Annotated in this window: 94 protein-coding genes, 1 tRNA gene and 2 pseudogenes (2 of these 97 only partly in view); 45 read left to right on the top strand and 52 right to left on the bottom strand. The window is 71.1% G+C overall.

Annotated features, from left to right (window positions below; genetic code table 11):
* A protein-coding gene (locus tag AB0I10_RS07720; protein WP_363151430.1) for an SCO1664 family protein crosses the window boundary here: on the bottom strand, positions 1-3 show its 5' portion. 951 nt of this gene lie to the left of the window's left edge; 3 of the gene's 954 nt are visible here — the first part of the coding sequence; its start codon is at positions 1-3; its stop codon lies off the left edge, out of view.
* Positions 1-557 carry the 5' portion of a DUF3090 domain-containing protein gene (locus AB0I10_RS07715; RefSeq protein ID WP_363151429.1) on the bottom strand. The gene continues 34 nt to the left of window position 1, outside the view, so the window shows 557 of its 591 coding nt (coding positions 1-557); it begins with the start codon at positions 555-557; the stop codon falls past the left edge of the window. Before AB0I10_RS07715 ends, AB0I10_RS07720 begins: the two co-directional genes overlap by 37 nt.
* Before the next feature lie 102 nt (positions 558-659).
* Entirely contained in the window at positions 660-1,358 is a 699-nt protein-coding gene (locus tag AB0I10_RS07710; protein ID WP_363151428.1) for a histidine phosphatase family protein, read from the bottom strand.
* 59 nt (positions 1,359-1,417) lie between these two features.
* Here AB0I10_RS07710 and corA point away from each other — a divergent pair, with 59 nt between their 5' ends.
* The gene (gene corA, locus AB0I10_RS07705; RefSeq protein WP_363151427.1) at positions 1,418-2,410 is read left to right on the top strand and encodes a magnesium/cobalt transporter CorA; all 993 of its coding nucleotides are present in this window, start codon (positions 1,418-1,420) and stop codon (positions 2,408-2,410) included.
* Positions 2,411-2,461: 51 nt separating this feature from the next.
* Here the strand turns inward: corA and AB0I10_RS07700 are convergent, their stop codons facing one another.
* The gene (locus AB0I10_RS07700; protein ID WP_363151426.1) at positions 2,462-3,250 is read right to left on the bottom strand and encodes a ferritin-like domain-containing protein; all 789 of its coding nucleotides are present in this window, start codon (positions 3,248-3,250) and stop codon (positions 2,462-2,464) included.
* A 331-nt stretch (positions 3,251-3,581) separates the two neighbouring features.
* Positions 3,582-4,637, bottom strand: coding sequence for an LLM class F420-dependent oxidoreductase (locus AB0I10_RS07695; RefSeq protein WP_363151425.1), 1,056 nt, complete (start codon positions 4,635-4,637; stop codon positions 3,582-3,584).
* A gap of 127 nt (positions 4,638-4,764) precedes the next feature.
* On the opposite strand from AB0I10_RS07695, the gene AB0I10_RS07690 reads away from it, so the two are divergent.
* Positions 4,765-5,748, top strand: coding sequence for an aldo/keto reductase (locus AB0I10_RS07690; protein WP_363151424.1), 984 nt, complete (start codon positions 4,765-4,767; stop codon positions 5,746-5,748).
* A complete protein-coding gene (locus AB0I10_RS07685) occupies positions 5,745-8,255 on the top strand; it encodes a helix-hairpin-helix domain-containing protein (protein WP_363151423.1) in 2,511 nt (836 codons plus the stop codon). Before AB0I10_RS07690 ends, AB0I10_RS07685 begins: the two co-directional genes overlap by 4 nt.
* Positions 8,256-8,382: 127 nt before the next feature.
* Here the strand turns inward: AB0I10_RS07685 and AB0I10_RS07680 are convergent, their stop codons facing one another.
* Positions 8,383-9,066: a hypothetical protein gene (locus tag AB0I10_RS07680; RefSeq protein ID WP_363151422.1), complete on the bottom strand. Its 684-nt coding sequence runs from the start codon at positions 9,064-9,066 to the stop codon at positions 8,383-8,385.
* Between the two features lie 47 nt (positions 9,067-9,113).
* Between AB0I10_RS07680 and AB0I10_RS07675 the strand changes: the two genes are divergently transcribed.
* Positions 9,114-9,302 carry a DUF5703 family protein gene (locus AB0I10_RS07675; RefSeq protein ID WP_018537156.1) on the top strand — a complete coding sequence of 63 codons (189 nt, stop codon included), beginning with the start codon at positions 9,114-9,116 and terminating at the stop codon, positions 9,300-9,302.
* Between the two features lie 87 nt (positions 9,303-9,389).
* Here the strand turns inward: AB0I10_RS07675 and AB0I10_RS07670 are convergent, their stop codons facing one another.
* From AB0I10_RS07670 to AB0I10_RS07660, 3 genes are all read right to left on the bottom strand, one after another.
* Entirely contained in the window at positions 9,390-10,226 is an 837-nt protein-coding gene (locus tag AB0I10_RS07670) for a chaplin (RefSeq protein WP_363151421.1), read from the bottom strand.
* Positions 10,227-10,408: 182 nt separating this feature from the next.
* Positions 10,409-10,642: a chaplin gene (locus AB0I10_RS07665; protein ID WP_363151420.1), complete on the bottom strand. Its 234-nt coding sequence runs from the start codon at positions 10,640-10,642 to the stop codon at positions 10,409-10,411.
* Between the two features lie 153 nt (positions 10,643-10,795).
* Positions 10,796-12,121 (bottom strand): M20/M25/M40 family metallo-hydrolase, encoded by a 1,326-nt coding sequence (locus AB0I10_RS07660; RefSeq protein ID WP_363151419.1) that lies wholly within the window; start codon positions 12,119-12,121, stop codon positions 10,796-10,798.
* 384 nt (positions 12,122-12,505) lie between these two features.
* On the opposite strand from AB0I10_RS07660, the gene AB0I10_RS07655 reads away from it, so the two are divergent.
* From AB0I10_RS07655 to AB0I10_RS07645, 3 genes are all read left to right on the top strand, one after another.
* A tRNA-Leu gene (locus tag AB0I10_RS07655) sits at positions 12,506-12,593 on the top strand.
* Between the two features lie 162 nt (positions 12,594-12,755).
* A complete protein-coding gene (locus tag AB0I10_RS07650; protein ID WP_363151418.1) occupies positions 12,756-13,430 on the top strand; it encodes an HAD family hydrolase in 675 nt (224 codons plus the stop codon).
* A 54-nt stretch (positions 13,431-13,484) separates the two neighbouring features.
* Positions 13,485-13,889, top strand: coding sequence for an NUDIX domain-containing protein (locus tag AB0I10_RS07645; RefSeq protein WP_363151417.1), 405 nt, complete (start codon positions 13,485-13,487; stop codon positions 13,887-13,889).
* Here AB0I10_RS07645 and AB0I10_RS07640 read toward each other — a convergent pair.
* From AB0I10_RS07640 to AB0I10_RS07630, 3 genes are all read right to left on the bottom strand, one after another.
* Positions 13,886-15,823, bottom strand: coding sequence for a hypothetical protein (locus tag AB0I10_RS07640; RefSeq protein WP_363151416.1), 1,938 nt, complete (start codon positions 15,821-15,823; stop codon positions 13,886-13,888). The two genes, AB0I10_RS07645 and AB0I10_RS07640, sit on opposite strands and share 4 nt — an antisense overlap.
* A 110-nt stretch (positions 15,824-15,933) precedes the next feature.
* Positions 15,934-17,562: an ABC-F family ATP-binding cassette domain-containing protein gene (locus tag AB0I10_RS07635; RefSeq protein ID WP_363151415.1), complete on the bottom strand. Its 1,629-nt coding sequence runs from the start codon at positions 17,560-17,562 to the stop codon at positions 15,934-15,936.
* Between the two features lie 300 nt (positions 17,563-17,862).
* Positions 17,863-19,299 carry a cytochrome P450 gene (locus tag AB0I10_RS07630; protein ID WP_363151414.1) on the bottom strand — a complete coding sequence of 479 codons (1,437 nt, stop codon included), beginning with the start codon at positions 19,297-19,299 and terminating at the stop codon, positions 17,863-17,865.
* 141 nt (positions 19,300-19,440) lie between these two features.
* On the opposite strand from AB0I10_RS07630, the gene AB0I10_RS07625 reads away from it, so the two are divergent.
* The 3 genes from AB0I10_RS07625 to AB0I10_RS07615 all read left to right on the top strand — a co-directional run bounded on the left by AB0I10_RS07625 (position 19,441) and on the right by AB0I10_RS07615 (position 21,949).
* Positions 19,441-19,842, top strand: coding sequence for a (2Fe-2S) ferredoxin domain-containing protein (locus AB0I10_RS07625; RefSeq protein ID WP_363151413.1), 402 nt, complete (start codon positions 19,441-19,443; stop codon positions 19,840-19,842).
* A 167-nt stretch (positions 19,843-20,009) separates the two neighbouring features.
* Complete coding sequence (locus AB0I10_RS07620; RefSeq protein WP_363151412.1) at positions 20,010-20,783, top strand: response regulator transcription factor; 774 nt, start codon at positions 20,010-20,012, stop codon at positions 20,781-20,783.
* Complete coding sequence (locus AB0I10_RS07615) at positions 20,780-21,949, top strand: HAMP domain-containing sensor histidine kinase (RefSeq protein ID WP_363151411.1); 1,170 nt, start codon at positions 20,780-20,782, stop codon at positions 21,947-21,949. Before AB0I10_RS07620 ends, AB0I10_RS07615 begins: the two co-directional genes overlap by 4 nt.
* Positions 21,950-21,969: 20 nt before the next feature.
* Here AB0I10_RS07615 and AB0I10_RS07610 read toward each other — a convergent pair whose 3' ends face one another.
* The 6 genes from AB0I10_RS07610 to AB0I10_RS07585 all read right to left on the bottom strand — a co-directional run bounded on the left by AB0I10_RS07610 (position 21,970) and on the right by AB0I10_RS07585 (position 29,997).
* On the bottom strand, positions 21,970-22,149 hold the full coding sequence (locus tag AB0I10_RS07610; RefSeq protein WP_363151589.1) for a hypothetical protein: 180 nt from the start codon (positions 22,147-22,149) through the stop codon (positions 21,970-21,972).
* Positions 22,150-22,185: 36 nt separating this feature from the next.
* Positions 22,186-23,460, bottom strand: coding sequence for a transposase (locus AB0I10_RS07605; RefSeq protein WP_363151410.1), 1,275 nt, complete (start codon positions 23,458-23,460; stop codon positions 22,186-22,188).
* A 39-nt stretch (positions 23,461-23,499) separates the two neighbouring features.
* Positions 23,500-25,455: a primary-amine oxidase gene (locus AB0I10_RS07600; RefSeq protein ID WP_363151409.1), complete on the bottom strand. Its 1,956-nt coding sequence runs from the start codon at positions 25,453-25,455 to the stop codon at positions 23,500-23,502.
* Positions 25,456-25,457: 2 nt separating this feature from the next.
* On the bottom strand, positions 25,458-27,086 hold the full coding sequence (locus tag AB0I10_RS07595) for an APC family permease (RefSeq protein ID WP_363151408.1): 1,629 nt from the start codon (positions 27,084-27,086) through the stop codon (positions 25,458-25,460).
* Between the two features lie 56 nt (positions 27,087-27,142).
* Positions 27,143-28,114 carry a hypothetical protein gene (locus AB0I10_RS07590; protein WP_363151407.1) on the bottom strand — a complete coding sequence of 324 codons (972 nt, stop codon included), beginning with the start codon at positions 28,112-28,114 and terminating at the stop codon, positions 27,143-27,145.
* Positions 28,115-28,341: 227 nt separating this feature from the next.
* Entirely contained in the window at positions 28,342-29,997 is a 1,656-nt protein-coding gene (locus AB0I10_RS07585) for an FAD-binding dehydrogenase (protein WP_363151406.1), read from the bottom strand.
* A gap of 210 nt (positions 29,998-30,207) precedes the next feature.
* Between AB0I10_RS07585 and AB0I10_RS07580 the strand changes: the two genes are divergently transcribed.
* The 7 genes from AB0I10_RS07580 to AB0I10_RS07550 all read left to right on the top strand — a co-directional run bounded on the left by AB0I10_RS07580 (position 30,208) and on the right by AB0I10_RS07550 (position 36,138).
* On the top strand, positions 30,208-31,101 hold the full coding sequence (locus AB0I10_RS07580) for a DMT family transporter (protein ID WP_363151405.1): 894 nt from the start codon (positions 30,208-30,210) through the stop codon (positions 31,099-31,101).
* Between the two features lie 133 nt (positions 31,102-31,234).
* Positions 31,235-31,774, top strand: coding sequence for an NUDIX domain-containing protein (locus AB0I10_RS07575; RefSeq protein ID WP_363151404.1), 540 nt, complete (start codon positions 31,235-31,237; stop codon positions 31,772-31,774).
* Positions 31,775-31,832: 58 nt separating this feature from the next.
* Complete coding sequence (locus AB0I10_RS07570; RefSeq protein ID WP_363151403.1) at positions 31,833-32,243, top strand: DUF202 domain-containing protein; 411 nt, start codon at positions 31,833-31,835, stop codon at positions 32,241-32,243.
* 3 nt (positions 32,244-32,246) lie between these two features.
* Entirely contained in the window at positions 32,247-32,600 is a 354-nt protein-coding gene (locus AB0I10_RS07565; protein WP_363151402.1) for a DUF202 domain-containing protein, read from the top strand.
* Positions 32,601-32,775: 175 nt separating this feature from the next.
* On the top strand, positions 32,776-33,702 hold the full coding sequence (locus tag AB0I10_RS07560; protein WP_363151401.1) for an MBL fold metallo-hydrolase: 927 nt from the start codon (positions 32,776-32,778) through the stop codon (positions 33,700-33,702).
* Between the two features lie 159 nt (positions 33,703-33,861).
* Positions 33,862-34,914 (top strand): phosphotransferase family protein, encoded by a 1,053-nt coding sequence (locus AB0I10_RS07555; RefSeq protein WP_363151400.1) that lies wholly within the window; start codon positions 33,862-33,864, stop codon positions 34,912-34,914.
* A gap of 9 nt (positions 34,915-34,923) precedes the next feature.
* On the top strand, positions 34,924-36,138 hold the full coding sequence (locus AB0I10_RS07550; RefSeq protein ID WP_363151399.1) for an acyl-CoA dehydrogenase family protein: 1,215 nt from the start codon (positions 34,924-34,926) through the stop codon (positions 36,136-36,138).
* Positions 36,139-36,276: 138 nt separating this feature from the next.
* Here the strand turns inward: AB0I10_RS07550 and AB0I10_RS07545 are convergent, their stop codons facing one another.
* The 3 genes from AB0I10_RS07545 to AB0I10_RS07535 all read right to left on the bottom strand — a co-directional run bounded on the left by AB0I10_RS07545 (position 36,277) and on the right by AB0I10_RS07535 (position 39,465).
* On the bottom strand, positions 36,277-36,882 hold the full coding sequence (locus AB0I10_RS07545; protein ID WP_363151398.1) for a TetR/AcrR family transcriptional regulator: 606 nt from the start codon (positions 36,880-36,882) through the stop codon (positions 36,277-36,279).
* A 37-nt stretch (positions 36,883-36,919) separates the two neighbouring features.
* The gene (locus tag AB0I10_RS07540) at positions 36,920-38,581 is read right to left on the bottom strand and encodes an AMP-binding protein (protein ID WP_363151397.1); all 1,662 of its coding nucleotides are present in this window, start codon (positions 38,579-38,581) and stop codon (positions 36,920-36,922) included.
* A 107-nt stretch (positions 38,582-38,688) separates the two neighbouring features.
* Entirely contained in the window at positions 38,689-39,465 is a 777-nt protein-coding gene (locus AB0I10_RS07535) for an SDR family oxidoreductase (RefSeq protein WP_363151396.1), read from the bottom strand.
* 224 nt (positions 39,466-39,689) lie between these two features.
* On the opposite strand from AB0I10_RS07535, the gene AB0I10_RS07530 reads away from it, so the two are divergent.
* From AB0I10_RS07530 to AB0I10_RS07520, 3 genes are all read left to right on the top strand, one after another.
* Entirely contained in the window at positions 39,690-40,964 is a 1,275-nt protein-coding gene (locus AB0I10_RS07530) for a DUF1343 domain-containing protein (RefSeq protein ID WP_363151395.1), read from the top strand.
* A gap of 103 nt (positions 40,965-41,067) precedes the next feature.
* Positions 41,068-42,369 (top strand): MFS transporter, encoded by a 1,302-nt coding sequence (locus AB0I10_RS07525; RefSeq protein ID WP_363151394.1) that lies wholly within the window; start codon positions 41,068-41,070, stop codon positions 42,367-42,369.
* Between the two features lie 100 nt (positions 42,370-42,469).
* Positions 42,470-43,318 carry an alpha/beta hydrolase gene (locus tag AB0I10_RS07520; RefSeq protein ID WP_363151393.1) on the top strand — a complete coding sequence of 283 codons (849 nt, stop codon included), beginning with the start codon at positions 42,470-42,472 and terminating at the stop codon, positions 43,316-43,318.
* Positions 43,319-43,355: 37 nt separating this feature from the next.
* Here the strand turns inward: AB0I10_RS07520 and AB0I10_RS07515 are convergent, their stop codons facing one another.
* The gene (locus AB0I10_RS07515; RefSeq protein ID WP_363151392.1) at positions 43,356-44,375 is read right to left on the bottom strand and encodes a LysR family transcriptional regulator; all 1,020 of its coding nucleotides are present in this window, start codon (positions 44,373-44,375) and stop codon (positions 43,356-43,358) included.
* Between the two features lie 228 nt (positions 44,376-44,603).
* Positions 44,604-47,417, bottom strand: a complete 2,814-nt coding sequence (locus tag AB0I10_RS07510) for a penicillin acylase family protein (protein WP_363151391.1) — start codon at positions 47,415-47,417, stop codon at positions 44,604-44,606.
* 295 nt (positions 47,418-47,712) lie between these two features.
* Here AB0I10_RS07510 and AB0I10_RS07505 point away from each other — a divergent pair, with 295 nt between their 5' ends.
* Entirely contained in the window at positions 47,713-48,327 is a 615-nt protein-coding gene (locus tag AB0I10_RS07505) for a hypothetical protein (RefSeq protein WP_363151390.1), read from the top strand.
* 465 nt (positions 48,328-48,792) lie between these two features.
* Complete coding sequence (locus tag AB0I10_RS07500) at positions 48,793-50,235, top strand: amidase (RefSeq protein ID WP_363151389.1); 1,443 nt, start codon at positions 48,793-48,795, stop codon at positions 50,233-50,235.
* 227 nt (positions 50,236-50,462) lie between these two features.
* Here AB0I10_RS07500 and soxR read toward each other — a convergent pair whose 3' ends face one another.
* Positions 50,463-50,993, bottom strand: coding sequence for a redox-sensitive transcriptional activator SoxR (gene soxR, locus AB0I10_RS07495; protein ID WP_363151388.1), 531 nt, complete (start codon positions 50,991-50,993; stop codon positions 50,463-50,465).
* A gap of 127 nt (positions 50,994-51,120) precedes the next feature.
* Here soxR and AB0I10_RS07490 point away from each other — a divergent pair, with 127 nt between their 5' ends.
* The gene (locus AB0I10_RS07490; RefSeq protein WP_363151387.1) at positions 51,121-51,582 is read left to right on the top strand and encodes a MaoC family dehydratase; all 462 of its coding nucleotides are present in this window, start codon (positions 51,121-51,123) and stop codon (positions 51,580-51,582) included.
* Positions 51,583-51,590: 8 nt separating this feature from the next.
* Here the strand turns inward: AB0I10_RS07490 and AB0I10_RS07485 are convergent, their stop codons facing one another.
* Both AB0I10_RS07485 and AB0I10_RS07480 read right to left on the bottom strand, forming a co-directional pair.
* A complete protein-coding gene (locus tag AB0I10_RS07485; RefSeq protein ID WP_363151386.1) occupies positions 51,591-52,220 on the bottom strand; it encodes a TetR/AcrR family transcriptional regulator in 630 nt (209 codons plus the stop codon).
* A 154-nt stretch (positions 52,221-52,374) separates the two neighbouring features.
* Positions 52,375-53,526 carry an acyl-CoA dehydrogenase family protein gene (locus AB0I10_RS07480; RefSeq protein ID WP_363151385.1) on the bottom strand — a complete coding sequence of 384 codons (1,152 nt, stop codon included), beginning with the start codon at positions 53,524-53,526 and terminating at the stop codon, positions 52,375-52,377.
* 94 nt (positions 53,527-53,620) lie between these two features.
* Between AB0I10_RS07480 and AB0I10_RS07475 the strand changes: the two genes are divergently transcribed.
* Positions 53,621-54,265, top strand: coding sequence for a TetR/AcrR family transcriptional regulator C-terminal domain-containing protein (locus AB0I10_RS07475; RefSeq protein WP_363151384.1), 645 nt, complete (start codon positions 53,621-53,623; stop codon positions 54,263-54,265).
* A gap of 107 nt (positions 54,266-54,372) precedes the next feature.
* On the opposite strand, the gene AB0I10_RS07470 is transcribed toward AB0I10_RS07475, so the two are convergent.
* The 8 genes and pseudogenes from AB0I10_RS07470 to AB0I10_RS07435 form a co-directional block, all read right to left on the bottom strand.
* Positions 54,373-55,746, bottom strand: coding sequence for an MFS transporter (locus AB0I10_RS07470; protein ID WP_363151383.1), 1,374 nt, complete (start codon positions 55,744-55,746; stop codon positions 54,373-54,375).
* Between the two features lie 210 nt (positions 55,747-55,956).
* Entirely contained in the window at positions 55,957-57,057 is a 1,101-nt protein-coding gene (locus tag AB0I10_RS07465) for a Zn-dependent alcohol dehydrogenase (RefSeq protein WP_363151382.1), read from the bottom strand.
* A 72-nt stretch (positions 57,058-57,129) separates the two neighbouring features.
* A complete protein-coding gene (locus tag AB0I10_RS07460) occupies positions 57,130-58,548 on the bottom strand; it encodes an aldehyde dehydrogenase family protein (RefSeq protein ID WP_363151381.1) in 1,419 nt (472 codons plus the stop codon).
* A gap of 177 nt (positions 58,549-58,725) precedes the next feature.
* Positions 58,726-59,616, bottom strand: a complete 891-nt coding sequence (locus tag AB0I10_RS07455) for an NAD(P)-binding domain-containing protein (protein WP_363151380.1) — start codon at positions 59,614-59,616, stop codon at positions 58,726-58,728.
* Between the two features lie 37 nt (positions 59,617-59,653).
* A pseudogene (locus AB0I10_RS07450) lies at positions 59,654-60,884 on the bottom strand (MFS transporter).
* A 105-nt stretch (positions 60,885-60,989) separates the two neighbouring features.
* Entirely contained in the window at positions 60,990-62,417 is a 1,428-nt protein-coding gene (locus AB0I10_RS07445; RefSeq protein ID WP_363151379.1) for a citrate:proton symporter, read from the bottom strand.
* Between the two features lie 134 nt (positions 62,418-62,551).
* Positions 62,552-64,777, bottom strand: a complete 2,226-nt coding sequence (locus AB0I10_RS07440; protein WP_363151378.1) for a molybdopterin-dependent oxidoreductase — start codon at positions 64,775-64,777, stop codon at positions 62,552-62,554.
* A 137-nt stretch (positions 64,778-64,914) separates the two neighbouring features.
* Complete coding sequence (locus tag AB0I10_RS07435) at positions 64,915-65,586, bottom strand: TetR/AcrR family transcriptional regulator (protein WP_363151377.1); 672 nt, start codon at positions 65,584-65,586, stop codon at positions 64,915-64,917.
* A gap of 143 nt (positions 65,587-65,729) precedes the next feature.
* Here AB0I10_RS07435 and hmgA point away from each other — a divergent pair, with 143 nt between their 5' ends.
* Positions 65,730-67,061, top strand: coding sequence for a homogentisate 1,2-dioxygenase (gene hmgA, locus AB0I10_RS07430; RefSeq protein WP_363151376.1), 1,332 nt, complete (start codon positions 65,730-65,732; stop codon positions 67,059-67,061).
* A 43-nt stretch (positions 67,062-67,104) separates the two neighbouring features.
* Positions 67,105-67,854, top strand: a complete 750-nt coding sequence (locus AB0I10_RS07425; protein WP_363151375.1) for a GntR family transcriptional regulator — start codon at positions 67,105-67,107, stop codon at positions 67,852-67,854.
* Positions 67,855-67,904: 50 nt separating this feature from the next.
* On the opposite strand, the gene AB0I10_RS07420 is transcribed toward AB0I10_RS07425, so the two are convergent.
* Positions 67,905-69,296 (bottom strand): MFS transporter, encoded by a 1,392-nt coding sequence (locus AB0I10_RS07420; protein ID WP_363151374.1) that lies wholly within the window; start codon positions 69,294-69,296, stop codon positions 67,905-67,907.
* A gap of 216 nt (positions 69,297-69,512) precedes the next feature.
* Here AB0I10_RS07420 and AB0I10_RS07415 point away from each other — a divergent pair, with 216 nt between their 5' ends.
* On the top strand, positions 69,513-70,754 hold the full coding sequence (locus tag AB0I10_RS07415) for a type ISP restriction/modification enzyme (protein ID WP_363151579.1): 1,242 nt from the start codon (positions 69,513-69,515) through the stop codon (positions 70,752-70,754).
* A gap of 208 nt (positions 70,755-70,962) precedes the next feature.
* Here AB0I10_RS07415 and AB0I10_RS07410 read toward each other — a convergent pair whose 3' ends face one another.
* The 3 genes from AB0I10_RS07410 to AB0I10_RS07400 all read right to left on the bottom strand — a co-directional run bounded on the left by AB0I10_RS07410 (position 70,963) and on the right by AB0I10_RS07400 (position 72,766).
* Entirely contained in the window at positions 70,963-71,226 is a 264-nt protein-coding gene (locus tag AB0I10_RS07410) for a hypothetical protein (protein ID WP_363151373.1), read from the bottom strand.
* A gap of 280 nt (positions 71,227-71,506) precedes the next feature.
* Positions 71,507-72,334 (bottom strand): SGNH/GDSL hydrolase family protein, encoded by an 828-nt coding sequence (locus tag AB0I10_RS07405; protein ID WP_363151372.1) that lies wholly within the window; start codon positions 72,332-72,334, stop codon positions 71,507-71,509.
* 216 nt (positions 72,335-72,550) lie between these two features.
* On the bottom strand, positions 72,551-72,766 hold the full coding sequence (locus AB0I10_RS07400; protein WP_363151588.1) for a hypothetical protein: 216 nt from the start codon (positions 72,764-72,766) through the stop codon (positions 72,551-72,553).
* Here AB0I10_RS07400 and AB0I10_RS07395 point away from each other — a divergent pair.
* The 7 genes and pseudogenes from AB0I10_RS07395 (at position 72,663) to AB0I10_RS07365 (ending at position 82,295) form a co-directional block, all read left to right on the top strand.
* Positions 72,663-73,902: pseudogene (locus tag AB0I10_RS07395) on the top strand (S8 family peptidase). The gene AB0I10_RS07400 and the pseudogene AB0I10_RS07395 overlap by 104 nt on opposite strands.
* A gap of 231 nt (positions 73,903-74,133) precedes the next feature.
* Positions 74,134-74,640, top strand: a complete 507-nt coding sequence (locus AB0I10_RS07390; protein WP_363151371.1) for a hypothetical protein — start codon at positions 74,134-74,136, stop codon at positions 74,638-74,640.
* A 1-nt stretch (position 74,641) separates the two neighbouring features.
* Complete coding sequence (locus AB0I10_RS07385) at positions 74,642-75,736, top strand: GNAT family N-acetyltransferase (RefSeq protein ID WP_363151370.1); 1,095 nt, start codon at positions 74,642-74,644, stop codon at positions 75,734-75,736.
* Positions 75,737-76,137: 401 nt separating this feature from the next.
* Positions 76,138-76,908, top strand: a complete 771-nt coding sequence (locus AB0I10_RS07380) for a glycosyltransferase family 2 protein (RefSeq protein ID WP_363151578.1) — start codon at positions 76,138-76,140, stop codon at positions 76,906-76,908.
* A complete protein-coding gene (locus AB0I10_RS07375) occupies positions 76,905-77,936 on the top strand; it encodes a glycosyltransferase family 2 protein (RefSeq protein WP_363151369.1) in 1,032 nt (343 codons plus the stop codon). The genes AB0I10_RS07380 and AB0I10_RS07375 overlap by 4 nt, the downstream gene beginning before the upstream one ends.
* A 29-nt stretch (positions 77,937-77,965) precedes the next feature.
* Complete coding sequence (locus AB0I10_RS07370; RefSeq protein ID WP_363151368.1) at positions 77,966-78,736, top strand: polysaccharide deacetylase family protein; 771 nt, start codon at positions 77,966-77,968, stop codon at positions 78,734-78,736.
* Positions 78,737-78,911: 175 nt separating this feature from the next.
* Complete coding sequence (locus tag AB0I10_RS07365; RefSeq protein ID WP_363151577.1) at positions 78,912-82,295, top strand: lipopolysaccharide biosynthesis protein; 3,384 nt, start codon at positions 78,912-78,914, stop codon at positions 82,293-82,295.
* A gap of 31 nt (positions 82,296-82,326) precedes the next feature.
* On the opposite strand, the gene AB0I10_RS07360 is transcribed toward AB0I10_RS07365, so the two are convergent.
* Positions 82,327-83,604 (bottom strand): xylan 1,4-beta-xylosidase, encoded by a 1,278-nt coding sequence (locus AB0I10_RS07360; protein WP_363151367.1) that lies wholly within the window; start codon positions 83,602-83,604, stop codon positions 82,327-82,329.
* Between the two features lie 162 nt (positions 83,605-83,766).
* Between AB0I10_RS07360 and AB0I10_RS07355 the strand changes: the two genes are divergently transcribed.
* The gene (locus tag AB0I10_RS07355; protein ID WP_363151366.1) at positions 83,767-84,879 is read left to right on the top strand and encodes a DUF5925 domain-containing protein; all 1,113 of its coding nucleotides are present in this window, start codon (positions 83,767-83,769) and stop codon (positions 84,877-84,879) included.
* Between the two features lie 68 nt (positions 84,880-84,947).
* Here AB0I10_RS07355 and AB0I10_RS07350 read toward each other — a convergent pair whose 3' ends face one another.
* Together AB0I10_RS07350 and AB0I10_RS07345 are read right to left on the bottom strand one after the other, a co-directional pair.
* A complete protein-coding gene (locus AB0I10_RS07350; RefSeq protein WP_363151365.1) occupies positions 84,948-86,735 on the bottom strand; it encodes a ricin-type beta-trefoil lectin domain protein in 1,788 nt (595 codons plus the stop codon).
* A 376-nt stretch (positions 86,736-87,111) separates the two neighbouring features.
* Complete coding sequence (locus AB0I10_RS07345; RefSeq protein WP_363151364.1) at positions 87,112-90,012, bottom strand: AAA family ATPase; 2,901 nt, start codon at positions 90,010-90,012, stop codon at positions 87,112-87,114.
* A gap of 743 nt (positions 90,013-90,755) precedes the next feature.
* Here AB0I10_RS07345 and AB0I10_RS07340 point away from each other — a divergent pair.
* The 3 genes from AB0I10_RS07340 (at position 90,756) to AB0I10_RS07330 (ending at position 93,182) form a co-directional block, all read left to right on the top strand.
* Positions 90,756-91,199: a hypothetical protein gene (locus AB0I10_RS07340; protein WP_363151363.1), complete on the top strand. Its 444-nt coding sequence runs from the start codon at positions 90,756-90,758 to the stop codon at positions 91,197-91,199.
* Between the two features lie 143 nt (positions 91,200-91,342).
* Positions 91,343-92,224 (top strand): CPBP family intramembrane glutamic endopeptidase, encoded by an 882-nt coding sequence (locus AB0I10_RS07335; RefSeq protein WP_363151362.1) that lies wholly within the window; start codon positions 91,343-91,345, stop codon positions 92,222-92,224.
* 148 nt (positions 92,225-92,372) lie between these two features.
* On the top strand, positions 92,373-93,182 hold the full coding sequence (locus AB0I10_RS07330) for a phospholipase A2 (protein ID WP_363151361.1): 810 nt from the start codon (positions 92,373-92,375) through the stop codon (positions 93,180-93,182).
* A 177-nt stretch (positions 93,183-93,359) separates the two neighbouring features.
* Here the strand turns inward: AB0I10_RS07330 and AB0I10_RS07325 are convergent, their stop codons facing one another.
* From AB0I10_RS07325 to asnB, 4 genes are all read right to left on the bottom strand, one after another.
* Complete coding sequence (locus tag AB0I10_RS07325) at positions 93,360-94,322, bottom strand: pirin family protein (protein ID WP_363151360.1); 963 nt, start codon at positions 94,320-94,322, stop codon at positions 93,360-93,362.
* 18 nt (positions 94,323-94,340) lie between these two features.
* Entirely contained in the window at positions 94,341-95,117 is a 777-nt protein-coding gene (gene ddaH, locus AB0I10_RS07320) for a dimethylargininase (protein WP_363151359.1), read from the bottom strand.
* A 109-nt stretch (positions 95,118-95,226) separates the two neighbouring features.
* Positions 95,227-95,616 (bottom strand): GntR family transcriptional regulator, encoded by a 390-nt coding sequence (locus AB0I10_RS07315; protein ID WP_363151358.1) that lies wholly within the window; start codon positions 95,614-95,616, stop codon positions 95,227-95,229.
* A 212-nt stretch (positions 95,617-95,828) separates the two neighbouring features.
* Positions 95,829-97,679, bottom strand: coding sequence for an asparagine synthase (glutamine-hydrolyzing) (gene asnB, locus AB0I10_RS07310; protein ID WP_363151357.1), 1,851 nt, complete (start codon positions 97,677-97,679; stop codon positions 95,829-95,831).
* Positions 97,680-97,867: 188 nt separating this feature from the next.
* Between asnB and AB0I10_RS07305 the strand changes: the two genes are divergently transcribed.
* On the top strand, positions 97,868-98,797 hold the full coding sequence (locus AB0I10_RS07305; protein ID WP_363151356.1) for a GNAT family N-acetyltransferase: 930 nt from the start codon (positions 97,868-97,870) through the stop codon (positions 98,795-98,797).
* Here the strand turns inward: AB0I10_RS07305 and AB0I10_RS07300 are convergent.
* Together AB0I10_RS07300 and AB0I10_RS07295 are read right to left on the bottom strand one after the other, a co-directional pair.
* Positions 98,727-99,554 carry a class I SAM-dependent methyltransferase gene (locus AB0I10_RS07300; RefSeq protein ID WP_363151355.1) on the bottom strand — a complete coding sequence of 276 codons (828 nt, stop codon included), beginning with the start codon at positions 99,552-99,554 and terminating at the stop codon, positions 98,727-98,729. The genes AB0I10_RS07305 and AB0I10_RS07300 overlap by 71 nt on opposite strands.
* Before the next feature lie 356 nt (positions 99,555-99,910).
* Positions 99,911-100,984, bottom strand: a complete 1,074-nt coding sequence (locus AB0I10_RS07295) for a YncE family protein (protein WP_363151354.1) — start codon at positions 100,982-100,984, stop codon at positions 99,911-99,913.
* 474 nt (positions 100,985-101,458) lie between these two features.
* On the opposite strand from AB0I10_RS07295, the gene AB0I10_RS07290 reads away from it, so the two are divergent.
* Complete coding sequence (locus AB0I10_RS07290) at positions 101,459-102,484, top strand: lytic polysaccharide monooxygenase (protein WP_363151353.1); 1,026 nt, start codon at positions 101,459-101,461, stop codon at positions 102,482-102,484.
* Positions 102,485-102,700: 216 nt separating this feature from the next.
* On the opposite strand, the gene AB0I10_RS07285 is transcribed toward AB0I10_RS07290, so the two are convergent.
* The gene (locus AB0I10_RS07285) at positions 102,701-103,168 is read right to left on the bottom strand and encodes an Lrp/AsnC family transcriptional regulator (protein WP_363151352.1); all 468 of its coding nucleotides are present in this window, start codon (positions 103,166-103,168) and stop codon (positions 102,701-102,703) included.
* Between the two features lie 80 nt (positions 103,169-103,248).
* Here AB0I10_RS07285 and AB0I10_RS07280 point away from each other — a divergent pair, with 80 nt between their 5' ends.
* Positions 103,249-104,532 (top strand): amino acid permease, encoded by a 1,284-nt coding sequence (locus tag AB0I10_RS07280; protein WP_363151351.1) that lies wholly within the window; start codon positions 103,249-103,251, stop codon positions 104,530-104,532.
* Positions 104,533-104,630: 98 nt separating this feature from the next.
* Here AB0I10_RS07280 and AB0I10_RS07275 read toward each other — a convergent pair whose 3' ends face one another.
* Positions 104,631-105,113, bottom strand: coding sequence for an SRPBCC family protein (locus AB0I10_RS07275; protein WP_363151350.1), 483 nt, complete (start codon positions 105,111-105,113; stop codon positions 104,631-104,633).
* 164 nt (positions 105,114-105,277) lie between these two features.
* Here AB0I10_RS07275 and AB0I10_RS07270 point away from each other — a divergent pair, with 164 nt between their 5' ends.
* Positions 105,278-105,862 carry a TetR/AcrR family transcriptional regulator gene (locus AB0I10_RS07270; protein WP_363151349.1) on the top strand — a complete coding sequence of 195 codons (585 nt, stop codon included), beginning with the start codon at positions 105,278-105,280 and terminating at the stop codon, positions 105,860-105,862.
* Positions 105,863-105,998: 136 nt separating this feature from the next.
* Here AB0I10_RS07270 and AB0I10_RS07265 read toward each other — a convergent pair whose 3' ends face one another.
* Positions 105,999-106,856: an alpha/beta fold hydrolase gene (locus AB0I10_RS07265; protein WP_363151348.1), complete on the bottom strand. Its 858-nt coding sequence runs from the start codon at positions 106,854-106,856 to the stop codon at positions 105,999-106,001.
* 369 nt (positions 106,857-107,225) lie between these two features.
* On the opposite strand from AB0I10_RS07265, the gene AB0I10_RS07260 reads away from it, so the two are divergent.
* Positions 107,226-107,864 (top strand): pyridoxamine 5'-phosphate oxidase family protein, encoded by a 639-nt coding sequence (locus AB0I10_RS07260; RefSeq protein ID WP_363151347.1) that lies wholly within the window; start codon positions 107,226-107,228, stop codon positions 107,862-107,864.
* A 164-nt stretch (positions 107,865-108,028) separates the two neighbouring features.
* Here the strand turns inward: AB0I10_RS07260 and AB0I10_RS07255 are convergent, their stop codons facing one another.
* Both AB0I10_RS07255 and dnaE read right to left on the bottom strand, forming a co-directional pair.
* Positions 108,029-109,081 carry a helix-hairpin-helix domain-containing protein gene (locus tag AB0I10_RS07255; protein ID WP_363151346.1) on the bottom strand — a complete coding sequence of 351 codons (1,053 nt, stop codon included), beginning with the start codon at positions 109,079-109,081 and terminating at the stop codon, positions 108,029-108,031.
* A gap of 107 nt (positions 109,082-109,188) precedes the next feature.
* The gene (gene dnaE, locus AB0I10_RS07250; protein WP_363151345.1) at positions 109,189-112,935 is read right to left on the bottom strand and encodes a DNA polymerase III subunit alpha; all 3,747 of its coding nucleotides are present in this window, start codon (positions 112,933-112,935) and stop codon (positions 109,189-109,191) included.
* Positions 112,936-113,212: 277 nt separating this feature from the next.
* Here dnaE and AB0I10_RS07245 point away from each other — a divergent pair, with 277 nt between their 5' ends.
* Together AB0I10_RS07245 and AB0I10_RS07240 are read left to right on the top strand one after the other, a co-directional pair.
* Positions 113,213-114,367 (top strand): DUF3533 domain-containing protein, encoded by a 1,155-nt coding sequence (locus tag AB0I10_RS07245; RefSeq protein ID WP_363151344.1) that lies wholly within the window; start codon positions 113,213-113,215, stop codon positions 114,365-114,367.
* A gap of 442 nt (positions 114,368-114,809) precedes the next feature.
* On the top strand, positions 114,810-115,250 hold the full coding sequence (locus AB0I10_RS07240) for a subtilase-type protease inhibitor (RefSeq protein WP_363151343.1): 441 nt from the start codon (positions 114,810-114,812) through the stop codon (positions 115,248-115,250).
* The last annotated feature ends 93 nt before the right edge of the window (positions 115,251-115,343 follow it).

Raw genomic sequence — 115,343 nt, 5'->3', positions numbered from 1 at the left:
CATACGTGTCCCTCCGTGTCGAGCGGCAGGCTGCACAGCGGGCAGGGCGGGCGCCCGGCGTTGACGACTTCGAGCGCGCGCTTGGCGAACGCCCTGGCCATCGTGCCGGTGAGGCGCACCCGCAGCATCGGCGGGCCGTTCTCGTCGTCCTGGAGCAGCCGCTCCTCGGCGTCCGCGAGGTCCTCGTCGCTGTCGGCCTCCAGCTCGACCAGCGCCTGCGCCTCGACGATCATCCGCTCGTCCTCGCCGTCCCAGGCCAGCGCCATGGTGCCGACCCGGAACTCCTCCTCGACGGGCGACTCCAGCGGGGCGGCGTCGGCCAGCTCGGGGGGCGAGACGGCGGGCACCGGGGTATTGCCGCCGCTGCGCCGTACCACCTCGTCCAGCAGCTCGTCGATCCGCTCGGCGAGGGCCGCGACCTGGGTCTTCTCCAGGGCGACGCTGGTGATGCGGCCGGCCGAGGTGGCCTGGAGGTAGAAGCTACGGCGGCCAGGCAGCCCGACCGTACCGGCCACGAAGCGGTCCGGCGCGTCGTAGAAGAACACCTGACGGGACAACGTCCTGCTCCGATTGCTCGACTGCGGGGTCACTGCGGTCGCTGCGCTGATCGCAGGGGCGTGGCGGGCAGCGCCGTCGCACCACCCTACTGCGCCCGCTGATCACGGTGCTCCCGCACCACCGCCGAGGGCCGCGTCCCGTTCCGTACCGGCCGCGCCCTCGTCCTCGCGGGGCGCGAGCGAGCCAAAGTCACCGGTGTCGCCGAGGCGTACGAGGAAGGGGCGCAGCCGGGTGTAGCGGATCACGGTCACCGAGCAGGGCTCGACGGAGATCCGCTGGAACAGGTCGAGGTGCATGCCGAGGGCGTCCGCGACCAGGGATTTGATGATGTCGCCGTGCGAGCACATGACGTAGGCCGCCTCGGCGCCGTGCCCGGCCTCGATGCGGGCGTTCCAGTCCCGTACCGCGTCCACCGCGCGGGCCTGCATAGCGCGCATCGACTCGCCACCGGGGAAGGCGGCCGCGGACGGGTGGTGCTGGACGACCTCCATCAGCGGCTCGTCGTTCAGCTCGGCGAGTTTGCGGCCCGACCAGTCGCCGTAGTCGCATTCGCTGATCCGGTCCTCCGTGAACAGCGGAAGGCCGCGGCGGGCGTCCAGCAGCGGCCGCAGCGTCTCCTGGCAGCGCTGCAGCGGGCTGGAGACGGCGGCGGCCAGCGGGACCTGCGCCAGCCGTGCGGGCAGCGCCGCGGCCTGGGCGGCGCCCCGCTCGTCGAGGGCGACGCCGGGCGTCCGTCCCGCGAGCACGCCGGAGGTGTTGGCGGTGGAGCGGCCGTGCCGCAGCAGGATCAGCGTGGGCATGACGGCCAGCCTACGTTCCGGACAGGCATTCCTGGCAGGCAGCCGGACAACGGGTGAGAATGCCAGGTGTGATCGTGGACTGCGGCATCTACCGGGAGGGCCGCCGCACCGAGGGGCCGGCGGACTTCTGCGACGCCCTCGCCGAGGCACGGGCCGAGGGGCACTCCTTCATGTGGCTGGGGATGTACGAGCCGACACAGACCGAGTTCGACCGGGTCAGCAGCGATTTCGGGCTGCACCCGCTGGCGGTCGAGGACGCCCTGCACGCCCATCAGCGGCCGAAGCTGGAGGTGTACGACGATTCGCTGTTCATGGTGCTGAAGCCGGTCACGTACGACGACCAGGCCGACACGGTGACCGCCTCGGAGCTGATGGTCTTCGTCGGCGACTCGTTCGTGGTCACCGTCCGGCACGGCCAGGCCAGTCCGCTGGCGGCGGTGCGCAGACGGCTGGAGGACCATCCGGAGATCCTGCGGCACGGCCCGGGGGCGGTGCTCTACGCGGTCAGCGACGCGGTGGTCGACCATTACATCGAGGTCGCCGCCGAACTCCAGACGGACCTGGAGGAGTTGGAGGCCGAGGTGTTCGCCCCGGTCCGCGGCGACACCAGGAACACCGCGGCCCAGATCTACGCGTTCAAGCGCGAGGTCCTCGAATTCCGGCGCGCCACAGGCCCGTTGACGGAGCCGATGACCCGCCTCCAGAACCCCGGGGTGCCGTTCGTGCACGACCACGCCCGGCCGTTCTTCCGCGATGTCGGCGACCACCTCGCCCGCGCGAACGAGTCGGTGGAGGGCCTGGACCGGCTGCTCTCGGACATTCTCGCCGCCCATCTGGCGCAGATGGGCGTCCGGCAGAACGACGACATGCGCAAGATCTCGGCATGGGCGGCGCTCGCGGCCGTACCCACCCTCATCGCCGGTGTCTACGGCATGAACTTCGACGAGATGCCCGAGCTGAAATGGCACCTGGGCTATCCGGCGATCCTGCTGTTCATGGCCGTCGTCGAGGTGTCGCTGTACCGGCTGTTCAAGCGCCGCGGCTGGCTGTGAGCCCGGCGGGCCTGCCGGGATCCGGTGTTGCGGCCCCGGGGCCCGGCCGGCTCAGGCGAACTCCGGCACGGAGGTGGCGGGGCCGCTCAGCGCGTCCCGGCGCTCGGGCATCCGCAGGCTGACCATCCGGTGCCAGCCGGCCAGCCGCTCATAGGCGTACACCGCCCGGATGCCCGCGGCGAGCACCGCGGACTTGGCCGCGGGCCATTTCAGGATGCGGCCCATGTGGTCCATCACCGCCAGGCTGACGTCGCGGTAGACCGCGATCTCGGCGAGCGCGCTGTCGCGCAGCAGCCCCTGGATGGTCCGGCCGTGCCCGGCGCGGGCCAGCCGCAGCAGCTCCTCGTGGCAGTAGGCCAGATGGTTGTCCTCGTCGCTGGAGATCATCTGGACGGCCTTGCCCAGCTCGGGGTGGTCGCCGAAGTACGTCTTCAGCATCACCATCTGCTCGGAGGCGCGCTGCTCGGTGACCCGGCTGTGGGCGAGGTAGGCGACGATGTCGTACTCGGTGAGGGGCTCGTCGCGGCGCAGCTTGTCGTGTGCCAGGCCGATGCCCTGTCGCTCCAGCAGCATGGTGTAGTCGGCGGCCTCGGGGACCTCGGTGGGGGTCAGACCACGCTTGTGCAGCAGGGCGTTGAAGATTCTGCCGTGCTTGTCCTCGTCGGCGCCGTGCCGGGTGACCTTGGGCGCGAGCTCGCGCTGGGACGGGGGGAGGAGTGCGGCGATCCGGCCGTTCTCCCAGCCTCCCTGGGCCTCGCCGCTGGCCGCGATGGAACAGAACAGCCGGTAGGACTCGTCGTTGTCGAAGATCTCCTGGAACAGGCTTCTGGCCGAGAACATCTGCGCCACCTCCGAACGGACACACCTGCAAACGAAAAGTCAACTGTGGTGTGTCATCAGAGGCAACCGGAGAGCCGGTCCATTCGGCCGTTCGAACGACGCGCCTCCTGGTGTCCGGGCGTAACCAGCGCGCCCACCGGGGCGTTGTGCTGCGTGACGGCCGTGGCGGGGAAGACCCCCCGAGCCCCCACCACGGCCGCAGCGCTTCACCCGCCCGGCGCCTGATCGGCGCCGGGCCTTTCCGTTGCTCCGGTTACGGGCGGTGTACGGGCCGGCTTGCGCACGGGCCGCCGGCACGCTCTCCCGTCACACGCTCCCGTACCGCATTCCGTCACGCCAGCCCGGCGCGCTCCAGGGCCTCGGTGCCCGCTCGCAGCGCCGCGACCCGCTCGTCCAGCGTGAAGCCCGCGGGCGCCAGCGTCAGCGTGGTGACACCGGCCGCCGCATAGGCCTGCATCCGCTCGGCGATCCGCTCCACGGAGCCGAGCAGCGTGGTCTGGTCGATCAGCCGCTCGGGGATCGCGGCGGCCGCGCCGTCCTTGTCACCGGACAGGTACTTGTCCTGGATCTCGGCGGCTTCCTTCTCGTAACCCATGCGCTGGGCAAGCTTGTTGTAGAAGTTCTGCTTACGGCTGCCCATGCCGCCGACGTACAGCGCGGTGTACGGACGGAACATGTCGGCCAGCGCACTGACGTCCTTGTCCTCGCCCAGGGCCAGCGGCAGCGTCGGACAGACATCGAACCCGTCCATCGTCTTCCCTGCCTTCTCGCGGCCCGCCCGGAGGTGGGAGATCGCGGTCTCCTCCAGGTGGTCGGCGGAGGGGAAGATCAGCAGCGCGCCGTCGGCGATCTCGCCGGTCTGCTCCAGGTTCTTGGGGCCGATCGCCGCGACGTAGAGCGGGATGTGCTCGCGCTGCGGGTGCACGGTGAGCTTGAGCGGCTTGCCGGGGCCGCCGGGCAGCGGCAGCGTCCAGTGCTGGCCCTCGTAGGACAGCCGCTCGCGCGACATGGCCTTGCGCACGATGTCGACGTACTCACGGGTGCGCGCCAGCGGCTTGTCGAACTTGACGCCGTACCAGCCCTCGGAGACCTGCGGCCCCGAGACGCCCAGCCCGAGCCGGAAGCGGCCGCCGGAGAGGGAGTCCAGCGTCGCGGCGGTCATCGCGGTCATCGCGGGCGTACGCGCCGGGATCTGGAAGATCGCCGAGCCGATGTCGATGCGCTCGGTCTGGGCGGCGACCCAGGAGAGCACCGAGGGAGCGTCGGAGCCGTAGGCCTCGGCGGCCCAGCAGACCGAGTAGCCGAGGCGGTCGGCCTCCTGCGCCACCGCGAGATTGTCGGAGTCCATCCCGGCACCCCAGTAGCCGAGGTTGATGCCAAGCCTCATGCCGCTCCCCTTACTGATCAGTAACGTCGCTGTTGCGGGGACTCTAGCGCGCGGCGGCTCGTGCCGTCATCGGCGGGTTATCCACAGGTCCCCTGATCCGGACGTGCGGCGCGTAATCTCAAGGCCCATGGAGCAAAGGCACCTCGGCCGTACGGGCCTTCGTGTGTCCCGCCTCGGGCTCGGCACCCTGAACTGGGCGCGTGACACGGACGAGCAGGAAGCCGCCGACCAGCTCAAGACGTTCTGGGAGGCCGGCGGCACCCTCGTCGACACCGCCGACATCTATGCCGACGGCGGTGCCGAGTACCTCCTGGGCCGGCTGTCCGAGGAGCTGGTCCCCCGCGCTGACCTGGTGATCGCGACCAAGGCGGGCAGCGTCCTGGAGACGGACCGCCGCGTCGACGGCTCCCGGCGCCATCTCCTGGCCGCCCTGGACGCCTCCCTGGAGCGGCTGGGGACCGACTACGTCGACCTGTGGCAGCTGCACTCCTTTGACCCGCACACCCCGCTGGAGGAGACGCTCCAGGCCCTCGACCTCGCCGTCACCAGCGGCCGGGCGCGCTATGCGGGCCTGTCGAACTTCTCCGGCTGGCAGCTCGCCAAGGCCGCCACGTGGCAGCTCGCGGCACCGGGCCTCCGCACCCGGCTGGCGAGCACGCAGATGGAGTACTCCCTCCTCCAGCGCGGCATCGAGCGCGAGGTGCTGCCCGCGGCCCTCGATCTCGGCGTCGGCCTGCTGCCGTCCTCACCACTCGGCCGTGGCGTGCTCACCGGCAAGTACCGGCATGCCACGCCGGCCGACTCGCGCGGCGCCTCGGACCATCTCGCGCCGTTCGTCGCGCCGTACCTCGACGAGCCGGCGGGCCGGATCGTCGAAGCGGTCACCACCGCCGCCGACGGCCTGGCCGCCACCCCGCTCCAGGTCGCCCTCGCATGGGTCCGCGACCGTCCCGGCGTCACCGCCCCGATCGTGGGTGCGCGTACTGCGCAGCAGCTCAGAGCGGCATTGTCAGTGGAGCCCCTTAGTCTTCCTGACGAGATTCGCCGGGCGCTGGACGATGTGTCAGCTCCGGTGCACCACTATCCCGATCACGACTGGAGCACGCTGTGAGTACCGACCGCCTCGCCGGCGAGACCCCGCCCGAGCAGGAGGCCGCGCCCGGCACTACGGACGGCCGGTCGTCAGAGGCCGGTTCCGGCGCGGCGGCCGGATCTGGTGCGGCAGCCGGATCTGATGCGGCAGCCGGATCTGATGCGGCGGCCGGGTCCGGCGCGGACGCGGTGAGTGCCGGGCCGGAGGCCGCCCCGGGCGGCGCGGAGAACGGCACTGCGGCGGCCGGGTCCGCCGCGAAGACGGCAGCGGCCCTGGCGGCAGCGGTGCGTGCCGTCGAAAGCGGCGAGCGATCGGCCGCTTCGTTCTTCAACGAGGCGCCGCGCGCCGCCAAACCGGCCGCCGCCGCTGCCGGGCCGCGGAAGGATGCCCCGGCCGCCGGAGAACGCACCACCCCGGCCGGACCGGCGCGCCCGGTGCCGGACGCGGCACGCGAGCGCGGGGCGAGCGCGACCGCAGGGCCGTCCGCCGCGCCCGTCGTGGACGGCGGCGCTCCCGGGGACGCCATCCCGCAAACCCCGGCGGCCCCCCGTTCCGCCATGGCGACGGCCCCCGGAATCGACGGCGTACGGCAGGTCCTCGCGGCGGGCGGTGCTCCGGAGGCGCTGGCGGAGAAGGCCGCCGAGGTGCTGGGTGAGCGAGCCGCCGAGGCGCTCAGCGCCGACCCGTGGCAGCTGCTCACCGTGCCCGGGGTGCGCCCCGAGCAGGCCGACGGTTTCGCCCGTGCGCTGCTCGGCCCCGCCTGCGGTCCGGGCGACGAGCGGCGCGGCCAGGCGCTGGTCGGCTGGCTGCTGGAGCAGGCCGCCGTCGCGGGGCACTCCGCTCTGGAGGCGCCCGCGCTGCGCGCGGCGCTCGCCCAGCGAGGCGTGCCGGACCCCGACGACGCCCTCCAGACGGCGATCGCCGACGGCGCGGTGCTGGTCTTCCAGGACGCGATCGACACCCCGGGCCAGGCCAGGCCCAGCGCGGGCGACGACGAAGAGGCGGAGCAGCCGGTCCGGATCCTGCTCGGCCTGGACCGCTTCGCGATGGCCGAGGAGAGCGTCGCGGACGGCCTGGCCCGCCTGCTCAACACTTTCGAGCCGCCGACGGAAGCGGAGCAGGACGAGGCGGCGGGTGACGCGGCTGCGGGTGACGCGTCAGCGGACGCCCCGGCGGCTGACGGGGCAACCGCTGACTTGGACGCCGGCAGCAGCGACAGCGGCGCGGCGGAGACACCCCACGCAGACGCCGCCCACCCCGACGAAGAGCCCGGCCACCGCCCCGCCCGGCCCTCCGCCGCCGACTGGGACGGCGTGGCGGGTGCCGCTCCGTCGCCGTCGGCCGCGGAGCTGATCCGGGCCGCCGCGCACAGCGGCCTGGTGGCACACACCGGCGCCGAGGCGGCCCGCGCCGAGCCCGCCGCGCTGATCGCCGCGGCCCGCTCGCTGGGCCTGCGGGCCTACGGCGCCACGCACGGCGAGAACGGCCGCCGGCGCCTGGCGGCGGCCCTCGCCGAGACGGCGGGCGCTCCGGCGGGCGCCGAGGGCCCCGGCGCGGCGGCCGTGACCGTCTCCGGCCTGCTCGCCGGGCGGGAGGGCCCCGGCCGGGACGCGGACGGCGCGCTGGCGCTCGATCTGCTGGTCGTGCTGGACGCGCCGCAGCTGGATCTGGAGACCGCCGCGATGCTGGTCGAGTCGCTGACCGACGGGACCCGGCTGGTGCTCAGCGGCGACCCCGGCGTCCTGTGGTCCGCCGGTCCCGGCCGGCTGTTCGCCGACCTTCTCGCGGCCCGGTTCTGCCCCCAGGTCGCGTCCCGTACCCCGGACTTCGGCCCGATCGGGGAGCTGGTGTCGGGCATCGGCATCGGCGAACTCGGCCAGGTCGAGGCGCCCGGCAAGGAGGTGGTGACCGTCCCGGTGCGCAACGCCGGGGAGGCGGTGCACCGCACCGTCCAGCTGGTCGCCGACTCGGTACCACGGGCGCTGGGCGTCCCCGCCGACCAGACGCAGGTCATCACGGTCGGCCATGGCGGCGCGGCCGGCACCCGCGCGCTGAACGCCGCCCTCAAGGAGCGCCTCAACCCCGGCCCCGGCCGCTTCGGCGGTTTCGACCCCGGTGACCGCGTCGCGTACGCCCCGGCGGCCGGCCGCACCCTGCCCGGCACGGTCACCGGCGCGGACGCCGCCGGCCTGCACCTCGACTGCGCCGGTACGGCCGTCGTGGTGCCGCGCGAGCAGGTCGGCGCCGGTGCGGTACGGCACAGCTGGGCGCTCACCGCACATCAGGCGGCCGGGATGCGCTGGCCCGCCGCGGTGGTCGTACTGCCCGGTGACGCCGCGGGCGGCCTGACCCGCGCCTGGGTGTACACCGCCTTCAGCCGCGCCGAGCGGCATCTGTCGGTCGTGCAGGGCGTGGACCAGGCGCTGCCGCGCGCGGTCGCCGAAGTGCCCGTCAAGGAGCGCACCACCCGGCTGCGGACCCTGCTGCAGATGCAGAGCGGCGCGGCGGACCCGGCGGCGGGCTGAGCCCCGTACACCGGAGACCACGGCAAACGCCGCCGCCCCGGCCCGTCAGGAGTACGTGGAACGTACCGACGGACCGGGGCGGCGGCGCGAGCGGGGCGGCATCCGGGCCCAGGCGGGCCCTGCCCCGTCAGCGCTCCTTGTCGAGCGCCTCCAGCAGGTCGTCGTCGCCCAGCTCCTCGTCGAAGACCGCGCTGACGTCGAAGCGGCACACCACCCGCTCGGGATCCGCCTGGTCGAACGGTGTGGACAGCCACTCCCCCGGCTCGGCCGGGTCGTCGGCGGCCGCCACCCACAGCGTGGAGTCGCCCTCCTCCAGGCCGAACTCCTTGTGCCGGGAGGCGATCTCGTCCGGTTCGAACTCCCCGAACAGCACGCCGAGCGCCGCATGCACGCTGGTGCCGACGACACCGGCGGCGTCGGCGCGCCCGGCCCCGTTGCCCACCGCCTCGTCGGCGGCGTCCGGATCGAGATCGGCGATGCGCTGTGCCTGATGCAGCAGCCGCTGCGGTTCGGCGACGGTGTAGTCGCGCCGGATGAGCACGTTCAGCGCACTCGGCTCCTCCGGGCCCGCGTACGCCGGCAGCGTGTCGCTCCCGGGGATCTCGAAGGGGGTGACCTCGTCGTAGGTGTCGTACAGCAGCTCGTCGTACACCTCAGCCGCCGCGGCGAGCTCGTCGAACGCGGCGTAGACGGCCGGATCGTCCGGCCCCGAGCGGCGTTCGACCGCGTCGAGGTGACGGTCCAGCGCGGCTTTGACCGCCTCGGCGGCGGCACGTACCTCGGCAGCGGAAGGCTGCGCAGCATCAGACATAGTGCAGACGCTATCCGTACCGGGGCCGGTCCCGCACAATAGATGCGATGCCGGAATACGAATTCTGCGATGTGTATGTGCCTCGGGGGGTCTCCCGGAAGGCCGCCACACGCCTGCTGACCGACCATGCCGAGTACGGACACTGGGAGTTGGACCGACTTCGTCTCAACCCCGACGGGAGCCGCCGGGTGCGGCTGCGCCGCCGGATCATCCGACAGCTCCGGGCCACGTGGTGAACGCCGGCGCCGTGTGAACACAGCAGAACGGGCCCCGTCACCACGAGGCCCGCTCTTTTGTGCGCGCTGTGCGCTATGTGATGCCCGTCACCTGCGCGCGCTGCGTGCCCGGCGGTAGATCACGGCTCCGCCGAGCAGCAGCCCGGCGCTCATCGGCACGGCGTAGCCGATCGTCCCGGCGCCGGTGTGGGCGAGCTGCCCACCGCCCTCGGCCTCGGTCTTGGGCGCCGCGGGCGTCGTGACGATCTCCGAGCGCGGCTCGGACTCGGCCTGCGGCCGCATCCCCGAGGTGCCCGGACCGTTCCGGTGCTCAGGCGCCGAAGGCTGTCCGGAATCCGACGGCTGCTCCGGGTTCCCCGGCTGCTCAGCCTTCGGCGGGTGGTGCCCGTCGCGGTCCTGAGGGTAGTCCGGGCCCGTCGGCGGCAGCGTCGACGACCCGTCCCCGCAGTCGTTGTCGAACGCCGGGTTGAGCAGCCCGACCACGTCAACGCTGTTGCCGCAGGCGTTGACCGACAGATTGACCGGCGCCTGCACGTTGTTGCCGGACGCCACACCGGGCGAATGCGCGGTGTGGCCCGAGGCGCCGGCGCCGTGGCGCCCGCTGTCGCCGCCCCGGTGCTTGCCGCTCTTTCCGTGGTGGTCGTGGTGATCGCCACCCTGCGGACCCCGGTGCTTGCCACCGCCGTCGTTGGCGCACTTGTTCCCGAATGTGGGGTTGAGCAGTCCGACGACATTGATGCTGTTGCCGCAGGCGTTGACCTCTACGTCGACCGGTGCCTGGACGTTGTTGCCGGACGCCACACCGGGCGAATGCGCCGCGCCTCCGCTGGCTCCCGAGTCCGCGTGTGCGTAGCCGCCGACGGCGGCGAGTACACCGCCCGCGGCCGCGATCGTGATCAGGCCCTTTCTTGCGACCTGTCTCATAGGTTGCTCCCTGCCTTGATGCCTTACCGGAATGCGCGCGAGCACAAGTCGACGTGGATCCACGGAGATACACGGCGAGAGGTACCCGCTCGCAGAAATACCCAGAAGCTCCGGAATGCATGACGCGCATTCCGGAGCCGAACCGACCAGACCTTTACGGGTACAGATGCAGCGTCAAAATGTCACTTGTTGACGCAGTAGTTGCCGAAGGCGGGGTTCAGCACCCCGATGACGGAGATCGTGTTGCCACAGGCGTTCACCGGGACATGGACCGGCACCTGAACGACGTTGCCGGAAGCGACGCCCGGGGAATTCACGGCAGCGCCCTGGGCACCCGCGTCAGCAACCGCCAGGCCCGCACCGGCGAGCACAAAACCACTGGCTACTGCCGCCGCAGCGACGACCTTCTTGATCATCAATCCTCCTCATAGGCAATGCGATCCCAGCCGCGGACCGCATATACGACAACGAGGAAATCAACGCCGACGCCACGGATGCATCACCACGTTCACTCTTTTCAGCGAAGTCGGCGCGAACGGCAGGAAATCCGCGCCGAATTCGGCTGAGGCTCAGCTCTGTTCGATGAATCGGTCGAGTACCCGCACTCCGAACTTCAGTCCGTCCACCGGCACCCGCTCGTCCACACCATGGAACATCCCCGCGAAGTCCAGCTCGGGCGGCAGCTTCAGCGGCGCGAAGCCGAAGCCGCGGATCCCGAGGTCGTCGAAGGACTTGGCGTCCGTACCACCGGAGAGCATGTACGGCACGGCGCGCGCGATCGGGTCCTCGGCCTGTAGCGCCGACTGCATCGCCTCGACCAGGGCGCCGTCGAAGGTGGTCTCCAGCGCCTTGTCGGTGTGCACGTCCTCGCGCTTGACCCGGGGGCCGAGAATCCGGTCCAGGTCGGCGAGGAACTCCTCCTCGTAGCCCGGCAGGAAGCGGCCGTCGATATGCGCGGTCGCCTGGCCCGGGATGACGTTGACCTTGTAGCCGGCGCCCAGTTGCGTCGGGTTGGCGGTGTTCTTGAGTGTGGCGCCGATCATCTTGGCGATGCCGCCGAGCTTGGCCAGCGTGGCGTCCATGTCCTCCGGGTCGAGCTCGGTACCGAGCGCGTCACCGAGCTCGTCCAGGAAGGCCCGCAGGGTCTTGGTCACCCGCACCGGGAACTCGTGCCGCCCCAACCGCCCGACTGCTTCGGACAGTTCAGTGATCGCATTGTCCTTGTGGATCATCGACCCGTGTCCGGCGGAGCCGTCCACGGTCAGCTTCATCCAGTGCATGCCCTTCTGCGCCGTCTCGACGAGATAGAGCCGCAGCTGCTCGTTGACGGTGAAGGAGAAGCCGCCGACCTCGCTGATCGCCTCGGTCACGCCCTCGAAGAGGCCCGGGTGCTTGTCGACGAGATAGCGGGCGCCGTAGGTGCCGCCCGCTTCCTCGTCCGCCAGGAAGGCCAGCACGATGTCGCGCGGCGGCTTACGCCCCGTGCGCAGCCGGTCACGGACGACGGCCAACGTCATCGCGTCCATGTCCTTCATGTCGACCGCACCCCGGCCCCAGACGCACCCGTCGGCGATCTCGCCGGAGAACGGGTCGTGCGTCCAGTCCGCGGCGTTGGCCGGCACCACGTCCGTATGCCCGTGGATCAGCAGCGCGGGCCGGGACGGGTCCGCACCCTCGATCCGGGCCACGGTCGAGGCACGGCCCTTGTGGGACTCGAAGATCTGCGGCTCCAGACCGACCTCTGCGAGCTTCTCCGCGACATATTCGGCGGCCACCCGCTCACCCGGGCCCGAGTGGTCGCCGTAGTTGCTGGTGTCGATCCTGATCAGGTCCCGGCACAGGTCGACGACCTCGTCCTCGCCGGTGACCGTACGGGCGGGCTGCGACTCACTCATGCCGGAACCTCGCTTCGCTCGGCCCGCATGCGCGAGGGCTCGCACCGTTCCATGGATCGCTCGCGGAGCTCGCTCATGCCGAAACCTCGCTTCGCTCGGCCCCGCATGCGCGGGGGCTCGCACCTTTCCATGGTTCGCTCGCGGAGCTCGCTCACATTGCCTCCTCTTGGTTCACGGCCGCGGCGCGCTCCCGAGGAGCACGGACCGCGGCGGGGGTCCACCGCCATCCTCCACCTCCGGAGCGCTGCGCCCAAGGCCGCAATATTCCCGACATGCCCTGGTCACAGCCCCGTGCCTGGCCGAAAGTGCGGGTGATCGACCACCCCGGAAGGTTTGCTATTGTTTTCCACGTCGGAACGGCCCAGCCGGAACGGCAGACACCTTGTCCGGGTGGCGGAATGGCAGACGCGCTAGCTTGAGGTGCTAGTGCCCTTTATCGGGCGTGGGGGTTCAAGTCCCCCCTCGGACACCACGAAGGCCCTCGCGAAGAACTCGCGGGGGTCTTTCTCGTGCCTGCGCGCGGCGTGCGCCGCCATGCCGCCTTCCCGCCACCACCGCCCCGTATTTGCCATGCGCTCGCCCGCTGTCCCTGCGTAGGGTGCGCAGGGATTCACGGAGGGCGAGAGGGGCGGCAGTGCTGATTTTCGATGCAGATGACACGTTGTGGGAGAACAACGTGATCTTCGAGCGGGTCATCGACGAGTTCCTGGAGTGGATGGCGCATCCCGGGCTCGACCGGGACGGGGTACGGGCGGCGCTCGACGGGATCGAGGCGGCGAACGCCGTGACGCACGGGTATGGCAGCAAGGTGTTTCTGCGCAGCCTCGGGGAGTGTGTGGCGCGGCTGCGGGGGCGGGCGGTGACGGCCGAGGAGTCGGCGCGAATCTCCGGGTGGGCAGCGGCCTTCGACGGGGACCGGGTGGAGCTGATTCCCGGGGTGGCGGAGACGCTGGCCGAGCTGGCGCGGCGGCATGAACTGCTGCTGCTGACCAAGGGTGACACGGAGGAGCAGGAGCGGAAGGTGGCGGCGTCGGGGCTGACGCGGCACTTCCGGGGTGTGCACATCGTGGCGGAGAAGGAGATGGCCACGTACGAGGAGTTGACCCGCGCGTATGAGCTGGTGCCGGCCGCGACGTGGATGATCGGGAACTCCCCGAAGTCGGACATCCTGCCCGCGCGGGCGGCCGGTCTGAACGCGGTCTTCATCCCGAACGATCACACCTGGGTGCTGGAGCACAGCGAGCTCGATCCGGACGACAAGAAGGTGCTGCAGCTGTCGGCGTTCGACGAGTTGCTGCGGCACTTCTGAGAGAGGGGAACAGGGGTGAGTGGCGTGAGTGGGGCGGGGCCCAAGGTGTCCTGTGTGTTCGTATGCCATGACGGGGGCGGGCGGGTGCTACTGGCGCGTCGGAGCGCGGGGGCCCGGGACGAGCCGGGGACATGGGACTGCGGCGCCGGGGCACTGGAGTTCGGCGAGACGTTTGAGTCGGCCGTGACGCGGGAGGTGCGGGAGGAATACGGTGTGCGGCCGCTCGGAATGGAGCACATCGGAGTGCGCAATGTGCTGCGCGGCGATCCGGTCGACTCTCACTGGGTCGCGCTGGTCTTCGCCGTACAGGTGGCGCCGGGCGAGGTGACGATCGGCGAGCCTCACAAGTTCGACGCGCTGGAGTGGTTTGCGCCCAACGCGCTGCCGGCGCCGCTGCATTCACAGTGCGGGGAGAGTCTGGCCATGTTCGGCGCGTTCGCCGCGGAGGACGCGGGCTAGAGGAAGCGGGGGCTGGGGACCGGGCCGGGTGCGGGGGCCCGGTCGCGGGGGCTTGGCGCGGTGATCGCCTCGATCGTGCGTCGCGCGGATTCGAGCAGCTGCTCGTCGCCGCGCATCTCGGCGTCTGCGGAGCCGGCGTTCAAGGGGATCCGGGTGTTCCGGGCGATGAGGTCGCGTAGTTGCGGAAGAGCGGGGGTCGCGTGCTCTCCCATGGCCGCGAGGGTGTCCATCGCGCGGGGGCCGAACAAGTCGTCGTCGAGGAATTGCGGCAGCACGGCCAGCAGGTCGCCGGCGGCCGCCGGGCCTTCGTGGCGCCACAGTGCCAGGGAACCGTGGACCCGCATGGCGCTGGGGCGCGCGAAGACATACGTCCGCAGCTGGGCGGACTGGTCCGCGTCGAGTCCGCCGTGGTCGAGGAGCCAGCGGAAGAGGGCGGAGTGGTCGGGCACATAGCGGCGCTTCGCGGCGCGGGTGCGCAGGTGGTGCAGATAGCGCTCGATGGGGGCGCGGTCGCCGGTGATGCGGGAGAGGGCGAGGGAGACGTGGCCCGCGCGCCATGTCACGTCGTCCGCGAGGGATTCGAGGAGGGGCACCGCGGGCGCGGCTGGGGCCCCGATCCGGCCGAGGGCACCGACGAGCGATGACCTCGTCGAGGTGTCGCGGCCGGCGGCCAGGGTGGCGCGGAATGCGTTGATCAGGTCGGGGGTGCAGGCGGCGGCTGCCGGGCCGAGGTGGTGGATGAGGTGGGCGGCGAGCGGTAGCGACGCCTCGTTGTCCGAGCGGAGCAACTTCCTTATGAGCGGTGTGAGTTCGGCGGGGTCGAGGGCGTCGGACCGCAGCAGGCCCCGGACTGCGGCGCCTGCCCCGGGGGGCGGGTCGCCTGCCGACAGCCGATTGCGGACGGCGGAGGCGGCCCGTGCGTCGCCGCTGGTGGCCAGGGCGTAGGCGATCGTCCAGGTGGTGGAGTCGGTGGTGGTTGTCGTGGGCAGAAGCGCGGCCAGATCGTCGGCCGTCGCACGGGTGGCGGTCCGGGAGGCGCAGAGGGTGTCCACGGCCAGGTCGCGCAGGCCGGGCGGCGCGGTGTGGAGAAGTGGGACGAGACGCGGGGCCAGGGTGGCGGGTGCGGCTCGCCATTCCTGGAAGGCGCGGCGGGCCAGGTCCGCACCGACCCGCTGTCCGTACGGGCCCGCGGCGCCTGCCAGGAGCCGGGTGGCGGTGGCGTAGCAGGCCGTCTCCCGGCCCTGTCGGAACAGGGCGCCGGCCCAGCGATGACCGACGGTCAGCACACGGTCGGCGTCGGTGGCCGGTGGTTCGGCCGGTGGACCGGTGGACGCGTCCGAGAGGGCGGCGACCTCCGCCTCCGCCTGAGCGTCCAGTTCGGGCCACCGCTCCCCCGGCGCGGACGCCAACTCCTCGACGCAGGCGAGCAGCCGGATTTCCGGGAGGGGGTCGGAGCGCAGCGGTCCGGGCGGGTAAGGGGTGTCGGGGTCACGGAACAGGGCGTCTGCGAGGGCGATGCGGGTGACCAGGTCGGTCAGCGTGTCCAGTGCCGTCCGGACCCGGTCCGTGCCGCCGGCGCGGACGAGGAGGCGGGCCGCCGCCCGGCGGACGTCCGGGTCAGGGTCGCGGAGCCTGGCCGATGCCGCCTCGATCGGGCCCTGCCATGGCCTGCGCCGGTTGAAGGTCAGCTCGCCGAGCAGGGCGAGCGCGGTGCGGCGCGCCGCGGGGCGGGTCGAGTCGGTGAGCGCGATCAGCGCGTGGGTGACCGGGCCGTCCGGATCGGTGTGCAGCGCTTCGAAGGCGGTGGTTCTGGCCGGGCTGCCCGGGGAGAGTACGGATCCGTCGACGACCGCCGCGATCACTGCAGCGACACTGCCGTGTTCGGCGGCGGACGGGGCGGAGACCGGGTCCTGGCCCGGCGTCCGCGAGGTCATCGGGTGGGGCGGTGGCCGCCCTTCCTGTAGATCATGCGAAGGATCATGACCTACGGGAAGGGAATCGGCAACCGGTTTGCGGGTGGGTGAGTGAGTGGTGCGCCACGCGCCTACAGCGGTTCGATACCGGTCAGTTCACCGTCCTCCAGCGCCAGCCAGCGGGTGATACCGAGCTCTCTCAGGAACGTCAGATCGTGACTGACGACTACGAGCGCGCCCTCGTAGGACTCCAGGGCCGTGACGAGCCGGCGCACCGACGCCATGTCGAGGTTGTTCGTCGGCTCGTCGAGCATCAGGAGCTGCGGTGCCGGTTCGGCCAGCATCAGCGCGGCGAGCGAGGCGCGGAAGCGTTCGCCGCCGGAGAGCGTGCCGGCCTGCTGGTCGGCGCGGGCGCCCTTGAACAGGAAGCGGGCGAGCCGGGCCCGGATGCGGTTGTTGGTGGCGTCCGGGGCGAAGCGGGCGACGTTCTCGACGACCGTCAGTGCGTTGTCGAGCACCTCCAGCCGCTGCGGGAGGAAGCGGTACGGGACGTGCGCTTCCGCCGCGCCGTCCAGCGGCGGGAGCTCGCCCGCGATCGTCCGCAGCAGGGTCGTCTTGCCGGAGCCGTTGTGGCCGGTCAGGGCGATCCGTTCGGGGCCGCGGACCTCCAGGTGGGCGTGCGCGCCGTACTGCACCCGCAGGTCGCGCAGGGTGAGGACGGTACGGCCCGGCGGTACCGCGGTGTGCGGCAGATCGATGCGGATCTCATCGTCGTCCCGGACCGCCTCGGCGGCCTCGTCGAGCCGTTCCCTGGCCTCCTTGAGGCGTTCGGTGTGCATGATGCGGTGTTTGCCCGCGGAGACCTGTGCCTCCCTCTTGCGCTCGTTCATGACGATCTTCGGCTCGCGCTTGTTGGCGTTCATCTTGTTGCCGTAGCGGACCCGGCGGGCCAACTTGACGTGGGCGTCGGCCAGTTCACGCTTCTGGCGCTGCACATCGGCCTCGGCGACCCGCACCATCCGCTCGGCCGCGTCCTGCTCGACGGCCAGCGCCTGTTCGTACGCGGTGAAGTTGCCGCCGTACCAGTGGACCTCTCCGCCGCGGAGATCCGCGATCCGGTCGACGAGTTCGAGGAGTTCGCGGTCGTGGCTGACGACGACGAGTACGCCGGACCATCCGGCGACGGCGTCGTACAGCCGCCGGCGTGCCGCGCGGTCGAGGTTGTTCGTGGGCTCGTCCAGCAGCAGAACGTCCGGTCGGCGCAGCAGCAGCGCGGCCAGCCGCAGCAGTACGGACTCGCCGCCGGACAACTCGCCGATGGTCCGGTCGAGGTCGATGCCGTGCAGCCCGAGCTGGTCGAGGGTGGCGCGGGCGCGCTCCTCGACGTCCCAGTCGTCGCCGATGGCGGTGAAGTGCTCCTCGCTCGCGTCGCCGCCCTCGATGGCGTGCAGGGCGGCGCGCGCGGCGGCGATGCCGAGCGCCTCGTCGACGCGTAGGCCCGTGTCGAGCGGGGCGTGCTGCGGGAGACAGGCGACCTCGCCGGCGACCTTGACGCTGCCCGCGGTCGGGGTCAGCTCGCCCGCGATGAGCTTCAACAGCGTTGACTTCCCTGCTCCGTTGAGGCCGATGAGGCCCGTACGGCCGGGGCCCACGGCGAGTTGGAAACCGTCCAGGACAGGGGTGCCGTCGGGCCAGGCGAAGCCGAGGCCGGTGCAGACGATGGAGGTGGCGGACGTGGATGGCGTGGGCGGCTTAGACATAGGGGTCTCCTTGGCGCGCGTGAGGGGTGAGCGGGCAATGCGCTGGGAGACACCGCGTCGGAACGCCGAGGTGCGCCGGGGTACGCCGGGGTACGCCGTAGCGGGTACGCCGAGGTCGCGGACGGGCGGCCGCGTGATGCCGGAAATCGCAGAGCGAATGGCATGTCGCGGGCGCGGTGTCTCAGGACCTCAGACGAGCAACGGCCTTCTCCAATCGGGGCGGTGGCGGCCTTGAAGCCGTGAACCGATAACGACAGTACTAAGGCCGCCACCAAAACGCAAACGCTATTTTTGTTGCGTTTACAAGGAGCGAGGACGGAGGCGTACGCGCGCCGGGCCGGTCGCCTGGAGGGTGATCCCGGCGGAGACCGGCACCTCCTCGTCCACCGCCTCCAGTTCGTACGCGCGCAGCAGTGTCGCCAGCGCCAGCACCGACTCCAGCATCGAGAAGTGCTGCCCGATGCAGGCGCGCGGACCGCCGCCGAACGGGAACCAGGCGTAGCGGTGCCGGCCCGCCTCGCGCTCGGGGGTGAAGCGGTCCGGATCGAAGCGTTCCGGGTCTTCCCACAGCTGCGGGGCACGGTGCGTGACCCATGGCGCGACGACGACATCCGCCCCGGCCGGGATGCGGAATCCGCCGATCTCGGTGGCCGCCACGGCCCGACGGCTGACCACCGGGGCCGGCGGATACAGCCGCATGGCCTCCTTGAGCGCCCGTGTCACGCACGGGAGGCGGTCCAGGTCGGCGGCCGTGGGCGTGCCGCCCGCCAGGACCCGGTCGATCTCGGCGCGGACCCGTGCCTGCTCCTCGGGGTGCCTGGCGAGGAGATGGAGAGTGAAGGCCAGGGAGATCGCGGTGGTTTCATGGCCGGCCAGCAGAAAGATCAGCACCTGTTCGCGGACCTCGGTCGCGTCGAGGGAGCCGTCTTCCTCGTTGCCCGCCGCGGCGAGGAGCGAGAGCAGATCGTCGGCGGACCGAGGGCGTCCCCGCTCCCTCTCCCCCGAGTTCACGGTGCCGACCGCCGCGCGCCGTTCGGCGATGATGCGGTCGCAGACGGCGGTCACTTCCGCGGTGGCTTCCCGCGCGCGCCGGTTGCCAGGGGTGGGCCACTCGCGTGGGACCTTCAGGGGCACGTAAGCGCGCCGCACGACATAGTCGTTGATGACCGGCGCACACCGGTGGATGACGTCCACGGCTGCTTCCACATCCGTACCGAAGAGGATCCGCGAGACGGTGCGCAGCGCGAACCGGTTCATCTCGCTGACGAGGTCGACGGTGGTGTCGTCAGCCGTCCGCCAGCGCTCGGCGATGACACCGGCCTCGGTCGTCACGGCCGCCGCGTAGCCGTCGACCCGGCGCTTGGTGAACAGCGGCTGCACCAGCCGCCGCTGCCGGAGGTAGTCGGCGTCCTGGCTGGTGAGCAGGCCGTTGCCGAAGGACTGCCGGACCTCCTCGTAGAGCGGGTGGTCCTTGCGGAAGTTGGCGGCCTCCGAGGCCAGGATCTGCTGGACGCCCTGCGGCGAGAACACGGCGTGGAACACACTGCGCAGGCCGGGCGGGCCGGCCTGGAGGCGGACCACATCGCCGTGTTCGCGGTGGGCGTGTAAGAAGGCGCCCAGTGAGTCGCGGCGGAGGTCGAGCATCGAGCCGAGGACGGGGAGGCCGGCCGGGCCGGGTATCTCGGGCCCCGATGCGGAACCGGCATGGGGGTGGGGGTGGGACTCGGTGATGGGCATGCTCGGTTCTCTATCCCGAATGCCGGGGTTCGTATCCCGAATGCCGGGATTCCTATCCCCCAATTCCCGGGTTCCTTTCCCGAATGTCCGGGTCCCCCTCCCGAAGTCCTGCGCCGGACCGTCACCCGTAGCATGGGCCGGATGATCACCAAGCGTTCCGGCCGGTCGGCCGCCGAAACCCCGTGCCGGGTCACCGTCTGCCGCGGCTGCTGCTGCGGCGACGCGGCCAAGATCCCGGGCGTCGACCACGCAGAGCAGATACCGAGGCTGCGGGCGGCCCTCGACGGCGCGGCGCCGGTACGCGCCTCGGAGTGCCTGGACGTGTGCGACCAGGCGAATGTGGTCGTGGTCCAGCCGTCGGCGGCGGGCCGGGCCGCGGGCGGGCGGCCGGTCTGGCTGGGTCTGGTCAACGATGACGACGCGCTGGCGGACATCGCGGCCTGGATCCGCGCCGGCGGACCGGGGATCGCGGAGCCGCCCGGGGTGCTCGACCTGTACGCGATGACCGTGTCACGGCGGGTGCGGGAGGGGCTGGAGAGCTGAGGGCCGGGCTTGAGCCAGGCTTGAGCCGGGCTTGAGGACTGAGGGCGGGGCGGCATGACTCGCCGTAGCCGGTCCATCGGAGCGGAGCCGGAGTTCCGCCGGTTACCGGAGTCTTACGGGGCGGTCCCGGCCGCCCGTCCCGCCGTCCGCTGGTGTTGGCTGGAGGTATGACGCACTTCGCCGCCTCCCCCGGGCCGCCCCGGCGGGTCCTGGTCGTCGAGGACGACCCGACCGTCGCCGAGGTCGTCACCGGCTATCTCACCCGCGCCGGGTACGCCACGGACCACGCCGCCGACGGCTTCGCCGCGCTCGACCGCGCCGCGGACTTCCGCCCCCACCTCGTCGTACTCGATCTGATGCTGCCGGGCATCGACGGCCTGGAGGTGTGCCGGCGGCTGCGGCGCGCCGAGGCGGGGCCGGCCGTCCCGGTGGTGATGCTGACGGCCCGCGGCGAGGAGGCGGATCGCATCCTGGGCCTGGAGCTGGGCGCGGACGACTACATCACCAAACCGTTCAGCCCGCGTGAGCTGGTGCTGCGCATCGGCTCGGTGCTGCGGCGGGCGGAGTCCGCGCCGCCGTCCGCGGCGCCCGCCGCCGTACTGCGCGCCGGGGACCTCAGCGCCGACCCCGGCGGCCGGAGGGCCGACCGCTCCGGGCACGAACTCGCCCTCACCTCACGCGAGTTCGATCTGCTGGTCTTCCTGATGCGGAACCCCGGGCGGGTCTTCTCACGGGAGGAACTGCTGCACCGGGTGTGGGGGTGGGAGTTCGGCGATCTGTCGACCGTGACGGTGCATGTGCGGCGGCTGCGGGAGAAGATCGAGGACGATCCGGCGGCGCCGCGGCTGGTGACGACGGTCTGGGGCGCGGGCTACCGCTTCGACCCCGTGACAGACGGGCCGGCGGCCGGCAACCCGGCGGCAGACGGGTCGCGGCCATGACGGATTTCCTGGTCATCGTGGGGCTGGCGGCGCTGGGCGCGGCGGTCGTGGGGCTGCTCGCCGCGCCCGCCGTACGCGTCCTGCGGCGGCGCTCGGTCGCGCTGTCACTGTTCGCGGTGGCGGCACTGGCGGTGGCCGCCATGGCGGCGGGGACGGTGGCGGTCGCGCAGGCGATGTTCCTGTCCGGGCACGACCTGGGCGTGGTGATGGCCGTGGTCGGCGTCTCCGGGGTGGTGTCACTGGCCGCCGCCCTGCTGTTCGGGCGGCGGATCGCGGCGGGCAGCCGGGAGCTGGCGCGGTCCGCCCGAACGGTCGGCAGCGAGGGCGGATTCGTCACGCCCACCGAGCCGCCGACGGCCGAACTCGCCGCGCTGTCAAGGGCGTTGGAGGAGACCAGCGGGCGGCTCGCGGAGGCCCGCGAACGGGAGCGGGCGCTGGACGCCTCGCGGCGCGAGCTGATCGCCGGGATCTCGCACGATCTGCGCACCCCGCTCGCCGGACTGCGGGCGATGGCCGAGGCGCTGGAGGACGGCGTCGCCGAGGACACCGAGCGCTATCACTCCCGGATGCGGGTCGAGGTGGACCGGCTGACCGCGATGGTCGACGACCTCTTCGAACTCGCCCGTATCGAGGCCGGTGCGCTGGCGCTGACCCTGTCGCGGGTGTCGGTGTACGACCTGGTGGACGACGCCCTGGCGGGGGCCCGGCCGCTGGCGCGGGCGCGCGGGGTGCGGCTGGTGGACGGCGGTGTGGCGCCGCTGCCGGTCCGGGCCGATGCCCAGCAGATCACCCGCGTACTGAGCAATCTGCTGGTCAACGCGATCCGCGCGACACCGGCGGACGGCACCGTCGCGGTCAGCGCGCGGCACGAGGCGGGCCGGGTGGTGCTGGCGGTCGAGGACGGCTGCGGTGGCATCCCCCAGGACGATCTGGCGCGGGTCTTCGACACCGGCTGGCGCGGGGGTGCGGCCCGTACGCCGCGCTCCCCCACTCTCGGCTTCGGTCGAGCGGGAGGTGCCCCCACCGGCGAGAGCGGCGCGGGGCTCGGACTCGCGATCGTCCGGGGCATCGTGGAGGCCCACGAGGGCCGGGCCACGGTGCGCAACGCGGGCGCGGGCTGCCGCTTCGAGGTGGAACTGCCGGCGGCGGAGCCGTCGGTGGGGTGAGGGTTGCGGTGGGGTGAGGGTCACCCGTCCCCGTCCTTCTCCCCGCCCGTCTCCCCGTCCTCGGGCTTCCACAGCGGATGGTGGCGCCTGGCCCACTCCGCATTCGCGGCGACGCCATATCCACGGTTCTCCCAATATCCGGGTTCGACCCGTTCGGTGAGGGCGATCCCGGAGAGAGCCACTTCGCCGACTTTTGACATCCTCCGCCCCATAAACGGGGCAGAATCCCATCCGAGTCAGCGTGCGACTGGATGAGTGGTTGACGCTTCACGGCCTGCCCAACGGCTAAGGCTCCACGTCCTGGCACCCACAATGTCCTGGGGCGCTGTGTTGCGTGTGGCTATCTCGACATTGAACGAGGCGTTGGTGTCGGCGTTACCGGACCAACCGCACGTCTTGTTCTTGCATACGAAGCGGGCCTGACTCTCGCGGCTGCCCTCGGTGATGAACCCGCAGGCATGGCAACGACGCGAGGTGTTCGGGGCGGGCACCTTGAACAGGTGTCCGCCCCGGTCGGCCAGCTTGTATTCCAGCATGGTGACCGTGCGGCCCCATGCCTCACCGCTGATTGAGCGGTTCAGTCCAGCTTTCTGCCGGACGTTCTTGCCAGGGGCCTCCACAGTCCCCTTGGCGGACCTGACCATGTTGGCGATGGTCAGGTCTTCCACCCCGACTACGCCGAAGGTGTCGGCGAGTTCGGTGGTGGCTTTGTGCTGCCAGTCGAGGGCTCGGCGCGTGGCTCTTGCGCGGAGCTGCTTGATCTGGTCGAAAGTGCGCTTGATGCGGTTGCTGTTGCGCTCGCCGGGCTTACGGTGATCCCGCTTGCGTGCAGCGGTACGCTCCAGGCGGCGCAACCGTTCCTTTTCCTTCGGCCGTAGCCACTCACCGTGCTCACGGAAACTGCCGTCCGAAAGGGCGAGAGGCTTGTTGATGCCCCGGTCGATGCCGACGCCACCACCCATGTGCGGCTTCGGTTCGTCCACCTCGGTCTGGACGCGGAAGACAATGTGCCAGCCGTTCGCTTCCTTCACCAGCCGCGCTCCGGTGACCCGGTTGAGCTTGTCGGCACGCTTGCCGACCGGCAGGTCCTTGGTCCACCGGAACTTGACCAGGCCGACCATTGGAACCCAGCACTGGCCCCAGTGGCCGGACAGGCGGGTGATGCGGAGGTCGCGGCCCTGGGGAATATCGACGGCTCGGCGGGAGGTGCGCTTCTTGAAGGTCGGTGACGCGGCCCGGCCTTTCCAGGAGTTGACCCACGCCCGGTGATACGTCTTGAGCACCGCTTGCGCGGCCTGTGCGGGGACAGCCCCCAACCAGGGAATCTCCTTGCGGGCCTCGCGTATGGCCTCGTCCATGCGAGCAAGAGACCGTTGACACTTGGGTGTCATCTGCCACAGCTCGTGCAGCAGATTCCACATCGCACGGGCCCCGTGGCCCTGGTCATCGACGGTGACGAGCTGATCGGGGGTGAGGTAAAGCCGGACCTTGTGGCCACGCTGACGCTTCAAATCCTCACCTCCGTCCGGTCGTTGCTATTGATGGAAAACCTAGCGTGCCGGTCTGACAGGCGTCTCGTCCTCCCTGACGCTGCAATGCCCGTCGCTGCAATACCCGCCACCTTCCCGCGGCAGGTCCAGCGCCGGGTTGCGGTCGAAGAAGCCGGTCGGGCGGAGGGTGAAGCCGCAGCGGTCGACGGGCATGACCGGCCAGTCCTCCAGCCGCGGCAGGTGGGTGGGGCCGAAGGTGTGCCAGAGCGTGAGGCCGGTCTTGAGGAGCGTTTCGCCGGGGCGCGACCACCGGAGGACGCCCGCCCCGCCGGGGTGCTGGTTGGGGTAGTCGCCGACGGGGAAGCGGCGTTCGGGGCGGCTGCGGGTGACCCAGAGGTGGCGGGTCGCGTAGCCGACGCGGCGGGCGACCGGTGAGCCGGGCCGGGCCATCAGGGTGGGGCCGGGCTGCGGGGTCAGGGTGTAGGCGACGGGCTGGCCCATGCGGTTGTACGAGGCGGGGTTGGTGATCCGCCAGCGGCGGCCGGCGGCCGGGTCGGCGAGGCGGCCGGCCTCGGCCGAGTCGGCGATGGGGGTGGCACGGGTGGTGAAGGCGTTGCCGTGGGGGTTGTCCGGGCCCATCGGGAGCGGGACGACATCGACCTCCTCGACCGTGTTGGCATGGCCGTCCACCGCCGGGTCCAGCCGGGCGCAGAAGAGGTGCTGGTGGAAGGGGGCCTGGAGGCCCGGTGCGACCTCGGTGGCGTACGGGGTGCGCTTGCCCGGCACGGTGGCCGAGGTCTGCACCAGGCCGGTGGACTTGGCCTCGAACTCGATGGTGCCGTCCTGGTAGAGGTACCAGTAGAAGCCGTAGTCGTAGTTGCCGAGGGTCGCGATGTAGGAGATGACCAGGCGGCGGGAGCGGCGGCTCTCGGCGGAGGAGTCGTCGAAGATGTTGGTGTGCTTCCACAGGAGGCCGTGGTCCTCCTCGTGGATGCAGATCGCGTTGGGCAGGGTCTGCGGGTTGCCCAGGTCGTCGGCGACGACGGCGTCGAGGTAGCGGATCTCGCCGAGGCAGTCGCAGCCCAGGCGCAGCGCGTTGGCGTTGCGGCCGAGGGTGTATTCGCCGACGTCGAGGTAGCAGACCCAGTTGCGGGCAGGGTCGGGTTCGGCATACGGGACGGCCATCTCGGCGAGTGAGGCGCGGTGCAGGACGGGGCGCAGCCGGCCCCCGTCGTGGTGTGCCAGCTGGTGCAGGACCAGGCCCTCGCGGCCGTTGAAGTCCACTCGCAGCTGCCAGTTCTGCCAGGTCAGTAGGGGGCCGTCGAGCGTGAAGGAGGGGCCGTCGGGCTGGCTTATCTCCAGCGGCTTGAGGTCCGTACGGGCCGGTCCGTTGAACTCGGCCTCGTAGCGGCCGCATTCGGCGGGTACCGGGACCGCCCCGGTGTCGATGAGGCGGATGACCCGGCGGGCGGTGAGGTCGACGTCGGCGACCAGGCCGCCCACGGGGTGCGCGAAGGGGTTGTCGGTCGCGTCGCAGCGCAGGAAGGTCAGCGAGCGCAGTATTCGCCGGCCGCGCTCCTCTTCTATGCCGAAGTTGCCGGCCGCGAGCGGGGCGCAGAGGGCGAGTTCGGTGGTGGTGATGCCGCGCTCGGCCATGGCCTTGCGCCAGCCCGGGTCGGCCTTGACGATCGCGTCGCAGCGCTCGTTCTCCTCGAAGAGGATCGGTGGCTGGCCGTCGGTGTCCGGGTGCAGTGCGCGGTACGAGAGCAGGGTGCGGGCGGTGACGTCGACGAGGGCTTCGTGGCTGGTGCCGGTGGCGGGTTCGAGCAGGGTGACCCGTAATCGGCGGACGACGGGGGCGCCGGGGCGGTGCGCGCAGACGGTGTGCCGGTCCGGCTCGTCGAGGAGGACCAGCGGGAAGCGGGTGCTCTGCGTCGCCTTGCCGGCTTCCGTCAGGACGGCGCGGGCGGTGGTGATCTCGTCGGCGGTCAGTGGGTCGAGCGGGTGCGGGGCCATCGTCAGCTCTCCTTGTACGGGGCGGCGGGCGGCGTGGTGCCCGGGTCCGGGGCGGCGGCCGCCGTGTTCAGCTTCTCCAGCTGGAACGCCTCGTTGCCCAGCCCGATCCTGGCGTGCGTCTCCGGGCGGGTGGCGCGCAGTACGCGGCCGTGTACGAGGCCGATCACGGCGGCGATGCCGATCACGGCGGGCAGCAGCCAGCTCAGGAGTGAGCCCTGCTCGGCCGCCACCAGGACGTCGAAGTCGGTGACGGCGAAGCCGAGGACGGTCAGCAGGGCGAGGGCGGCGAGCCCGGCGGCGGTCAGCCGGCCGGCCTGCGCGCGGCCGGCGCCGCGGCGGACGAAGAAGGCGATGACGGCGATGGAGGCGGTGGCCATCAGGAGGATCACTCCGAGCGCGCCGACGTTGCCGCCCCAGGTGAACAGCTTCAGGATCGGGGCGGTGGGGTCACCCGCGGGCTTGTCGTCGGTGACGGCGAAGCCAGTGACGACGAGCAGCGAGATGACGGTCTGGAGCAGCGAGCCGAGCGCGGGCGCGCCGCTGGACCGGGTGGTACGGCCGAGGGCGGCGGGCAGCAGCCCCTCGCGGCCCATCGCGAAGGCGTAGCGCGCCACGACGTTGTGGAAGCTGAGCATCGACGCGAAGATCCCGGTCACGAAGAACAGATGCAGGATGTCGGTGAAGGTGGTGCCCAGCCGCGGCTCGGTGAGCGCGAAAATCAGGTCCGGGCCATGCCGTCCGGCGCTCGCCACGACGTTGTCCGGGCCGGTGGCGACGCCGACCAGCCAGGAGCTGAGGGCGAAGAAGACGGCGACGAAGCCGACGGCGAGGAACATCACCCGGGCCACGACGGTCTGCGGGCGGCTGGTCTCCTCCGCGTAGACGGGGGCCTGTTCGAAGCCGACGAAGGCGGCGACCGCGAAGCACAGGCTGGTGCCGAGGCCCGCGCCGCCGAGGGTGGCGGGATGGAAGGCGTGCAGGGACAGGCCCTGCGGTCCGGGTTCGGCGGCGAACGCGACGTCGAAGACGACTATCAGCGCGACCTCGATGACGAGCAGCACGCCGAGCACCTTGGCGTTGAGGTCGATCTTCAGGGCGCCGAGCACTCCGGTCAGCAGCACGCCGGCCAGGGCCGGGATCCACCAGGCGACGGGCGTCGACAGGTGCCGGTCGAGCAGACCCGCGATCTCGAACCCGAAGATGCCGTAGATGCCGACCTGGAGGGCGCTGTAGGCGGCGAGCGCGACGAAGGAGGCGCCGGCGCCGACCGTGCCGCCCAGGCCGCGGGCGATATAGGCGTAGAAGGCGCCGGCGTTGTGGACGTGCCGGCTCATCTCCGCGTAGCCGACGCTGAACAGCGCCATGACCACGCCCAGGATGACGAACAGCAGGGGTTGTCCGACGATCCCCATGACCTGGTACGTGGTGACCATGACACCGGCGACGACCATCAGCGGGGCGCTGGCGGCCAGAACGGACAGCAGCAGGCCCGGTGTGCCGATCCGGTCGGCCCGCAGCGCCCGTTCCTGGCCCTTGAAGGTGCTGATGCCGGGTCCGCCATGGACAGGGTGCGGCCCTGCGCCGCCGGCGCGGTTCACGCCGCTCGTCGTTCTCGAACTGCCCGTCGGCATGGCGGGGTTGTCCTTTCCAGTGGGGGTGGAGGGAACGCGGCTGACCATCGGAGGGGTCAGGTGGAGCGGAACGCGGTGTCGCGCGCGGCCTTGAATGCCTTCTTGGCGTCGCGGCCCGTATAGGCCCAGGGCGCGGGCGTGACGTACGGGCCGATGCGGTGGAAGAGCGCCGCGGCCTCGGCCATCCTCCCCTCGTGGAACTTGGCGTGCGCGAGGAAGTTGAGGTCGACCTTGCCGCGCGGGTGCTCCTCGCCCTCCCACTCCAGCCACCAGTCGAAGGCGGCTTTCATGACCTGGCGGGCGCGGCGGGTGGCCCAGTGGCCGGAGGCGGCGGGGTCGGCCGGTTCGAGGCCCGCAGCGGCCAGTACGCGATAGCGCTCGGCGTGGGCGACGACGGGGAGCACGGCCAGCGGGGAGTCGGCGGGGGCCTGTTCGGCGGCCCACGCGGCGAAGTCGTAGACCTGGTGCAACGGGTCGTCCTGTTCGCCTTCTTGGTGCTCGGCGAGGCAGGCCGTCATCAGGTGGTGTGCGTGGTGGTGGTCGGGGTGGCGGGCCCGGATCTGGTCGAAGGCGTGCTCGCGTTCGTCGACGGTGCCGGTGCTGCGGGCGAGGATCAGCACGCCGAGCCAGGGGGTGGGGTCGTGGGGCAGCATCCGGGCGGCGGTCCGGCAGGCGTCGTCGGCGGCCTGGACGCTGTTTTTGCCGCGTAACGCGCGCTGGACGGTGGCGACGGCGAGGAGGGTGGCGGCGTCGCCGCTCTCCGGCTCGGCGAGCTGCCAGTCGCGGGCCCAGGCGGCGCCTCCGGAGCACCGGCCCAGGACGGCTAATCGGTGGCCGCGAAGGTCCCAGTCCTCACCGGTCTCGGCGAGCAGGGTACGCACGTGGGTCCACCGGCCGTGCGCCAACGCGTCGGTGGCGGCGACGAGTTCGGTGTCGTCGAGGGCCGGGGCGAGGACGGGGGCGTCTTTGCGGCGGGAACGTCCCAGGGGAGGCGGCGGAGGCGGAGGTGGGGGTGGCGGAGGAGTCATGGACCAGGGAACTCCATGGCACGCTGCACCGATCTTCACCTCACTGAGTTTTCCCACCTGCGTAGATGCGGTGGCATGGTCCACACAGAATCATCACGGACAGCAAAGCGGTAGGCAGTGCTCCGCGTCAAGGTTGCAAACGGAATGGCCGAATTCACCAACTCGCCATGTGGGAGGCGGGTTTTACCGCTCCCTTGCGCGCAGGCGACCGCCTACCGGAGCGGCCCTCAGGACACCGCCTTCGCCGCCGCCCGGCCCGCCGTGCGGCCCGAGAAGAGGCAGCCGCCCAGGAACGTTCCCTCCAGCGAACGGTAGCCGTGCACCCCACCGCCGCCGAAGCCCGCCACCTCGCCCGCCGCGTACACGCCCGGGAGAGGCTCGCCGCCCTCGGCGAGCACCCGCGACGAGAGGTCGGTCTCCAGTCCGCCGAGCGTCTTACGGGTCAGGATGTTCAGCCGTACGGCGATCAGCGGGCCGGCCTTGGGGTCCAGCAGGCGGTGCGGCGCAGCGGTGCGGATCAGCCGGTCGCCGACGTACTTGCGGGCCCCGCGCATCGCCGTCACCTGAAGGTCCTTGGTGAAGGAGTTGGCGATCTCCCGGTCCCGGGCGACGATCTCGCGGCGCAGCGCGGCCTCGTCGATCAGCGGCTCCTTGGTCAGCTCGTTCATCCGGCGCGCCAGGTCGGTCAGCGAGCGCTCGACGATGAAGTCCGCGCCGCGGTCCATGAACGCCTGCACCGGGCCCGGTGCGCCGGCCCTGGCCCGGCCCAGCACATCGCGGATGCTCTTGCCGGTCAGATCGGGGTTCTGCTCGGAGCCGGAGAGGGTGAACTCCTTCTCGATGATCTTCTGGGTGAGCACGAACCAGGTGTGGTCATGGCCGGTCTTCATGATGTGTTCGAGGGTGCCGAGGGTGTCGAAGCCCGGGAACAGCGGCACCGGCAGCCGCTTTCCCCGCGCGTCCAGCCACAGCGGGGACGGGCCGGAGAGGATGCGGATGCCGTGCTTCGGCCAGATGGGATTCCAGTTGTCGATGCCTTCGGTGTAGTGCCACATCCGGTCGCGGTTGATGATCCGCCCGCCGGCCGCCTCGGTGATGCCCAGCATTTTGCCGTCGACATGCGCCGGCACCCCGGAAAGCATCCGCTCCGGAGGCTTGCCCAGCCGCTCGGGCCAGTTGGCGCGGACCAGATCGTGATTGCCGCCGATTCCGCCGGAGGTGACGATCACCGCCTGTGCCCGGAGCTCGAAGGCGCCGGTCACCTCGCGGCTGCTGGGCCGGCCGCGCTCCATGTCGTCCGGCTCCAGGATCTCGCCGCTGACCGTGTCCACGCTCCCCGCACTGCGCGAAAGACCGTTGACCCGGTGCCGGAAACGCAGGTCCACCAGGCCGCGCGCGACACCGGCCCGCACCCGGCGCTCGAACGGCGCGACAAGGCCGGGCCCGGTACCCCAGGTGATGTGGAAGCGGGGGACGGAATTGCCGTGCCCGGTCGCGTCATAGCCGCCGCGCTCCGCCCAGCCGACGACGGGGAAGAACCGTACGCCCTGCCGGTGCAGCCAGGAGCGCTTCTCGCCCGCCGCGAAGTCCACGTACGCCTCGGCCCACTTGCGCGGCCAGTGGTCCTCGGGGCGGTCGAAACCGGCCGTGCCCAGCCAGTCCTGCCAGGCCAGCTCGTGGCTGTCGCGGATCCGCAGCCGGCGCTGTTCGGGCGAGTTCACCAGGAAGAGGCCGCCGAAGGACCAGTGGGCCTGACCGCCGAGGGACTGCTCGGGCTCCTGGTCCAGGAGGATCACCTTGCGTCCGGCGTCCACCAGCTCGGCGGTGGCCGCCAGCCCCGCCAGGCCTGCTCCGATCACGATCACATCAGCGTCGTACGCCATCTCTGCTCTCCTCACCGGGGCACGCCGGACGCTCTGGCCGCCGTGGTGGAATCGATCCTCAGTGCGCGGACCGCGGGCGTCAACCCGTTGTTACCGAGCGGTACCCCGGAGTGCGCGGGAGAATGGGGAGTGACGAGGGCCACCGCACCACCGCTGCCGGATGGCTATCCTCAAGCGCATCCCCGCCCCGCCTGATACGAGGTGTGCGACGTGACGGTGATTCTGCTCGCCCTTGGAGCGGCCTGCTGTCTGGGACTCGGATTCGTGTTGCAGCAGGCCGCCGCCCAGCACGCGCCGAAGCAGGACTTCCTCTCCCTGCGCCTGCTCCTGGACCTGGTGCGGATGCCGCGCTGGGTGGCCGGAATCGCGCTGATGGTGGTGGCGATGGCGCTCAGCGCGGTGGCGCTGGCGTTGGGTGACATCACCCTGGTGGAGCCACTGCTGGCGACGAATCTGCTGTTCGCGATGGCGCTGTCGCGGTGGCTGACCCGGCAGCGGCTCGGCCGGACCGGCTGGGCCGGACTGTGGCTGCTGGCGGGCGGCGTGACCGCGTTCATCGTCGCCGGCCAGCCGCACGGCGGCAGCAGCGATGTCGGCCAGCCGACGCAATGGCTGATCATGGGCGTGGTGCTGGGCACCGCCCTGCTGTTGGCGGCCATCGCCAAACGGGAACGGGTGCATGTCAGCCTGGAGGCCGCGCTGCTCGGTGTCGCGGCCGGACTGCTGTACGGGGTGCAGGACGCGCTGACCCGGATCAGCGGTGACCGCTTCTCGCACGGCGGCTGGGGCGCTCTGCTCACCGGCTGGCAGCTGTACGCGATCATCGTGCTGGGTGTCCTGGCGCTGGTGATGGTGCAGAGCGCGTTCGAGTCGGCGCCCCTGCGGATGTCGCTGCCCGCGCTGACCGCCGCCCAGCCGCTGGCCGGGATCGCCTGCGGGGTGGGATTCCTCGGTGACCGGCTGGTGGTGACGACGGGGGCGCTGGCCTGGGAGGCGGCCGGCATCGCGGCCATCATCACGGGCATCGTGCTGCTCGGCAGCCATCCGGCGATGCCGCCGGGCGCCGGCCGGGCCGCTAACGTACGGGAGCTGCAGCCGCACTAGGACCTTTCCGACCCTAGGCCAGCGGACAGACCCTAAGGCCGCGCGCCGCCCGCGATGCCTCCGGTCCCACACCCCTCATGCCCCCGCACGACCGGCCCGTGTCCGGGTGTGTCCCGGGTGATTGCATGGCCCCATGACCGATCATCACTCGCAGCAACCGCAGCAACCGCTCAATGCCGACGAGCTCCTCGACGTCGTCGACGAGAACGATCGGGTCGTGGGGCAGGCCCCGCGCGGTGAGACCTACGCGCGCAGGCTGCGCACCCGGTGTGCCTTCGTCCTCGTCCGGGACGCCGAGGACCGGATCTTCGTGCACCGCCGCACGCCGCAGAAGCTCGTCTTCCCCTCGCACTACGACATGTTCGTGGGCGGGGTGGTCGGCGCGGGCGAGACCTACGACGAGGCGGCGCTGCGCGAGGCCGAGGAGGAGCTGGGCGTGGCCGGGCTGCCGCAGCCGGAGCGGCTCTTCAGCTTCCTGTACGAGACGCCCGAGCACACCTGGTGGTCCGCGGTCTACGAGGTGCGCTGCACGCTGCCGGTCGCCCCGCAGGAGTCGGAGATCGACTGGCACGCCTTCCTGGCGGAGGAGGAGCTGACCCGGCGGCTCGACGAGTGGCCGTGGACGCCGGACGGCCTCGCCGCCTACCGACGGCTGGTTGAGCGGCGGGCGTGAGCGCTGACGCCGCGGAACCACAAAAGCACGGCTCGGACCGGCCGGTAGAGTTCGGGCCATGATCCTCACCGACGGACTGCGGTCGATCGGCGCGGGCGTGCGGCTGTGGTTCTCGCCCGCGCGGGTCCGCGAGGAGGGCACAACCCCCGACTACCGCTTCTCGCTCGCCAATGAGCGGACCTTTCTCGCCTGGCTGCGCACCGGTCTGGCTCTGGTCGGCGGCGGCTTCGCGGTGGACCAGTTCCTGCCCCGGCTGCACGAGGTGGTGCGGGTGACCTTCACCGTCGCGCTGCTGCTGAGCGGTGCGGTGTGCGCGCTGCGGGCGGTCAACCACTGGATGCGCTGTGAGCGTGCGATGCGGCGCGGTGAGGACCTGCCGGTCTCCCGTTTCCCTTCGGTCCTGGCGCTGGGCATCGGCGTGCTGGCGGTGGCGATGGTCGTGGCGGTCCTGCTGGGCTGGACCGACTAGCCGATGGGCGACGGTCAGGGGCACGGCGCGCGGCCGCCGCTTCCGGCGCCCGACCGGGACCCCGGGCTCCAGCCGGAGCGGACCCGGCTGGCCTGGCGGCGTACCACACTGACCTGTTCGGCCGTCGTGGTACTGGGCGGCCGGGCGCTGCTGCGGAGCGGCGCCCCAGGCCCGGTGGTGGTGATTTCGGCGGCGCTGATGGGGCTGGTGTGGGTCGTCTTCATCGCGGCCGCGGACCGCAGGATGCGGGCGATGGCCACCGGCCGCCCGCCGGACCTGCCGCACCGGCTGGCCTGGGTGCTGGTCGGCTGCACCGTCGCGCTTGCGGCGTTCGGGGCGGCGATCGTGGCACCGTGATCCGACGGGCCGGTAGGCACCAGCTGCCCGTGCCCCCGGCCGCCTACGGGTCAGAGGTACCGTGACGCGACCCGCGTGGCACCGGAAGCGGCACCACCGGGTGCCCACCGGCCACAAACCCCGCTCCGGGAGCGTGGTGTGACAGTCCATCACCTGAAGGAAGACGGACCACCGCATGGCCAGCACCGAATCGCCCGTCGCCGAGCCGTATCTCACCGAACTGGACACCGGCGTCCACGCATTCATCCAGCCGGACGGGGGGTGGTGTCTGAACAACGCGGGCTTCGTCACCGACGGGGACGCCACTCTCGTCGTGGACACCGCCGCCACCGACCGCCGGGCGCGCCTGCTGCGCCGCCGGATCGCGGAGAGCGGCGCTCCGACGCCCCGCACGGTGGTCAACACCCACCACCACGGCGACCACACCTACGGCAACGGCGTCTTCGCGCCCGAGGCAACGATCATCGGGCATGCCGCCTGCCGCCGTGAGCTGCTGGCCGCCGGACATCAGCTGCACCTGGTGTGGCCGCATGTGGAGTACGGCGACATCCGTCTCACCGCGCCGACCGTCACCTTCACGGACGAGCTGACGCTGCACATCGGGGACATCGAGGTACGGCTGATCCACCCGGGCATCGCACACACCCCCGGCGACACCATCGTCTGGCTGCCCCAGCAGCGCATCGTCTTCACCGGGGACCTGGTCTTCCATGGCGGTACCCCGTTCGTCTTCATGGGCTCGCTGACCGGTTCGCTGCGCGCGCTGGAGGTGCTGCGCGGGCTGGACGCAGTCACGGTGGTCCCCGGGCACGGTCCGGTGGCGGGCCCCGAGGTGTACGACGACATCGAGCGCTATCTGCGCTTCGTCGACGGGCTGGCGCGGGAGGGTCGTGCGGCGGACCGTACGCCGCTGGAGGTGGCCCGGGAGGCGGATCTCGGCCCGTTCGCGGCGCTGGCGGAAAGCGAGCGGCTGGTGGCGAATCTGCATCGCGCGTACGCGGAGCTGGCGGGCGCCGAGCCGGGCGCGCCGCTCGACCCGCTGGCCGGCTTCGGCGACATGGCGGCCATGAACGGCGGGGTCCTGATGGCCTGCCACGCCTGACGGGCCCGCCGTGATCCACCTGCCGGACCCTGAGCCGGGGCGGCGGAAAACCGTCGCGTGACCGACGCCCTACGCATCAACACTAGACTCCATACCGACTAGTCGGCATGATCGTGCTGCGACCGACGATGAACCGTCCACTCCGTACGGAGGAGCACGATGAGCAAGGGCACCCCTCCCCCGCAGGCCGCGGCCCGGGAGGTACCCCCCGGCCTCGACCTGGAGCGATTGCGCGAGCATCTCGACCGGGAGCGACCGGGCCTGACCGGCGGGCCGCTGCGCGCGCAGCTGATCGAGGGCGGGCGGTCCAATCTCACCTACCGCGTCACCGACGGCGCCTCCTCCTGGGTCGTCCGCCGGCCGCCGCTCGGCCACGTCCTGGCCACCGCGCACGACATGCGGCGCGAGCACCGGGTGATCAGCGCGCTGCACAACACCCCGGTGCCGGTACCCGAGGCCCTGCTGCTCTGCGAGGACGAGTCGGTCATCGGCGCGCCCTTCTACGTGATGGAGCTGGTCGAGGGCACCCCGTACCGGACGGCCGCCCAGCTTGCGCCGCTCGGCCCCGAGCGCACCCGCGCCGTGGTCCTCTCCCTGGTCGACACGCTCGTGGAGCTGCACGCGGTGGACCCGGAGGCGGCCGGGCTCGGCGACTTCGGCCGGCCGGAGGGTTTCCTGGAGCGCCAACTGCGTCGCTGGGGCAAGCAGTTGAGCGCCTCGAAGAACCGTGATCTGCCGGGGATCGACGAACTGCACGAGGCGCTGGGCCGGGCGCTGCCCGCCTCGCCCGCGCCGACCGTCGTGCACGGGGACTACCGCCTGGACAACGTCCTGGTCGGGTCCGACGGCACCATCAACGCCGTCCTGGACTGGGAGATGTCCACGCTCGGCGATCCGCTCACCGACCTCGGCCTCCTGGTGATGTACAGCTCGGACCTGGGCCTGCCCGAGTCGCCGGTCAGCACCACCAGCGGCGCCCCGGGCCATCCCGCGCCGGCCGAACTGATCGAGCGCTACGCCGCCCGCTCCGGCCGGGACACCTCCGCCATCGCCTGGTACACGGCCTTCGCCTGGTTCAAGCTCGCCGTGATCCTCGAAGGCATCCACTACCGCTTCACGCTCGGCCAGACCGTCGGCGCGGGCTTCGACCGGATCGGCGAGCTGGTGCCCGTATTCATCGACCACGGACTCACCACCCTCAAGGAAGGCTGAGGCACCCGCATGGACTTCGCATTCGACGCCCGCACGGAGGAGCTCCGCGAGAGGCTCCTGACGTTCATGGACGAGCATGTCCACCCCGCCGAGCAGACCGCCCATGAGCAGCGGGCCCGGCTCGCCTCCCCGTGGGACACCCCCGCGATCGTCGAGGACCTGAAGGCCGAGGCGCGCCGCCAGGGCCTGTGGAACCTGTTCCTGCCGGACGCGGAGCACGGCGCGGGGCTGACGAACCTGCAGTACGCACCGCTGGCCGAAATCACCGGTCGCAGCCCCCAGTTGGCCCCGACCGCGCTGAACTGCGCGGCCCCGGACACCGGCAACATGGAGGTGCTGGCGCAGTTCGGCGACGAGGCGCAGAAGAAGCAGTGGCTGGAGCCGCTGCTGGCGGGCGAGATCCGGTCGGCGTTCGCCATGACCGAGCCGGAGGTAGCGTCGTCGGACGCGACGAACATCGAGACCCGGATCGAGCGGGACGGCGACAACTACGTCATCAACGGCCGTAAGTGGTACATCTCCGGGGCGATGAACCCGCTCTGCCAGATCTTCATCGTGATGGGCAAGACCGACCCTGACGGCGCGGATATCCGCCGCCAGCAGTCGATGGTGCTGGTGCCGCGCGACACCCCCGGCCTGACGGTGAAGCGGGCCATGCAGGTCTACGGCTATGAGGACCACTGGCACGGCGGGCACGCCGAGGTGGTCTTCGAGAACGTCCGGGTCCCGGCGAGCAATCTGATCGGCGAGGAGGGCGGCGGCTTCGCCATCGCCCAGGCCCGGCTCGGCCCCGGCCGGATCCACCACTGCATGCGGCTCATCGGCATGGCCGAGCGCGCCATCGAGCTGATGTGCCGCCGCGCGGTGACCCGTACGGCCTTCGGCAAGCCGCTGGCGCAGCAGGGGGTGGTCCAGGAGTGGATCGCGGACGCGCGGGTCGCGGTGGAGCAGCTGCGGCTGCTGGTGCTGAAGACCGCCTGGCTGATGGACACCGTCGGCAACAAGGGCGCGCACACCGAGATCCAGTCCATCAAGATCGCCACGCCGCGCACGGTCGTGAACATCCTCGACCAGGCGGTGCAGCTGCACGGCGCGGGCGGGGTGAGCCAGGACTTCCCGCTGGCCGAGCTGTGGGCGGGCGCACGGACGCTGCGCTTGGCGGACGGCCCGGATGAGGTGCACCAGCGGTCGCTGGCCCGCAGGGAGATCAAGAAGTACCTGTAGCGGACACATCGGGACACACCGAGACACATGCGGAGCCCCGTGGCCGGACAGCGGTCGCGGGGCTCCTCGATGCCTGTAACGGCGTGATGGGCAGATGGGTCTGTAACGGCGTCATAGGCGCATGGGTCTGTAACGGCGTTACGGGCGCAGCGCCCGCAGCAGCAGCTCGGCGAGGTGGTCGGCGACCTGCTGGGGCGAGAGCGGGCCGTTCTCGCGGTACCACGTGCCGAGGTGGTGCACCGAGCCGAAGTGGTAGTCCACAACGAGGTCGGCCGGGATGTCGGCGGCGAACACCCCGCTCCGCTGGCCCTCTTCGATCAGTGCCCGGAACCGCTCGTGGTAGCGCCGCCGCTCGGCCCGTACCTGCTTGTCCTTCTCCGGGCCGAGGTGGTGCATCGAACGGAAGAAGATCTTGGTGTCGTCGAGGTTCTCGATGGTGGTGACGACGACATCGGCGGCGGCGTCCCGCAGCCGCTGCTCCACCGGCGCGTCGGCGTCCGCGAAGTGGTCCAGGCGCTCCTGCTGGAGCCGCAGCACCCGCCCGTAGACCTCGTGCAGCAGATCGTCCTTGGAGCCGAAGTAGTGGTAGAGCGCGCCCTTGGTGACGCCGGCCGCGTCGACGATCTCCTGGACGGAGGTGCGGTCGTAGCCCTGCTCCGCGAAGAGCCTGGTGGCGGTGGCCAGCAGTCGCTGTGCCACGGGCTTCGTGCTCCCGTTGCCGTTGCCGTCCGTCGTGCCGGCCATCGCCCTCACCTGTCCTTCGTGCGTACGCGCCTGCGGGTCATGCGCGGTGGCGCAGCTCCCGTCGGAGGATCTTGCCACTGGTCGTCTTCGGAAGCTCGGGCAGGATCTCCACCACCCGGGGATATTTGTACGCCGCGAGCCGTTCCTCGCAGTAGGCGGACAGCTCCGCGGGCTCCGGCTCCGCGCCCGGCCGCAAGCTGACATACGCCTTCACCGACTCACCGCGGTAGGCGTCGGGCACACCGACGACGGCCGCCTCGCGCACCGCCGGGTGGGTGTAGAGGACGTCTTCGACCTCGCGCGGCCACACCTTGAACCCGGAGGCGTTGATCATGTCCTTCTTGCGGTCGACGACATACAGCCAGCCGTCGGCGTCCATGAAGCCGATGTCGCCGGTGCGCAGTTCGCCGTCCGGGATGGCCTCCGCGGTGGCGTCCGGGCGCCGCCAGTAGCCGGGGACGACCTGGGGGCCGCGGACCGCTATCTCGCCCGGTTCGCCGAACGGCAGGTCCCGGCCGTTCTCGTCGATGATCCGCACGACGGTGTCGGCGCCCGGCACGCCGACGGCGAGGGTGCCGGAGACCTTGTCGACCGGCGCCTCTCTGCCGGGCGGGACGCTGGCGCAGGGGGCGGTGCATTCGGTCAGGCCGTAGCCGTTGTGGAGGTACGGGCCGAAGCCGGCGCGGAACTTCTCGACGAGGGCGGGCGGCAGCGGCGCGCCACCCGAGGACATCGTCGTGAAGGACGCGAAGTGGTCGCGGGTGACGTCGGGGTGGGCCATCAGCGCCATGTACGCGGTGGACGGGCCGACCGTATAGGCGGGCCGGTGCTCCAGGAAGGCGTCCAGGACGACGCCCGCCTCGAAGCGGTAGGCGAGCGCCAGAGTGCCGGTGTTGGCGATACAGGCCGACAGTTCGCAGACCATGCCGGTGATGTGGAAGAGCGGGGCGAGCGCGAAGTACGGGGCGCCTTCCGGCAGGCCAAGGCCGGTGCGCTGCCGCTCGGCGTTGTAGCTGATGTTGCCGTGGGTGTTGGTGGCGCCCTTGGGGGTTCCGCTGGTGCCGGAGGTGTAGCTGATCAGCGCGAGGTCGTCGGCGGTCAGCTCCGGGTCGTCCGGCACGGCGCGGATGCGACCTGTGGTGCGCGCGACCGTCAGCAGGTCGTCGGCGCCCTCGCGCGGCCCCAGGCGGGCGCCGCGCAGCACCCGCGCATCATCGCGTGTCTGCAGATCCCACTCGGAGGCGGTGAGCGCGATACGTACGGAAGGAGCCTCGGCGGCGGTGACGCTCAGGTAGGCGTCCCAGGTGCGGTCGGCGCAGATGACGGCGGTGACCTCGGCGTCCTGCAGGATGTGCTGCATCTCGCCGGATTTGTACATGGGGTTGACCGGCACCGCCACGCCGCCCGCCTTCCAGACGCCGAGCAGCGCGAGCACGAAGTGCGGTGTGTTCTGGAGCATGACCGCGGCCCGGTCGCCCCGCCGGAAGCCGTGGCCGGCCAGGTGGGCGGCGATGCCGTCGGAGAGCGCGTCGGTCTCGGCGTAGGACAGCCGGCCGTCGAAGTAGGCGAGCGCCGTACGGTCGGGGGCGCGACGGACCGCGGCCCGGAAGGCGTGCAGCGTCGAGGGGGGCGGCTGGACGGGGGCGCGCTGGTCGTCGTTGAGCTGCGCCAGCCACGGCTTGTCCTGGTAGGAGGTCATCGGGGTGCGGCCCTTTCTTCCTGATCGCCTGATCATCCCTGTGCGGAACACCTGGGGTGCCGTGGGGGTGGCGGCCACGCTCGGCGCGCCCGCCACCAGGGCCTTTCTTACGAAGCGCCCTGCCCCTCGGCCTGCTCCAGCTTCTGCTGGAGGTGGTTCATGCCGACCAGCCAGCGGTCGGGCTCGGCGGCCCGCGCGGTGTAGTAGCCGGCCACCTCCGGGTGCGGCAGGACCAGGAACCGGCCCTCCTCGATCGCGCTGAACAGCGCGTCGGCGACGGCGGCGGGTTCGATGGCACCCGGGGTGAGGACGAGGTCACCGGCGGCCCCGGTGGCGGCCAGCATGTCGGTCCGTACGCCCTGGGGGCAGATGGCGTGCACCTCGATGCCCCGGTGGCGGTAGGTCGCCGAGAGCCATTCGGCGAAGGCGTAGGCGCCGTGCTTGGTGACGCTGTAGGGGGCGGAGCCGACCATGGTGAGCAGCCCGGCGGCGGAGACGGTGGAGATGAAGCGCCCGCTGCCGCGCTCCAGCCACTCGGGCACCAGCTCGCGGGTGGCCCGTACATGCGCCATCACGTTGACGTCCCAGGCCAGCGCCCAGTCGTCTTCGGGGGCATCGGGTCCGCCGCCGGTGCCGACGCCGGCGTTGGCGCAGAAGATGTCGATGGCGCCGCCGAGCGCGTCGCGGGCGGCCGGGACGACAGCGGAGGCGTCACCGGGGACCGCGAGGGCGCCGATCTCCTCGGCCGTCTGCTTCGCCTTGGCCTCGTCCAGGTCGTTGACCACGACCCGGGCGCCTTCGGCGGCGAACCGGCGGGCCAGCGCGGCGCCGATCCCCCCGCCCGCCCCGGTCACGACAACGGCCTTGTCCCGTACGGCTTCCACGCTGGTTTCTCCCTCGGTAGCGTCGACTCGGCTGGCAGGCAGACTAACCAGTCGGTATGTCCCAGCGGAAGAGTCAGTCTCGGTCACGGGCGAGGTGCGTTCCGTAATGTCCCGGCCCGCGTTAGCGTGCGCACGACACAACTCGATGAACGCCAACGGGCAACCACGGCTCTCGATGGCTCTCGGCGAACGTCGATCACTGCCCCGATCACGGAGGTGTGCGCATGGCCCTGTCGAGACGCGTTCTTCTCGGGCATCTGGCGGCGACCGGAGCGGCCGGAGCGGCGGTCACCGCGGCCGCGGTCCCCGCCCACGCGGCGCCCCCGCACGGCGGCGGCCGGACGGTGCGCACCGGCTTCGACCTGCTGGCCGCCGACGGCTACCGCCTCCTGGACGGCAGCCGGATCGGCATCGTCACCAACCCCACCGGCGTCACCTCCGAGGTGAACCACATCGTCGACGTGATGCACGCCGACGACCGGGTGCGGCTGACCGCCGTCTTCGGACCGGAGCACGGCTTCCGGGGCACGGCCCAGGCGGGCGGCTCCGAGGGCCGCTACGACGATCCGGCCACCGGGCTGCCGGTCTACGACACCTACAACAAGAGCGGCAAGGAACTCGCCGCCATCTTCCGGGCCTCCGGTGTCGACACGATCGTCTTCGACATCCAGGACGTCGGCGCGCGCTTCTACACCTACATCTGGACGCTGTACGACTGCATGGTGGCGGCCGTCCTCGCCGGCAAGCGCTTCGTCGTCCTCGACCGCCCGAATCCGGTCACCGGCCGGTCGGCCACCGGTCCGGTGCTGGACAAGGCGTATGCCTCGTTCGTCGGCCGGGAGCCGATCTCGCAGGCGCACGGGATGACGGTGGTGGAGCTGGCACTGCTGTTCAACGGCGAGTTCGTACCGAAGGCCGCCGGGCGGCCGGTGGAACTGGAGACCGTCCGGATGGCCGGCTGGCGGCGGGCCGACTTCTTCGACGTGACGGGCCTGCCGTGGGTGCCGCCGAGCCCCAACATGCCCACCGCGGACACCGCGCTGGTCTACTCGGGCACCTGCCTGTTCGAGGGCACCAACCTCTCCGAGGGACGCGGCAGCACCCGGCCCTTCGAGCTGCTGGGCGCGGACGGCATCGACCGCCACTGGTCCGAGGCGGCCGGCGAACTCGGCCTGCCGGGCGTGCACTTCAGGGAGGCGTACTTCGCGCCGACGTTCTCCAAGTTCCAGGGCAAGACGATCGGCGGCATCCAGCTGCACGTCCACGACCGCGAGGCGTTCGACCCGGTACGCACCGGCATCGGCCTGCTGGTGACCGCGAAGCGGGTCTGGGGCGGCTTCGCCTGGCGGCCGGACCACGGCATCGACCGGCTCACCGGCTCGTCGACGGTACGGAAGATGATCGACGCGGGCGCGGGGGTGGACGAGGTGGTCGCCGCCTGGCAGAAGGGGCTGGAGCGCTTCCGCACGGTGCGGGAGCACTATCTGCGCTACCGCTAGCAATCCTCGGAAAGCGTCCCACCTGCGTCTCACCACCCGAAACCGGCCATGTCGATTGACTGCCCCCACACCAAGCATGAGAGTGCGGCTCGTGCAAAGTGACATGACCTCACACGAGGCCACGGCATCGCCCGCCGAGACCGCCGAGAGTCTCCGCCGCGTGGCCGTGGCCTCGTTCATCGGGACGGCCATCGAGTTCTACGACTTCTACATCTACGGGACGGCCGCCGCGCTCGTTCTCAACCAGGCGTTCTTTCCGACGCTCGCACCGGTCAACGCCACCCTCGCGGCCTTCTCCACCTATGCGGTGGCGTTTGCGGCGCGGCCCCTCGGCTCGGTGATATTCGGCCACTTCGGCGACCGGGTGGGTCGGAAGTCCGTGCTGGTCGCCTCGCTGCTGTTGATGGGGCTGTCCACGGCGTTCGTCGGACTGCTGCCGGGTTACGGCACGTTGGGCATCTGGGCGCCGCTGCTGCTGGTGGCGCTGCGCTTTCTGCAGGGCATCGGCCTGGGAGGGGAGTGGGGAGGCGCCGCCCTGCTCGCCGTCGAGCACGCGCCGCGCAGACGCCGCGGGCTGTATGCCGCCTTCCCGCAACTCGGCCCTTCCGTCGGATTCTTCGCGGCGACCGGTGTGTTCTGGCTGCTGTCCACCGTGCTCGACGACGCGGCGTTCCGCTCCTGGGGCTGGCGGGTGCCGTTCCTGTTGTCGTTCCTGCTGGTCGGCGTGGGGCTGTTCGTCCGGTTGAAGATCAGCGAGACGCCGGTCTTCGTGAAGGTGATGGGCGCGCAGGAGGCCGGCAGGGTCCCCGCCGTCGATGTCCTCCGCCGGCATCCCCGCGAACTGCTGCTGGGCGCAGGCGGCATGATCGTCGCGTATGGCCTCTTCTACACCGCGACGACCTACTGCCTCTCCTACGCCACCGGTCCCCTCGGCGTCCCCCGCAGCACCATGCTGGGCCTCTCCCTCATCGCCTGCCTCTTCCTGGCGGCCGGAACGTGGCTCTCCGCCACCCGCTCCGACGGCATCGGCCGCCGCACACTGGTCCTGACCGGGTGCGGTCTCACGGCCGTCTGGGGGCCGGCTCTCTTCCCGCTGCTGGACACCCGACAGCCGGCGCTGATCGCCCTGGGTATCGGCGGCACACTGTTCTGCATGGGGGTGGTGTACGGCCCGATGGGCGCGTATCTGCCGGAGCTGTTCGGCACGGCGGTGCGCTATTCGGGCGCGTCGCTGGCCTACAACCTGGGCGGCGTCCTGGGCGGCGCGGTCGCTCCGCTGCTCGCCACCCGGCTCCAGTCGGAGTTCGGGTCCGCCTCGGTCGGCTGGTACGTCAGCGCCATGGCGGTCATCTCGCTGCTGTGTGTGCGGGCACTGCCGGAGACCCGCGAGCGTGAACTGGTCTGAGTGCGGCTGCCTGTCGGTGATGTGTCGGCGGACTGTCGGTGGCGTATGCGACGGTGGCAGAAGGCCGAAGTCCGGCCGGCAGGAGGACCGGAGGTTCGAGATGAGTGCACCCCGGACCGGCACCCTCGACGTGCCCGGCGCAAGGATCCATCACGAGGTGCGAGGGCGTGGCCCCGTGCTCGTCCTGATTCACGGCGGTGCCGGTGATGCCGGGGTGTTCGACCAGATCGCGGCGGTGCTCGCGGAGCGCTTCACCCTCGTCGTCCCGGACCGCCGCGGCCACTCCCGCAGTCCGCTCGACGATCCGAGCGCGACCCCGCGGGTCGCGGAACACAGCGACGATGTCAGCCGCCTGCTCGGCGCCCTGACCGAGGAACCCGCCTTCGTCTACGGCAGCAGCTCCGGCGCCGTCGTGGCCCTCGATCTGCTCACCCGGCATCCGGAGCGGGTGCGGACGGTCATCGCCCACGAACCGCCGCTGGTCGCTCTGTTGCCGGACGCCGCCGCGTACCGCCGGCTGTTCGCCGATGTCCGGGTCACCTTCCGGCGGCAGGGTGCGGCGGTGGCGATGCGGCAGTTCAGGGCGGGCATGAGTTTCGACGACGGGGGACGCGGCACACCTCCGCTCTCCGAACTACCGCCGTTCATGCGGCAGTTGATGGGACGGATGTTGGCCAACGAGCCGTTCTTCCTGGAGCGTGAGCTGCCGGAGCTGACGGCGTACGAGCCCGATGACGGCGCCCTGAAGACGGTGGCCGACCGGCTGCTGATCGCGGTCGGCAGCGACTCGCGGGAGCAGATGGCCGCCCGTGCGGGCGCCGCGCTGGCCGCCCGACTGGGCCTGGCGACAACGGAGTTGCCAGGGGGGCACACCGGCTATGTGGAGTCCGGTCCCGCCTTCGCCACCCGGCTGTCGGAGATACTGGGGGACTCCGCGCCCGTCTCTTGAGCCACCACCGCGTCTCCTGCGCCACCCGAGCACCCGCTCACGGCCTGAGCCACCACCGCTCGCTCTCCGCGGCCAGCGCCTCCCAGAGGAGGCTGAGGGGGTGGCCGGGACCGTACGAGTCCCGCTCGCCCCGCCGGGTGAACACCCCGACCAGCACCTCGGTCGTGGGCCCCACATCCCCGACGATCTCCAGGGTCCGCAGCCCGCCGGCCTCCGGGAGCCGGCCGTCCGCCGCGGCCTCCCCGATGCCCCGGGTGACCAGCATCGCGCCGCTCACCACACCCGAGCGCAGCAGCTCGAAGCCGTAGTGCGCGGCCTCTATCTCCGCGGCGATGGACAGCTTCTGGCGGTATTCCGGGCCGTACCACGCCTTGAGCACCCGGCCGATCAGCCCCCCGGAGACCACCAGCGGCAGCCGGGGCAGATCGCGGGCCCGGAAGGAGGTGCTGGGGAGGCGGTCCGGCGGCAGGTTCGTCAGCAGTGACAGCCCGCTGCGCCGCCACTCCATGACCTCGTACGGCGCCAGCAGCTCCGCTTCCTCCCCCTCTGTGACCACGACGCTGCCGCAGACCAGATCGAGCTCCTTGGCACGCAGCTTGGTGAAGAGGTCGCCGGTGCGGACGTGGGTGACCTTCAGGTCGACGTCGTCGCGCTCGTAGTCCTCGCTGACCCGTTCCACCGCGTCCAGGAGAAAGCCGAGCGTGTAGCGGGTGGTGCCGACGGACAGCGTCCGGCCCAGCCGGCGGCGGGCGTCGTGCACACCGTCCGACCATTCCCCGAGCGTGCGCCGCGCCAGATCGACCATCGCCTCGCCGGTGGCGGTGAACAGGGCATCCCTCCCGCGTCCCTGTTTGAGCACCAGTTCCTCGCCGCACAGTGCGGCGAAGGTGCGGTTCATGGTGTCCAGTTGCTTTTGCACGCTGGACTGTTCGCGGCCCAGCCGGCGGGCAGCGCCCAGCGCCGTACCCGTCTCCCGCACCACGATCAGCGTGCGCAACTGGTCCATGGTCGTGTCAAGCAGCTCCGTCGGATACTGCTGCGGACCTAACAAGGCCATGCGCGCCTACTCGCCTTCCAACTCCCCCGGGAATTCAGGACTGTGCAGCATAACCCCAACCCCAAACCGATCCCGCGGACAGGCGTGATCAACCGAAGCGCCGAACGCACCGAACACAGACGGATGCCGGTCCCGGGCGTGCGCCCGGGGCCGGCATCCGTCATTTCACCGGTCGTTCATGGCCGGTGATCCATTGACCGGAATCATCAATTCCGCAGGCTGCGTTTCCTACCGGTGTCCGGGGAATTCCACGACCTGCTGATACGTCGGCCGGTTCTGCCAGCTGATGGTGTCGTGCGTCAGACCACCCACCGCACGGTGGATGATCGCGTCCGCGCACCACTGGTCGCCGGCCTTGCAGCTGTCGTCGCCCGGGTAGACCTGCTCGGCCGTCTTCCCGTTCGCCTGTTGCAGCGTGGCGAGCAGCATGTCCCGGCAGGCCGACAACTGCCCCTTGCCGCAGTACCGGGCGCCGAGCGGGCCTTCGACCTGGTCGCCGAGCACCGAGCGCAGATCCTTGTCCGCGTAGCTCCACCAGCCGTACTGGAACGCCGAGCCGGCATGCGCCCCGGTCGGACCGTGGCCGGCCGACGGCGACTCGTCGATGGCGAGGTTGGCGCGCAGCGCGTCGTAAAGGTCGCCGCCCAGGCCCGGCTTGAAGGCGCCCTCGATCAGCAGCGGCCACCAGGCGTCCATCAGCCGTACGCCGTCGGGGTGGGTGTAGGTGTGCGAGCCCGCAGCGGTCTCCCGGCGCTGCGCGCCGTCCTTGCGCCATGCCTCCAGCTGCTGCACTGCGGTCCGCAGCCCGGGGTCGGTGATGGGTTTGCTGCGCAGCACCCGCAGGAGTTCGGGCAGGACGTCCTCGCCGCGCAGGTCGGTGACGGCGGCCTCGGACATCGCGCGGGTCAGCGACGCCCGGGTCACCCCGCCGTCCTTGGTCAGCGCACGCACCCGGTCGTCCAGCAGATTGCCGCGGTGCACCGAGCCGTTGCCGTAGCCGGCCGAGTCGTAGTCCTTGGCCTGTTTGTTGTTCCAGGAGATGTAGTAGTCCTGGTTGACGGACTGCGGGTGCTGGGCGGGCGGGGTGTAGTCGCTGGTGTTGGTCCCGGGGTCGTAGCCCCGCCACTCGTAGGCCGCGGCCGCCTTGACGGGCAGCGCGGGGTCGACGTCGGGGTTGCGGACCGGGTTGAGGCCGCTGTTGTAGTAGGCGATGTCGCGGGAGTCGGCGTAGAACCAGTTGAAGGCGTAGCCGATGTGGCGGGCGGCCTTCTGGAAGGTCTCGGCGTCTTGGACGTACGAGGGGTCGTTGAGCATCTGGAAGCCGATGATGGAGTCGGCTTCGTGGCGGTAGGTGGAGCGCAGCGCGGTGTACGCGACGGGCTTGCCGCCGATGGTGGCGCGGTGGGTGACGGTCCCGTACTGGGTGCGGAAGACCTGCATCCGGTACGAACCGGCCGCCGTCGGGTCGGCGATGGTGGGCTGCCAGGAGTTGGTGCGCTCCAGCTTCTCCATGGGGACGCAGGCGCCGCGGTAGCGGTAGGAGGTGGCGTCCTTGGTGGGCTTGGAACCGTCCGCGTTGCACAGGTCGACGGCGTAGGTGTCGGTGATGTCCTGGCCGGCGGAGGTGGCGCTCCAGGAGTAGTCCTGGCCGCGTCCCAGCTGGACGTACATGCCGACGCCCGCGAAGGAGGCACCACGGGCGCTGATGCCCGGCCCCTGGATCTCCTGGAGCATCAGCAGCTGCGGCGCGAAGTAGCCGGTCTGCGGGCCGAAGACGGCGACCGGGTTTCCGCTGGCGGTGTGCTTGCCGGAGACGAGCAGGGCGTTGGACATCCCGCGGTGCCGGGTCGGGTCGAAGCTGCCCTCGGGCAGCACCCCGTCCTTGAACAGCCCCTCCAGCTTCTTGTACTTCTCGGGGGCCTCGACCGGGTCCTGCGGCGGCGTCTTCCCCTTGGCGGCGGCCCCCGTGCGGTCGAAGACGAGTGGCTCGGGGGTGACCGAGCCGCGGTCGGGCAGCGCGGTGCCCTTGGCCTTGGCGGGTTTGGCGGCGTACGGGAAGCTGCTGCCGTCGTGCAGGGTCTTCGCGGCCTCGGGGTCGTTGCGCTCCCGGAAGGACTCCCAGACCTTGGTGCCCTTCTCCACGCCGTACTTCTGCTGGGCGGAGAGCAGCGCGAGGGCGGAGGTGACCTCGCCCCCGCCGCCGTTGCCGAACAGTCCGCCGACGACGGAGGCCAGCGCGATCAGGTCGGTGAGCTTGAAGGGCTTGATCTCACCGGCGTTGGTGACGGCGTTGACATGCCCGGTGAGCACATACTCGCCGGGGAAGTAGCGCCCGTTCTTGGACTGTTCCCGGTAGGCGTTGATGCCGTCCACGTAGGCCTGGGCATCCGCCATGGCCTGCTTGCCGCGCGCTCCGTTGTGGTCCTTGATGTAGTCGACCTGCTCTTGGAGGTCCTTCTCGGTGTACGGGGCCGACGGCCAGAACTGCTGCTCCAGGCCCTGGTTGGCGAGCGCGCCGCCCGCGAAGGACGTCAGCTCGCCGCGTCCGATGTGACGGAAGAGGTCCATCAGCCACAGCCGGTCCTGGCCCGCGGCGTAGCCGGCGCCGAATTCGGTGCCGTAACGGGTGGTGCCCTTGATGTGGGGGACGCCGGTCTTCTTGTCGCGGGTGATGGTCACATCGTCGCGGGGCGCGGTGACCTTGGCGACCTGGTCCTCCGGGACGCCGAACGAAGCATCGTTGAAGAAGTTGGTGAGGGTGTCGTCGGTGAGCGACTGGTAGCCGCTCGCCAGAGCTCCGTACGGGGCGAGTTGGTCGGCGGCGTGCGCAGGCCGGGTGCCGAACAGCTTGTGGCCGAGGATCTCCATCAGGGTCGCGTTGCCGTTGGTGCCCGGCGGCAGGATGTCGGCGCACTGGCCCTGGCAGTAGTCGGTGGGTGCGGCGGCCGCGGCCGCGGTGGGGGGCGGTGCCAGAACCGTGGCACCCAAGGCGAACAGGGCTGCCGCGGCAGCAGTCCTGAGCCTTCCGGTACGTCGTCGCATTCCTGCTCCTCGCTGGGGTCCCCCCTGCTCCTTAAGACCTTGGGGGAGGCTGGGCGGGACGTTACCGGCGGTTACTTGCCACCGGAAGATGAACAACAGTCACCTTTTCGAATTCCCCACAGACGACGCCGGTCCAGCCCCCCCCTCACGACACCCGACGCGAACAGGAGCAGGCGACAGCACCCGGCGACACCTCCGCCACCCCGAACCGCAAAAAAATTCGATGGATCCAGGCGGTGATCGGCTACGTCCCTTCGGTGTCCACTCGGGTCCTCCCCACGGAGGTGGGTAGAAAATGGCCGGTTTCAGAGCCCTCGCGGAACAGGTCCGCAATCCACGACTCGTCGCGGCACAGCGGCGTACCGCCCTGCGCAAGTGCCTGGAACGCTTCGCCCCATACGGGCACCGGGCGACCTGGCACCATCTGTGCACCCGGGTCGGGATCGCGACACACGACCGCGACCCGGACCCCGAGCGGCTGGTGGCCGCGCTGGCCGAGTTGGAGGAGGCCCGCACCCTCTGGCTGGCGTATGAGGAGGAGTTCGCCGCCCGGCGCCGCAGGGAGAAGTACCACGGCATCCGGCAGCCCAGCGCGATCGACGACTGGCACCGGCGTACGTGGGGCGGCTGCGACATCGTGCCCTGCGAGTCACCGCAGCGGCACCCGGCGGCCCGGCTCGCGGTCGTGCTCCGCAGCATGATCGCGGCCATGGAGTCGGGACGCCGGCGCCACGACTGCCCGGTGTGCGGCGGCACCCGCTTCGCATGGCTCCCGGAGCCGGCCGGCTGCCCGACGACCGGCCCCGCGTGCCGGGTGTGCGGGGTACTGGCCCCCGCGTCCGTCCTGTCGTCCGAGGCGCTGACGGCCGCGGGACCGGCCAGGGGGGACGGGGCGTTCGCGGCGGCGTAGGAAGCTTCCCGAGGGGTCAGGGCCGTTGTCAGACCCTCCTGTCACCATCGAGGCATGCTTCGATTCTGTCTCAACGGGGCCCGGACGGCGGCCGATTGCGGGGCCGCGCCGAAAGGACCGACACCGACGCCCGGTCGGCACCCGCAGCGCCGCTACGGCGCGAGTCCCGGCCGCATACCCGGGGCGGATGCGTGAAGCCCTGAACCTCACCCACCATGGGCCGAGTAGCCCACCCACCATGACCGAGAAGCCACCCGCCATGAGCCGAAGGGAATCTCCCGTGCTTAGCCGGGAGAGGACCGGGAGAGGAATCATCAAGGAAAACTGAACAACTGTTCACGGGCTGACCACGTGGGGCCCCGCACCGTTCAGGCGTGGGGGAGTATTCCGACCCGCGCCGGCGTCAGCCCTCCCGTCCGTGCGGCAGCAGGGCCGTACGGACGCCACACGAGAGGGTGGACGTCCATGGCCGAACTGCACGATCTGACCGCGCTCGAACAGGCCGAGGGGATCCGGTCCGGTGAGCTCTCCCCCGTCGAGCTCACCGAGCACTATCTGACGCGGATGGACCGGCTGGACGACACGCTGGGCGCCTTCATCACCCGTACCCCGGAGATCGCCCGCAAGCAGGCCGCGGTCGCCGAGAGCGAGGCCGTCGCGGCTCGTCGCGAGGGCCGCGAGCTGCCACCGCTGCACGGCGTCCCGGTACCCGTGAAGGACCTCAACCAGGTCGCCGGTGTGCCCTGCACGATGGGTTCGCGCGCGCTGACCGATTACGTGCCCGCCGTCGACGACCATGTGGTCGACAAGCTGCGCGAGGCCGGCACGATCATGCTCGGCAAGACCAACACCCCCGAATTCGGGCTGCCTTGTTACACCGAGAACGCCGTCGCACCGCCCGCCCGCACCCCGTGGGACCTGGAGCGTTCGGCGGGCGGTTCGAGCGGTGGGGCGGCCGCGGCCGTCGCCGGCGGCCTGGCACCCGTCGCACACGCCAGCGACGGCGGTGGCTCGATCCGTATCCCGGCATCGGTCTGCGGGCTGTTCGGCATCAAGCCCAGCCGCGGCCGGGTCAGCGCCGGCCCGCTGCTGCACGACGTCACGGGCCTGAGCACCTCGGGGCCGCTGGCCCGTACGGTCGCCGACGCCGCGACGCTGCTGGACGCCATGGCGGGCCCGATGCCCGGCGATCCGTACGCGGCGCCGCCGCTGCCGCCCGGCGAGACGTTCGCCGGCCACGCCCGCCGCGCCCCTGGACGGCTGCGTATCGCCTGCCTCACCGGAGCGCCCATCCCCGACGTCGACATCCACGCCGACTGCCGCTCCGCCGTCACCGAAACCGCCGCGCTACTGGGCGAACTCGGCCACCAGGTCGACGAGTTGTCGCTGCCGGCCGACGACGGCATCCGCTACGCCTTCACCCGCGTCTGGTCGGTGATGGCCGCGAACCGCCCGGTGCCGGAGGACGGCGAGGAGCTCCTGATGCCGCTCACCCGCTACCTCCGCGGCCGCGGCGCCGAGGTCTCCGGCATGGACTTCGCGGGCGGGATGTACGCGTTTCGGGCGCTCGCCCAGACCATCGCGGACGGTCTGATGCCGGCGGACGGTGGCTATGACGTGATCCTCTCGCCGACCGTCGCCCGGCCGCCGATGCCGGTCGGCGGACTGCGCGATGACGCCGATCCGCAGGCCGAGTTCGCGGCGATCGGGCAGTTCACGCCGTTCACCGCGCTCTACAACGCCACCGGCCAGCCCGCGGTGAGCGTCCCGCTGCACTGGAACGCCGAGGGCCTGCCGATCGGCGTGATGCTCGGCGGCCGGTACGGAGACGAGGCCACCCTGATCTCGCTGTCCGCGCAGTTGGAACAGGCCCGCCCGTGGGCGGGACGCAAGCCGGAGGTGTGGTGACCGGGAGCCTGACCTCCCGTCATGGCAACCCGTCCTGAACCCGGATGCCGTTGGCGTGTTCGCCAACGGCATCCCTCGGGGCAAGGCTCCTGCTCTATAGCGCTCTATAGCGACGCCTTCATGAGCCGGTAGCGGCGACTCCGGGGGTGGCGGTCACCGGTCCCGGTCATCGCCCGAGGCGGGGACGGCACACCGGCCGTCGCCCGCCACCTCGTCACACTGCTCTGTCACGAGCTCCTGTCGCCTGGGGTCCGCCGCCCGGCGCCGTCGCCCTCGTGCACCACCACCGGGTCCTTCGCACTCCGGTCGACGCGTAGCCGCCGCGCGCCGGGGCCCTGTTCGCCGAGGTTGTCGTACGGGTTGGACAGCGCGCACTTCTCCAGCGAGAGACAGCCGCAGCCGATGCAGTCGGTCAACCGGTCGCGCAGTTCCACGAGTTGGCTGATCCGCTCGTCGAGCTCGGAGCGCCAGACCTCGGAGAGCCTGGCCCAGTCGGCGCGGTTGGGAGTGCGCTCGTCCGGCAGCTCGGCCAGCGCGTCACGGATCACCGCGAGCGGAATCCCGACCCGCTGCGCCGCCCGGACGAACGCGACCCTGCGCAGCGCGTCACGGGTGTAGCGGCGCTGGTTGCCGGCCGTCCTGGTGCTGCTGATCAGCCCTTTGGGCTCGTAGAAGTGCAGCGCGGAGACCGCGGCGCCGCTGCGCGCGGAGAGCTGGCCGACGGAGAGCTCATGGACCTTGTAGGGAAGCTGAGGCACGGGCCAACCCTAATCGCAGGGTCTGCGTAAGCCGGCCCCGTAGGCGTTGACAGCGGGCGCCTCACTCAGCATGCTGAGCAAGCGCTTAGTAACGTATGGATGAGGGATCCCGAGGAGGCAGACGGAGATGGCAGAGCCCCGAGTGTTCGGATCGCTCGACGAGCTGCGGGCCGCGGTCGGCGAGGACCTGGGCACCAGCGACTGGCTGGAGATCGACCAGAAGCGGATCGACCAGTTCGCGGAGGCCACCGGCGACCACCAGTGGATCCATGTGGACCAGGAGAAGGCCGCGACCGGCCCCTTCGGCACGACCATCGCGCACGGCTATCTGACGCTGTCGCTGGTGCCCGCCCTCGTACCGCAGCTGATGCGGGTCGAGAACGTGAAGATGGGCATCAACTACGGCACGAACAAGGTGCGCTTCCCCGCCACCGTCCCGGTCGGCTCACGGCTGCGCGCCACGGCCAGGATCGCGGAGGTCACCGAGGTGTCCGGCGGTGTGCAGCTCGCGACGACGGTGACCATCGAGCGTGAGGGCGGCGACAAGCCGGTCTGCGTGGCGGAGACGGTCAGCCGCTTCTACCTGTAGGCGACGGGTCAGGCCGCCTCCGCGCCCACCATGCGCAGCACCAGCCCGGCGTAGAGCGCGCCCACCTCGTCGGGGGTGCGCCGACCGTCCGCGGCGAACCACCGGGCGACGTCCACGCACAGCGACAGCACCGCGAGGGTGGTGCCCGGCACATCGTCGGTGCGGAACTCCCCGCTGTCCTGGCCGTCCTGGATGATCTGGCGCAGCAGCCGGTCGGTCCGGCGGCGCAGATCGGTGATCTCGGTGTAGTGCTCCGGGCTCAGCGCCTGGAGTTCGTACTGGATGACCCGGGCGGTGGTGTGATGCTCGGCGTGCCAGCGGGCGAAGGTCCGTACGGCGTCGCGGAGCCGCTCGGTGGCGCTGCCCTCGGCCTCGGCGGCGGCGCCCATGATGCGCAGGGCCTTCTCGTGGCCGATGCCGCTGATGCGGTAGAGCAGTTCTTCCTTGGTCTTGTAGTGGATGTAGAGCGCGGCGGGGCTCATACCGGCGCGGCCCGCGATATCGCGGGTGGTGGTGGCGTGGTAGCCGCGCTCGGCGAACGCCTGGACGGCGGCGCTGACCAGCCGCCGCGCGGCGTCAGGGCTCACACCGGCCCATTCCTCGCTCTCCTCCGCCGCCCGCTCAGCCGCCGCACCCATCGCGTACCCCGCTCCTCGATCCGCCAGGGACCTTCCTCTGACGGATCGAACACCATACCGCGCTGGTGAGCAAGCGCTTAGGGCCACGGGCGTGCGGCCGCACGCCGGGTCCAGCCACCGGCCAGCGGGCGGTAAGCGGGCGGTCAGAAGGCGCTCAGAAGGCGGATACCCCTGTCAGCGCGCGACCTATGACCAGTTTCTGGACCTGGCTGGTGCCCTCGTACAGCGTCATCACACGGGCGTCCCGCAGCAGCTTGCCGACGGGGTACTCGTCGATATAGCCGTAGCCGCCGAAGACCTGGAGCGCGTTGTTGGCCGCGCGCACCGCGGCCTCCGAGGCGAACAGCTTGGCCTTGGACGCCTCGGTGACGAACGGTTCGCCGCGCTCGATCAGATCGGCGACCCGCCAGGTCAGCAGGCGCGCGGCGTCCACGTCCACCGCGATGTCGCTGATCAGCTCCTGCACCAGCTGATGCCGGGCGATGGACTTGCCGAACTGCTCGCGCTGACCGGCGTAGCCGAGCGCGGCGTCCAGGGCGGCCTGGGCGATGCCCACACAGCCGGCCGCGACCGACATCCGGCCTTTGGCCAGCGCGGACATCGCGACGGAGAATCCCTTGCCCTCGGGTCCCAGCATCGCGGTGGCGGGGACCCGCACGCCGTCCAGGACCAGCTCGGCGGTGGCCTGGCCGCGCAGCCCGAGCTTTCCGTGGATCTCGCGGCGCTCCAGGCCGGGGGTGTCGGTGGGTACGAGGAAGGCGCTGATGCCCTTGGGGCCGGGCGCGCCTCCGGTACGCGCGAAGAGCAGCACGACATCGGCCCAGGTGCCGTTGGTGATGAACATCTTGGCGCCGTCGATGACGTAGCTGTCGCTATCGCGCACCGCACGGGTGGTCAGGCTGCCCGCGTCGGAGCCGGTGCCGGGTTCGGTGAGGCCGAAGCAGCCGACCGCGTCACCGGAGGTGAGCCGGGGCAGCCATGCGCGCTTCTGAGCCTCGTCACCCCAGGAGGCGATGGTCTTGGCCACAAGGCCCAGCGAGACGGAGACGATGCCGCGCACCGAGGAGTCGCCGCGGCCCAGCTCCTCGGTCACCAGGGCGTAGGAGAGGTGGTCCCCGCCGGAACCGCCGTATTCCTCGGGGATCGTCAGCCCGAGGAAACCGACCTCGCCGAGCTTCTTCACGATGCCGCGGTCGACCTGTTCCGCGCGGTCCCAGGCGGTGGCGTGCGGGGTGATCTCGCGGTCGACGAAGTCCTTGGCGAGCTGCCGTGCGGCGGCCTGTTCCTCGCTGAGTTCCAGGTTCATCTCGGCCCCTTGGGAAATTCGCGGTCGATCAGCATGCCTGCGAAGACGTTAACTACCACTGCTAGTTTTTCTCGGCAGCTCTACTATGTGCGTCATGGCCCGACCCCGCAAGCCCCTTCTGAGCCGCGAGCGCATCGTCACCACGGCGCTCGCCCTCATCGACGCGGAAGGGCTGCCGGCGGTCTCCACCCGGCGCCTGGCGGCGGAGCTGGGCGTGAGCGGGCCGTCCCTCTACAACCACTTCACGACCAAGGACGAGATCCTCGACGCGGTCGCCGACACGGTCATCGCCAAGGTCGACGTATCGACGTTCGAGGCGGGCGGGGACTGGCGGGCCGGCCTGCTCGACTGGGCCCGCTCCTACCGTGCGGCGCTCGCCGCACATCCGCACATCGTGCCGTTCCTCGCGCAGGGTCCGGGCCGCCGCCCTGCCGGGCTGAAGATGGCCGACGCGGCGTTCGGCGGCATGGTCGAGGCGGGCTGGCCGCCCGCGCAGGCGACCCGGGTCTGTGCGATGGTCCGCTACTTCGTGGCGGGCTCCGCGCTGGGCTCGTTCGCCCGCGGCTTCGTGGACGACCCCAGCGCGTACGACCCGGCCGACTACCCGCACCTGGGGCAGGCCCACCTGCTGGCGGAGCATCAGCGCCAGGTGGACGAGGGCGCCTTCGAAACCGGCCTGAAGGCCCTGGTCGACGGCCTCGCCCTGCACCATCCGGAGCGGGTACCGCCGAAGCCCTGACCGGGACGAGCCGGCCGGCTCACCGGGCGCGGCATGGGGGGCGGCCGGTGAGCCACCCCCCACCCATTACCCCGTCCCCCGTCACCCCGTCACCCCGTGAGCGGGCGTCACCTCCGGCTCTTCCCCTGGCTCCCCCTCCCACCGGACCCGGTGGCCGGCGCCGCACGCCGGGCCAGCAGCCAGATGGAGGCCAGGGCGAGGACGGCCAGCGCGATGATGTACGCGGACACCGACATCGAGGTGCCGGTCGCCTCCAGCAGCAGGACCATGACGAACGGCGCGAGTCCGCCCCCCAGGATCGCGCTGATCTGATAGCCGAGCGAGGCACCCGTATAACGCATCTCGGCCGTGAACAGCTCGGCGAACAGCGCGGCCTGCGGCCCGTACATGATGCTCAGGAAGCAGCTGCCGACGAAGGTGCCGACACCCAGCCACGCCAGCGACGCGGTGTCGATGAGCAGGAACATCGGGATCGCCCAGAGGAGCAGCCCGACGGCGCCCGCGGCGTAGACGCGCAGTCGGCCGATGCGGTCGGAGAGTGCCGCGGCGGCCGGGATCAGGGCGAGTTGGGTGAGGCTGACCAGCAGCGAGACCAGCAGCACAGAGGTGCGCTGCATGTGCAGGGAGCGGGTGGCGTAGTCGAGGACGCCCGTGATCAGGATGTAGAAGGTGGCGGTGTTCACGGCGAAGGAGCCGCCGGCCAGCAGGACGGTGCCCAGGTGGTGGCGCAGGATGGTGCCCAGCGGCGAGCGCTGCGCGTCGGCCGCCTTCTCCTCCGCGGCCAACTCGCGCTCGGCGGCCTTGAATTCGGGGGTCTCCTCGACGCGGGTGTGGATATAGCGGGCGAGGAGCAGCACCAGTACGCCGACGAAGAACGGGATCCGCCAGCCCCAGGTGCCGAAGGCCCGGTCGTCGGTGAGCGCGCCGGCCGCCAGGAAGACGGAGTTGGCGGTGATCACGCCGATGGGGACGCCGAGTTGGACCAGCGAGCCGTACAGACCGCGCTTGCCCTCGGGGGCGTATTCGGTGGCCATCAGCATCGCGCCGCCCCATTGCGCGCCGACCGCGATGCCCTGGAGGACGCGCAGTATCACCAGCAGGATCGGGGCGGCGATCCCGATGGAGGCGTAGGAGGGGAGCAGGCCGATGCCGGTGGTAGCCAGGCCCATCAGGGTCAGCGCGAGGACGAGCATCGGCTTGCGGCCGCGCCGGTCGCCGAGCTGACCGGCGATAACGCCGCCGATGGGGCGGGCGAGGAAGCCGACGGCGAAGGTCGCGAAGGCGGCCAGGACGCCCGCGGCCTCGCTGCCGGAGGGGAAGAAGGAGTCGCCGAGGACGAGGGCCGCGGCGATGCCGAAGACGAAGTAGTCGTACCACTCGACGGCTGAGGCGAGGGCCGCGGCGGTGGCGACCTTGCGGCGGTGTCTGGCGGAGGGCGGTGCGCTGTTGTTGCCGTGTCCGGCGGAGGAGGCCGTGTCCATGCGTGCACGCTCCGAGGGGTGCGGGGAGGGCTGGGGGGCGGCGCCGTGATGTCGGGCGACCGTACCGACCGGCCGGTACGTCGTCAACGGACCGCGCACCATCAGTTTTCGGCGGCCCGCCGCCGACGCATGAGGGCCGGGGGCATTCCTCGCCCCCGGCCCTCATGCGTCGCCTCCGCCCAGCGCTCCCCCGCAGGGCGAGCGCGCCGCTCAGAACACGATCAGCGCCCGCCCTCCCTTGCCGGCGATCATCGCGTCGAACGCGGCCGGGATGTCGTCCAGGCCGATCCGCTCGGTGACCAGTGCGGACAGGTCCAGCGCGCCGGAGCGGACGTGCCCGGCGATGACCGGGAGGTCGCGAGCGGGGTCGCTGTTGCCATAGACGCAGCCGGAGAGGGTCCGGCCGAAGTAGAAGAGTTCCAGGGCGGAGAAAGCCACCTGCTGGTCCTGGCCGCCGATTCCGACGACCGTCGTCCGTCCGCCGCGGCGGGTGGCGGACCAGGCGGTACGGATCGTGTCGGCGCGGCCCACACACTCCACCGCGACATCGGCGCCGACGCCACCGGTCAGCTTTCGTATCCGCTTGGCGCCCTCTTTTTCGAAGAGCGCGGCCTCTCCTGCCACCACGAACTCGGTGGCACCGGCCGCACGGGCCAGCTCCTCCTTCTCCGGTGAGACGTCCACGGCGACGATCGGGCCCGCCCCCGCGATGCGCGCCGCCTGCAGCGTGGCGAGGCCGACGCCGCCGACACCGAAGACCACGACGGACTCCCCCGCCCGCACCTGGGCACTGTGGTGCACGGCGCCCCAGCCGGTGAGCACCGCGCAGCCGAGCAGCGCCGCGTCGGCCAGCGGCACCCCGTCCGGCAGCGGCAGCGCGGCATGCGCCGGGACCACGGTCTCCTCGGCGAAGACGGCGGTGCCCAGGGCGGCGTAGAGCTCACTGCCGTCGGCGGTGAGCTTGGCGTACGGGACGTCCCCGGCGAGGCCCGCATTGGCGCACAGCCAGGGCTCCGCCAGACCGCAGAAGTGGCAAGCGCCGCAGGACGGCGCCCAGTTGAGGACGACCTGGTCGCCGGGGGCCACGTTGGTGACATCGGGGCCGACGGAGGTGACGGTGCCCGCGCCCTCGTGTCCGAGGACGGCCGGGACGCGCTGGCGCAGGGTGCCGTTGGACAGTGACAGGTCGGAGTGGCAGACGCCGGCGGCGGCCAGGCGGATGCGGACCTGGCCGGGGCCGGGCTCCGGCAGGTCGATCTCGGCGACCTGGAGCGGGGCGTTGACGGCGGGCAATACGGCGGCGCGGACCACGGGATCTCCTCGGGGCGGGGTACGGGGAGGGGAGGCGGGTCGTCGGGGAGGCCACCCCGACGACCCGCGGCGTCAGAACTGCAGCGACTTGGTCTGCAGGTATTCGGTCAGGCCGTGCGGGCCCAGCTCGCGGCCGACGCCGGACTGCTTGTAGCCGCCGAACGGGGCGAGGAGGTTGAAGCGGCCGCCATTGATGTCCACCTGGCCGGTCTCCAGGCGGCGGGCGAAGGCCACGGCGGTGTCCTGGTCGGCGGCCCAGACGGCGCCCGCGAGGCCGTAGACGGTGCCGTTGGCGATCTTCAGCGCCTCCTCCTCGTCCTGGTACTTCAGGATCGAGATGACGGGACCGAAGATCTCCTCCTGGGCGATGGCCATCTCCGGGAGCACGTCCGCGAAGACGGTGGGGCGTACGTAGTAGCCCTGCTCGATGCCCTCGGGGACGTCCGCGCCGCCGGTGACCAGGCGAGCGCCCTCCTCGATGCCCTGCGAGATGTAGCCGCGTACGCGGTCGAGCTGCCCGGCGTTGACGACGGGGCCCAGCCGGCTGTCGTCCGAAGCCGGGTCGGCGGGGCGGTACTCGGCCACCGCGGCCTCGGTCAGCGCCACGGCCTCGTCGTACTGGTCGGCGTGCACCAGCATGCGGGTCAGCGCGTTGCAGGACTGGCCGGTGTTGCGCATGACGTCGGCGACGTTGACGCCGACCGCCTTCGCCAGGTCGGCGCCGGGCAGGATGACATTGGCGGACTTGCCGCCCAGCTCGAGCGCGACGCGCTTGACCGCACCACCGGCGACCGCGCCGATCTTCTTGCCGACGGCGGTCGAGCCGGTGAAGGAGACCAGGTCCACTCCCTCGTGTTCGGCCAGCGCCTGCCCGGCGACCGTGCCGAGTCCGGTGACGAGGTTGAAGACACCTGCCGGGATGCCGGCCGCATCCACGCACTCGGCGAAGAGCTGGGCGGTCAGCGGGGTGTCCTCGGCGGGCTTGAGGACGACCGTGCAGCCCGCCGCGAGCGCCGGCGCGACCTTGTTGGTGATCTGGTGGAGCGGGTAGTTCCAGGGCGTGATGGCACCGACCACACCGACCGGCTCGTGCAGCACGGTGGAGTTGGCGATCTTCTCCTCGAAGGGGTACGAGGCCGCCAGCTCCGCGTACGAGCCGGTGACCGCGATCGGCAGACCGGCCTGCACCCGCCTGGAGAAGGAGATCGGCGAGCCCAGCTCTGCGGTGATGGTCTCGGCGATCTCCTCGGCACGCGCGGCGAGTTGGTCGCGCAGCGCGGTCAGACGGGCGGCGCGCTCCTCGGGCGGGGTGGCGGCCCAGGCGGGCAGCGCGGCACGGGCGGCCCGTACGGCGGCGTCCACATCCTGCGCCGAACCGGCCGGGACGGCGCCGATGACCCGCCCGTCGGCCGGGTTGACGACATCGATCGTGCCGCTCCCCTCCGCGGGTCGCCAGCTTCCGTCGATGTACATCGCGTCGTGCTGCTTCACGTCGTGGTCCTCCCGACCGCCGGTGGTCATCCGTCCCCTGCGAGACCTGGGGGACGCCACTAAACTAGCGTCGGTAGTTTTGCGACGCCAGGGACTTCTTAGGGTGCCCTCGGTCACGGTAGCCGTGCGGGAGACGGCGGGCGCGCCTTCCGGCCGACGGCCCGCGCATCGCCACGGTCACGCCGACGGCCTGCGCATCGCCTCGATCACGCTGACGAAACCGGCGTCGCCGTGGCCTGCGGCGATCGTCCGGTCCGCGAGGTTCTTGACGGCGGTGAGCACATCGCTGTCGAGGCCGCGGTCCGTGGCCGCCTCGATGATGTGGGCGATGCCCGCCGCCTCCATGACGATGTTGTTCTCGTCGCCCGAGAAGGTGCCGCGGTCGAGGTCCTCGGCCATGGCCGCCGCGATCGCGGGCAGGATGCCGACGATCGCTTCCGTATACGGCGCGAACTCTTGGGCCGCGATGCCCTCGGAGCCGGCCAGCGCGAAGGCGTGCACCAGTCCGGCCATCGCCGAGTAGAAGAAGCCGAGCAGCGACAGGTCGTGGACCGCGGCCATGCCGTGGTCGGCTCCGAGGTAGAGCGCCCGGCCACCGAGCACCTTGAGCGTCGCCTCGTGCGCTTCGAACGCCGGCCGTGAGCCGCTGTAGAGGATCATCGCGTCGGGCTTCCCGATCACGGGGGTCGGCACCATGATCGAACCGTCGAGGTAGTCGATGCCGTGCCCGGCGGCCCATGCGGCGGCGGACCGGGAGCGCTCCGGGGTGTCGGAGGTGAGGTTGACCAGCACCCGGCCGGACAGCGGCCCGGCGACCGGCTCCAGGATCGTCCGGGTCACGGCGTAATCCAGTACGCAGACGATCACCAGCGGGCTCGCGGTCACCGCCTCGGCCACCGTGCCGGCGCGGACCGCGCCCTGCGCGACGAGCTCATCGGCCTTGCCGGGCGTGCGGTTCCAGACCGTGGTGGGGTGGCCCGCCCGAAGGAAGGCACCGGCCAACGCCCGGCCCATCGCGCCGAGTCCGAGGACGGTCACGGGGGCGCCGGAGTTGTTCGGGTTGCTCACAGTGTTGCTCCCTGGATGCTGTGCCGGGCCCGGTCCACTACCGGTCCCGCTGTGCACACCACCCTGCCGACCTGCGCTTACGGTTCCCTTCGGGTTCGCTTACGGTCGCTTCGGGGGCTCTCGTACGGCGCGGCGACCGGGCGGCCGTCCCCGCCGATGCCAGCAGCAGCACACCGAGCATGACGAACGGTGCCGCGGTACCGGCAAGTCCCGCGAGCAGACCGGCACCGGCCGGGGCGGCGACCTGGCCGAGCCGGTTGCCGGTGAGCGCAGCGCCAGGGCCGTACTGCGGGCCCCGTCGGGAGCGGCCTGGACGACGGTGGTCATGGACAGCGGCTGGCCGACGCCGAGACAGAAGCCGAGCGCCGTCAGCATCACGGCCAGCGCCCAGACCGGCACGGGCAGCACCATGCCGCCGCAGAGCAGACCGGCCAGCGCGCAGCTGCCGGCCATCAGCGCGGTGCGGCCCAGCCACCGGATCATCGGTGTCATCACCAGCCGGCAGGCGATGGTGGCCGCGGCCCGCAGGCTGAGCAGCAGGCCGATGGTGGTGGGGGCGATACCGCGGTCCTCGCCGATGACGGGCAGGTAGGCGGTGAGGATGTCGGTCGCCGACAGCACGGCCAGGCTCATGAAGATGCCCGCCGCCACGCCCCGGGTGCGCAGAATGCCGCGTACGGGGACGGGCGGCCCGCCCGTACGGTCCGCGCGGTCGGCGGCGACGGGTCGGGTGCGCTGTTCGAGGCGCCAGAGGGACGCGTACGAGACGGCCGCGACGGCGCCGGAGACGATCAGCGCGGTTGCGCTCGTCCGGGCCATCGCACCGTCGTGCTCGGAGATGACCAGTCCGGCGGCGACCGGGCCGATGAGCTGGCCGAGCGAGGCACCGATGGTGAAGTGGCCGAAATTGCGGTCGCGTTCCTCGGGGGCACTGCGGCGGGCGACGATCGACTGGGCGCCGATGACGAAGCAGAGGTGTCCCAGGCCCATCACCCCGCTCCAGGCGGCCATCGCGGGCAGCGAGCCGGCCAGCCCGCTGAGCGCGCAGCCGCCGCTGATCAGGCCCACGCCGACGACCAGCAACGGGGCGCAGCGGCCCTGGTCGGTACTGCGGCCGAGCGGGACGGCGGCGAACAGCGGCAGCAGCGCGTAGACGGCGGTGATGACGCCGACGGCGCCATCTTCCCCAAGCTCTCAACTACGTTCGAGCAGGGGAGACCCCAATCCCCCAGCGCGAGGGCCCGGTAGGAGACGGCCGGTCTGGCCATGCTCACCGCTCCTTGGGCGAAGGAGAAGGTGATGACCAGACGCAGCAGCCAGCTCCTGCCGGGCCTCTCGGGGGCGGTCGCGGTCATCGCGATGATGCCGATCCTCTAGACGATGCCGAAGAGAAGGCTCGCTCCCAGGACCACGAGGGAGGTCAGCGCGGCCCATTTGACGGTGAACCTGGTGTGGTCGCCGAACTCGACCTTGGCCATGCCGACGAGGACGTACACGGCGGGCACGAGCGGGCTGGACATGTGCAGGGCCTGGCCGACGAGGGAGGCGCGGGCGATCTCGATGGGGGCCACTCCGTGCGCGGCACCGGCCTCGGCGAGGATCGGAACGATGCCGAAGTAGAAGCCGTCGTTGGACATGAAGTAGGTCAGCGGGATGCTGAGGATGCCGGTGACGATGCCCATGTGCGGGCCGAGCGCGTCGGGGATGCCGCTCACCAGCCAGCGGGCCATGTGCTCGACCATGCCGGTGCCGGTGAGGACACCGGTGAAGACAGCGGCGGCGAAGACCATGCCCGAGACGTTGAGCACGTTCTCGGCGTGCGCCGCGACGCGGGCCTTCTGGTCTTTCATCTGCGGGAAGTTGACGGTCAGGGCGATGGCCGCGCCGAGCAGGAAGAGCACCGGGATCGGCAGGGTCTGCATGATCAGCAGGGTGAGCAGCGCGACGGTGAGCGCGGCGTTGAACCAGTAGAGATTGGGGCGCAGGGTGGCACGGTTCGGGTCCAGGGTCTGGAGGTCCGGGTCCTGGCTGCCGTCGTCGGAACCGGTACCCGCGGAGCCGCCCGTGACGTGCTGTGCGGTGGCCGGCGCGCCGCTCTTGCCGCCGGCGCCCGCGCCGACGAGGACCTGCTCGGCCTCCTTCTCCGGCACGGTGTCGGTGACCAGCCGGGTGTCGCCGAGGGTCAGCACGCCCAGCCGCTTGCGCTCGCGGCGGCCGAGGACGTATGCGAGGGCGAAGACCGCGATCAGGCCGACGGCCAGGGCGGGAATCATCGGGACGAAGATGTCGCCGGCGTCGAGCTTGAGTGCGGTGGCGGCGCGGGCGGTCGGGCCGCCCCAGGGCAGCGTGTTCATCACGCCGTTGGCGGTGGCGGCGACACCGGTCATCACCACGAGGCTCATCTTCAGCCGCTTGTAGAGCGGGTAGAGCGCCGAGACGGTGATCATGAAGGTGGTGGAGCCGTCGCCGTCGAGCGAGACGATCGCGGCGAGCAGCGCGGTACCGACGACCACCCGCACCGGGTCGGCCTTGCAGAACCTGAGGATGGCTCGGACGATCGGGTCGAAGAGCCCGACGTCGATCATCACCCCGAAGTAGATGATGGCGAACATCAGCATCGCGGCCGTGGGAGCCAGGTCGCCGATGCCCTTGAGGACAAAGTCGCCCAGGTGGGCGCCCTGTCCGACCAGTACGCAGAACAGCGCGGGGATGAGCACCAGCGCGGCCATGGGTGACATCTTCTTCATCATGATCAGCACCAGGAAGGTGGCGATCATGACAAATCCGAGGATTGTCAGCATTAGGGGTACCTCACGTTCGCCCTTGAACATCTGCCGGGGGGTGGCGGTTCAGGCGACGTTAGGGCCGGCAAAGTTTTGTTAACAAGACCTTGACGCGCGAGCAATACGAGCAAAACCCCAGGTCAATACGGATCTCAGCGGATGGGGGTGAGCAGCACCGGCAGTGCGTTGAGCACCGCGGTACCCGAGAGCGGGTCGAGTAGCCGGCCGGCGTTGAGTTGATTGACGTTGGCGCCGGGGTCGGCCGCGGCCACCCCCATCCGCGTTCCGGGCCGGTCGTGCCCCCAGCCGTGCGGCATGCTGACCACGCCGGGGCGCACCGCGTCGGTGAGCTCCACCGGCACCTCCAGCTCGCCGCCGTCCCCCTTCAGCCGCGCCAGGCCGCCGTCGGTGAGCTCCAGCCGCGCCGCGTCGTCGGGGTGCACCTGGACCGTGCAGCGATTGCTGCCGCCCATCAAGGCCGGGACGTTGTGCAGCCAGCTGTTGTTGGAGCGCAGATGGCGGCGGCCGATGAGTAGCACGCCGTCGGGGACATCGCCGAGCCGGCCACGCAGCCGGGCCGCCTCGGTGGTGATCGGCTCCGGGCACAGTTCGACGGCGCCGCTGCGGGTCTTGAGGGCGCCGGGGACGCGAGGTGTGAGCGGGCCGAGGTCGATGCCGTGCGGCCGTTCCAACAGCCGGTCCAGGGTCAGCCCCTCGGGGTCGGCGCCGAATCCGTCGCCGTACGGGCCGAGCCGCAGCATCATGTCCAGCCGCCGTTCGGCGCCGGTCAGGCCGGTCAACTCCCTTGCCAGCTCGGCCGGTCGGCGTCCGTGCACCGGGGAGTGCGGGTCGGCGACGGCCTTGCCGAGCGCCGTGTCGATCACCATGGTGTCGACCAGGCCGGGGTCCGCGCCGTCCTGGCCGCCGATGCACAGGATCAGCCGGGCGTGGATCTCGCACTCGTCGGGCTGCCCGTCCGCCGGCGGCAGCACCGGCCGGGTGTAGCGGACCTGGTTGCGGACGGCCAGCGCGTTGAAGGCGAAGTCGAAGTGGGCACTGCGGGTCGGCGGGGGCGGCGGCAGTACGACATCGGCGTGCCGCGACGTCTCGTTGAGATACGGGTCGACGCTGACCATGAAGTCGAGGGAGGCGAGCGCCGCGTCGAGGCGGTCGCCGTCCGGGACGGAGAGCACGGGATTGGCGGCGATGGCGATGGCCGCCCGGACGCGCCCCTCACCGGGGGTGTCGATCTCCTCGGCCAGGGCCACGATGGGCAGCTCGGACTTGGCCTCAGGGTGGCCGGAGACCCGGCTGCGCCAGCGGCCCAGTGCGAAGCCGCGGCCGGGTCCGGTCGGGCGGGGCGGGGCCCCGGTCGCGGAGAGCGGGAACATGATGCCGCCGGGCCGGTCGAAGTTCCCGGTGAGGATGTTCAGCACATCGACCAGCCAGCTGGTGAGGGTGCCGAACTCGACGGTGGTCGAACCGATCCGTCCGTACACCGCGGCGGTGTCCGCGGCGGCCAGCTCGCGGGCCAGCCCCCGGATCCGCTCGGCGGGCACCTCGCACAGCGCCGCCACCGCCTCGGGTGTGAAGTCGGCGGCCAGCCGCTCCACCTCGTCGGCCTGGCCGATGTGCGCCGCCCGCTCCCCCAGGTCCACCAGCCCCTCCTCGAAGAGGACCCGCACCATCGCGAAGAGCAGCAGCGCGTCGGTACCGGGGCGGATGGCGAGGTGCTCGTCGGCCAGCTTGGCGGTGCGGGTGCGCCGCGGGTCGATGACGGTCAGCCGTCCGCCGCGGCGGCGCAGCGCCCTGATCCGGCCGGGGAAGTCGGGGGCGGTGCACAGGCTGCCGTTGGAGTCCATCGGGTTGGCGCCGATCACGACGAGGTGGTCGGTACGGTCCAGATCCGGTACGGGGATCGCCAGCGCGTCTCCGTAGAGCAGTCCGCTGGAGACATGCTTGGGCATCTGGTCGACGGTGGAGGCGGTGAACACGCTGCGGGAGCCGAGACCGGCGAGCAGGACGGGCGGGTAGAGGGCGCCGGCGACGGTGTGCACATTGGGGTTGCCGAGCACGACCCCCACGGAGTTCGCACCATGCTCCTCGATCACCGGCCGCAACCCCGCCTGCACCGCGGCGAACGCCTCGTCCCAGGTGGCTTCCCGGAGCACCCCGTCGCGTCGCACCAGGGGGTGCGTCAGCCGGTCGGGATCCGCGTCCAGCCGGCCGAAGGCGGCGCCCTTGGGGCAGATGAATCCCTTGCTGAAGACATCGTCGCGGTCGCCGCGGACGGCGGTCACCCGGTCGCCGTCCAGGGTGACGCTCAGCCCGCAGGTGGCCTCGCAGAGCGGGCAGATGCGCAGGGCGGTACGACTCATCGGTCCCTCCCGGGGACGGTGCCGGTGATGGGGGTGCGCGTACGGATCGACCATACCGACCGGTAGGCATGAGCGGCAGCGGGTGGCGGGAATTGTTACCCCGCCCCGTCCGGGCGCCGCGCTCCGGCCCCGTCCGGTTACCTCTGTTCGCCCCCGTCCGGACGGCTCTGTTCGCCCCCGTCCAGATATCGCGCCAGATAGGCCCGCAGCAGCTGCTTCGTCTCGGCGACGATGGCCGCATCCCCCGCCGGGTCTATACGGAAGGCCAGTTGCAGCAGCGCGTCGGCGCTCTCGACGCCGACGAGGAAGGCGGTGCGCAGCCGCTCGTCGGCGGCGTCCAGGCCGAGCGTTCCGGCGAGCAGCGCGAGCAGCCGGTCGGCGACCTCGTAATTGGCCTGCCGGGATTCGCGCGGGGCGGGGACGGTGAACTCCACCAGGGCGAAGCCCGGCACCGTCCGTTTCATGGCCAGATATTCGTCGACCACCACATCCATCGCGTGCCGCCACGCCACCGGCTCGTCCGGGGCGGTCAGGCGGGCGGTGATCCGGTCGGCGTAGGCGTCGAGATTGCGCAGGGCCAGCGCCTCGGCCATGGCCCGTTTGTTGGGGAAGAAGCGGTATACCGAGCCGATCGGGACCTCGGCGCGGCCGGCCACCGCGCGGGTGCTGAGGTCCTCGTATCCGGTCTCCTCCAGCACTTCGGCGCAGGCGTCGAGGATGCGGGCGAGGCGCTCGGCGCTGCGCTGCTGGACGGGGACGCGGCGGAGCGGGGTGGGCTGCGGGGCGGGCTGGGGAGTCGGCTGCTGCACCCGTCCATCCTGCCCGCCGGCCGGGCGGGCGGCGGGTGATCGCCCCCGACTTCGCTCGAACAGGGAGGTTCCCCCATCGTTGACGTGCCCCGACCGCAATCCTAAGGTCTTGCATAGGATTCCTTGAGCGGCGGGAGCGCGCGATGACAGGCACGGGCAACGAGCAGGCGAGGAAGACCGAGGGGCTGACAGCCCTCTCCTATTCCCCCGGCTTCGGCAACGAGCACAGCTCGGAGGCCGTCACCGGCGCACTGCCGGTGGGCCGCAACTCCCCCCAGCTCGCCCCCCTCGGGCTGTACGCGGAGCAGCTCAGCGGGTCGGCGTTCACCGAGCCGCGCCGCCACAACCGCCGCTCCTGGCTCTACCGCATCCGCCCCTCGGCCGCGCACCCGCCGTTCGTCCGCGCCGAGCAGCGCACGCTCCGCTCGGCGCCGTTCACCGAGTGCGTCCCCGACCCCAACCGGCTGCGCTGGAACCCGCTCCCGGAACCCACCGGCCCGGTCGACTTCCTGGACGGCCTGTGGACGCTGGGCGGCAACGGCGACGCCGCCCAGCGCACCGGTATCGCCGTGCACCTGTATTACGCCAACTCCTCCATGACCCGGCGGGTGTTCAGCGACGCGGACGGCGAGCTGCTGATCGTCCCCGAGCGCGGCGGGCTGCTGCTCCGTACCGAACTGGGCCTGCTGCGCGCCGAGCCGGGGCATGTCGCACTGATCCCGCGCGGCGTCCGGTTCCGCGTCGAGCTGCTGGACGCGGACGCCCGCGGCTATGTCTGCGAGAACTACGGCCAGCCCTTCCAGCTGCCCGACCTCGGCCCGATCGGCGCCAACGGCCTGGCCAACGCACGGGACTTCCTCGCCCCGGTCGCCGCCTACGAGGACGTCGAGGGGGACTTCGAGGTCGTCAACAAGTTCTGCGGCAACCTCTGGAAGGCGACCTACGACCACTCGCCGCTGGACGTCGTCGCCTGGCACGGCAGCCATGTGCCCTACGTCTACGACCTGCGCCGGTTCAACGTCATCGGGTCGATCAGCTACGACCACCCCGACCCGTCGATCTTCACCGTCCTCACCTCGCCCTCCGACACCCCGGGTCTCGCGGGCGTGGACTTCGTGGTCTTCGCGCCGCGCTGGCTGGTCGGCGAGGACACCTTCCGGCCGCCGTACTTCCACCGCAATGTGATGACCGAGTACATGGGGCTCGTCGAGGGCGCCTACGACGCCAAAGCGGAGGGATTCCTTCCCGGCGGCGGCTCGCTGCACAACATGATGTCGGCGCACGGTCCCGACCGGGAGACGTTCGACCGGGCGAGCGCGGCCGAGCTCAAGCCGCAGAAGATCGACGACGGCCTGGCCTTCATGTTCGAGACCCGCTGGCCGCTGACGCTCACCGAGCAGGCCCGCGATGCCGGACATCTGCAGCGCGGCTACGACGACGTATGGCAGGGTCTCCAGCGCCACTTCCGCCCGTGACACGGGACCCTCCCTGCACTTACAGCACACCGGGGAACGCTCTGTGACCACCTTCGCTCCCGACTCGCTCGCCCTGAACCGCAAGCTGCCGCTGTGGTACCAGGTGTCGCAGTCGTTGCGCGCCTCCATACTGGGCCGCTCTCCCGAGGCACCGCTGCGGCTGCCCACCGAGGACGCGCTCGCCGTGCACTACGGCGTGAGCGTGCTGACCATGCGCCAGGCCCTCAAGGAACTGGAGACGGAGGGACTGATCAGCCGGCACCGGCGGCGGGGCACCTTTATCGAGCCGGGCGCGCAGCGCGGTGCGCCGGTGCGGCTGCTCGGCTCGGTGGACGCGATCGTGGCCCAGCAGTCCGGGATGCGCACGGACCTGCTGGAGCACGGGCCGGTGCCCGTGCCCACCGAACTGTCCGGATATTTCCCGGACCTGACGGAGGTGGCCGGTTTTCGACGGCTGCGCAGCGACGACGAGACGGGCGAGCCGACCAACCACGCGCGCAACTATGTCCGACCCGATGTCGCCGCCCGGATCGACCTGGCGGACCTGGAACGCTGGCCGATGACGAAGGTGCTGCGGGACGCGGTCGGCGTACGGATCAGCCGGATCACCGACACCGTCGAGGCACGGCTGGCGGATCCGGAGACCGCCGGCCTGCTCCAGGTCCCGCTGCTCAGCCCGATCCTGCACTACACGGGCATCACCTACGACGAGGCCGGCCAGGTGGTCGATGTCGCCCGGATCCACTACCGCGGCGACCGGTTCTCCTTCACGGTGACGCTGGACGCGCACTGACGCCGGCGGGCCGGCGCCGGCTCAGATCCGCTCCAGGCTCCGCCCTGTAGTCAGATCCGCTCCAGGCTCCGTCCCGTACTGCGCGGCCCCAGCAGCGCCACATCCAGGCACAGCAGCACCATCAGCACCGCGGAGCCGGTGAACACCGCGGCCGCGCCGAGGTCGGCCAGCACGCTCAGCGCGATGAACGGCAGCACGACCGAGGTGAGCCGGGACAACGAGTAGGCGATGCCGATCGCGCTGCTGCGCAGGCCGGTCGGGAAGAGCTCGGTCTGGTAGACGTGGAAGGCGTTGGAGAAGATGTTGCTGCACACCGTCAGGGCGAAGCCGAAGGTGACGACGGCCCAGGAGGCGGAGGCGAAGCCGAACGCCAGACCGCAGCCCGCGATGCCCAGCGCCGCCGCGATGATCAGCGTCCGGCGCTCGATCCGGTCGATGAGCGGGAGGGACAGCGCCGAGCCGATCGGGTAGCCGCAGAAGCTCAGCGCCGCGTACAGCAGCGACTCGGTGACGGTGTGGCCCTTCGCCGTGAGCACCACCGGCGCCAGCGCCCCGAAACCGTAATAACCGACGGTCTGCAGCACCTGGAAGATCCACCACATGACGGTGCGCCGCCGGAAGTCGGTGCCGAACATGTCCCGCAGCGGCACCTTCCGTTCCGGTACGGCCTCCACTGCCGGCACGGACGGCAGGCTGACGCCGGTCTCCCGCGCCACCCGTTCCTCAATGCCGGTCACGATCCGGCCGGCTTCCTCACCTCGCCCGTGGATCGTCAACCACCGTGGGGATTCCGGCAGTTGTCGGCGCATCAGCTGGATGAAGGCGGCCCCCAGGGCACCGGCGACCAGCAGCCAGCGCCAGCCGTCGATGCCCAGCGGCTGGTGCGCGGCCACCAGCCGGGCGCCGAGCAGCGCGACGACCGGGACGGCGAAAAAGCCGAGGGTGTACGCGTAGGCGATATAGCGGCCGCGCACCGCGCGCGGCAGGAACTCCGCGAGATAGGTGTCCACCAGGACCAGTTCGGCGCCCAGCCCGAGGCCGCTCAGAAAGCGCAGCGCGAGCAGCCAGTGCAGGTCCGGGGCAAAGGCGCAGAGCAACGAGAAGACGGAGTACGCGCCCAGGTTCACCATGAACATCCGGCGCCGCCCGAACCGGTCGGCGAGCACGGACAGCACGTTCGCGCCGACGAACATACCGAGGAAGCCGGACGCGATCACCCAGGATTTGTCGGTGTGCCCGAGGTGCCACTGTTCGGCCAGGACCGCGCCGAGCACCCCGCCGAGGAAGATCTCGTAAAGGTCGAAGAAAGCGCCGATGCCGACGATGAGTGTGATCCGGCGGTGCCACCGGGACGGCGGCAGCCGGTCGAGCCGCGCGGCGGCCCGGACGTCCATGGGGGTTCCCCCGCGCCGTTCAGGCGTGGGGGAGGTGGTGTCCGTCATGACGGTCCTCCCCTGAGCAGGTCCCGGCGCGCAGGGCGGCACTGCGTCCGCACCGTGCGTCGGGCGTACGGCGAGGAACGTACCCGTCAAGATCAGTTGGCGGAAGACCGCCTGCGTACGCGGGGTACCGGGGCGGGGCCCGGGTAGGGATAACCGGGCCGTGGTTACCATGCCGGGGTCAACCGAACGGTCCGGGAGGGACTCCGCGTGACGGCGATGCAGGACGCGCCACGGCTGTCCGATCTGATGCCGTGGTCCGTGGCGCCGCTGCGGCTCGGCCGTTCCTGGGTACGGGGGCCGGATCCGGCGGTGCTCCGCGCCCGCTGGAACGCGCTGGTGGCCGCCGAGGACGCGACCGCACGCGAGCGGCTGTTCCGGCCGTCCCGGGCCCGCACCCTGCACTCGGCCGTCGGGCAGCTGCCGGGGCAGGCGGCGCCCACCGGGCGGCTGTCCCGCGCGGGCGGTCCGTGCCCCGAGCCGGTACGGATGCTGCACGGCCCGTTCGACCGGCAGTGGCTGCTGCCCGACCACCGGCTGATCGACGCGGCGCGGCCGGAGTTGTGGCGGGTGGCGGACGGGCCGCAGCTGTTCGCGGTGGAGTTGGGCCCGGTGCCGCAGGTTCCGGGCCCCGCGGTGGTGTGCTCCGCGCTCCTGCCCGACGGACGGTCGCCGGGCGGGCGTCCGGGCCGGATCCACCCGCTCTACCGGCGGCCGGGCGGCGGTGAGCCGAACCTCGCGCCGGGCCTGCTCGGCCTCCTCGCCCGCCGCCTGGACCGCCCGGCGGAACCGGTGCACCTCCTTGCCTGGATCGTGGCGACCGCCCACCACTCCCCCGACGGCTGCACCGTCCCGCTCACCGCGGACCCGGCGGTCTGGGACGCCGGCGTCGCGCTCGGCGAACGGCTGCTGTGGCTGCACACCCACGGCGGGCACTCCGCCGGCGGGCGCATGGGTGAGCGGCCGCGGATGCCGGGCGGCCGCCGTCCGTACGTACGCGCCGCGCTCCCCGCCCGCGGCCTGCCGGAGACGATCGGCTACGACGCCGACGACGAGGCGCTGCTGCTGGGCAGCGGCCGGATCTCGCCGGTACCGCCGGGCGCCTGGGGCTTCCACGCGGGCGGGGTGCGTGTCCTGGAGGCGTGGTTCGAGGAGCGGACCGGCGCGGGCGGCGCGGGAACCGAGCCGCCGGAGCCCGGTTCGCTGGCGGCGCTGCGTCCCACGACCTGGTCGCAGGAGTGGACGTCAGAGCTGCTGGAGCTGATCACCGTACTGGCGCTGCTGGCCGAACTGGTGCCGCAGGGCGAGGAGTTGCGGCGGCGGGCGGCGGACGGGCCGGCGATCGGGGCGGCGGAGCTGCGAGCGGCGGGCATCGTTCCGGCGCCGGTCGCCGCGCGCCGGCCGGCGTCCGTCCTCGACCATCACGAAGAGGGGCCGGAGGGTCAGTTCGCGCTCCTGTGAGGCTGCGCGGAATCCCCTCCTGGAACGCATAAACCACCCGTCACAAAGGACGGGTGGCAAGAGAGTCGAGCCCGGGCCTGGAGGGCAAGGACCCCTGCCTCCGGCGAGCACACCGACGCGCTGCCGACGCCCAGAACCTGACGAGCGATCGGATCGCAGCGCTTTGCCGGGACGGTGTGGTCGCCTGAGGTACCGCTTCAGGGACGTTTCAGCTGTGGCCACCGAAGAGCGACCGCCGCAGCCTGCGCAGCGGCGCGAACAGCGACACCCGGGCGCCGCGGCTCTTCCTTGTGCCCGAGTGGTCACGAGCGGTGAGCTCCTGCATGAGCGACGTCGCGCCCTCCACCTCACGCTGCGGGACGGCGGGACCGCCCAGCACCGCGAGATGGCGCTCCAGGCGCGCGCTGGATGCGCTGCTTCCGCAGTTGATCGCAGGGACTCTCGCCCTGCTGCGCATTGTTATCTGTTCCATGACTCTCCCCACCCATACGAGGGCACCCGGCCCGGGCAGGGTAACCCTATCTCTCTTGGAGGACACACGTGCAGACCGGTCAACGGATTCACCTGCCTCGCTGTGATGTTGTCGAACACCATACGGAACATCGCGTACACGGCGTAGACCAGGGCGAGTTGACCATCCGTCGGAACCGGACGGGCGGCCCCGCAGACACCTGATGGGCGCCTGACGGGCCGACGGAAGGCGCGAGGAGGGCCCGGATCACGGCCCCTCCTCGACGCCGGAGTGTGGCGGATTACTCAGCGGAGTCGAACTCGCGCGCACCGGAGGCGAACACGGGGAGGTAGCCGCCGGACTGACCGGCGGCGGTGGGGTGGTAGGAGTTCTCGACGGGGAAGGTCACGCTGTGCAGCCAGGGGCTGCCCGAGCACAGCTCATGGCCGGCGAAGGTGCTGTTGACGTCGGCGAAGGTGAAGCCGTGGTTGGCGGCGCGCTTGGCGGTGACGTCATTGATCTCGTCGGCTGCACCGTTGATCGCGGCGCGCGACTTCTCGGTGAGACCGGCGGCGCAGCTGCCGTTGAGTTCGTAGAAGTGCGGATAGCCCAGGACGACGACGCGCGCGGCCGGGGCCTTCCCGGAGATGGCGTCGTACACGTTGTCGAGCTTGCCGGGCAGGGTGTTGTTGATGTACTTGACGGCCTCGGCGACCCGGGCCAGGCACGCGCTCTCGCCCTGTAGCGCACAGGTCGTCATGGTGTCGGCGAATCCGGCGTCGTTGCCGCCGACCGTGATGCTCACGAGGCCGGTGGTGCTGTTGAGCGGGCCGAGCTGCCCGCTCAAGACATCACCCGTACGGGCGCCGGAACAGGCGGTGAAGGAGAAGGAGGAGGGCGTGTGCGCGGCGCTCCAGAGGGCCGGATAGGCCTTGGTGCTGCGCTTGCAGGAGCCGCTGCCACTGTCGTAGCTGCCGGCTCCGACGCCTGAGGAGTAGGAGTCACCGAGGGCCACATAGCCGGTGGCATAGGTGAGTTGGGCGGACGCGGCGGCGCTCGCGCCGGTGAGCGCGAGCGCCGAGGTGAGGAAGAAAGCGGACGTGATGGCCGCGAAACGGGACAGTCTCATGGAACCTCCCATAGCAGGATCTCTGCCTCATCCGTCGTAGCAAAACTCATCAGCAGTCGGAAGTGTCCATGTCAAAACTGGTGGAGAGTTCACGGTAAATCCACCGATGCGTACGGATCTTCACGTCGATGTCATTGCCTGCCCGTGACGTGCATATGACATCCCGTCGGAAACCTTGCTGCACGGAGGCGGCTCCCCGAATCTTTTGACGGGCGGTCAACGGAATCCCCCGTCACGCCCGGTGCGTACCACCCCGTACGCCACACCCCCCTTGGCGCGCGCACCACGGCGCACCACCGATGAGGAGGACCACCTCGCGATGGCAGTGATGCGTTCCACCACCCCCCATACCGCACCGAGGCGTCCGGCGAGGCTGCGGATCACCGCGGCGCTCACCGCGGCCTCGGCGGCCGCCGCCCTCGGCACACTCACCGCGCTCTCCGGCCCTGCCCACGCGGCGCCCGCCGAAGGCACCGTCGTGGGAGCCGGCGCGGCGGACGCGGTGCACGGCAGCTATATCGTGACGCTCAAGCGCGGCACCGGCCTCAAAGCCGCCTCCGCGGACGGCAGAAGCCTGATATCCGGGTACGGCGGCACAGTGCGGCGGACCTTCACCGCCGCGCTCAACGGCTACTCCGCCGCGCTCTCCGCGGACCAGGCGAGACGGCTGGCCGCCGATCCGGCCGTCGACCAGGTCTTCCAGGACCGTACGGTGCACGCCCTGGCCACCCAGACCAACCCGCCGTCCTGGGGCCTGGACCGGATCGACCAGGCGCAGCTGCCGCTCGACCAGAAGTACACCTACCCGGACACCGCGGGCTCCGGCGCCACCGTCTACGTCATCGACACCGGAGTACGCATCACCCACCAGGACTTCGGCGGGCGGGCGGCGTACGGCTACGACGCAGTGGACAACGACGACACCGCGCAGGACGGCAACGGCCACGGCACCCATGTCGCGGCGAACGCGGCGGGCACCGCATACGGCGTCGCCAAGAAGGCGAAGATCGTCGCGGTGCGGGTGCTGAACAACTCCGGCTCCGGGACCACCGCTCAGGTCGTCGCGGGCATCGACTGGGTCACCAAGAACCACAGCGGCCCCTCGGTGGCGAATGTGTCACTGGGTGGCGGCCCGGACGCGGCCCTGGACACCGCCGTGCAGAACTCCATCAAGAGCGGGGTGACCTACGCCGTCGCCGCCGGCAATTCGGGGGCGGACGCGCAGAACTTCTCCCCCCGCACGCGTCCCCGAGGCCCTCACGGTCGGCGCGACGACCTCCGCCGACGCGCGCGCCGGCTACTCCAACTACGGCTCGCGGGTGGACATCTTCGCGCCCGGCAGCAGCATCACCAGCGCCTGGAAGACCAACGACACCGCCACCAAGACCATCTCCGGCACCTCGATGGCCACCCCGCACGTGACGGGCGCCGCCGCGGTCTACCTCGCCGGGCACCCGACCGCCACCCCGGCCCAGGTCGCCAGGGCCCTGACGGACGGCGCCACCTCCGGAGTCGTGACCGACCCCGGCACCGGCTCGCCCAACAAGCTCCTGAAGCTCATCCCGTAATGCTGTTACAGGGGGCCCTGGGCGGCGCGTCGTCCAGGGCCCTCAGCCCGTGTGCCCGGACCGGCAGTCTCCGGGCATTCGGCGCGCGCTGCCGCCGTTGCGCCGTCTCCCGGCGCCCCGCACCGCCTCGGCGCCACCCCCGCACGCTTCCCCCTACCGTCTTGACGGGTGTCGGAGCGCTGCGTGACATTGAGGCCCGGCATCCGGCGCTTATAGGAGGCAAGGCTGCCAATGCAGACCAAGACCATCAACAGCGACAGACCAGCGGGTATGCCACCGCCCGACGACCGGCCGCCCAGCCGGCCCGCATGGTTTCTCGCAGGAGCGGCGTTCGGCATCGCCGCGATGGGGGCCGTGCTGGCGCTGGCCGATATCGACTCGCCGCTGCGCGCACCGTCCACCCTCTTCCTTCTCCTGGTGGCTCCGGCCCTCGCGATCGGCGCGGCGCTCGGCCGGATGGATCCGCTCGGCCGCGCCGTCGTCGCGGCGGCCGGCGCGCTGGCCGTCAATCTGCTGGTGGCGCAGGCGATGCTGGCGCTGCATATCTGGTCGGTGCGCGGCGGGGTGGTCGCCATGGCTGCGTTCAGCGGTGCCGTTCTGCTGCTGACGGCGGTCCGGAGAAGGGCCGGGCGGACCGGGCGGACCGACCAACCCCGCCGAACCGACCGAACCGACCAGACCGACCAGACCGACCGGATCGACCGGATCGACCGGGTCACCGCGAACCGGGCCGGCTGACGTGGACATCACGGTGCATCGCCCCGACGAGCTGACCGGGGCCGACCGGAGCGCCTGGACCGCCCTCCAGTCCCAGGCGTCGTCACTGGGATCGCCGCACCTAGCGAACCCGTTCCTCGCCCCCGAGTTCGCGCTGGCCGTCGGCCGCTGCCGGAGCGGGGTGCGGATCGCGGTGATCCGGGAGGACGGGCGGCCGGTGGCGTTTCTGCCCTTCGAGCGTTCGGCGCTCGGCGTGGGCCGCGCGATCGGCCTGGGCGTCTCGGACGCGCAGGGGCTGGTGCACCGGCCCGGTCTCCGGTGGGACGCCCGGGAGCTGCTGCACGCCTGCGGGCTGTCGATGCTGGAGTTCGATCACCTGGTGGAGGGTCAGAATCCTTTTGAGAACAGGTCGTTGAAGCCACACGCCTCACCCGTCATCGATATCCACGATGGATTTGCGGCGTATATGGGGCGGCTCCGCGAGCGGTCGCCGAAGTTCACCCGTACCACCCTCGCCAAGGAACGCAAGCTCCGCCGGGACGTCGGGCCGGTGCGCTACGTCCACGACGAACGCGACCCGGCGGCGCTGCTCACCCTCACCCGCTGGAAGTCCGCGCAGTACCGCAGGACCGGACGCAGCGACCGCTTCGCACACGACTGGATCGTGCGGCTCGTCCAAGAGCTCTTCCACACCCGAAGCGACTCCTTCGCGGGCCTGCTGTCGGTGCTGTACGCCGGCGAGCGGCCGATCGCGGCGCACTTCGGGCCGCGCTCCGCGTCCGTGCTGTCCTGCTGGTTTCCCGCGTACAACCCGGAGTTCGCGAAGTACTCCCCGGGCCTGGTGCTGCATCTGCACATGGTCGAGGAGGCCGCCGCGGCGTCGATGGCGTATCTCGATCTGGGTCGCGGCGAGGCCGAGTACAAGGACTCCCTGAAGTCGCGGGAGATCCGGGTGGCGGAGGGATGGGTGATGCGCCCTCACCCGGTGGCGTTGGGGCATTGGGCGCGGCGGGCGCCGGTGCGGGCGTTGCGCAATGCCGTACTGGCCCGCCCTGAGCTCCGCGAACCGGCGAGCCGGCTGCTCAAACAGGTGGGCCGCCTGCGGTCGGGGCGCTGAGGTTGTGCATCCGAACGGCCTTGTACGCGGGCGCACTTCACTGTCTACCGGTCAATTACGCCAAAGGGGATCTGTGGTTGGAGATCTTGCCATAGAGTCCCATTCATCAACATCGTCGTACATCCACCCGCATCGGACGATCATTGCCGGGCCGCTCCAGGGGAGGGAGCGGACGACACGATGAACGTCCGGCGCGAAGCGCGGTGGGGGGTCCCGCGCGGCCAGAACCATGTATGCCATCTCACCCTGTTCGTACGGCGATGCCTGCCGTCGAGCAAGGTGTGAACCCCCCTTTCGCACCGGACACACAGCCGGACCGCCCAGGGGAGGGCGGTCCACCGGACGGGAGGGAACCACCCGTGAGCTCGTTCCTCCGCCCTGTCGACGCGGCCGAACCGCCGCTGACGCTGTCGCCCGACCAGACCGTCTACCGGCCCGTTTCCTCGCACCTCGCCATCGCCCCGCCCGTCAGCGTCGTGATCCCGGCGATGAACGAGGCGGAGAATCTCCCGTACGTCTTCAAAACGCTGCCGGACTGGATTCACGAAGTGGTCCTGGTCGACGGCAATTCCACCGACGACACGGTCCGGACCGCACGTGGACTATGGCCGGGGATCACCGTTGTGCAGCAGCGCGGCAAGGGCAAAGGCGACGCGCTGATCAGCGGTTTCGCCGCCTGCACCGGCGACATCATCGTCATGATCGACGCTGATGGGTCGGCCGACGGCCACGAGATCGTCAGCTATGTCTCGGCGCTGGTCGCCGGGGCCGACTTCGCCAAGGGCTCACGCTTCGCCAACGGCGGCGGCACGGATGACATGACGCCGGTTCGCAAGCTCGGCAACCGGGTGCTGACCGCCGTCGTCAACGCCAAGTTCGGCGCCCGCTACACCGATCTGTGCTACGGCTACAACGCCTTCTGGCGGCGCTGCCTGGACCACATCGCCCTGGACTGCGCCGGGTTCGAGGTCGAGACGCTGATGAACATCAGGGTGGTCAAGGCCGGGCTGCGGGTGCAGGAGATCCCCAGCCACGAGTACCTCCGCATCCACGGCGTCAGCAATCTGCGGGCGGTGCGCGACGGGTTGCGGGTCCTGAAGGTGATCCTGCGCGAGCGCGGCGCCAGACGGAAGCGGACCGCCCCCACCCTGATCACCGGAGACGCGCTGTGAGCCTGCCGATCTCCGTGGTCATCTGCGTCTACACCGAGGACCGCTGGGCCGACATCCTGGCCGCGGTGGCCTCGGTGTACGGCCAGTCGCATCCCGCTCATGAAGTGCTGCTGGTAGTGGACCACCATCCGGCGTTGCTCGCCCGGCTGCGTACGCATTTCGCGAGAGGGGGCGGGGGCATGCCGGCCGCGGCATCATCGACTCCCCTGCACGTCATGGCCAATTCGGGCCCCCGCGGGCTGTCCGCGGGCCGTAACACCGGTATCGGGGCGGCGACCGGCGAGGTCATCGCCTTCCTCGACGACGATGCGGTGGCCGAGCGGGACTGGCTGCGGCATTTCGCCGAGGGCTACGCGGACCCGGCGGTGATGGCGGTCGGCGGACGCACCGAACCGGTGTGGGCGTCGGGCCGCCGGCCGCTGTGGTTCCCCGCCGAATTCGACTGGGTGGTGGGCTGTACGTACCGGGGCCTGCCACCGGGGAAGGTGCGGGTCCGCAATGTCCTGGGCGGCAACGCCTCCTTCCGCAGAGCGGCGTTCGACCTGGTCGGCGGCTTTGCGCACGGCATCGGCCGGGACGGTGACCGACGCCCGCTGGGTGGCGAGGAGACGGAGCTGTGCATCCGGATCGGCCACACCCTCCCGGAGGCGGTGCTGCTGATCGACGACCGGTCGGTCATCCATCACCGGGTCCCGGCGGCACGGCAGCGCTTCGGCTACTTCCGCGGCCGGGCGTACGCGGAGGGCCTGTCCAAGGCGCTGGTGGCACGGAACGTCGGCGCGCGGGACGGGCTGGCGACCGAGCGGCGTTACACGACCCGGGTGCTGCCGGCGGGCGTGCTGCGCGGGGTGCGGGACGCACTGCTGCGGCGGCCGGGCGGAGCCGGACGGGCGGGCGCGATAGTGGCGGGGGTGGCATGCGCGGTGGGCGGCTATGTGTGGGGGTCGGCGCGGACACGATGGAGACGCAGACGACATCCCGTATTACCCAAGGGAGTTGACGCCACCGGCGAGGGGGCGCCGGCATGACCGGTGAACCGTGCAAGGTGCCGATTCTCATGTATCACGCGGTGAAGGCGGCACCGACGCCCGCCATACGGGAGCTGTCCGTGGCACCCGGGGCGTTCGCGGAACAGCTCGCGGTGCTGGCCGAACGCGGCTTCACCCCGCTGACCACCGCCGCACTCGCCGCGTCCTGGCGGGGCGGCGGCCCGCTGCCGCCCAAACCGGTGCTGATCACCTTCGACGACGGCTACGAAGGCGTACACCGGTATGCACTGCCGGCCCTCGCCGCGCGCGGTTTCGCGGCCACCCTCTTCGTCTCGACGGGGTGGCTGCGCGGCCCGTACGACAGCGGCGGCGGACTGGACGCCATGCTCTCCTGGGGCCAGGTGCGGGAACTGGCCGCGGCCGGCACGGAGATCGGCGGGCACAGCCACAGTCATCCGCGGCTGGACGGGCTCGGCGACGAGCGGCTGCGCCATGAGGTGCTGCGCTGCAAGGAGATCATCGCCAAGGAGACCGGGGCGGTGCCGGAGTCCTTTGCCTATCCGTACGGCCACTCCAGCCGCCGGGTGCGCCGGACGGTGCGCGGGCTGGGCTTCCGGCAGGCGCTCGCGGTGGGCAATGCACTCGCGGACCGCCACCAGGGGCCGTACGCGCTGGCGCGACTGACGGTGCGACGAGGCATGAGCACCGAGGAGTTCGCGCGGATCGTCGAGGGTCGCGGTATCGCCCGTGTCTTCGCCCGGGATCGGGTACTCACCAAGGGGTACGCAGTGGTCCGCAGGGCGCGGCACGCGGTCCGGCTGTGTGTGCCCGACGGCTGAAAACCGTACGGCGCGCGCCTCTGACGGAAGGAAGGGCAGAGGAGCCGTGACGGACACGACCACCCGGGCCGATGGGCTCGGGCGCACGGAACGGGAGCGGCAGGACGGCGACCGGAAGCCGGGCGAACCAGCACGGGACTCCCGGAATCCACTGTTCCGCAATGCCTACGCACTGATGCTGAACACCGGTATATCCGGGCTGCTCGGCCTCGGGTTCTGGCTGGTCGCGGCGCGCTACTACACGGAGGCGGCGGTCGGCCAGGGCTCGGCGGCCATCGCCGCGATGAAGCTGCTGGCGGGGCTGACGGCACTGACGCTGACCGGCGCGCTGACCCGCTTCCTCCCGGTCGCCGGACGGGCCGCCGGACGGCTGATCTTCCGTACGTACGCGGGCAGTTCCGTCGTGGTGGCGCTCGCCGCGACCGTCTTCCTTCTCACCCTCGACCTGTGGGGCCCCTCCTACCGTTTTCTGCACGGCCCGCTCAACGGCCTCGGCTTCATCCTGGCCGTCGTCGCCTGGTCACTGCTCACCCTTCAGGACGGCGTACTGACCGGACTGCGCAGCGCGCTGTGGGTACCGGTCGGCAACCTCCTCTTCTCGGCGGTGAAGCTGGGGCTGCTGGTGGCGTTCGCCACCGCGATTCCCACGGCGGGTGTGTTCGTCTCCTGGGTCGCGGCCATCGCGGTGTCCGTGATTCCGCTGGGCTGGCTGGTGTTCCGGCGGCTGGTCCCGCGGCAGGCGTGGGCGACGGCGCGGACCGTTCGGCCACCGTCCCTGCGGGAGATCGGCCGCTTCCTGGCCGGCGACTACACCGGCTCGCTGTTCTCCCTCGCCGTCGTCCATCTCATCCCGGTGCTGGTGGCCTCGCAGGTCAGCACGTCGGACAACGCATACTTCTACATCACCGCCACCATCGGCGGAACGGTCAACGTGCTCGCCATCAACATGGGCGCCTCGCTGACCGTGGAAGGGGCGCACGATCCGGCGCGGCTGGCGCAGCACACCCGCGCCGCCCTGCGGCGGATGGCCCTCATCATGGTCCCGGCCTGCCTCCTCCTCTTCCTCTTCGCGCCGTACATCCTCGGCGTCTTCGGCCCGGGATACGCTGACGCGGCGACGCCGCTGCTGCGCTGGTTCACCGTCGGGGCGGTGCTGCGCGTCGTGATGGAGGTCTACTTCGCGGTGCTGCGCGCACAGAGCCGGACGACGGGACTCGCCTACATGCAGGGCCTGTTGTGCGTCCTCGTGCTCGGAATGACGCTGGTGCTGCTGCCGCGGATGGGGCTGGCGGGGGCCGGGGTCGCCGAGGTCTGCGCCCTGACGTTGATCGTCTCGATCGCCGCCGTCCGGCTCGGCCGGGTGCTGCGCGGGCATCCGTACACGCCCCTCGCCCGGGTCCCGGTGGACAGCCTCGCCCCGGACGGCGATCTGGCGGATCTGGCGGTGTACGGGGATCTCGGCGACGGGGTGCGGGCGGACGGGCCGGATCCGCACGCGGACTCCGGCGTCCAAGGACCGGCGCGGCGCCCGGCAGCCCCGCGCAGCGGCGACAAGAAGCGACGGCGCCGTACCCGGCAACGTACGGGCACTGCCTGTCGGCCCAGGCCAAGCGCAGCGGTATGGGTACTGCTGGCCGCCGCACTCGCACTGTTCTGGCTGCCGCTCCGCGGCATGGGCGACGCCGACCTGGACCGGATGAACGGTCTCGGTCTGGTCTCCGTGCTGCCCGCCACGACGCTGGCCGGAGTCGCCCTGCTGGTCACCTCGTTCGGCTGCGCCTTGTGGCTGTCCCGGCCGCGGCGCGTCCTGCTGACCGCCGTACTGCTGGTGACGGTGGTGACGCTGCATGCCCTCCCCGCCGTACTGGAGACGGAGCCGCGCTTCGCGACGGCCTGGCAGCATCTGGGCTTCCTCGACCACCTCGGCAGAACCGGCTCCGCGGTACCGGACCTGGACGCGCGCTGGAGCTGGCCGGGGTTCTTCGCGGCAGCGCAGTTCGTGGCCGAGGCGTGCGGCATCACCGACTTCACCGAGGTGCTGCGCTGGTGGCCGCTGACCCTTCAACTCCTCTTTCTGGCCCCGCTGTTCCTCCTTCTCAAGGCGATCCGGGTGAGCTGGCGGGCGAAGTGGTGCGCGGCCTGGCTGTTCGTCCTGTGCGGCTGGGTGGGCCAGGACTACTTCTCGCCCCAGGGCTTCACCTATCTCCTCTACCTCGCGTTTGTGGCGATCCTGCTGGTGTGGTTCCGACGTCCGGAGGCGACGGCACAACCGGCCAACCGCGGACGGCTCGTATTCCTCCTCACCGTACTGATCGCGCTGTTCGCAGCATCGGTCGCGGGCCATCAGCTCACCCCGTTCGTGATGCTCGGCGTCCTGACGGCCTTGGTGCTGCTCCGCCGCTCCACTCTCCGCGGCCTCCCGCTGCTGCTGGCCGTCATGGTCGCGTCATGGGTGGGCTTTCTGGCCGAGCCGTACTGGTCGGGACACTTCGACGAGCTGTTCGGCGGCCTCGGGGGCATCGGCGGCAATGTCTCCTCCTCCGTAACGGACCGGATCGGCGGCGGCGACAGCACCCACATGCTCGTCCTCTACACCCGGGTGGCACTGGCGGGCGGGGTCCTGACACTGGCCTGCTGGGGTGTGCTGCGCCGACGAGCGGTCGGCCTCACCCAACACTCGCTACTGGCTCTGACCTTCGTCCCGTTCCTGGCCTTCGGGATGCAGTCCTACGGCGGCGAGATGGCGCTGCGGGTCTTTCTGTTCGCGCTGCCCGGCGCGTGCGTGCTGGCGGCGCTGGCGCTGTTCCCACACATCGGCACCGGTCGGCGCCCGGCACCCGGTCTGCTGGCCGCGCTGCTGACGGGCCTGGTCCTCGCCTTCGGCTTCCTCGTCGCCCGCTGGGGCAACGAGCCGTTCGAACGGATCCGCCCCGGCGAGGTCGCGGCGATGGAGTACGTCTACGCCCATGACCGGCCGACGGTCCGGCTGCTGTGGCTGAGCGACGACCCCGTCAACCACGTCACCCCGGCGATGCCCTGGGGCGCCAAGGACATGGACCGGGTTCAGTACGTACCGACCCCGGCCCCCCGTGACCCGACCCTGACAGCCCCCGTCATCGCGGCCCTCCGGGACGCCGGGCCACGGTCGTATCTCATCGTCAACCACGGTCAGTCGGAGTCACTACGGCTGGACGCCGGCTACGGGCAGCACTGGGAGCGGCGGCTGCGCGCGGCCCTGGACCGGCGGCCGGAGCTGCGGCGAGTGCTGTCCAATGAGCATGCGGCGGTGTACGAGCCGGTCCGGCAACCGGTGGGCGAGGTGCCGCAGCCGCGTCCGGGCCCGGCCGGACCGCAGGTGACCTGGACGCCGTGGTCGGTGATCGGCGCGCTTGCGGCGGTCGTGGCGATGCTGTTGCTGGCGGCCCGCGAGGCGCTTCGGGTCGCTTGCGTACCCGGCGCGCGCCAACGCCGCTGGCTACAAGTCTCGTTCCGGCTGGCAATCGCACCGTTGCTCGTCCTTCTCGCGTCACTCGTCCATCGATTCATGACGATGTCGTGAGGGGTGCTGAGCTACGGGCACGGGCAGCACATCAGGCTGCCCGCTTGAGCCACCGCACCTCATAGCCGTCGAGTGCCACGCCCTGCCCGTCGACAGTCACCGAGCTCCGCCGGCTCCCGGTGTTGACGACCAGCACCGTCCGGCCACCGGCCAGCGCCCGGACCGCCGAACGGCCGTCCCCCGCCACGTCGACATCGGCCGGCCGCGTCCCCGGCGGAAAGGCACGGGAGAACCGGGACAGCAGCCGCATCATCGCCAACTCCCGCCCACCATCGGCGAGTTCGGTACTTCGCCAGAGACATCCCGGGCAGTCGGCGCCCTCGTTCTGCGGGTTCCAGTAGAAGCCGCCGGTGGCGCCGCCCGCCGCCATCTCGATGAGCGCGGTGGCCTGCGCGGCGGTCCGCTTCCGCTCGGTCCAGCCACCCCGCTTGTCGTTCTCGTCCGCGACCTCGACGTACCACTCGGCCCACCACAACGGCAGCCCGGTCTCCTTGCGGATCCAGCGCCCCACATCGGCGAATTTCCGGGTGGCCGCGAACGGGTCCGGCGCGTAGCGATGGCTCTTGCTGTAACTGGATCCGTCGACGACGACGAAATCCGCTCCCGTCTTGTGCCGGTTCCAGTACGTGAGGGCGTCGAGCGAACGTCGATCGACCGTCCCCCAGGTCCCTTTCAGCTCGGAGGCATACTCTCCGTCCCCAGAAACCTGACTGTCCATCACCACGTAGGGCCCGCCCACCCGGTTATCCCTATTCACCTTCTTGACTTCCCGGTGGACCAGATTGTAAAGGCGGGTGTACCCCTCATAATTCCAGCGCCCTAGCGAATCATCGAAGAACCCCTTGAATTCATTCCACACAACAAAGTTCCGGACGTCCGGATAGCGTCGGGCGATCTTCCCCGCGAGGGCGGCGAAGTCCGCATAATGCGCCGGGTCGGGGGCCTTCTCCAGCGCACTCCAGTCGGTGTCGCCGGCCCGGCCGCCCTTCATCCAGTCCGGCGCGCAGCACAGCGTCAGCACAGGTGTGCCACCGGTCCGGCGAACGAATGCGATACGACGGTCCAGATCGGTGAAGTCATAATGCCCCGGGCTCGGTTCGGGATTCCGCGCACCCCAGCCCATGATGTGCTGATTCTGCGGCACCGGGTTGGCGGACAACAGCCGTTCGGCCCGCTCGACGGCACGATCCGTACCCTGGTCCGCGCTGAATTGGGTGTGGGTGAATCCCCAGCCGATGCCGGGCCGCGCGGCAGACGACGCATGCGGCGACCGCGTATCAAACGGAATTCCGCACACCAGCAACAACATCGCGAGGACACCCGCCCCCACGACGACCCCGACCCCCATCCCGACCGCCGAGACCCCACGTTGCCGCTGACGCTGACGTTTCCCACCAAGACGTCGCACAGCGGACAAGACTAGCCTTGATAATCCGTGTACGTGGGGGACGGTATGGCGGATCATGGCCGCATGTGTGCCGATCGCATCCAGCCGCCCGCCGCCGAGGAGTCCCTTCCGATCCGTCTCAACCTGGACGACAGCGACTCCCCCTCCGATGTCGTCGACGCGCTCTTCCTCGGGCGCTTCGCCACGGGCGACCAGCCCTACGCCCGCAGCTGTTCCGTAGAGCGGGTGAAGTCCGGTCTTACGCTGCTGCCGCCCGGCGCGCGGATTCTGCGCTCCGCGCGCGACGACGACCGCAGCGCCACCCTGGCCGAGGGCGACGGCTTCACGCTGCTGATCTCCCGCTGGAACCGCGGCGCCGATGTGACGGTCACCGCCGTCAGCGACGAGCTGGCCGAGAAGGTGCTGCGGCAGTCGGCGGACGGCGCCGAGGACGAGCCGGAACCGCGGCCGGACAACGTCTCCATGGGCTTCTGGTACTACTCGCCGCGCCGCGGGCCGCACCGTACGTCCCGGCAGATCTCGGCCGGCACCTGGGAGGAGATCCGGCCCAACTACACCGCGCCGGTGGCCGAGGCGATGGACCGGCTGATGAAGGTGGCACCGGACGAGATCGCCGGCCGGCTGCTGTTGCTGCACGGCCCGCCCGGTACCGGCAAGACCTCCGCGCTGCGTACGCTCGCCCGCTCCTGGCGCGACTGGTGCCAAGTGGACTGCGTACTGGACCCGGAACGCCTCTTCAACGACGTCGGCTACCTCATGGACATCGCCATCGGCGAGGACGACAGCACCGGCAAGGGCCGCTGGCGGCTGCTGCTCCTGGAGGACTGCGACGAACTCATCCGCGGCGAGGCCAAGCACACCGCGGGCCAGGCCCTGTCCAGGCTGCTCAATCTCACGGACGGGCTCCTCGGCCAGGGCCGCAACGTCCTGGTCGGCGTCACCACCAACGAGGACCTGGAACGGATGCACCCCGCGGTGGTCCGCCCCGGCCGCTGTCTGGCCCGTATCGAGGTCGGCCCGCTGAACCGCAGGGAAGCGGCGAACTGGCTCGGCACGGAAGAGGGCATCGGCCGCGAGGGCGCCTCCCTCGCCGAACTGTACGCACTGCGCCGCGGCACCCGCCCGGCATCGGTCCCGGCCCAGGAATCGGGCGCGGATGCGGGGATGTACTTGTGAGGGGAGATGTACTTGTGAGGGGGATGTACTTGTGAGGGGAGGCCGGCGAGGCTCGCCCGATCGCTACGCTACGTGATCGGTACCGAGGCCACGGCCCCGGTACGCCACGCCTGGCTGGGCTCGGAGTGGACCGCCGCAATACCGACTCCGCAGCCTGAGCTCTCGCCGGAGGGGGTCAGGGCGAAGCGCCGGTCGGGGAATACGGGATTGGCCAGGGGGATGAGCGAGCCATCCGGTCCACGACCGAAGAGTTGTTTGTCGTGTTCGGATTCGTCCGCCGAGAAGGCACAACTCCACACCCCGACCCAGCCGTGGACACTGCCACCGGAATCCAGACAGAAGCCGGGGTCGGCGTAGTTGCGGATGAACCCGTCGCCGGTGACATGCCACTTCTGTGTGGGGGTGCCCGCACAGGTGCGGGCGACGACGTCCGCGCCGTACTGCGGGAACTGGCCCTGCACGTCCAGGCACAGGCCGGACCGGCCGTTGATGAGCTCGGTGTACGTGCGGACCTTCGCGTGTGCGTGCACCGGGGCGGGTCTCGGACGGGCGGGAGCGCTGTGCCGGGGGGACGGTGCGTGGCTCTTGGCGGGCTCGGCCGAGTGCCTGGGCGATGGCGGGTCTCTGGGTTCGGGTGTCGTGCTGACGGCAGGCGCAGGGGTGGCGGTCGCCCTCGCGTCGGGGGCGGAACGGGAGGTGTCCCCGGGCGGAGGGCCGGCGGCGGAGCCGGTGTTGCCGCCCGTCATCGGCAGTGGAACCAGGGCGGCGGCCGCGACGGTCAGCCCCACGGCCGCTGTGATGCTCGCCGCCGGGAACCTGCCGGCAAGGGAACGCAGCCGCCCGGCGCCCGAGGCGGATACGGTCTTGTGGGCGGCGTGGGCAGCCGCGTGGCGGCCATGAGTGCGGGGGCGCCTCCCGGCCACCAGGGCGGCACCACCCCAGGGAAGCAGGGCTTGTGCCAGCACCGCGTCCGGATGCTCGTTCATAGCGGCCAGATCGGCGCGGAGACGAGAGCAGGAGGGACATTCGGCCAGGTGCTGATCGAGGTCATCACTGGCGCGCGCGCCACCGCGGCGGGTGGCAGCTTCCAACAGCGAGCCGAAACGGCGGCATTGCTCATCGTCGGGATGGTCGGCGTGTACCTGCAGGCAGACCCGGCGAAGATGCTCCAGAGCACGTTGCCCGACGAGGTGCACGGTCCTCGGCTGCACGCCCAGGAACCGGCTGGTCTCCGCGAGGTCGTCGTGCTCCACGACGGCGTGCCACAGGACGACGCGGGCTCGCTCCGGTAGCCGGCGGAAGGCCCGCAGTACCCGGCTGTCGTCCACCCATGGCCGTACGGCGGGCGATTGGCCGGGGCCGCCCCGCGCGGCCTCATCCAGCCAGGCGACGAAGTCAGGAGCGAGGTCTTCTCGTCGGCCGGCGGCGGCCCACCGGACCGCGGTTTGCGGGACATGAAGGAGCAGGTCGTACCGCAACGGCTGCTCGACACCTGGCGCGGTACGGATGTCGCGCACGGCGCTCTGGAACGCCTCCAGGGCCAGGGACTCGGCGGATGCCGCACCTCCGCACAGACGGGCATAGTCGAGCAGGGCGGGAAGGTGACGTCGGCGCAGTTCGGCCGCGGCCTTTCCGATCCTCTTTCTGCGGGCCCGGATTTCCTCCGTGGATATCCGTCTTTCCGCCGCGGATACCCGTCGGCCCGTCGGCACGCGTATCGCGGGGATGCGCAGGATCAAGACGAGTGCCGCGTCGGACAGTTCGGCCCACGGCACGGCTTCCTGACCGCTTCCCGGCCCGGACGTCGCGACGGAGTCGGCGCCGGCCATGACGTCCACCTGCTGAAGATCAGACATTTCTGCGGCCTGCCTCCTTCCTGGTCGGTCGTGAAGGGAGTGCCAGTCAATGACGCCCGCCGCCGGGTACACAACGGATTGCGGATACAGCTGTGCCTGTCTCTGGGCCCCGCCCCGCAAATATCTACGGCAGGTTCCTGCGGTGGGCATCGCCAATACCTGCGGACGGCACAGCGAGACCGACCGGTCATGTTCGGTGATTTCGCGTGGGTCTTCGCAGGAGGCGCACTGCATGTGATGGCGACAACCGCCGAAGCGGCATCGTGCGAGGCAGCCGCGGACACCGAGAAGCGCGCCGGCGGCGCGATGGCCGGAATGGTCGACGCGGGGCGCCGCGGGCGGTCATCGGCAGGGCACCGGGGGCTTGGTGCGGTGATCAGCGGTGGGACATGCCGGTTGGCTGCTCCAGGCCGGTTGGCTCCATGCCGCCCAGCACCCGGGCAAGGTCGCCTCGTCCGTTGATGTCGAGTTTGCGGAAGGCCCTGGTGAGATGGAACTCCACGGTTCGGCAGGTGATGAACAACGTCGAGGCGATCTGCTGGTTGGTCATCCCCTCGGCAGCGAGGGTGGCGATACGGCATTCCCTGCTGGTCAGCGCGGAGACGCCGGACAGCCGTTTACGGCGCGGGCGGGCGCCAGTGGCGAGCAGCGCCCGGTACACGCGCTCGGTCAGCGGCGCGGCACCGGATGTGTCGGCCAGGTCGAGGGCCTGCCGGAGCCGAGCACGGGATTCCTTGACGTGCCCGTCCTTGTGCAGGGCCTCGCCCAGGTCGGTCAGGGCGTGCGCGAGGTCGACGCGCGCCGGTATCGATTCCAGCAGGGTGACCGCTTCGGCCAGTGAGTCGATCGCAGCCGGGCCGGTACGGAGCAGTCCGAGGCCGCGCAGACTCGCCGCGACGGTGCGCGGACTGCCCCATGCGCGAGCGAGCTCCAGTTCCTCCCGGGCCAAGCGCGTCGCCGTGGCACGGTCGCCGAGGTGCCGGTGGACCAGGGCGGCTTCGGAGCGCCATGGGACCAGCGCGGGGTTGTCGTAGCCACCCGCCATCTGACGGCTGCCGCACTCCTCCAGATCGGCCAGGGCGGCCCGGGGCTGGCCCTGCGCCAGCCGCAGCCGGGCCCGCGCGGCGAACAGCGGCGTCCAGCTCCAGTGCCTGCCCACCGGTCCCTCGAACGGGCCCCGGCACACCCGGGCGGCCTCGGCGACATCACCGAGGTCGAGCAGGGCGTGAACGGCCTGGGAAGTGGAGAAGGGCCGGTAGCGCTGGTCGGCCGGTGCCAGGTCGAGCGCCTGCCTGCTGTAGCCCAGGGCCGTGCGGGGGTCTCCCAGCCGGTAGGCCACCTCGGTCCGGATGGACAGCAGCCATGACCGCAGCGGCGGCGGCTGCCCCTCCAACGCGGTACCCACCACGCGCTGGTACCAGCCCGCGGCCTCGTCCAGCCGATCCGCGTGCAGCAGCGCGATGATGCCGAAGGCACCGGTGAGCACGGGATCCGCGGGCGGGCCGAACCGGGCCAGAGCGCGCTCGGCCAACGTGGCGGTGGTGCGCGCGCACTGCCCGGTGAGGGTGTTCTTCAGCGCGAGCGCCGCCATCAGGAGACGCTGTCCAGGAGTGTCACCGGGCAGGTCGTCGCCGATGCCGCCCTGGTTGATCCACACATCCGCCAACCGCGGGGTCTCCTCCAACAGCAGCAGGATGCCCTGCGCCCACAGGCGGTACAGGGACTCGCGGTCGGCCTCGGGGATCTCGTCGGCGAGCGCATCCAACAGGCCGATGGCTTCTTCGGCCCGGCCGGTACGGGTCAGCGCTTCGGCCAGGTGCGGGACCAGCTGGGCGCGCCGGGCCGGTTCGGGCTCCTCGTCCACAGCCGTACGCAGATGCTCGGCGGCGACCGCCGGGTCCGTGTGGACCTCGGCAATGCCCAGTTGGGCGAGGATCGCGGCACGGTCGGTCTCAGCCGGTGGTTCCCGCAGTGCCCGCCGCAGGTACGCGCCGGCGTTGTGCATATCGTGCCGGTCCAGTGCCTGCTGGGCGGCTTCCCGCAGCACCCGTACCCGCCACTGCTGTCCCTCCGGTTCCGTGGCGAGAAGCAGCCCCGCCACCTCCCGCTCGTCCCCGCCGAGAGCCAGCAGGGCGCCGGCCGCACGGGCGGGGAGCTCGTGCCGGTGGTCCGGATCCGCCTGGGCCAGCAGCGCCTCCCGCAGCAGGGGATGGCGCAGCCGCCACGGCGGCCCCGGCTCCAGCAGACCGGCCTGCTCCAGGACGGTGACCGCGCCGGCCACGGCAACATCGTCGAGCCCGGTGACCTCCCGCAGCAGCGCCATGCTGGAAATGCTTTCCAGTACGGCCACCGTGGCGGCCACCGACGGGACCGCGGGCGAGTGCCGCCGCAGCAGAACCGGCAGGTGGTGAACCAGGGAACGGGCCGTCAGCGCGGCCACCCTGGGCAGCTCCGGACCCGTCGGCGGAACGCCGCTGCGGGCGAGGTCGTCGGCCAGCGCCCGCAGCAGATACGGATTGCCGCCGGTGGCCAGTCCGTACAACTCGGCCACCTCGGGGCCGGGTTCAGCACCCACCGCCGTTCCGATGCACTGCGCGGCGGAGGTCGGCGACAGGGGTCCGGGCCACAGGCGCCGGCATCCGGGATGGGCGGCCAGCTGAGCCGTCAGCGCATCGTCGGCCGCACTCTCACCGGTGCGCACCGCGACGGCCAGCGATACCCGGCTGCCACGCAACCGGCGCGCCAGGTAGGTCAGCCACTGCCGTGAGCGGAGATCCGCTCGGTGCGCGTCATCGACCAGGAGCAGCAGCGGCGCACGCTCCGCCATCCGCACCGCCACCAGATAGAGCCCGTGCAGCTGGGAGAAGGGCACGTCCAGCGGATCGGTGCCGGACTGGGTGTCCTCGGTCTGCTGCTCGAAGACCGCCCGGGCGATGCCGGCGGCCCCGGCCAGCAGCGAAGCCCGTTCGCCGGGACCGGCCGCGTCGAGGGCCGGTTCGAGCAGCTGGCGGACCACACCGAACGAAAGGCCCTGCTCCAGCCCGCAGCAGCTGGCCTGAAGTACCGTCAGCCCTCGTCGGGAGGCGTGCCGGGTCACCACCGCCAGCAGGGTGCTCTTGCCCACCCCGGCCGGGCCCTCGATCAGCGCCAGCGCCTCCCCGCCACCGCTCGCCTCCTCGACCAGCGAGGCCAGGTCGGCGAATTCCACGGCCCGCTCCACCAGCCCGGAGGGGTCGGCGCTCATTTCGCGGTCGGCTTCGGTTATGTGCTCAATCACGCCGGAGAACGCGTCCTTTACGGGCCCGCAACGGGGCCGGCGCCGAACCGATCGGCCGACCACCGGACGTACGAACTGCTGTGGATGATTGCGGAATCGGCCTGCCGGTCATGGCTCGACTGTCTCGACTGTCCAGCCACAGCACATTCCCGGCATCATCGACTCCGGTGTTATCGGCTCCGGCCCTGTCGACTCGGCACGGCGCCTTGCTCAAAGAGGTCAAAGGGGCTCCTGCGAATGGGGGTTGGCGGGGCCGCGTGTACCAGAATTTATACCTCCACCCGGTACCTTTCGAGGATCCCGTAGATCAAGAGATCTTGCCCGTTTGAGCCGCTGCCCCACCTGATATTTACGCAGGTCAGCGCGGCACCGTGCGAGGCATTCGGCATTCCCGTTGACCGAATGGGCAATCCTGCCTGCCCGTTTCCACAGCATGGAGCGACCGGCTCCTGCCGTTTGCGGGCTCATTCGAATAGGCGCTCATCACATCCCAACACACCTTTACTTGTTGACCCTTAAAGCGAATTCCGTACGGCCGGTATCGGCACTGCGGACTGCCAGTGGAAGCTTTCGGTACGACCTACGGTGACGCGCGCGCCCGGCCGGCGCATGGTGAATGCGGATCGACCACGCAGAGCCCGGCATACCAGTGCCGAGCAGCTTGTCGGCCCCCTTATCCGTACGGCATCTGCAACAGGTGCGTGCGGAACCCCCGAAAGAACCGAAGGAAAGAAGAACTTCTCATGAAACGCCGAATAACGGTGAGCGCGCTCGCCCTCTCCGCCGTCGTCCTGGGTAGCGGTGCGGCCGGCGCCGCCACCCTGGCGAGCGCGTCCGCGCCGAACAGCGCGCCCGCCACCGCCGTCGACGGCCATCAACTCAAGGGCAGCGGAAAGGCGCTCCTCAAGCTCTTCGGAAAGATCTTCGACGGACCGGGCTCGGACGTCGTCAAGGGCGGAGCCAAGGCGGTGGACATCGACAACATGAAGTCGGACGACGATGCCGCGCAGACCGAGGACCCCGCACCCGAGCGGGAGATTTTCGACCTGGACGGAGACTCCCCGACCGCCCCGGCCGACAGCGAGTCCGAGCCGGTTGTCTTCCCTGCCGATGACGAGCCCGAGCGGGAGATCTTCGACCTCGACGGAGACCGCGCACCGGACCCGGTCAGCGATTTCAGCCGCTGACCGGCGGAATTCCCACATTCGCCATTCCGGCTTTGCGGCACGGCGGCTTTGCGGCACGGCGGCATCTCGGCACGGCGGAGGTGCCCGGTCCGAACAGGATCCGTCGGACCGGGCACCGTGCCGGCCCATGAGGAGAAGACTTCGTGTACAAGCCTGGTGCTACCACCCCGCGGATCGGTCCCGCGCCCGCCGTTGACACCGCGGTTCCCCCCGGAACAGGCCGGGTCGTACTCCTCTACCTCGGCCTGTTCCTTGCCGACGCCCTGCTCTCCACACTGGCGGGGATCGCGGGCGAGCCGATCACACAGGGCCTGGACCGTCCCTTGTGGAGTCCACGGGGCGCGGCTGCGTCGGCGCTGAGCGATCTCGTCGTATTCGGCGGGCTGCTGGCGCTACTGGCCGTCTGGGTGATCCTCTGCGAGCACCGGCCGCTGACCGCGCTCGGGCTCGGCACACCGCAACGAGGGCGCGAGTTCACCAGCGGCTGTCTGCTGGGACTGGTCATCGCTGTCGGCGCTCTGATCGTCACCGCCGCCAGGGGGTGGACCGCCATGCGCGTCAGCGTTCCGGCATCCACGCTGATCGCGTTCGCTCCCCTGTGGATGACGATGAGCACGTTCCAGGCCGGTGTGGAGGAAATCATCTTCCGCGGCTGGATGCTGCCTCTACTGGCCCGCCGCTGGCATATCTCCGCAGCGGTGCTGATTCAGGCCGTACTGTTCAGCTGCCTCCATCTCCTCGTGAGCGCGAATACCACTCTGGCGGTCATTCACAGCCTTGCCTTCGGTGTTTTCGCCGGCCTCTACACGCTTCACCGAAGCGGCATTTGGGGGGTCATCGGGATTCATGGCGCCTATAACTTCGCGACCATCCTGGTGATCTCGGTCAGCGCCGACGGGCAGTACGGCGCTTTCGCCTGGCACTACACCGCTATCGCTCTGACCGGAGTCGGCGCAACGGTCATGCTCATCCTCTTCAGGCGCCGCCCTTCCTCCGCACCCGACAAGTTCGAAGGTCCACCGTGACGGCGCGCGGACCGCCTCCGCAGGCATCTGCGCAACCGCCCGCAGAAACCACCCGCAGAAACCGTCAGCAAACACCCCAGCGCACACCCCAGTCATCACCACAGCAAGAAGAAAAAGCGAACCCACCAGCAAGGGAGACAGACAAACCATGGGAACCCATCGCGCGGCACTGATACCGCGTACGCCGCGGCGGCGGCTGTCGGTCGGCATTGCCACCGCAGCCCTCAGCATCACCGGAATCGGACTCATCGCCGCCAACGCCCAGGCGGGGACACCTCAGCAGCCCTTTCCGAAGGAAAGGTTCAATCAGCTGATGGACCTCCCCCTTGAGGACTTCACGGCGGAGGCGAAGAAGCACGATCCCAAGGACAAGACCCCGGATCAGGACGGCATACGGTGGGACAGCGATGGTTGCTCCGTCCCCGAGCCGCTTGCCCAACACCTCAAGGGCGGGCCTGCAGAGGACGCCTGCGTACGACACGACGTCGCCTACCGTAGCCTGCAGCAAAACGGCCTGTGGAATGCGAAAAGCAAGGGTGACGCCGACTGGAAGCTGGAGGATGACCTCCAAAAGCTCAACGCGGACGGAAAGGTCCCGGAGTACCAGGAGATCCTCATAGCACTCGGCGCTGGGGTCGGATCATCGCTTCCGAGCGCCGTGAACGGGCTCCCTGCATACGACGGGAGCGCCGACAGCCCCTACACACAGTCCGATCCGAACAACCACCGATCCGGGCGCAGCCTGGACGACCAGGACACCGGCGTTCAGCCCGGCGAGCGCGGCAGCGCCCCAAAGTCCGACAAGCCCAGTAAGTGCCCATGGTCCAAAAGACCCAGCGATGGCACACAGACCGATGAACCCGACAACGGTGACCAGGGCACGAATGTGACGCCCGACCAGGACGCCACTGAGATCCCGGCTGGCGGCTCCTCCGACCCGGCTGAAGACGCCGGCTAGGCAGACCGGACGGGGAAACACCCCGGCAACCACCAGACACCCGGCCGGATCCCGTGGGGGGAGTCCGCGCCGGGAAGGGAAAGCGCCCCGCGTTCCGCCCCGTGGCGGATGGACCGCGGGGCGCTTTCCGCTCGTCATACGAGCAGCCGCGCCCGTGTCCTCCCCCACAGCGCCGGATCAGCGCACCCGCCCCCGCGGCTTCAGCGGCAGCGGCGGCAGCTCGGGAGCGGCCAGCCGATCCCCGTCATAGCCCCGCACCTCACCGAAGCGGGCCCCGGACATCCAGTCCTCGCGGGCCATGGCGATGTCCTCGTGCGACCGCCCCACGAAGTTCCACCACATCACAATGTCCTCCGTGAACGGCTCGCCGCCCAGCAGCATCAGGCTGCTGTCGACATCGGCGCGCAGCGGCAACTCGGTGCGGCCGCAGCCGAGGTAGAGGAGGGCGCCGGGCGTCAGCCGTACTCCGTCGACCTCGCTCTCGCCGGAGATGGTCAGGGCCGCGTACTCGAAGTCGGGGTCGATCGGCAGCCGGGTGTCCGTGCCGGCGGCGAGGGTGAGGTCGGCACCGACGAGCGGGGAGTACGTGGTGCCGGGCGAGGTGGTGCCGGCCAGGTCGCCGAGGATGACGGTGGCGGACAGGCCACCGCCACCGGCGATCACCGGCAGGTCGGTGTGGTGCTCGAAGGCCGGGGCGGCATTGCGGTGTTCACCGGGGAGCGCCACCCACAGCTGCGCACCGTGCAGCATCGGGGCGTGATCGCGGGGCGACTCCTCGGAGTGGGCGATCGCCCGTCCCGACGTCATCAGGCCCAGCTCGTGCGGCCGTACGGTCTGCAGACTGCCCAGGCTGTCGCGGTGCAGCACCTCGCCCTCGCGCAGCCAGCTGACGGTCTGCAGGCCCATGTGCGGATGCGGCGGCACCTGCATCCCGGGCTGGTCGGCGATGTCGTCGGGGCCGTAGTGGTCGACGAAGCACCAGGCGCCGACCATCCTCCGGCCCAGGTTGGGCAGCAGCCGACGGACGACAGTGCTCTCGCCGAGGAGCACCTGTTTGCCGGGCTGGACGTCGCGGACCGGGCCCGTACGGGCGTTCCCGCCGCACAGGTTGGCCGCGGGTTTGAGGTCGAGATTGCTCATACCGTCACGATATGGCGGTCAGGCATACAGCTCGCGCAGGCGTACGGACAGGCATGTCACACAGCCCTCCAGCTTCTCGAACTCCCCGATGTCCACCGGCACCGGCTGATACCCCAGGTCGGCGAAGAGCTCCGCGCTCTTGGGCGCGCTGGTGGACATCAGCAGTCTGCCGCCGCCGAGCAGCAGGACATGCGCGCCGGCCTCCTCCGGGACGGCCAGGAAGCGCGGGAACGCGGCGGGGTCGTCGACCACCGGTGGATAGCCGATGACGGTGCCGTCCGGCAGCGCGGTCACCGCGGACTTCAGGTGCAGCACCCTGCTCACCGGTACGGCGACGACTCGGGCCCCCAACGGTTCGAAGACAGAACGGAGTTGGCGTACTCCGTCCGCGTTCGTACGACCGCCGCGCCCGACATAGACGGTGTCGCCGATCTTCAGTACGTCGCCGCCGTCGAGCGTCCCGGGCGCCCGGACCTCGTTGACGGAGCAGCCGAGCGCCTCCGCCGCCTCGCGTGCGCCGCGGGTCTCGGGCTTGCGCAGGTCCGCGCCGGGGCGGGCGATCAGCGCGACATTGCGGAAGACGACCATGGTGTCCTCCACGAAGGCCGCGTCCGGGCAGTCGTCGGCGGGGGCCACCTCGGTGGTCTGCCAGCCGTGGTCGCGCAGCACCTGGACGTAGGCCTCCCACTGGCGCAACGCGCGTGCGGGGTCCACCGGCTGCCGGTCGATATGGGTGACCAGGCCCTCGGAGAGGCGGGGGCCGGGGCGGCGGACGAGGGCGTGCTGGCTGGGCATCCTGCTTCTTTCGGGTGGGTGGCGGGTGGGGTTTGCAGTGGTGCGTGGCCGTGTCTGCCGTCCTTGGCGGTCCGCTGGGTGCTGCCCGGTACCGCACCGGGGGGAAGAGTCAGGTGTTCGCTCCGTACGTCGCGCGCAGCGCGTTCTCGACGGCGGCGAGGGCAGCGCGGCGGTCCAGGCCGAGGCGGTGGACGCGGCGCGCGTAGCTCTCGGCGGCCGTGGCGGCCTCCTTGTCGGCGGCGTCGCCCGCTGCCGCGATGAAGCTGCCGTTACGGCCCCGGGTCTCGATCACACCGTCGGTCTCCAGGGCGCGGTAGGCCTTGGCGACGGTGTTGGCGGCGAGGCCGAGGTCTTCGGCGAGGCCGCGGACGGTGGGCAGTTTGTAGCCGACCGGCAGGCCGCCGTCCCTGGCCTGGTCCGCGATCTGGGTGCGTACCTGCTCGAACGGTGCGTCGGCCGCATCCGGGTCGATGGTGATCGTGAGGGTCTGCGGGGACACGGTGGCGCTCCTGGTGCTGGTGGTGGGGCGGGCGGGTGCGCGAGATGCTCGCATCCGTCGGTGCGCGGTTTGTCGCACCCATTGTGCGCCAGGAGCGCCCGCCGTGCCGGGAACTGGGCGTTCCGCCTGCGCGGTTCACGCCTCCGGACCGGTTACGGCTCCACGAACTCCGCGGTCAGAGCTCCGGGACGGAGTTCCGCGGGATCCCGTGGTCAGAGTTCCAGCGTCGTCCCCGTCGTCCGCAGCCAGGCGTTCATGCCGAGGACGAGTTCGGCGCCGGGACGGATGTCGGTTGTCGCGCCGTCGGCGGTGGCCTCCGTGGCGGCGCCGATGTCCAGCAGCGGTCGCACGGGGGCATCGCGGTCGGCGACCAGTTCCTTGAGCTCGGCGCGCAGCGCCTCGGCGTACCGCGGGTCCTGGGTGCTGGGGTAGGGGCTCTTGACCCGGTCGGCGACCAGGTCGGGCAGTACGTCGCGGGCGGCGGCGCGCAGCAGCGACTTCTCCCGGCCGTCGAAGGTCTTCATCGACCAGGGGGTGTTGAAGGCGTACTCGACGAGACGGTGGTCGCAGAACGGGACGCGGACCTCCAGGCCGACGGCCATGCTGGCCCGGTCCTTGCGGTCCAGCAGGATCTGCACGAAGCGGGTGAGGTGGAGATAGCTGATCTCGCGCATCCGCCGCTGGAGTCCGGTATCGCCGTCCAGGTACGGGACTTCGGTCAGCGCCTCACGGTAGCGGCGCTCCTCGTAGCCACCCAGATCGAGCTTGCCGAGCAGTCCGGCGTCCAGCAGCGCCTCGCGGGTGGCGTTGCCGCCGGCGAACCGGCCGGCGACGCCCGCGGCGATCCAGGGGAACGTATCCGCGTGCACGGCTTCGGGGTTGTGGAACCAGCTGTAGCCGCCGAAGACCTCGTCGGCGGACTCGCCGGACAGGGCGACCGTCGACTGCTCGCGGATCGCCTTGAAGAGGAGATAGAGGGATGTGTCGCCGTCGCCGAAGCCGTTGGGCAGATCGCGGGCGGCCAGAACGGCGGCGCGGTGGCCGGGGTCCGTCAGGGCGGCGGTGTCCAGAACGATGTCGTTGTGGTCGGAGCGTACGTGCTCGGCGAGCGCGTGGGCGTACGGGCCGTCGGGGGTGCCGCGCATGTCGTCGGCCTTGAAGTTCTCGGTATAGCCGGTGAAGTCGACGGCGAAGGAGCGCACCGGGCCGCCGCCCCCGGCGGTGAGCGCGCGGGCGGCCAGCGCGGTGATGGCGGACGAGTCCAGCCCGCCGGAGAGCAGGGTGCACAGCGGCACATCGGCGATCAGCTGACGGGCGACGATGTCGTCGAGCAGCTCACGGACGTGCGCGATGGTGGCGCCGAGGTCGTCGGTGTGCTCGCGGGCCTCAAGTGCCCAGTAGCGCTTGACTGTCAGGCCGCGGCGGCTGACACGGACGAGATGGCCCGGACGCACCTCGTGCATGCCCTTGTAGACGGCGTGGCCGGGGGTCTTGGTGAAAGTGATCAGCTCGGCCAGGCCCTCGGCGTCGACGATGGGCCGTGCGGCCGGGTGGGCAAGGATCGCCTTGGGCTCGGAGCCGAAAAGGACGCCGTCGGGAGTGGGGTGGTAGAAGAGCGGCTTGATGCCCATCCGGTCGCGGACCAGCAGGAGTTCCTCGGTCCGCGGGTCCCAGAGCGCGAAGGCGTACATGCCGTTGAGGCGCTCGGCGAACGCTTCGCCCCATTCCAGGTAGGCGTGCAGCACCACTTCGGTGTCGCTCTGCGTACGGAAGGTGTGGCCCAGCTTCTCCAACTCGGCGCGCAATTCGCGGTAGTTGTAGACCTCGCCGCTGTAGGTGGTGACGATCAGGGTGCGGCCGTCCCGTTCGACGCTCATGGGCTGTCTGCCGCCGTCGATGTCGATGACGGCGAGGCGGCGGTGGCCGAACGCGGCGTGCGTGCCGAGCCATGTGCCGGCGGCGTCCGGGCCGCGGCAGGCCATCGTCCCGGTCATCGCGTCAAGCGTGCGGCGCCGCGTGGTCAGGTCGTTGTCGTAGGAGATCCATCCGGTAATTCCGCACATGCTGGCGGCTCCTCCTTCGTCTACGGCGGGCCGCCGCATCCCCGCGGTGGCCTGCGGTGATCACCGTACGCCCGAATAGATGCAGATGCCATGTATGCCGTCGGCGACCGTCCGGAATGAGCCACCCGGACACCGCTCTGCGGAAATTGAGAGGCAGCGGGGCACGCAGCGGCGTACCGTCCGCGGCCATGACGATCACTGTGCGCGACTTCCGGCGCTCCGACGCCAAGGCCGTCGCCGACCTGCGGCGCGCCGCGCTGCCGTCGCTGATCTCCACTCCGCAGGGCGTCGCCTGGCAGGTCGCCACCGCCCCGGCGGCGCAGCGTCAACGGCTGTTCGTCGCCGAGCTGGACGGCCGGGTCGTCGGCGCGGTCCGCAGCCATCTGCTGCACGACAGCAGCGTCCCGGGCCAGGCGGCGGCCACGCCTCAGGTGCACCCGGACCACCGGGGCCGGGGCGTCGGCGGCGCCCTGCTGACATCGGCCGAGGAACATCTGGCCACGGTCGGCGCCACCCGTCTCTTCGCCTGGGCGGTCGACGAGCCCGGCGCGCTGTCCTTCGCGGAGCACCGCGGTTACCGACGCACCCGGCCGGCCCGCTTCCTGCGGCTCGACCTCACCGCCGCCGACCTGCCGCCGCTCCCCTCCACCCGCCCGCCCGGCGTCCGGCTGTGCACCGGCGCGGACTTCGGGGCCGACCCGTATCCGCTGTTCATGGCGGACGCCGAGGCCACCGCGGACGAGCCGGGCGATGTCGCGAGCGACGCCATGGCCTACGAGGACTGGCTGCTGCACACCTGGGAGCATCCCGACATCGACCTCGATCTCACCTCGGTGGTGACCGTCGACGGCGAGATCGCGGCCTACAGCCTGGCCACGACCGACGGCCTGGGCCGCTACTCCTCGGGCATGACCGGAACCCGCCGTGCCTACCGGGGCCAGGGCCTGGCCCGCCTCGCCAAGACCGACTCCCTGCGCCGCGCCCGGGACGCCGGCTGCACCGAAGCCTTCACCGGCAACGACGCCGCCAACGCCCCGATGCTCGCGATCAACCATGCCCTCGGCTACCGGCCGTCGGGCGCCGAATGGCGGTGTGTACGCGGGCTTGGGCGGGGGTGAGGTGGGGGCCGGGCGCCGTATGCACAATCAGCGCGTATCGCTCGTCGTTGACCTCCTTGCCCCAGAGGGCGGCGTCGTGGGAGAGCTGTTCCAGATGCATACGTTCCGCCAACGGTGTGGTGAGAGCTGCCAGTTCGCTAGCCGGGATGCCTATCGGGTCGGCCTCGCCCCAGCGGCCCTCGATCAGCACCAGGCGGCCACCGGGCACGAGCAGACCGGCCCAGCGGCGCAGCACGGCCGCCGGATCGGGCAGCGCCCACAGGACATGGCGCACCAGGACGGCATCGAACCGCCGCTCCCCCACGGGTGGTTCGGCGGCGTCGCCGACCAGGAACCCGGCGTCCCGCCCGGCGAGCTTGGCGCGCGCCCGCGCGATCATGCCGGCTGAGCGATCGACGCCGGTGACCCGGTGCCCCTGCTCGACGGCGAGCAGAGCCAGGCTCCCCGTGCCGCAGCCGAGGTCGAGTATGTCGCCGGGCAGGGACGGCAGCCAGGAGCGCAGCCGGGTGTCCCAGGCGGCGCGGACGGCGGGATCACGCAGGCCGTGATCGGGCTCGTCGTCGAAGGCCTCGGCGGCGGCTTCCCAGTAGGCGGCGTCGGGGGTCGGCAGGGGCGATTCCGCTTGCCCGGCGGGCGGGCTGAGGGGTTGGTCGGCAGTCGGGATGACGGCCTGGTCGGCGGGCTCGCCAGAGGCCTGGTCGGAAGTGTGGTCGGAAGCGTGGCCGGACGCCTGGTCGGAAGCCTGGTCGGTGCTCATGTCCCGATGGTGCCAGCGGCCACTGACAACGGCGGGGCGACGAGGCGGAAGGGTGATGGCGTGGGAGGGGCGATGGGGGCGGCCGGCGGACGATGGCCCCCCGATGCCCGTTTTCGCCCCGCCTGGACGGTTCCCGTCGTCACTGTGATTCACTCGATGGAGTACTCGACGGCGTAGGAGCCGGACGGTGTCCTGCGGCATCTCCCCGGGTACACCGCAGACTTCCTCGTGACCTCCCGGGCGGGCCGTGTACACCCCCCGGAGAGTTCTCCAGATCACCCGCAAGGATGACCTGGATACGCGCCACTACCGGCCCTGATCCACGGGTTTCGAGCCGGTGGTCCCTGACGTCAAGCTCAGCGTGGGGTGATGGCGATGCCTTCGGGCTCGTGTCCGGTCGGCAGGGTGACGCGGACCTCCCGGTCGAAGGGGTCGATCACCGATACGGAGTCGGATTGCTCGTTGGTCACCCACACCCGTCGGCCGTCAGGGGTGATGGCGACTCCCTGCGGCTGGACGCCGACGTGAACGTGGGCGACGACATGGCGGGTGGGGATGTCGACGATCAGCAGGCAGTCCCGGGCCGAATCGGCGACATAGAGGCGCTTGCCGTCGGGGCTGACCGCGTTTCCCAGCGGCGCCCGGCCGCCCGGCAGGGTGGCCACCACGGTGTTGGTGTGGGTGTCGATGACCGACACTGTGCCGGAACCGGTGTTGGAGACGTACACCCGGTGGCCGGAGGGCGACGAACTGATGCCGCTGGGGAAGTCCCCCACCGGGATGTCCCGGATCGCATGCGAGTCCTTGCTGAGGACGGTCACCGCGCCATCGCCGTTATCGGTCACATAGGCGCGTCCGTCCGGCACCGTGGTGATGCTGTGCGGCAGCCGCCCCACGGGCACGGTGGCTTTCACGTGGTGGGATCGGACGCTGATGACCGAGACCGTGTCGGAGCCGAAGTTGGCCACCAGCACACGGTGGCCGTCACGGGTCGGCATCGCCGCGAAGGGCCGGCTCTGGACTCGCACGACGGCCGTGGGCAGCCGGGAGGCGGTGTCGACGAAGGAGACGGTGTTGGAACGGCTGTTGGCGACGTAGACCTCTTCGCCGTCCGGAGCGGCTCCTACCCCGGTCGGGCCGTGGCCCACTTGGACGGCGCCGAACCGGCGTTCCAGACGGGTGTCATACGTCGAGACGGTCACTGAGCCGCTGTTGGCCACATAGGCGCTGACGCGCACCGGATAGCGGGCCACGTGTCCGGTCGCGTGCTTCGGTGGTGAAGCGGCCGCGACCAGTACGCAGGGCAGCAGCAGGGCGGTGGCCGAGCTCCACCAGAGGCGACGGCTCCGGCGGGACGGAGACCGCGTGCCCGGACGGGGCCGGCCCGGTGCCTTGCCGGGCGGAGTGCTGGCCAGCGGAAAACGTTGCATGGCTCTCCTGGATGAGTAGTGATCATTACGGTGTCACAAGATCAGGCATCTGGGGATCATGCAGGCGCGCTACCGGCCAGCCAGCCCTCGCCCTTGCCCCGGGGGAGTGAACCGGTCCCGGGTGCCCGCGCGAGGACCTGTGAGATCTGTCGGTGGGGACGTCGCAGGTTGCTGGGTGACGCATTCGGGTGAGGTGACGTGCGGCCGTATGGCGGGCAGGCCCCGATGCCCGTTTTCGCCCCGCCTGCCTGTGCCCCCGCTTAGTCCCGTCTTAAGCGCACCATAACGATCCGCAGGATCCGCCTTCGGCCCTCAAATCGGCTGTTCAGCGTGGCTAGCGTGCTTCTCGCGAGGCGGGTTTGCGTGCCGTCGGCGCCGCTCAACGGGGGGCGGCACCGTCGTACGTGTCCCGACCCCCCACCGCCGCCTCCCGCCCCGCCCCCCTCGACGTACCTGATGAAGGAGACCCCCACGATGACCGCTCGTCGCAAGGCCACCGGGATCGCACTGGTCGGCATCGCCCCGCTCGCGCTCACCGCTCTCGCCGCGAGCCCGGCCGCCGCGCACGGTTCGATGACGGACCCGGTCAGCCGGGTCTCGGCCTGCTACGCGGAGGGCCCCGAGAGCCCCCGGTCCGCGGCGTGCAAGGCCGCCGTGGCCGCCGGTGGCACGCAGGCCTTCTACGACTGGAACGGGGTCCGCGACGGCAACGCCGGCGGCCAGTCCAAGGAGAAGATCCCGGACGGCAAGCTCTGCAGCGCCAACGACGCCACGTACAAGGGCCTGGACCTGCCGCGCGCCGACTGGCCGTCCTCCAAAATGGCGGCCGGCAAGCACACGTTCCACTACAAGGCCACCGCCCCGCACAAGGGCTCCTTCGAGCTGTACATCACCAAGGGCAGCTACGACCCGACCAAGCCGCTGAAGTGGTCCGACCTGGAGTCCAAGCCGTTCGCGAAGGTCACCGACCCGACGCTGACCAACGGTGACTACGTCTTCGACGGCAAGGTCCCCGCCAGGTCCGGACGTCATCTGATCTACAGCATCTGGCAGCGCTCGGACAGCCCCGAGGCCTTCTACACCTGCTCCGACGTCGTCTTCGGCAAGGACAACGGCGGTTCGGGCAGCGGCGGTTCGGGCAGCGGCTCCTCCGCCGCGCCCGCCCCCACCGCGTCCGCCCCGACCGACACCCAGATAGCCGAGGGCGCCGGCAAGTCGTCCATCGGCACGGGCCGGCACGGCCACGGTGGCGGCACCAAGCACACCGATGCGGCCCCGGCGACCGGTGCGGACGACCCGGCGCTGGGCGGCGGTTCCGGCTCCGACGGCCCGCACCCCAACGGCGGCGGCTCCAAGCCGGCCGACGGTCAGCGGCTGGCCGAGACCGGTGGCGACGGCTCCACCGGCCCGCTCGCCATCGGGGGCGCCGCCGTGCTGGCCGCGGGCGCCGCGGTCCTGTTCACCACCGCCCGCCGCAAGGCCGCCCGGCACCGCGGCTGATCCGGGCGCGCCGGCCGGTATGGCCGGTACGGTCCCGCCGGGGGCTGACTGCGACAGCCCCCGGCATCCCGCGACGCCGCCCCCTTCTTCACCCAGGGGGCGGCGTCGCGCTGCGTCAGGGCCTTTCCGACCCTGACCCATCGGACAGGCCCTATGCCAGTGCCATCCCGTCACGAGCCGGTCGTGTCGCGAACGGTCCCGCCACGGGCCCTCTCCTCACGCCCCGTTGGGCGGTAGCGCCTCGATGATGTCGTTGGCGACATGCTGATAGATCACCGAGCTGCGGCAGTCGACGACCTCGCGGCGCTTGAAGACCTGGTCCATCAGGAGCGCGTGCAGCCGGTCGACGTCCGGGACGGCGACATGGACGAGGAAATCGTCGCCGCCTGCGACGACATAGACGTTGAGGACCTCGGGCAAGGAGGTCAGGAACGCCTTGAAGCGCTCGATGACCTCGCGGTTCATGGGGCGGATGCGGACCGTGAGCAGCGCCTGTACGGGGCGGTTCAGGGCGCGCAGGTCCACCGTCGCGCGGTAGCCGGTGATCACACCGCGGGCGCGCAGCGCGCGGACCCGCTCCAGGCAGGTGGAGGGGGCGATGTTCAGAATGCGGGCCAGCTCGCGATTGGTCTGCCGTGCATCTCGCTGCAGTTCGCGGACAATCGCCGAATCAATGTCGTCCATGGCATCCATGGTGCGGCATCCACCGAATTTCATTCGGCCTCAGCCAAAATGGATCATTCTTACGGTTACCTTCGGCGACTGTGACCGTACAACAGACAACACTCCCCGCTTCCGCACGGCCGGATGTACGGCGGCTGGGTATCGGCAGCGGTACCGCACTGTGCGCCGGCGCCGTCCTGGGCCCCGGCGTCCTGACCCTGCCGTCCCTGGCCGCCTCGGCGGCCGGCCCCGCCTCGGTCCTGGCCTGGCTCGTACTGCTGGCCATGTGTGTGCCGGTGGCCGCCTCCTTCGCGGCACTGGGCGCGCGGTTCCCGGACGGCGGGGGCGTGGCCACGTATGTGCACCGGGCGATGGGGCCACGGGCGGCGGCCGTGGTGGGGTGGTGGTTCTACGGGGCGGTGCCGATCGGCGTCGTCTCGGCGGCCTGGATCGGCGGGAAGTACGTGGCCGAAGCGGTCGGCTGGGGGGACGCGGGCGCGGCGATGGTCGGCGGGCTGGTGCTCGCCGCGTCACTGGCCTCCAACGCGGTCGGCCTGCGGATGTCGGGGCGGGTGCAACTGCTGCTCGGCGGGCTGCTGGCAGCGGTACTGCTGTGCGCGGTGCTGGCCGCCGCACCGCATGTCTCCGCCGCGCACTTCACGCCGTTCATGCCCGGCGGCTGGTCGTCGGTCGGTTCGGCGGCCGCGGTGCTGTTCTTCGCGTTCGCGGGCTGGGAGGCGGCCAGCCATCTGTCCGGTGAATTCGCCGATCCCCGACGGGACTTGCCGCGGGTGACCCGTTACACGCTCATCGTCATCACCGTGCTCTACCTGGGTCTCGCGGTGGCCACGATCGGCGCGCTGGGGCCGGCCGCGGCGGACACCGACACCCCGCTGACCGCACTGCTCACCCAGAGCGTGGGTGTCGCCGCCCGCCCGGTGGCCGCCGCCGCGGCGCTCTTCCTCACCTTCGGCGCGGTCAACTCCTATCTGGCCGGCGCCTCCCGGCTCGGCGCCGCGCTCGGCCGGGACGGGGCGGCGCCCCGCCGGCTGGCCAAGGGCGGCGAGCCGGGCGAGGTACCGCGCCGCTCGCTCGCGGTGCAGGGCGGGGCGGCCGTCCTCGTGACCGTGGCGGCCGGCTTCGGCGGCGCCGATCTGGATCTGCTGATGCGGGCGACCGCCACCTGCCTGGCGGCGGTGACCCTCGCCGGGCTGGCCGCCGCGCTGGTGCTGCTCCCGCGCCGCACTCCCCTGTGGTGCGGCACGCTCGCAAGCTCCGTGCTGACGACGGCGGTACTCGCCTTCTCCGGTTGGCTGCTGCTGATTCCCGTGGGGTTGGCGCTCGCCTCCTTCTGCTTCCTGACGCTGCGCCGGGTCATCCGGTGAGCCGGGCCGTCCGGTGAGCCGATCCACCCCCTGGCCGGGTCGTCCGCCGGGGCAGGCCCGCAGCCAAGTGCGTCAGGTCATCGGGCGAATGGGGCAGGTCATCGGGCGAACCGGCGGAGCAGACGGACGTACGGGCTCCAGCGGGACGGACGCGCGACGGTGCCCGTACAGGCACGTTCGGCAAGGTCCATGCTGTCCTCCAGGACCGCGTCATGAAACGACCGGAAAGCCAGCGGCCAGGTGAACCGGGCCGGGCCCCGGGCGCGCATCGCGAGGGTGTGACGCAGCAGTGTGCGGTCCTCGTCCAGCGGGTGGACGGTGTATTCGTGGAAGCCGTGGAAACCGCGCGGCCCGCTGAAGGTGAACCGCACCCACTGGCCAGGGACATACGCCGCCACGGTGTAGCGAACCGGGCCGTGACCGCCACGGGCCCCCTGCGCCAGTGGCCCGTCGAGCAGCATCGGGGGCCAGTCGCTACGCGGCCACAGCTGATCGGCGCCGCCGGACAGGCCGTCGATCAGCTGCCCGGCCTCGGCCCGGGGCACCGGCAGCACCCTCTCGTGCACGTTGTAGACGCCCATCACGCGCTCCCTTCCTAGGGCTCCGAACTCCCCAGAGCGAGCCTGGCCATGGCCCTGTCCGCGTTCCTGGTCATGTCCGCGTTCCTGGACATGGCTCTGGCCATGCGCCCTCGCCGAGTTCTGGAGAGGTCTCTCCAATACAATTGGAGGGTACCCTCTAGAACATGGCCAGGCCACCCCGATTCGATACGCCGCTACTCCTCGACGCCGCCGTCCGACTGGCCGCCGAGTCCGGCCCCGCCGGCGTCACCATGGCCGCGGTCGCCGCGTCCGCCGGCGCGCCCAGCGGCTCGCTCTACCACCGGTTCGCCGGCCGCTCCGCCCTGCTCGCCGAGGTGTGGCTGCGAACCGTCGAAGGCTTCCAGGAGGGCTACTTCGCGGCGCTGAAGTCGTCCGACGACCCGCGCGCAGCGGGTCGGGCAGCGGCCCGGCATGTCGTGGCGTGGAGCCGCGCGCACCCCGACGAAGCCGCGCTGCTCCTGTACGGCGCCCGCGACTTCGGGCAGGACAGCTGGTCGGAGGAGCATCGGCGACGCGCCGACGAGGGGAACCGGCGGGTACTCACGTCCGTCCGGGAGCTCGCCGACACCTTGGGGGCGAGCGGCGCACAGGACATCGAACGGGTCTCGCTCGCCATCATCGACGTCCCGCTGTCACTGGTCCGCCGTCACCTGCGGAACGGGTCCCCGCTGCCCCCGCACGCGGAGGAACTGGCGGAGCAGTGCACGGGTGCGCTACTGGCCGGGTGACCCTTCACCGTGGCAGGGACGACCGCCCGTCCGTCGGGGAAGCTGACGCGTGCCCGTCCCCGCTGCCCACCCCCCTCGGGGAGGGGTGGGCACGTGCAGTGGGTCGGCCGAGCCGGGTCAGGCCCGGCGCGCCCCGTCAGCCGTTAGACAGGCAGGTCGTCGGGGTGGCGTGGGCCGGGTCGAGGGCATTGGCCGTTTCGTGGAAGGCGACCGGGTCGGCGAGTCCGATGGCCAGATGCTCGGAGAGGTCGAGCGGGCACAGGTCCTGGACCAGGACGTTGCGCACATCGGGACCGTCGAGGAACTGGCTCTTGTACGGCGTGACGACCTCGTCGTACCGGGTCGCGATGACGGTGTAGTGCACGCCGGGGACGGTGTCGCCGCCCTCGTTGAGGCGGTTGAGGACGTCGGAGCCGACGATCTGGTCGGAGAGCCCCGGGGTGAATTTGTCGATGTAGTCCTTGGCGCCGGGGAACAGGTCCAGCAGCCGGGTCAGGCCGTCCAGATCGGTGCCGTGGTTGTCGGGAGCCAGCCCGATCAGCGCGTTGACCTTGTCCGCGCCGCCGTAGAACTTCAGGTACACCCGGGGCATCATCCCGCCCTGCGAGTGGCCGACGATATCGGTCTTCCGCGCCCCGGTAGCGGCCAGCACCCGGTCGACGTACGTGGCGAGTTGCTGTGCGGACGCGTCGACCGGGCCCAGGCCGTGGAAGAGCGGTACACCGGGCAACTGGCCGTAGTCCAGGGAGAAGACGCAGTAGCCGCGAGCCACCAAGTAGGGCGCGAGACCGAGCCAGTTGTCGATGGAATTGCCGAACGTACCGTGCGCCAGGATCACCGGCCGGGGATGTTCGGCGGACGGCTTGCAGTCGAAGTTGTTCCAGCCGCTGCTGACGGTGGGGGCGTCGGCAGAGGCAGGGGTGGCCGTGGTGATACCGGCGGCCAGGGCGAGTGCGGGAAGGACGGTGAGCGTGCGCGACCAACGCAGCTGCATACGATGCTCCTTGCGGGGTGAGGGGACTCCGAAGAGCTCGGTGAGCCGTTCACCTGCGATCCGGATCGCAAGGGCCAAAGTTGTTGACTAAAAGTTAAGTTACGGCCGAGTAAGCAGTGAGGGCCAGCCGCATGACGGTGAAAGAAGTCCCACACAACCCTCACCGGACGTCCGGGGTATGCGACGCCCGAACTGTGCTTGCGCCATGCCCCCCGTGCGTCACCGGAGGGGCGGTTGTCAGAGGTCTCCCGTACAGTCGATGACGCGTCGATGGCACGTCGATGGCACGTCGGCAGTCCAGCCAGCAGGCCAGTCGGCAGCCTTGCCGACAGGGCGTTGACCGGGGAAATGCACGGAGGGGAGAGACCGGTGGAGACAGCAGATCTGACGGGGATCGCGGAGATTTCTTCCGAGGCGGAGCTGCGTGAGCTGATCGGCGAGCCCAGCGCACATGCCGCGCACAAGACCCGCGACCGGTTGCACGATCTCGACCGCCAATGGCTGGCACGGTCGCCGTTCTGCCTGATAGCCACCTCGGACGCGGACGGCCGCTGCGATGTCTCGCCCAAGGGCGATCCCGCGGGCTTCACCCATGTCCTGGACGACACCACCCTCGTGATCCCGGACCGCCCCGGCAACAAGCGGGCGGACGGCTTTGTGAACATCCTCAGCAATCCGCATGTCGGGCTGAATTACGTCCTGCCGGGGCGCGGGGACACCCTGCGTATCAACGGCCGCGCCCGACTGCTGCGCGACGCCCCGTTCTTCGATGGCCTTGTCGTCAAGGGCCACCGCCCGCGGCTCGCGCTGCTGGTAGAGGTCGAGGAGGTCTTCTACCACTGCTCCAAGGCGTTTCTGCGCTCGGATCTGTGGAAGCCGGAGACCTGGGAGCCGGACGCGCTGCCCTCACGCGCCCGGATAGTCAAGGGCGTTGAGGCCAAGGACATACCCCTGGAGGCCCTGGAGGAGCATTACGGCCCCAGGTATGCGGAGCGGCTCTACGGCTGATGACCGGCGGGCTCCGAACGGCCGGCCGACGGCAGAAAGCCGACGGTCAGCGGGCTGACGGAGACCTGGCGCCTGCCCTTGGCGCCCGTGCTCAATCCCGTGCTTAATCCTGTGCTTAAAACCGTGCTTAATCCCGCCCTTAGTCCCTTCCCAGGCACCTGCTCCTACCGTCTGCCGTTGAGCCCCGGCACCGTCTTAGGGCCGGGCTTCGCCGTGGGCCACGGGTACTGGCGGCCGGTGCCGCCGAGCTTTGACGCCGGTTGTACCGCTGTGGTTCCGAAGCGGGCCCTGGCGCGGTCGACGGCGGCCTCGATGCGATGTGCCTTGTCGTCGACCGGGTCGAACGTCAGCTGTCGGGCGGCGAGTTCGGCGCGGCACAGGTCCTCCGCCCGCAACGCGACGGACCGCACCCGTGCCCGCTGCAGCCCGAGCGCGGCGTGCAGCGCGTAGGCCGCTTCGGTCAGCGCGGGCCCGTGCGCGGTCGGTTCGGCCAGCCGCCGGGTGCGGGTCGTCGTGGAGCGGTCGGCGTAGCGGACGGTGAGGGTGAGCGCGCGGGCCGCCTGCCCGCTCGCGCGCATCCTTGCCCCGAGGTCGTCGGCGAGCGAGAGCAGCGCCCGGCGGCGCCTGACCGGGTCCAGCTCGTCGTGGGCGAAGCGGTGTTCGGCGCCCATCGAGCGGGCGGACGCATTGGGCGAGACCGGCGTCGGATCGATGCCCCGCGCCCGTTCGTAGACCGCACGGCCCGTCTTCGCGCCGAGGATCCGTTGCAGGGTCGCGGGCGGCGCGGCGGCGATCCGGTCGACGCTGTCGAGCCCGTACGCGCACAGGGTGCGCACGGTCGCGGGCCCGACGCCGTACAGCGCCGAGGCCGGCCGGCGGGCGAGGAACGCGGCGATGGATCCGGTGTCCCCGGGGACGGCCCGGATCTCGCCGGGTGCGGCTTCCTGGGCCGCCATCCGCGCGAGCAGCGGGTTGGCGCCGACCCCGATCGTGCACCGTACGCCGTGCCAGGCCAGCGCGCGCAGCCGTACCAGCTCGGCGATGCCCGTCGCGTCCCGGTCGAAGTAGCGCAGCGCCCCGCGGACATCGGCCAGCGCCGCTTCGGGCGGCAGTGCCTCGATGGTCGGGGTGAACTGCGCCAGCAGCCGCAGTAGTTGCTCGTATTGCTCGGCGCTCAGAGGTGTGTCGTCAGTGGTCCGGAAGCGTACGTGGAGCATGCCGGGGGGCCGCGCAGCAGGGGGCGCGGCGTCAGCCGCTCCAGTGGAGCCGGTGCTTGCACCGGGGGCAGGCTCCGGCTGCGTGGCGGGCGGCCTCGGCGTGGGGGTCATCCCGCGCTCCCGGGGCTGGAGTGCCACAGCTTGCGGCCGGTGGCGGCGCGTTCGCCCGGAGGCTGGAGGTCGGCCCACGGGTGCAGTTCATAGCCGGTCTCCAGCCGGATGGTGCGCCCCGGAGCGGCGCTCCCCGCCTTCTCCGCCTCACTGGAGCGGTCGGCGGAGCGGTCATCGGAGCCGTCCGGCCCATCGGAGCCGTCGTTGGAGCCGTCCGGCCCATCGGAGCCGTCGTTGGAGCCGTCCGGCTCCCCGGCCCCCTCGCCCGTCCCCCGTCCGGCCGCCCGGTCCGGGCCTGCCGCGAGGCGGGCCGTGACCGCCTCCAGGCCGCCCTCGCGGCGCAGTTCGGCCAGCTCGGCGAGGTTCCAGGCGGCTGCGCCGACCACACTGAGGCTGCGCGGCCCGCGCCGCTGGACCGTGCCGCGCACCAGCAGCAGCCAGGAGTGGAAGACGGTGTATGCACAGGCCTCAAGGGGACTGGGGGTACCTCCCAGGCCCCCAGGGCCTGGGGGAGCGTCGAAGAAGGCGCAGTCGACCAGCCCCGTGCTGTCGTCGAGGGTGGTGAAGATGACGCGGCGGCCGGAGCGGATCGGCGGTGTCTGGGTGGCCGCCTTGGCTCCGGCGACCAGCACCGTCTCACCGTTCCTTGCGTCGCGCAGCAGCCGGGCCGGCAGCGCGCCCAGCTCGGCGAGGAACTCCCGGTGGTCGGCCATCAGGTGCCGGGAGGCGTCCATGCCGAGGACGCCCAGCTCGGCGCTGAGCCGTTCGACATCGCTGAGGTCGGGAAGACCCACCGGCTCGACCACATCGGTCACGGACACCGTCTCCTGTTGGAGCGTCAGCTGTCCGGCCGGTGCGCGCCGCTGACGGTGGTGCAGCTCGGCGATGTGCAGCAGCAGGTCGCGGCGGTTGGCGCCGAAGACGTCCAACGCGCCCACCCTGGCGAGGCGTTCGACCACCGGACGGCCCGGATGCGCCCGCTGCCACAGGTCCTGGAGCGAGTGGTAGGGCTGCCCGGCCTCGATCCGCCGCGCCTCGGCCTCGCTCATCCCGTGCACATCGGAGAGCGCGAGCCGCAGCCCCCAGACACCGGAAGCGCCGATGACGGGAGCGCCGACACCGGAAGTGCCGTTCGGACCAGCCCCACCACCACCGGACACCAGTTCAATTCGATGCGCTACCGCCGAACGGTTCACATCCAGCGGCAGCACCGGCACCCCGCGCCGCCGCGCGTCCGCGAGCAGCAGCCGCTTCGGGTACATCCCGGGGTCGTGAGTGAGCAGCCCGGCGTAGAAGGCCGCGGGGTGGTGCGCCTTGAGCCAGGCGGACTGGTAGGTGGGCACCGCGAAGGCCACCGCGTGCGCCTTGCAGAAGCCGTACGCGCCGAAGGCCTCGACGATCTCCCAGGTGCGCGCGATCACTTCGGGCGCGTACCCGCGCCGCTCGGCACACGTCGCGAACCAGGCACGCACCTTGCCCTGCAGCTCCGGATGCGACAGCGCGCGCCGCTTCTCGTCCGCCTCGGCCCGCGCACAGCCGGTCATGATCCGCAGCGTCTCGATGATCTGCTCGTGGAACACCACGACCCCGTAGGTCTCGCGCAGCGGTTCCTCCAGGTCACGGTGCGGATAGCGGACGGCCTTGCGGCCGTGCCTGGCCTCGATGAAGGGCCGCACCATATCGGCGGCGACCGGGCCCGGCCGGAACAGTGAAATGTCCACCACCAAGTCGTGGAAGGTGGCGGGCTGGAGCCGTCCGACCAGGTCGCGCTGGCCCGGCGATTCGATCTGGAAGCAGCCGAGCGTCTCGGTGGAGCGGATCAGGTCGTAGGTGGCGGGGTCGCCGGGCGGCACCTGCTTCGGGTCGTCGAGGTCGAGGCGCTGTCCGGTGGCCCGGCCGATCTCGGCGACCGCATGCGCCATCGCGGACTGCATCCGTACGCCCAGCACATCGAGCTTGAGCAGCCCCAGCTCCTCCACGTCGTCCTTGTCGAACTGGGACATCGCGATGGGGGCGCCTCCCATGCCCTTAAGGCCATGGGGGACTTCGCCGCTGGTCGGTACGACGGGCGTACGGTCCAGCAGCGTGGCGTCCGAGAGCAGCACCCCGCACGGATGCATGGCGATGCCGCGGGGCAGCGCGTCCAGCGCCTCCACCAGCTGCCACAGCCGCTCGCTGCCGGCTTCCCGTACGCCGCGCAGCTCCGGGAGTTCGGCCAGCGCAGCGCGTGCGTCACGGGCCCGGATGTGCGGGAAGGCCTTGGCGAGCCGGTCCACCTGCGCCGGGTCCATGCCGAGGGCGGCGCCGACGTCCCGTACGGCGTGCCGCACCCGGTAGGTCTCGGGCATCGAGACCGCCGCGACCCGCTCCGCGCCGAAGCGGTCGAAGATCGCGCGGTAGACCTCCAGCCGGCGGGCGGACTCGACGTCGATGTCGATGTCCGGCAGCGCCGCCCGCCACTCGGACAGGAAGCGTTCCATCAGCAGTCCGTGCTCGACGGGGTCGGCGTGCGCGATGCCCAGGAGGTGGTTGACCAGGGATCCGGCGCCGGACCCGCGGGCCGCGACACGGATGCCCATCTCCCGTACATCGTCCACGACTTGAGCGACCGTCAGGAAGTACGAGGGGTAGCCGAGCCGTTCGATCGTACGGAGTTCGTCGTGCAGCCGCGCCCAGCGCTCGCGGTCGTGGTCGTAGCCGCGCAGCACCATCCCGGCGGCGCAGCGCGAGCGCAGCACCCGTGCGGCGGTGCGGTGCCCGGCGCCGACCAGCCGGGGTTCGGGGAAGTGGACGCGGCCGAGCCCGATGTCGCCCTCCGGGTCGACCAGGCACTCGCCGGCGGTCTCCTCGGTCATGGCGAGCAGCCGGTGGGCGAGGCCGCGCCGGAATCCGGCCGCCTCGGCGATCCGCTCGGCGGTGTGGCTCATCGCGGCGGTGTCCTTGAGCCAGCGTTCGCCGCTGTCCCGCGCCTCGGGGTGGTGCCGGTCCACCGGCACCAGGCGGCGGGCGGAGTCCAGGATGTCGGCGACCGGGCCCTGGCCGGGGTCGGCATAGCGGACCGCGTTGGTCAGCACGGTGCGGATGCCCTGGTCGACGGCGAAGCCGAGGGTGCGGGCGGCCAGCCGCAGCGAGCCGGGGCCGCTGCCGGTCCGCCCGTGGTCGACGACCTCCAGGCGCAGCGCGTCACCGTACAGCTCGCGCCAGGGGGCGATCAGCCGGGCGGCGCGGTCCGGGCGTCCCGCGGACAGCGCCCGGCCGACCTCGGAGTCCGGTCCGAGCAGCACACTCAGCCCGCCCGCGACGGACTCCAGGGCGCTCCACGGGAGGACGGGCTGCCCGGCTCGGGCGGTGCGGCCCGCGTGGCCGGCCCGGTCCGCGTGGGCGGCCGAAACCAGCCGGCACAGGGCTGCCCAGCCGGCCGCTCCGTCGCGGGCCAGGAAGACGGCGCGGGCGGCGGACTCGTCGAGGAAGGCGCCGCCGCGCACCGGGGTACGCCGTCGTGCGGTGGCCGCGGGCGCCGACTCACGCCCCGCCACGGCCAGTTCGGCTCCGAACAGCGGGCGGATACCGGCTTCGGCGGCGGCCTTGGCGAACCGGACGGCCCCGGAGAGACCGTCCCGGTCGGTCAGCGCGAGGGCGCCCATGCCCCGTTCGGCGGCACGCTCGACGAGCCGTTCCGGGTGGGAGGCGCCGTAGCGCAGGGAGAACCCCGAAGCGGCGTGCAGATGCGTGAACCCTGGCATCTGCACCTCCTGCACCTCATCCGCCCCCAGCTGATCCTGAGTACCTCGTTTAATCCCGAGCCCCTCGCTCCTCTCTCCACCATACCTCTCACTCGAACATTCGTACGAACACGCACATGGGGAGGCGGCACGCCTCATCCGCGTCCGCCGATCAGCCCGCCCGATCTGCGCAAGCACGTCACCGACCGGAAGATATGGACCAAAAGACCCGACATGACCCCGGAGCGGTCCGGCATGACCCCGACGTGACGGGGCCATGAAGGGCGAGGAGCGGCGCATGGCCACGCTGGACAGCAGCACCCGCACCACCTTCCTCAAGGAGGTGAAGAGCGCGGTGACGACCCGGGCCGCGCTGCTGGTGATCGGCGTACTGGGCCTGATGATCGCGTTCATCACCTCGTACACCGGCGCCTTCCACCACCCCAAACCGACCGATGTACCGCTCGCCGTGGTCGCCCCCGCGCAGGTCAGCGGGCAGCTGGTGGAGAAGCTGGACCGGCTGGCCGGCTCGCCGCTGGACCCGCGCCCGGCACCTTCCGAGCGCGACGCGCGACGGCAGATCAACAACCGGACGATCGATGCCGCACTGATCGTCGATCCGCGTGGCAGCACCGACCGGCTGCTCGTCGCGAGCGGCGGCGGCGCCTCGCTGTCACAGGCGGTCGAGCTCGTCGTCACGGCCGCGGAGAAGGCCCAGAAGCGCACGGTACGCACGGTGGACGTGACACCGGCGGACGGCGGCGACAGCCGCAGCCTGTCGTCCTTCTACCTCGTCGTGGGCTGGTGCGTCGGCGGCTATCTGTGCGCCGCGGTCCTCGCGATCAGCGCCGGGGCGCGCCCCGCCAACGGACATCGGGCCGTCATCCGGCTGGCCGCGCTCGCGCTCTACGCGATCGCCGCGGGCCTGGCGGGGGCGATCATCGTGGGCCCGGTCCTCGGCGCACTGCCCGGCAGCCTCTGCGGGCTGTGGGGGCTGGGCGCCCTGATCGTCTTCGCCGTGGGCGCCGCAACCCTCGCCTTCCAGGGCCTGCTGGGCATCATCGGCATCGGCCTGGCGATCCTGCTGATCGTGGTGCTGGGCAATCCGAGCGCGGGCGGCGCCTATCCGTATCCGCTACTGCCGCCGTTCTGGCGGGCGATCGGGCCCGCGCTGCCGCCGGGCGCGGGCACGTGGGTGGCGCGCTCCATCGCGTACTTCCGGGGCAACGCGGTGACCGGGCCGCTGCTGGTGCTCTCCGCCTGGGCAGCGGCCGGCACCCTGCTCACCGTCGCCCTCGCGATGCTCCGCAAGACGAACGGCGGGGAAACGGACGGCGGGGAGACGGACGGCGGGGAAACGGACGGCGGGGATACGAGCAACGGAGAAAGGGACGACGGGGAGAGGGGCGACGGGGAGAGGAACCACGGGGACGGGAAGCAGCTGCCGAGCTGACGCGGCGTCATGCGGAACGGGGCGCCCATGGACTGGTGGCGCGCGCCAGGCGGGCGCTGACGGCGCAACCACCCGAGCCAGGCAGGCAAAGGAAACGGCAAATTAACAAGCCGGAGCCACAGATGAATTGATACGGAGGTATCCTCCTGCCCTTTCTTCGGCCAATCGCCGGAGATCGACAATCTCCCGAACGACCGGTCGGCGGCCGGATTCTGCCCTTCCGGGTCCATCCGACGCCCGCCCCTGGCCACCGCAGGCGCGTCATCCCCGCTGGCCGCACACCATAGGAACACTACTTCGCCACAAAATCGCCGCACCCGATCGCGCCATTACCCTCAGCTTTCATCTATCGACTCAAAGTGATCGCACGGGGTGCGTTTGAAGTGCAGTTGGGCCAGACTCCCGTCCGTCATCTACACCTTCAAGCAAGGGAGTTCCCGTCATGCGGTACATCACTGGGGGCATCGCACTCGGTGCGGCGCTGGTTCTCGGCACGCTGGCCACCACCGCACAGGCCACCGCCGCACCGACGCAGCCCGCGCGAACAGGTGGGCTCTACGCCCCGACGGAGCTGGTGCTGACCGTCGGCCAGGGCGAGAGCCGCGCGACCTCCACGATCCAGCGGGCGGCGACGCTCAGCTGCCGGCCGACCGCGACCGGAACCCACCCGGCCCCGAAAGCCGCCTGCGCCCAACTGCGCGCGGCGTCCGGTGACTTGTCCAAGGTGACCGGGGTGGTGACGAACCGGGCGTGTACGAAGGAGTGGAACCCCATCGTGGTCACCGCGGACGGCGTCTGGGAAGGCCACCGGGTCTCGTACACCTACACCTTCTCCAACTCCTGCACGATGACCGACGGCAAGGGCCAGGTCTTCGAATTCTGACCGTCCACCGGTCCGGAACCGCGCCGGCCCCCCCCCACACGGGTGGGGGGGGGGCGGCGCCCGGGCACCGGGGGGGGGGGGGGGGCCCAGGGG

It is taken from the genome of Streptomyces sp. NPDC050636, from assembly GCF_040654775.1.
GTDB lineage: Bacteria > Actinomycetota > Actinomycetes > Streptomycetales > Streptomycetaceae > Streptomyces.
Note: the sequence above shows the minus strand (reverse complement) of the source record. Positions and strands in the feature narration are given on the sequence as shown.

Coding starts and splice junctions, on each gene's coding strand:
- AB0I10_RS07665 (WP_363151420.1), bottom strand. CDS start 10,642: ATGATCAAGAAGGTCGTCGCTGCGGCGGCAGTAGCCAGTGGTTTTGTG.
- AB0I10_RS07355 (WP_363151366.1), top strand. CDS start 83,767: ATGTGTGCCGATCGCATCCAGCCGCCCGCCGCCGAGGAGTCCCTTCCG.
- AB0I10_RS07570 (WP_363151403.1), top strand. CDS start 31,833: ATGATCCTCACCGACGGACTGCGGTCGATCGGCGCGGGCGTGCGGCTG.
- AB0I10_RS07710 (WP_363151428.1), bottom strand. CDS start 1,358: ATGCCCACGCTGATCCTGCTGCGGCACGGCCGCTCCACCGCCAACACC.
- AB0I10_RS07680 (WP_363151422.1), bottom strand. CDS start 9,066: ATGTCTGATGCTGCGCAGCCTTCCGCTGCCGAGGTACGTGCCGCCGCC.
- AB0I10_RS07515 (WP_363151392.1), bottom strand. CDS start 44,375: ATGGCCTTGTTAGGTCCGCAGCAGTATCCGACGGAGCTGCTTGACACG.
- AB0I10_RS07590 (WP_363151407.1), bottom strand. CDS start 28,114: ATGACTCCTCCGCCACCCCCACCTCCGCCTCCGCCGCCTCCCCTGGGA.
- AB0I10_RS07575 (WP_363151404.1), top strand. CDS start 31,235: ATGACCGATCATCACTCGCAGCAACCGCAGCAACCGCTCAATGCCGAC.
- AB0I10_RS07700 (WP_363151426.1), bottom strand. CDS start 3,250: ATGTTCTCGGCCAGAAGCCTGTTCCAGGAGATCTTCGACAACGACGAG.
- AB0I10_RS07360 (WP_363151367.1), bottom strand. CDS start 83,604: ATGTTGTTGCTGGTGTGCGGAATTCCGTTTGATACGCGGTCGCCGCAT.
- AB0I10_RS07285 (WP_363151352.1), bottom strand. CDS start 103,168: ATGGACGACATTGATTCGGCGATTGTCCGCGAACTGCAGCGAGATGCA.
- AB0I10_RS07585 (WP_363151406.1), bottom strand. CDS start 29,997: ATGGCGTACGACGCTGATGTGATCGTGATCGGAGCAGGCCTGGCGGGG.
- AB0I10_RS07620 (WP_363151412.1), top strand. CDS start 20,010: ATGACGCACTTCGCCGCCTCCCCCGGGCCGCCCCGGCGGGTCCTGGTC.
- AB0I10_RS07490 (WP_363151387.1), top strand. CDS start 51,121: ATGGCAGAGCCCCGAGTGTTCGGATCGCTCGACGAGCTGCGGGCCGCG.
- AB0I10_RS07660 (WP_363151419.1), bottom strand. CDS start 12,121: ATGAGTGAGTCGCAGCCCGCCCGTACGGTCACCGGCGAGGACGAGGTC.
- AB0I10_RS07330 (WP_363151361.1), top strand. CDS start 92,373: ATGGGAACCCATCGCGCGGCACTGATACCGCGTACGCCGCGGCGGCGG.
- AB0I10_RS07600 (WP_363151409.1), bottom strand. CDS start 25,455: ATGGCCCCGCACCCGCTCGACCCACTGACCGCCGACGAGATCACCACC.
- AB0I10_RS07405 (WP_363151372.1), bottom strand. CDS start 72,334: ATGAGACTGTCCCGTTTCGCGGCCATCACGTCCGCTTTCTTCCTCACC.
- AB0I10_RS07365 (WP_363151577.1), top strand. CDS start 78,912: ATGCTGAACACCGGTATATCCGGGCTGCTCGGCCTCGGGTTCTGGCTG.
- AB0I10_RS07410 (WP_363151373.1), bottom strand. CDS start 71,226: ATGGAACAGATAACAATGCGCAGCAGGGCGAGAGTCCCTGCGATCAAC.
- AB0I10_RS07300 (WP_363151355.1), bottom strand. CDS start 99,554: ATGAGCACCGACCAGGCTTCCGACCAGGCGTCCGGCCACGCTTCCGAC.
- AB0I10_RS07390 (WP_363151371.1), top strand. CDS start 74,134: ATGCAGACCAAGACCATCAACAGCGACAGACCAGCGGGTATGCCACCG.
- AB0I10_RS07540 (WP_363151397.1), bottom strand. CDS start 38,581: ATGACCTCCTACCAGGACAAGCCGTGGCTGGCGCAGCTCAACGACGAC.
- AB0I10_RS07565 (WP_363151402.1), top strand. CDS start 32,247: ATGGGCGACGGTCAGGGGCACGGCGCGCGGCCGCCGCTTCCGGCGCCC.
- AB0I10_RS07240 (WP_363151343.1), top strand. CDS start 114,810: ATGCGGTACATCACTGGGGGCATCGCACTCGGTGCGGCGCTGGTTCTC.
- AB0I10_RS07530 (WP_363151395.1), top strand. CDS start 39,690: ATGGCCCTGTCGAGACGCGTTCTTCTCGGGCATCTGGCGGCGACCGGA.
- asnB (WP_363151357.1), bottom strand. CDS start 97,679: ATGTGCGGAATTACCGGATGGATCTCCTACGACAACGACCTGACCACG.
- AB0I10_RS07510 (WP_363151391.1), bottom strand. CDS start 47,417: ATGCGACGACGTACCGGAAGGCTCAGGACTGCTGCCGCGGCAGCCCTG.
- AB0I10_RS07265 (WP_363151348.1), bottom strand. CDS start 106,856: ATGCAGCTGCGTTGGTCGCGCACGCTCACCGTCCTTCCCGCACTCGCC.
- AB0I10_RS07470 (WP_363151383.1), bottom strand. CDS start 55,746: ATGGACACGGCCTCCTCCGCCGGACACGGCAACAACAGCGCACCGCCC.
- AB0I10_RS07690 (WP_363151424.1), top strand. CDS start 4,765: ATGGAGCAAAGGCACCTCGGCCGTACGGGCCTTCGTGTGTCCCGCCTC.
- AB0I10_RS07295 (WP_363151354.1), bottom strand. CDS start 100,984: ATGCAACGTTTTCCGCTGGCCAGCACTCCGCCCGGCAAGGCACCGGGC.
- AB0I10_RS07595 (WP_363151408.1), bottom strand. CDS start 27,086: ATGCCGACGGGCAGTTCGAGAACGACGAGCGGCGTGAACCGCGCCGGC.
- AB0I10_RS07325 (WP_363151360.1), bottom strand. CDS start 94,322: ATGAGCAATCTCGACCTCAAACCCGCGGCCAACCTGTGCGGCGGGAAC.
- AB0I10_RS07255 (WP_363151346.1), bottom strand. CDS start 109,081: ATGCTCCACGTACGCTTCCGGACCACTGACGACACACCTCTGAGCGCC.
- AB0I10_RS07520 (WP_363151393.1), top strand. CDS start 42,470: ATGAGTGCACCCCGGACCGGCACCCTCGACGTGCCCGGCGCAAGGATC.
- AB0I10_RS07630 (WP_363151414.1), bottom strand. CDS start 19,299: ATGCCCATCACCGAGTCCCACCCCCACCCCCATGCCGGTTCCGCATCG.
- AB0I10_RS07415 (WP_363151579.1), top strand. CDS start 69,513: ATGCAGGACGCGCCACGGCTGTCCGATCTGATGCCGTGGTCCGTGGCG.
- AB0I10_RS07670 (WP_363151421.1), bottom strand. CDS start 10,226: ATGAGACAGGTCGCAAGAAAGGGCCTGATCACGATCGCGGCCGCGGGC.
- AB0I10_RS07420 (WP_363151374.1), bottom strand. CDS start 69,296: ATGACGGACACCACCTCCCCCACGCCTGAACGGCGCGGGGGAACCCCC.
- AB0I10_RS07625 (WP_363151413.1), top strand. CDS start 19,441: ATGATCACCAAGCGTTCCGGCCGGTCGGCCGCCGAAACCCCGTGCCGG.
- AB0I10_RS07340 (WP_363151363.1), top strand. CDS start 90,756: ATGAAACGCCGAATAACGGTGAGCGCGCTCGCCCTCTCCGCCGTCGTC.
- AB0I10_RS07445 (WP_363151379.1), bottom strand. CDS start 62,417: ATGCTGACAATCCTCGGATTTGTCATGATCGCCACCTTCCTGGTGCTG.
- AB0I10_RS07695 (WP_363151425.1), bottom strand. CDS start 4,637: ATGAGGCTTGGCATCAACCTCGGCTACTGGGGTGCCGGGATGGACTCC.
- AB0I10_RS07560 (WP_363151401.1), top strand. CDS start 32,776: ATGGCCAGCACCGAATCGCCCGTCGCCGAGCCGTATCTCACCGAACTG.
- AB0I10_RS07555 (WP_363151400.1), top strand. CDS start 33,862: ATGAGCAAGGGCACCCCTCCCCCGCAGGCCGCGGCCCGGGAGGTACCC.
- AB0I10_RS07305 (WP_363151356.1), top strand. CDS start 97,868: ATGACGATCACTGTGCGCGACTTCCGGCGCTCCGACGCCAAGGCCGTC.
- AB0I10_RS07480 (WP_363151385.1), bottom strand. CDS start 53,526: ATGAACCTGGAACTCAGCGAGGAACAGGCCGCCGCACGGCAGCTCGCC.
- dnaE (WP_363151345.1), bottom strand. CDS start 112,935: ATGCCAGGGTTCACGCATCTGCACGCCGCTTCGGGGTTCTCCCTGCGC.
- AB0I10_RS07610 (WP_363151589.1), bottom strand. CDS start 22,149: ATGTCAAAAGTCGGCGAAGTGGCTCTCTCCGGGATCGCCCTCACCGAA.
- AB0I10_RS07245 (WP_363151344.1), top strand. CDS start 113,213: ATGGCCACGCTGGACAGCAGCACCCGCACCACCTTCCTCAAGGAGGTG.
- corA (WP_363151427.1), top strand. CDS start 1,418: ATGCCAGGTGTGATCGTGGACTGCGGCATCTACCGGGAGGGCCGCCGC.
- AB0I10_RS07500 (WP_363151389.1), top strand. CDS start 48,793: ATGGCCGAACTGCACGATCTGACCGCGCTCGAACAGGCCGAGGGGATC.
- AB0I10_RS07640 (WP_363151416.1), bottom strand. CDS start 15,823: ATGACCTCGCGGACGCCGGGCCAGGACCCGGTCTCCGCCCCGTCCGCC.
- AB0I10_RS07635 (WP_363151415.1), bottom strand. CDS start 17,562: ATGTCTAAGCCGCCCACGCCATCCACGTCCGCCACCTCCATCGTCTGC.
- AB0I10_RS07550 (WP_363151399.1), top strand. CDS start 34,924: ATGGACTTCGCATTCGACGCCCGCACGGAGGAGCTCCGCGAGAGGCTC.
- AB0I10_RS07275 (WP_363151350.1), bottom strand. CDS start 105,113: ATGGGCGTCTACAACGTGCACGAGAGGGTGCTGCCGGTGCCCCGGGCC.
- AB0I10_RS07675 (WP_018537156.1), top strand. CDS start 9,114: ATGCCGGAATACGAATTCTGCGATGTGTATGTGCCTCGGGGGGTCTCC.
- AB0I10_RS07370 (WP_363151368.1), top strand. CDS start 77,966: ATGTATCACGCGGTGAAGGCGGCACCGACGCCCGCCATACGGGAGCTG.
- AB0I10_RS07290 (WP_363151353.1), top strand. CDS start 101,459: ATGACCGCTCGTCGCAAGGCCACCGGGATCGCACTGGTCGGCATCGCC.
- AB0I10_RS07440 (WP_363151378.1), bottom strand. CDS start 64,777: ATGAGTCGTACCGCCCTGCGCATCTGCCCGCTCTGCGAGGCCACCTGC.
- ddaH (WP_363151359.1), bottom strand. CDS start 95,117: ATGCCCAGCCAGCACGCCCTCGTCCGCCGCCCCGGCCCCCGCCTCTCC.
- AB0I10_RS07525 (WP_363151394.1), top strand. CDS start 41,068: ATGACCTCACACGAGGCCACGGCATCGCCCGCCGAGACCGCCGAGAGT.
- hmgA (WP_363151376.1), top strand. CDS start 65,730: ATGACAGGCACGGGCAACGAGCAGGCGAGGAAGACCGAGGGGCTGACA.
- AB0I10_RS07270 (WP_363151349.1), top strand. CDS start 105,278: ATGGCCAGGCCACCCCGATTCGATACGCCGCTACTCCTCGACGCCGCC.
- AB0I10_RS07615 (WP_363151411.1), top strand. CDS start 20,780: ATGACGGATTTCCTGGTCATCGTGGGGCTGGCGGCGCTGGGCGCGGCG.
- AB0I10_RS07350 (WP_363151365.1), bottom strand. CDS start 86,735: ATGTCTGATCTTCAGCAGGTGGACGTCATGGCCGGCGCCGACTCCGTC.
- AB0I10_RS07545 (WP_363151398.1), bottom strand. CDS start 36,882: ATGGCCGGCACGACGGACGGCAACGGCAACGGGAGCACGAAGCCCGTG.
- AB0I10_RS07505 (WP_363151390.1), top strand. CDS start 47,713: ATGGCCGGTTTCAGAGCCCTCGCGGAACAGGTCCGCAATCCACGACTC.
- AB0I10_RS07475 (WP_363151384.1), top strand. CDS start 53,621: ATGGCCCGACCCCGCAAGCCCCTTCTGAGCCGCGAGCGCATCGTCACC.
- AB0I10_RS07485 (WP_363151386.1), bottom strand. CDS start 52,220: ATGGGTGCGGCGGCTGAGCGGGCGGCGGAGGAGAGCGAGGAATGGGCC.